Source organism: Mesorhizobium sp. BR115XR7A (genome assembly GCF_020165315.1).
Classification (GTDB): domain Bacteria; phylum Pseudomonadota; class Alphaproteobacteria; order Rhizobiales; family Rhizobiaceae; genus Mesorhizobium; species Mesorhizobium australicum.
On the sequence record NZ_JAIUHW010000012.1, the window covers coordinates 112135 to 219441 of the forward strand.

Consider the following 107307-nt stretch of genomic DNA (forward strand, 5'->3'; position numbering starts at 1 on the left):
CTATGGCCATCCTGTCGGCGACAAGATCATCCAGATCATCGCCGAGATTTTCCAGACCAGCATTCGCGGCGACATGTTCGTCGCCCGAACCGGCGGCGAGGAGTTCGCGCTGATCATCGAGGGCGCCAGCGAGGACGCAACCTACGAGATCGCGGAACGCATTCGCGCCCTGATCGAGCAGACGCCGTTCACCAGCAGCCAGACCGGCATGAATTACGGGACCGTGACGGTATCGATGGGCATCTGCATGGCATCAGAGGCTGAAGGCCCCGAAGACCTCTACACCAAGGCGGATCGGGCGCTCTACCGCTCCAAGGTCAGCGGGCGCAACCGCGTCAGCAGGCATTCAGCCATGGCAGGGCGCGCCGGCAAAAGCTGGCTGCTCTACAAGAAAGACTGACAACCGACGGGATGGGGTTTCAGGCGCGCTTTCCTGATAGCCCGACCTCTCGGCGGGCTCCCGTCATCAGCGATACTGGCCCTCTTCGAAACGCGGCGGCCCAATGTCTTTTTCGGACATTTGGTCCGATTTGAAGATCAGCTCCGCGCCTTGTGCGGTGTGCAGCAATTGTTGCAGGTCGGGCGCGACCAGCGGCGCGTCTTCGTCGAGAAACAAGGATCCGGTGTCGACCAGATAGGTGGCCAGCCCCGCGGGTCCCACGCCATGAACCAGCAATTCGCCGCCGCCATTGTCGCCATAGGGCATCGCCCCGGGGATTGCCGCCGACACGCCATAGGCCTGGTCCATGACCACGACTTGCTCGGGACCCCAGAGGCGCAATTCGCCGTGGCGGTTCCACAGCAGGACCAAGTTGGTCATTTCCTTGACCATCTCAAAATAGCCGGCGGGAATGTCCGGATAGATCTGGCACAGCCGCTCTATATCGTCCGGCCGGGCCGGCAGGCCATAGGAATAGACCTGAAAGACGGTCGCTAGGTCCATGGCGCCCCCGGCTGCGCGGCTGCTCTTCAATTTGGCAAGGCCGTGGCGGATCAGCCGTTGACCGCTTGCTTGTGCTGCACCGGATGGCTCTTCTTCAACAGGTCCGAGACCAGGAAGGCCAGTTCAATCGCCTGGTCGGCATTGAGGCGCGGATCGCAATGGGTGTGGTAGCGGTCCTGCAACTCCTCGGCGGTGATGGCACGGGCGCCACCGGTGCATTCGGTGACGTTCTTGCCGGTCATCTCAACATGGATGCCGCCCGGATGCGTGCCTTCGGCGCGGTGCACCTCGAAGAAGGTCTGCACCTCCTTCAGGATGCGGTCGAAGGGCCGTGTCTTGTAGCCGGCCGCCTCGATCGTGTTGCCATGCATCGGATCCGACGACCAGACCACGCTGCGGCCTTCCTTCTGCACAGCGCGCACCAGCTTCGGCAGATGGTCGGCAACCTTGTCCGAACCGAAGCGGGCGATCAGCGTCAGCCGGCCCGGCTCGTTCTCGGGGTTCAGCAGGTCGATCAGTTCCAGGAGGCCGTCCGGCGTCAGCGACGGACCGCATTTCAGGCCGAGCGGGTTCTTGATGCCGCGGCAATATTCGACATGGGCATGGTCGGGTTGACGCGTGCGGTCGCCGATCCAGATCATGTGACCCGACGTGGCGTACCAGTCGCCGGAGGTGGAATCGACACGCGTCAGCGCCTCCTCATAGCCGAGCAGCAGGGCCTCGTGGCTGGTGTAGAAGTCGGTTTCGCGCAGCGCGAAATTGGTTTCGGACGTAATGCCGACCGCGCGCATGAAATCCATCGTCTCGGTGATGCGATTGGCAAGCGACTCGTATTTCTCGCCCTGCGGGCTGTCGGAGACGAAGCCGAGCATCCAGCGATGCACATTCTCCAGGCTGGCATAACCGCCCTGCGCGAAGGCACGCAGGAGGTTGAGCGTGGCCGCCGACTGGCGGTAGGCCATTTCCTGGCGGGCGGGATCGGGAATGCGCGACTTCTGGTCGAACTCGATGCCGTTGATGATGTCGCCGCGATAGCTCGGCAGCGTCACTTCGCCCTTGGTCTCGTTGTCGGACGAGCGCGGCTTGGCGAACTGGCCGGCGACACGGCCAACCTTCACCACCGGCTGCGCACCTGCGAAGGTCAGCACCACGGACATCTGCAGGAAGACGCGGAAGAAGTCGCGGATGTTGTCGGCGCCATGCTCGGCAAAACTCTCCGCGCAATCACCACCCTGGAGCAGGAAGGCTTCGCCGGCGGCAACCGCCGCCAACTGCTTCTTCAGCTTGCGCGCTTCGCCGGCAAAGACCAGCGGCGGGAAGGTGGCGAGTTGGGCTTCCGTATTCTTCAGCGCGGCAAGGTCCGGATAGGCGGGAACTTGCTTGATCGGCTTTGCTCTCCACGAATTCGGCGACCATTTCGTCATCGCTGCACCCAACGCTCTTTCCGGCGGACACCCTCGCCCGCCATTTCCCGCCCCAAACTGGGGTGGCGGCTCCATACACGAAGCCGATTTCCTATTCTAGACCGGAATTTCGGTGCTGGCGAATGGCTGACGCGCCCAGGACGGTCAGAAAGGCGAGATCAGGCTGCCTTCTCCACCAGTCGCGCCAGTTGCGTCATGACCACAGCCGAGCCCGCCAGACGCTTCTCCGCCGTCGGCCAGTCGCGGATGAAGACCACGCTATGGTCGGCCCTGATCTTGGCCAGCGAACCCTGCTCGCCAATATACTTGACCAGCCCGACCGGGTTCGAGAACTCGCGCTTGCGGAAATGGATGACGATACCCTTCGGCCCGGCATCGAGCTTCTCGACATTGGCCTTGCGGCACAGCGCCTTGATGAAGACGATCTTGAGGAGATGTTTCACTTCCTCCGGCAACGGGCCGAAACGGTCGATCAGTTCGGCGCCGAAGGCGTCGATCTCCTCGGTGTTTTCGAGATCGCCAAGGCGGCGGTAAAGCGCCAGCCTGAGCTGCAGGTCCGGCACGTAGCCTTCCGGGATCATCACTGCCGTGCCGACGGCGATCTGCGGCGACCAGCCGCCATCCTGCACCTCGCCGGAATCCTTCACCTCGGCGACCGCTTCCTCCAGCATCTGCTGGTAGAGCTCGAAACCGACCTCCTTGATGTGCCCGGACTGTTCCTCCCCCAGCAGGTTGCCGGCGCCCCTGATATCCAGGTCATGGCTGGCGAGCTGGAAGCCGGCGCCGAGCGTGTCGAGCGACTGCAGTACCTTCAGACGGCGCTCGGCGGTGTCGGTGAGCTTGCGGTTGGCCGGCAGTGTGAACAGCGCATAGGCGCGCACCTTCGAGCGTCCGACGCGGCCGCGCAACTGGTAGAGCTGCGACAGGCCGAACATGTCGGCGCGGTGGATGATCAGCGTGTTTGCGGTCGGGATGTCGAGCCCGGATTCGACGATGGTCGTCGACAAAAGCACATCGTACTGGCCGTCGTAGAACGCGTTCATGATGTCGTCGAGTTCGCCCGGTGGCATCTGGCCATGCGCCACCGCTACCTTCAGCTCAGGAACAGATTCCTTCAGGAAATCATGGATTTCCGCCAGATCGCTGATACGCGGAACGACATAGAAGGAATGGCCGCCTCGGTAGCGCTCGCGCAACAACGTCTCGCGAATGACCAGCGGGTCGAAGGGCGAGATGAAGGTGCGCACCGCCATGCGGTCGACCGGTGGCGTGGCGATCAGCGACAGTTCGCGCACGCCCGTCAGCGCCAGTTGCAGCGTGCGCGGGATCGGCGTCGCCGACAGGGTCAGAACATGGACGTCGGTCTTCAGGTCCTTCAGCCGTTCCTTATGCTTGACGCCAAAATGCTGCTCCTCGTCGATGATCAGCAGGCCGAGATTCTTGAACGAAATCGCGGAGCCCAGCAGCGCATGGGTGCCGATAACGATATCGACCTGCCCTTCGGCAATGCCCTTCTTGGTCTCGGCTAATTCCTTTGAGCCCACCAGCCGCGACGCCTGTGCGACACGGATCGGCAGTCCGGAAAAGCGCTGCGAGAATGTCTTGAAATGCTGGCGCGACAACAGTGTCGTCGGCACCACCACCGCGACCTGAAACCCTTCCATCGCCGCGATAAAGGCGGCGCGCAGCGCCACTTCGGTCTTGCCGAAGCCGACATCGCCGCAGATCAGCCGGTCCATCGGCCTGCCCGCGCCGAGATCGTCACGTACCGAGTCGATGGCCGTCTGCTGGTCGTCGGTTTCCTCGTAAGGGAACCGGGCTGCGAACTCGTCATAGAGGCCTTCGGCCGGCACCAGGGCCGGTGCGGCCCGCATCTGCCGCTCGGCGGCGATGCGGATCAGTTGTCCGGCCATATCGAGCAGGCGCCGCTTCAGCTTCGCCTTGCGCGACTGCCAGGCGGCGCCGCCGAGCTTGTCGAGCGTCGCCTCGGCCGTGTCGGAGCCGTAGCGCGACAGCAGCTCGATGTTTTCCACCGGCAGGAACAGCCGGTCGTCGCCGGCATAGTGGATTTCCAGGCAGTCATGCGGCGCGCCGACCGCCTCAATAGTGCGCAGGCCGATGAAACGGCCAATTCCATGGTCGGCATGGACGACAATATCGCCAGCCGACAAGGCCGAGGCTTCGGCAATGAAGTCGGACGCGCGCTTCTTGCGCTTCGAACGGCGGATCAGCCGGTCGCCCAGAATGTCCTGTTCCGCGACGACGACCAGCTTTTCAGTCTCAAAACCGGATTCCAGCGGCAAAACCGCCAATGCGGCCTGTCCCGGCTCGAGCTGTTCGGCCTCCGCCAACGTCTCGACCTGCTTGAGATTGCCGAGATGGTGCTCGGCCAGGATCTGGCCAAGGCGGTCGAGCGAGCCCTCGGTCCAGCCGGCGATAACGACCCGGCGGCGCGCCGCGCGCTCGTCGGCTATGTGCCGGACGACGACATCGAAGACATTGACGTTCGGATCGGCTCGCTCCTCGACGAAGCTGCGGCCATGGCGCGAGCCGGCGTGGAAGACTTTCTTGCTCCCCAGGTCCGGCGCGTCGAACACGGTAAAGTCGATGTCTTCGCGCTCGCCAAGCGAAGCCTTCAGATTCTCCGGCGAGAGATAGAGCAGATCCGGCGCCACCGGCTTGTAGGGGACCGCATCCTTGAGCGCCGCGTCAGCCTGCTTTTTGCGCGCCTCGTAGTGATCGAGGATCAGCGTATGGCGCTCGGCCAGCGCCTCATGTGCCAGATGGTCGAAAACCACGGGTGCGTCGGGCAGGTAGTCGAACACCGTCTCCAGCCGCTCGTAGAAGAACGGCAGCCAATGCTCCATGCCCGCGAAGCGCCGGCCTTCGCTGACCGCCGCATAGAGTCCGTCGTCACGCTGGGGTGCGCCGAAAGCCTCGATATAGGAGCGGCGGAAGCGGCTGATGGTTTCGGGCGTCAGCGCCACCTCGCTCATCGCCTGAAGCGCCATCGACTTGCGCTGGCCGGTGGTGCGCTGCGTGGCGGCATCGAAGACGCGGATCGATTCCAGCGTGTCGCCGAAGAAATCAAGCCTCAGCGCCTCGCTCCAGCCGGGCGCAAAGAGGTCGAGAATGCCGCCGCGCACCGCGAATTCACCGATGCCGCGCACGGTCGGCACCCGCTCGAATCCCGACGTCTCCAGCCGGGCGATCAGCGCATTCATGTCGATCTGGTTGCCGGGCCTGGCGTGGAAGGTTTGGGCTTCGACAAGCTCCGCGGGCGGAATGCGCTGCAGCAGCGCATTTGCGGTGGTGAGAATGACGGCACGGTGCGGCTTCTTCGCCAGTGCGATCATGGCGGTCAGCGCATCGAGGCGCTTGGCGGCGGCATCCGAACCGGGCGAGACACGGTCGTATGGCAGGCAGTCCCAGGCAGGCAGTTCCAGCACAGGCAGGCCCGGCGCGACGAAGGACAGCGCCTCGATGATCGAAGGCAGGCGCTGGCCGTCGCGGGCCACGAACAGCACCGGCTTGTCGGGCGCGATCTCGAGCGCCGTCTGCACCAGTGCGAAAGCCTCGTAGCCGTCGGCGACACCGTCGACGATGAACTGGCCGGCGCGGCCCTTCGGCAAGCCAATGGTGGGAATGAGAGCCATCAAATCACGGTCTTGTTTGTCGCAATTCCCATGGGAAAACCGCTTCGCACTTTTCCTGGAATTGCTTGTGTTCAGAAAGTCATGGTCCGGCGGGACGCCAGGATTTTTTGCAGGACGGCACAGTCGATCTCCGCCGGCACCGGGCGTTCGCCCGTGACCAGCGGCAGGAATTCCGTGTCGGCAATATCGAGGAGCCTCTCATATTGGTCGATTTCCTCGGCGGTCAAGGTGCCGATCTCGGCATCGGCGAAGGTGCCGAGAATGAGATCCATCTCGCGCATGCCGCGATGCCAGGAACGGAACAACAGCTTGCGGCGATGGGCGTCCAGCCCCTCGCTTGATCGTTTCGTTCCGGTCATTGTGCCGCATCCTCGCTTCAAGCGGCGCATATAGCGTGGATAGTGGGCGCTGTCAGCCTTGCGCTGCGGCCGTCGCGACATAAGCTGACATCATGCGTCCTTCCATCCTCGATCCCCTGTTTGTCCCGATCACCTCGCTTGCCGGCGTCGGGCCGAAGGTTGGCGCGCTGATCGAGAAGGTCGTTGCCGCCGATCTCGGCGACCGCGCCGCACGCGCCGGCGACCTCCTGTTCGTGCTGCCGCACACCGTCATCGACCGCCGAAACCGGCCGGGCATCGCACTCGCGGCCGAAGGCGCCATCGTCACGCTTGAGCTGCGCATAGACCGTCACCAGCCGCCACCGCGCGGCAACAGGTCGGTGCCCTACCGGGTCTACGCCCATGACGACACGGGCGAAATCGGCCTGACCTTCTTCCATGCCCATGCCGCCTATCTCGAAAAGGCAATGCCTGTGGGCGAGCATGTCGTGGTGTCAGGCCGGATGGAATGGTTCAACGGCCGCCCGACCATGGTCCACCCCGATCATATCGCGCTCGCCAGCGAAGCGGAAAACCTGCCGCTGGTCGAACCGGTCTATCCGCTGACCGCCGGCCTCTCGGGCAAGGTGCTGCGCCGGGCGATCGGCCAGGCGCTCGGCCGCCTGCCGGAGCTGCCGGAATGGCAGGATGATGCCTTCATGCGCCGCCAGAGCTTTGCGTCCTTCGGCGACGCGCTGACCCGCGTCCATTATCCCGCTGACCCGATCGATGTCGCGGTCGAAGGGGCTGCATGGCGCCGCCTCGCCTATGATGAATTGCTCGCCGGCCAGGTCTCGCTGGCCCTGGTGCGGGCAAAGGTGCGGCGCCTGTCAGGCCGCCCTCTCGTCGGCGATGGGCGCATCGTCGAGAAGCTGCGTACAACCCTTCCCTATTCGCTGACGCCCTCGCAGGAATTCGCGCTCGCCGAAATCAACGCTGATCTCGCCGATCCGGAGCGCATGCTGCGGCTGCTGCAAGGTGATGTCGGCTCGGGCAAGACGGTGGTGGCGCTGCTTGCCATGGCGCGCGCTGTCGAGGCCGGCGGCCAGGCGGCGCTGATGGCGCCGACCGAAATCCTCGCGCGCCAGCATCTGGCGACGATCACCCCGCTTGCCGCCAAGGTCGGCTTGCGCATCGCCATCCTGACCGGCCGTGAAAAGGGCCGCGAGCGAGCCGAAACGCTGGCGGGTCTTGCCAGCGGCGAGATCGACATCGTCGTCGGCACCCATGCGCTGTTTCAGGAAACGGTCAGCTTCCACGACCTGGTCCTGGCCGTCATCGATGAGCAGCATCGCTTCGGCGTCCACCAGCGGCTTGCCATCACCGCCAAGGGCGACGCGCCCGACATGCTGGTCATGACCGCGACCCCCATCCCGCGCACGCTGGTGCTGACCGCCTTCGGCGACATGGACGTGTCGAAGCTGACGGAAAAACCCGCCGGCCGCCAGCCGATCCGCACCGTCACGCTGCCGCTGGAGCGGCTCGACGAGCTGGTCGGCCGCATGCTCGATGCCGTCGCTGATGGCCAGAAGATCTACTGGATTTGCCCGCTGGTCGAGGAATCCGAAGAGATCAAGCTGATGTCGGCCGAGGATCGCTTTGCCTCGCTGAAGCCGCTGTTCGGCGATCGCATCGGCCTTGTCCACGGCCGCATGAAGGGTGTCGAGAAGGACGAGGCGATGCGCGCCTTCAAGCAAGGCGAGACGCGCATCCTGATCGCCACCACGGTCATCGAGGTCGGCGTCGACGTTCCCGACGCCACGATCATGGTCATCGAGCATGCCGAACGCTTCGGCCTCGCCCAGTTGCACCAGCTGCGCGGCCGGGTCGGACGCGGCGACAAGCCCTCGTCCTGCGTGCTGCTGTACACGGATCCGCTTGGCGAGACCGCAAAACGCCGGCTGTCGGTGATGCGCGAGACCGAGGACGGTTTCCTGATCGCCGAGGAGGACCTGAAATTGCGCGGCGAAGGCGAACTGCTGGGCACCCGCCAGTCCGGCACGCCGGGTTTCCAGGTGGCGCGCATCGAGGTGCATGCCGACCTGCTGGAGGCCGCCCGTGACGACGCCAGGCTGATCCTGTCGCGCGACCCAGAACTGCAATCGGACCGCGGCGAGGCGCTGCGGCTCCTGCTCTACTTGTTCGGCCGCGACGAGGCCGTGCGGCTCCTGCGCGCCGGGTGAGGCCCTAGCGGCGAATTGGCCAGGGTTCCGTTGATCGGCTCGCCGTTCAGCGTCACCAGTTTCGTCTTCACCTCGGGAGCCACCAACCCGGCTGATACGATCAGCTTGGCGCCGTCCTCGATCGTCATGTCGAGCGGCACGATGTCCGACTTCAGCACATACATCAGGAAACCGGTCGTCGGATTCGGCGTGCACGGCATGAACACGGCGATCAGCGGATCGCCTTCCTGGTCGAGCTTCTGGTTGATCTCGGTTTCCTTTTCGCTGGCGACGAACACCAGCGACCACACGCCCTTGCGTGGATATTCGACCAGCCCAACCTGGCGGAACATGTCGCCCTTATTCGACAGCACGGTCTCGAAAATCTGCTTCAGCGAGCCGTATATCCCGCGCACCAGCGGCATGCGGCCAAGCAGGCGCTCGCCAAAGCCGACTATGGCGCGGCCGACAATGTTGGCTGTCAGAAAACCGATCAGCGTGATCAGGATGAGCGCAACGATGAGCCCGAACCCTGGAACCGGGAACGGCAGATAGGTGTCGGGGCTGTAGCGCGCCGGAATATACGGTTTCACCCAGGAATCGACCCAGCCGATGAACGACCAGGCGATATAGGCGGTGATCGCCAGCGGCGCGCAGACGATGAAGCCCGTGAGGAAATAGTTCCTCAGCCGCGTCATGCCGGAAGTCTTGGGAGCGTCTGACATGGTTCACCGGAGGCGCTATTGCGACGCGACATTAGTGAACCGGAAGACGCTTTGGAACTGCGAAGTTTTTAAAGGCGCCTGTTTACAAGCGCCTATTCCACCGTCACCGACTTCGCCAGATTGCGCGGCTGGTCGACGTCGGTGCCCATGAACACGGCAGCGAAGTAGGCGAGCATCTGGATCGGCAGCGCATAGATGATGGGCGAGATGATTTCCGGCACATCCGGAAGCACGATCGTCTCCATCGTCTTCACGCTCACCTGTGCCGCGCCCTTGGCGTCGGTGATCAGGATGATCTTGCCGCCACGCGCCGCCACTTCCTGCATGTTGGACACGGTCTTTTCGAAGATGCGGTCGTGCGGCGCGATCACGATCACCGGCATGTTCTCGTCGATCAGCGCGATCGGCCCATGCTTCAGCTCTCCGGCGGCATAGCCTTCGGCGTGGATGTAGGAAATTTCCTTGAGCTTCAGCGCGCCTTCCATGGCGAGCGGGAAATTGGTGTCCCGTCCGAGATAGAGCACGTCCTTGTAACGCGACAGTTCCCGCGCGATCCGTTCAATCTGCTCTTCGAGCTTCAGCACCTGGTTGGCATAGCGCGGCGCTTCCGAAAGCGCTCGCACCAGCGTTTTCTCTTGCTCCTTCGAGATCGCTCCGCGCGCCACGCCGGCGCGCACGGCAAGCGACGCGAGCACGGACAACTGGCATGTGAAAGCCTTGGTCGAAGCGACGCCAATCTCTGGCCCAGCCAGCGTCGGCAGCAAGACGTCGGATTCGCGCGCCATGGTCGATTCCCGCACGTTGACGACGGCGCCGATCTTCATCCCGGCCTTGCGGCAATAGCGCAACGAGGCCAGAGTATCGGCGGTCTCGCCCGATTGCGAGATGAAGAAGGCGGCGTCGTTGGCCGACAACGGCATCTCGCGGTAACGGAATTCCGACGCGACATCGATATCGACCGGGAGCCGCGCATAGCGCTCGAACCAGTATTTGCCGATCAGGCCGGCGAGATAGGCGGTGCCACAGGCGGAGATCGCCAGCCGGCCGATCTTGGCGAAGTCGAATGGCAGATCGAGCGGCTTGGAGACGCCGGAGACGAAATCCACATAATGAGCCAGCGTGTGCGAGATCACCTCGGGCTGCTCATGGATCTCCTTCTCCATGAAATGGCGGCGGTTGCCTTTGTCGACCATGAAGCTGGTCGAGAGCGACTGCTGGCGCTTGCGGTCGACCTTTTTGCCGTCGATGTCGAAGATGGCGACGCCTTCGCGGCGCACCACCGCCCAGTCGCCGTCCTCGAGATAGGTGATCGAATTGGTGAACGGAGCGAGCGCGATGGCGTCGGACCCCAAAAACATCTCGCCGTCGCCATGGCCAACGGCCAAAGGCGGGCCATTGCGCGCGCCGACGATCAGGTCCTCGTCACCCTTGAATATGATGGCTAGCGCAAAGGCGCCTTCCAGCCGCTTCAGCGCCTTATGCGCGGCTTCGACCGGCTTTAGGCCCTTGGCGAGTTCGCGCGCCACCAGATGTGCCACGACCTCGGTGTCGGTCTGCGACGAGAAGGAATAGCCGTCGCGGATCAGCTCCTCGCGCAGTTCAGCGAAATTCTCGATGATGCCGTTGTGGACGATGGCGACGCCGTCCGAAAAATGCGGGTGCGCATTGGTCTCGTTGGGCACGCCGTGGGTTGCCCAGCGCGTATGGCCGATACCGATCCTGCCGTCGAGCGGCTCATCCTTGAGCCGGCGTTCGAGGTTGACCAGCTTGCCCTCGGCACGGCGGCGGCCCAGCTCGCCCTTCTCGATGGTGGCGACGCCGGCGGAGTCATAGCCGCGATATTCGAGCCGCTTCAGTGCGTCGACGATGAGCGGCGCAACCTGCGAGTGGCCGACGATTCCAACGATACCGCACATGCAGACAGTCCCCGATTGCCCACGGAAAACCAGCGATATTTAGGCGTGGCCGGCCTGCCGCGAAAGTCACATTGCATTTCGTCCGCTGTAACGGACGCTTCAGCAGGCATGCACCATGACAGCCCGCTCTTGCAATCCGGTTACGGCAATCGTTCGGTTTTTTCGATTGCTTCGGCGAGAAAGCAGACCGTCGACCAATCGCTAGTGGTCGGCGCCAGCCGCTTTCTTCTTCGCGGCCGCTGCGGAAGCAAAGCGTTCGCGCAATTCCTTGCCCTTGCCGGGGATCGTCTTCTGGCGGGCCCGGCCGAAGGCCAGCGCATCGTCGGGTACGCTTTCGGTGACGACACTGCCCGAGGCGATATAGCCGCCATTTCCGATGGTGACCGGCGCCACGAGCGAGGAATTGGAGCCGATGAAGGCGCCCTCGCCGATGTCCGTGAAGAACTTTGAGTAGCCGTCGTAGTTGCAGGTGATGGTGCCCGCCCCGATATTGGCGCCCGCGCCGACACGCGCGTCGCCGATATAGGTCAAATGGTTGACCTTGGCGCCGTCCTCGATAACGGCTTGCTTGACCTCGCAGAAATTGCCGACTTTGGCCTTGTTCCTGAGATCGGCGCCTGGCCGCAGCCGTGCGAACGGCCCGACATCGCAATTGGACGCGATGGTGGCGCCCTCGATGTGGCTGAAGGCGTGGATTTTGGCGCCGCTGGCGATCCTCACGCCCGGACCAAACCAGACGTTGGGTTCGACGATGGTGTCGGGGCCGATTTCAGTGTCGTGCGAGAAAAACACGGTTTCCGGGGCGATCAGCGTCACGCCCGACAGCATCGCGTCATGGCGCCGGCGCTGTTGCCAGATGGCTTCGGCTTGCGCCAGTTCGGCGCGATTGTTGATGCCGAGCGCGCTTTCGAAACTGGCTTCGGTGGCAACGACATCGAGATTTTGTGCACTGGCGATCTCGACGATATCGGTCAGATAATACTCGCCCTTGGCATTCTTGTTGCCGACCGCGTCGAGCAGTTTCAACGCGTGCGCGCCGGCCACCGCCATCATGCCGGCGTTGCAGAAGCCGATTTTCTTCTCCTCTTCGGAGCAGTCCTTTTCCTCGCGGATAGCTGTGAGCTTGCCATCCTTTTCGATCAACCGGCCATAGCCGGTCGGATTGGGTGGGCGGAATCCGATCACCACGACGGCAGCACCTTCCGCCAATCTCCGCCGCGCCAGCGTGAGCGCATCCGCATCGATCAGTGGCGTGTCGCCAAACATCACGAGAACGTCGTCATAACCCTTTGATATTGCTGCGCGGGCAGCGATAACGGCATGCGCCGTACCCAAGCGCTTTTCCTGCTCGAAGGTTTCCGCCTTCGGTGCAAACTTCGCCGCCGCCTTGCGCATCTCGTCGGCGCCATGGCCGATCACCAGCGCCAGCCCGCTCGCACCCGCGGCCTCGGCCGCCTTGACCACATGGGCCACCATCGGCAACCCGGCGATCTGGTGCAGCACCTTCGGCAGCGCGCTCTTCATGCGCGTGCCTTCGCCGGCGGCGAGGATGACGGACAGACAGGATCTCTGGCTCATGGACGGGCAACCGTATGAAAGGGTTGGGAATCAAAGCAGGATAGCAGTGGCGCCATGCTGCACCAATGCGGTTAAATTCCGGTGAGATGGCAGAGCAGCTGACTCTTAATCAGCGGGTCCACAGTTCAATCCCTTGCCTCACCCCAAGTTGACAAGCGTCAGCCCAGCCGCCCCAGCACCGGAAAATTCTCCAGCAGCCAGTAGGACACCGTCTGCACGCCACCGGTGAGGAAAAACACGCCGGCGACCACCAGCAGCGCGCCGATCGCCTTTTCGACGCGGCCGAGATGGACGCGGAATTTGCCGAGGAAGCGCATGAAAGCGCCGGAGAACAGCGCGGCAATCAGGAACGGGATACCGAGGCCGAGCGAATAGGCGGCGAGCAGAAGAGCCCCCTCGCCGACCGTCTCGCGGCCACCGGCCAGCGTCAGGATCGGCCCCAGCACCGGGCCGATGCAGGGCGTCCAGCCGAAGGCGAAGGCAAGGCCCATGACATAGGCGGCGACGGCGCTGGCCGGCTTGCCCTGCGACTGGAAGCGCGCCTCGCGTGACAGAAGCGGGATGCGCAGGATGCCCAAAAAGTTCAGGCCCATCAGGATGATCAGCACGCCGGCGCCCATCGCCAGCGGCTCCTGCCAGACGCGCAGCAGCCGGCCGATGGTCGACGCGCCGGCGCCCAGCGCGACGAACACGGTGGAAAAACCGAGCACGAAGGCGATCGAGGAATAGAGCAGCGCGCCGCGCGCGCCCTCGCGTGCCGTCGCACCCGCGTTGCCGCGGAAATCGTCGACGGAGACGCCGGCCATGTAGCAGAGATAAGGCGGCACCAGCGGCAGCACGCATGGCGAAAGGAACGAGATGGCCCCCGCCCCGACCGCGCTGACATAGCCGATATCCAATGCCATTCCAAAACTCCAACCTTTGGCGTCCGATATAGCGGCACGCCGGTTCGTCCGCCAATCACCATCGTGTGGCAAGTCATCGCGGGCGGGGAAGAAAGCATCGGCGCAGGGCGTTGACACGACGAGGCCGCGATTTCCCGCGCGCCTTCGAATATCAGCCACGGAGATTTCCATGAAAACGATAACCGCGGCGCTGGCCGCGCTCCTGCTCAGCACCGCCGCATCCTTTGCCGCCGAAGCGTGGAAGGAAGCCGAGGTCAATGGCACCAAGATCTACACCGACGCCAATGGCATGACGCTCTACACCTATGACAAGGACGAGAAGGGCAAGACCAACTGCTACGACAAGTGCGCCACCAACTGGCCGCCGCTGAAGGCCGAGGCGGGCGCCAAGGCGGACGATGAATGGAGCGTCGTCGACCGTACCGACGGCACCAAGATGTGGGCCTATGACGGCAGGCCGGTTTACACCTTCATCAAGGACAAGAAGGCCGGCGACGTGACCGGTGATGGCGTCGCCGGCGTCTGGCACGTTGTCAAGGCGGACTGATTTCCCCATCGGGAGTTCCGCCAAACGGGACTTCTCACCGGCCGCCGGGCATCCCTCCAAGTCCGGCGGCCGGGCCGTCACGGACTCGACTTGACCCAATCCAGGCCGATTGGACCAGCAACAAATTGAACCTCTCCCAATCTTCCGAGGCTTGCGCCCACTCATTCTAAAATATGTGATGTTCTCCATACACTCTTAGAGTGTATTGCTGTCGGCGGCCCCGCAATTTGGGCGCTTGCCCTTGACCGGATGCAAAAGCGCGGCCATGTGAGCGACGAACAGAACCGAGATTTCGTCGCGCGCAGCGGAATTCTTCTGCCGCATCACAGCTGATATGAGACCTCATGGACGTCGTCGTCGTCGAATCGCCGGCCAAGGCAAAAACAATCAACAAATATCTGGGCAGGAACTACAAGGTTCTGGCCTCGTTCGGCCATGTCCGCGATTTGCCGGCCAAGGATGGCTCGGTGCGCCCGGATGAGGATTTTGCCATGTCCTGGGCGGTCGACACCGCCTCCGGCAAGCGGCTCGCCGACATCGCCAAGGCAGTCAAGGACGCCGACGGCCTGATCCTCGCCACCGACCCGGATCGTGAAGGTGAAGCCATCTCCTGGCACGTTCTGGAAGTGCTCAAGCAGAAGCGCGCGCTGAAGGACAAGCCGGTCAGCCGCGTCGTCTTCAACGCCATCACCAAATCGTCGGTGCTGGAGGCGATGGCCAATCCGCGCCAGATCGATGCGCCGCTGGTCGACGCTTATCTGGCCCGCCGCGCGCTCGACTATCTCGTCGGCTTCACCCTGTCGCCTGTCCTGTGGCGCAAATTGCCGGGCGCCCGCTCCGCCGGCCGCGTCCAGTCGGTGGCGCTGCGCCTGGTCTGCGACCGCGAATCCGAGATCGAGCGCTTCATCCGCGAGGAATACTGGCAGATATCAGCTCTCCTCGGCACGCCGCGCAACGAGACCTTCGAAGCCCGCCTCACCGCCTTCGAGCGCAAGAAGCTGCAAAAGCTCGACATTGCCAACAAGGCACAAGCCGATGACATCAAGGCGATGCTCGAAGGCGCCACCTTCAAGGCGCTGTCCGTCGAAGCCAAGCCGACCAAGCGCAACCCCGGCCCGCCCTTCACCACCTCGACATTGCAGCAGGCTGCCTCATCGGGCCTCGGCTTCTCGGCCACGCGCACGATGCAGGTGGCCCAGCGGCTCTATGAGGGCATGGAGATCGGCGGCGAGACCACCGGCCTGATCACCTATATGCGAACCGACGGCGTGCAGATGGCCCCCGAGGCCATCGACGCCGCGCGCGATGCCATCGCAAAGGAATTCGGCCCGAAGTACCTGCCGGAGAAGCCGCGCCAATACACCGCCAAGGCCAAGAACGCGCAGGAAGCGCACGAGGCCATCCGGCCGACGGATTTCATGCGCACCCCCGCATCGGTCAGGCAATATCTCGATTCCGACCAGATGCGGCTTTACGAACTGATCTGGAAGCGCGCCATCGCCAGCCAGATGCAGTCGGCCGAGATCGAGCGCACCACTGTCGAGATCGAGGCGCTGAATGGCGCCCGCACCGCTGAACTTCGCGCTGTCGGTTCGGTCGTTCGCTTCGACGGCTTCATCGCCGCCTACACCGATCAGAAGGACGACGACGCCGAAGACGAGGAAAACCGCCGTCTGCCGGAGATCCGCTCCGGCGAGCAGCTTGCCCGCCGCGCGATCAATGCCACCCAGCACACGACCGAGCCGCCGCCGCGCTACTCCGAGGCGTCGCTGATCAAGAAGCTGGAAGAACTCGGCATCGGCCGCCCCTCGACCTACACCGCGATCCTGAAGACGCTCGAGGACCGAGACTACGTCACCATCGACAAGCGCCGGCTGGTGCCGCAGGCCAAGGGCCGCCTGCTGTCGGCCTTCCTGGAAAGCTTCTTCGAGCGCTATGTAGAGTATGACTTCACGGCATCGCTGGAAGAAAAGCTCGACGAGATCTCCGACGGAAAGCTCGCCTGGAAGGACGTGCTGCGTGATTTCTGGAAGGATTTTTCGGGCGCCGTCGCCGACATCAAGGAGCTGCGCGTCACCGATGTGCTCGATGCGCTGAACGAGGAACTGGCGCCGCTGGTTTTTCCCGCCCGCGAGGACGGTTCCAACCCGCGCATCTGCCCGAAATGCGGCACCGGTAATCTGTCGCTGAAGCTCGGCAAGTTCGGCGCTTTCGTCGGCTGCTCGAATTATCCCGAATGCTCCTTCACCCGCCAGCTCGGCGACGCCGCCAATCCCAATGGCGAGAATGGCGGCGGCGAGGACGGCACCAAGGTGCTGGGCAAGGATCCTTATACGGCCGAGGAAATCACGCTGCGCTCGGGCCGCTTCGGCCCCTACATCCAGCGCGGCGACGGCAAGGAGGCAAAGCGTTCGAGCCTGCCCAAGGGCTGGACGCCTGATTCCATCGACCATGAGAAGGCGCTCGCCTTGCTGGGGCTGCCGCGCGACGTGGGCAAACATCCCGAATCCGGCAAGATGATCTCGGCCGGCCTCGGCCGTTACGGGCCGTTCGTGCTGCACGATGGCACCTACGCCAATCTCGACAGCATCGAGGATGTGTTTTCCATTGGCCTCAACCGTGCCGTCACGGTGATTGCCGAGAAGCAGTCCAAGGGCAAGGGTGGCCGCAATGGTGGCACGGCTGCGGCTCTGAAGGAGCTTGGCGACCATCCGGATGGCGGCGGCAAGATCGTCGTGCGCGACGGCAAGTACGGCCCCTACGTCAATTTCGGCAAGGTCAACGCCACGCTGCCCAAGGGCAAGGATCCGCAATCGGTGACGATCGAGGATGCGCTGGCGCTGATCGCCGAAAAGGAAGCTAAGGGCGGCGGTGGCAAGAAGCCGTTCCGCAAGGCGGCGGCAACCAAAGCCCCCGCCGCCAAGAAAACAGCGGCCAAGAAGCCGGCCGCGAAGAAAAAAGGTTAGAACGGCGTGGCGCGCAGGATCACCGGAAGAAGTCACGGCGATCCCCGCACCGCCGACACCCGGGCCAAGGTCAAGGACGATTATCGGCCCTCGCGCGACGAAATCCTGCGCTATATCGCCGAAAACCCAGATCGCGCCGGAAAGCGCGACATCGCCAAGGCGTTCGCGCTGCGCGGCGACGACCGCATCTGGCTGAAGGATCTCCTGCGCGACCTGCAGGACGAAGGCGTTCTGACCAAGGAGCGCAAGCGGTTAGCCCGGGTCGGCGCCCTACCCCATGTCGCCGTGCTTGACATCTTTGGCCGCGACGGCGATGGCATCTTGCTGGCGCACCCGGCCGAGGCAGTCGGTCCGGGCGAGCCTCCCGTGGTCTCGATCCGCGTTTCGCGCAGCGGCAACGGTCCCGCGCCAGGCATCGGCGACCGCGTGCTGGCCAAAACCTTCCCGACCGACGATCCGTCAGGGCCTGCCTATACCGGCCGGGTGATCAAGATCTTCGAGAAGCGCACGGACGCTGTCCTCGGCGTCTTTCGCGTGCTTCAGGACGGCAGCTTCCGCATCGAGCCGGTGGAACGGCGCCAGCCCGAGCTGATCGTCGACAAGGAATTCCAGAACGGCGCCAAAAACGGCGATCTTGTCGAAGTCGAGCCAGCGCGAGCCTCCCGCTTTGGGTTGCCCCGCGCCAAGGTGCTGAATGTGCTGGGTTCGCTGACCAGCGAAAAGGCGGTTTCGATGATCGCCATCCACGCGCACGACATTCCCCACATTTTCCCGGCCGACGTCATTGCCGAATCCGAGGCGGTGAAGCCCGCGACGCTTGACCATCGCGAGGACTGGCGCGACCTGCCGCTGGTTACCATCGATCCGGCCGACGCCAAGGACCATGACGACGCGGTCTTCGCCACCCCTGATCTCGACGAGAAGAACCCCGGCGGCGTCATCGCGACGGTCGCCATCGCGGATGTCGCGGCCTATGTCCGCCATGGCACGGCGCTCGACCGCGAAGCGCTGAAGCGCGGCAATTCGGTTTATTTCCCAGATCGCGTCGTGCCGATGCTGCCCGAGCGCATCTCCAACGATCTCTGTTCGCTGCGCGAGGGTCAGGATCGCCCGGCACTCGCGGTGCGCATGACTTTCTCCGCCGAGGGCAGAAAGATCAGGCACTCCTTCCACCGCGTCATGATGAAGTCGGCGGCCAAGCTGGCCTATAGCCAGGCCCAGGCCGCGATCGACGGTGTTCCGGACGACAAGACCGGCCCGATCCTCGACACTGTGCTGAGGCCGCTGTGGGAGGCCTATGCGATCCTCAAGCGCGGCCGCGACGGCCGCCAGCCGCTGGAACTCGACCTGCCGGAGCGCAAGATCCTGCTCAAGCCGGATGGCACGGTCGACCGCGTCATCGTGCCGGAGCGGCTCGACGCCCACAAGTTGATCGAAGAGTTCATGATCCAGGCCAATGTCGCCGCGGCCGAAACGCTGGAAGGCAAGAAGCAGGCGCTGGTCTATCGCGTCCATGACGCGCCGTCGCTGGCCAAGCAGGAATCGCTGCGCGAATTCCTGCAGACGCTTAGCCTGTCATTGGCACGCGGCGCCCAGATGCGGCCCAGCCAGTTCAACGGCATTCTTGAGCGTGTGCGCGGCGCCGACAACGAGGCGCTGGTCAACGAAGTGGTGCTGCGCTCGCAGAGCCAGGCCGAATATTCACCCAAGAACATCGGCCATTTCGGCCTCAACCTCAGCCGTTACGCTCATTTCACCTCGCCGATCCGCCGCTACGCCGACCTGATCGTGCATCGCGGACTTATTGCCGCGCTCGGTCTCGGCCCCGGCGGGCTGACGCAGGATGAGGAGGCCCGCCTCGAAGATGTTGCGGTGCTGATCTCCGGCACCGAGCGGCGCGCCATGGCTGCCGAGCGCGACACGGTCGACCGGCTGATCTCGGCCTACCTCGCCGAGCGCATCGACGACCGCTTCGACGCCCGCATCTCCGGCGTCACCAAATCAGGACTTTTTGTCCAATTGCCGCAATATGGCGCCGATGGTTTCATCCCGGTGTCAACTTTGGGCGGCGATTACTATATATACGATGAAATGGCCCGCTCCCTGTTCGGAGAACGCTCGGGCAAAGGCTACCAGCTCGCGGACCGCGTCGAGGTCCGGCTCGTGGAGGTGGCGCCAATGGCCGGCGCGATGCGCTTCGAAATGTTGACCGACCCAAAGCCCCTGCCAGGCTCCAGCAGGTCGTTTCACAAGGCTAAGGGCCGCGCCCGTGCGTCGCAAACGCGACCGGGGCCGCGCGGCAGGAGACGATGATGGAACAACAGGTTTTTGGTGGCGAACATCACTCTGGCCGGGTTGCCCGCCCCTTGTGGACGGCGATGAAGCGGGGCTTCTTGGGCCGCTGCCCGAACTGTGGCGAAGGCAAGCTGTTCCGCGGCTTCACCAAGACTGTCGAAACCTGCAGCGTCTGCGGCGAGGAGATCCATCACCATCGCGCCGACGATCTGCCGGCCTACCTGGTCATCGTCATCGTCGGCCATATCGTTCTCGGTGCCTTCATGGGCGTGGAAGCGACCTCGACGCTCTCCACCTGGCAGCACATTGCAATATGGGTGCCCTTGACCATCCTGCTCTCCATCGCGCTGCTGCAACCGGTCAAGGGTGCCGTCATCGGACTGCAATGGGCGTTCTATATGCACGGGTTCGGTGGCCAAAAGGATGGGACGGAGTCCCACCACGGCGCCTAAGGCGCCGCTGGCGCAACACGCCAATCGTCAAGGCCACTTTCGCATGCAAGAAGTTTCCGCTAGGTCCCTGCGCATGGAAGCATTGACCAAGGCGGATGCCGACAAGCTCGACAAGGGTCTTGCCACGCATGGCGGCGGGCGCCTGCGTCCGCGTGACGCCGCGACGCTCATCCTGCTCGACCGCAAGGGCGACGACGTCCTGGTGTTGATGGGGCGCCGCCACGCCGCACACGCTTTCATGCCAGGCAAGTTCGTGTTCCCCGGCGGCCGAACCGACCCTGCCGACAGCCGCATACCGACAGCGACGGCACTTGACCAGCACGAAGAAGCCAAGCTGACGGCCGGCCCCGGCCGCACCAGCCGCGCCCGCGCCCGCGCCATTGCCTTGTCGGCGGTCCGCGAGACCTACGAGGAAGCCGGCCTGCTGATCGGCCGCAAAGGCGCCTTTGCCACGACCAGGCGCGATTGGCAGGGTTTCGTCGAACATGGCGTGGCACCGTCGCTGGAAGCATTGCGCTTCGTCGCGCGCGCCATCACGCCGCCGAACCGGGTACGCCGCTTCGATACCCGCTTCTTCAGCGCCTGGCGTGGCGATGTCGCCGTCGAACTGCCCGATGGCGGCCCGACCAATGAATTGGAGGAACTGGTCTGGCTGCCGCTCGCCAAGGCCAAGCAGGCCGACATACCCGACATCACCCGAATGATCCTGGACGAGCTGGAAAAGCGGCTCGCCGACGATCCGCTGCTGCGTCCGGGCGGACCTGTCCCTTTCTACCGGCTTGTCCGCAACCACTTCACCCGCGAACTTCTCTAAGCAATTCCAGGAACACTGTGCCGCGGTTTTCCCACGGGAATTGCGCAAGATCAAAAAGACAGAGTATTCAGCATCCCATGACGGTCGATACCCAACCACAGGGCGACGAACGCGTACACTGGCTGCCGATGGTGGCGGCGATTTCGTCGATCAGCGTCGTCGGCATCGCCATTGGCCTCGGCATGCCCTTGCTCAGCGTCATCCTGGAAACACGCGGTCATTCGGCCTCGATGATCGGCCTGAACACGGCTGTCGCCGGCGTGGCCTCGATCGCCGGGGCGCCGCTGGCCACGCCGCTCGCCATGCGCTTCGGCGTCGCCTGGACCATGATCGCCATGATTGCCACCGGCGCGCTCGCCTTCGTCGGTTTCCATTTCGCGCCCGATTTCTGGATGTGGTTTCCGCTGCGCGTCGTTCTGCACATCGCGCTGACCGTGCTGTTCATCCTGTCGGAATTCTGGATCAGCACGTCGGCGCCGCCACACCGGCGCGGCCTTGTGCTTGGCATCTACGCCACCGTCCTGTCGCTCGGCTTTGCCGCCGGGCCGTGGCTGTTCGCCCATCTCGGCAGCTCCGGCTTCAGGCCGTTCGGCGTCATCATTGCCCTGGTGACGCTGGCTGCCATACCGGTGCTCGCCGCGCGCAACGAAAGCCCGACCATCGTGGCCGACAGCGAAACCAGCCACTTCCTGCGTTATATCTGGCTGGTGCCGACCGCGACTTTCGCCGTGCTCGTGTTCGGCGCGGTCGAGACTGGCGGCTTCGCGCTGTTCCCGGTCTACGGCAACCGCATCGGTTATTCAGAGGCCGACGCGGCGCTGCTGCTGACCATGATCGGCCTCGGCAATGTGCTGTTGCAGATTCCGATCGGCATGATCAGCGACCGCGTCTCCGACCGGCGTTATCTCTTGCTCGCCTGCGCCACGGTCGGCCTCGTCGGCACGATATTCATGCCGTTCTTTGCCGCGAACTGGCACTTGATGGCCGCGCTACTCTTCGTCTGGGGCGGTGTCGTCGCCGCCATGTACACGATCGGCCTCGCCCATCTCGGCTCGCAGCTCTCCGGCCACGAACTGGCCTCCGCCAACGCCGCCTTCGTGCTCTGCTACGGCGTCGGCATGGTGCTTGGTCCACAAGCGATCGGCATCGGAATGGACAGTTTCGGGCCTTCCGGATTCGGCTGGTCACTCGGCCTGTTCTTCGGCGCCTACATCGCCCTGGTCTGCTTCAGGCTCGTGCGCAAGCTCCTGCTGTAACACTGCGCCGTCGAGTGCCCTTATCCGCCGCGCCGCGGCAGATGCTGACAGAACCGTGTCAGGAGCGTCCGGTTAAAAGAGTGTCCCTGATTCCCGAAGTTGAGGACACTGCCATGATCGACAGCGGCTTTGAGACCACATCACTGCGAATGACGCTTCTGCTGCTTGTAACCTTCCAGGCTCCGGCCCCGGACGTGGACCGGATCATGGATGCGGTGGTTGCGATCGCACCGCTGGCCATGGGCAAATATGACCGCAACGCGTATCAGTCGGCACACGGCATCGAGCGCTACAGGCCGCTTGAAGGGGCTGCCGCCGGCGCCGAGACCGAATTGCGCCACCGCCCGGGCACGGTCGAGGTTTCGTTCGAACTGCCCGACGACCAGACGCTGGCGGCCCGCGTCGTCGAAGCGATTTTCCAGGCGCATTCCTATCAGGAGCCGGTGATCCGCATCCAGCCGATCCTTGCCAGCCGCTCCAAGGGGCTGGACGACCGTGCCAATCCGAATCGCTGGTGGAACACGACGGGAGACTGGAAGAAGGTTGCGGTATCCGAGGCGGAAACCGCCTGATTTATGCATTCTGGGCAGCTTGGGCTGGCCACATCAGGTTGGCCGGGCTTGACTTTCCAGGCACGTTCTTTATGTGTCGCGCCAAGTTTCCCGCGTCCGGGTGTTTTCCCGTGCTCCAGCGGCCAAAACCCCACGAACATAACGGACTGAGATCATGGCCAAAGCCGCAAACATCAAGATCAAGCTTCTGTCGACCGCCGACACCGGTTTCTTCTACGTCACCAGCAAGAACAGCCGTACCAAGACCGACAAGCTGTCGTTCCGCAAGTACGACCCGGTCGCCAAGAAGCACGTCGAATTCAAGGAAACCAAGATCAAGTAATCTGGTTTTTCCTCTGGAATGCCAAACGCCGCCCATCGGGCGGCGTTTTTCGTTTGGTCGGGCGGGCGAAGTCCGTCAGCCCGGCTGAGCGCCTTAGAGCCGGATGATTTCAGGTCGAGTCGACCTGAAATCTGAATCCGTCTCTAAATCAAAGAGATAGAGTATGATGTCGTCCGAAAACCGCTTCACACTTTTCGGCATCATGCTCTAGCCGATGCGGTCGCCGCTCTTCTCGTCGAACAAATGCAGCGATGCCGGATCGGCCGACATGCGCACCATGTCGCCGGGCTTCACGGCCGCGCGCCCCATCGCAAAGACGCAAAGCTGCTGGCCGGCCAGCTTGACGTAGAACTGCGTCGACAGGCCGAGCGGCTCCACCACTCCCACTTCGCCTTGCAGCGTGCCGTCGTCAGCCAGCCGGATATGCTCGGGCCGCAGGCCGACGGTGATGACGTCACCGTCCCTGAGCGGCAGGCCGTCCGGCAGCCGAAGCTTCTGGCCATCGGACAACACGGCGTCCACCTTGCCGCCCTTCTCTACCGTGGCCGGCAGGAAATTCATTCCAGGCGAGCCAATGAAGCCGGCGACGAACATATTGGCCGGCCGGTCATAGAGATCGAGCGGCGCCCCCACCTGCTGGATCAGCCCGTCATGCATGACGACGATGCGGTCGGCCATGGTCATCGCCTCGATCTGGTCGTGGGTGACGTAGACCGAAGTGGTCTTCAACTGCTGGTGCAGCGCCTTGATCTCGGCGCGCATATGAACGCGCAGCTTGGCATCGAGGTTCGACAGCGGCTCGTCGAAGAGAAAAACCTTGGGATCGCGTACGATGGCGCGGCCCATGGCGACGCGCTGGCGCTGGCCACCAGACAATTGCCTGGGCAGGCGTTGCAGGAACGTATCGAGCCCCAGCCGCTTGGCGGCACCATCGACGCGCGCATCGATCGCCGGCTTCTCGGCCTTTCGCAGCATCAGGCTGAAGCCCATGTTCTTCGAGACGTCCATATGCGGATAGAGCGCATAGGACTGGAACACCATGGCGATGTCGCGGTCCTTGGGCGCCACGTCATTGACCAGCCGCTCGCCGATGCGGATCTCGCCGCCCGAGGCTTCCTCGAGCCCGGCGATCATGCGCAACAGCGTGGACTTGCCGCAGCCGGACGGTCCGACCAGCACGACGAACTCGCCATCGGCGATTTCGAGATCGACCGCGTGCAGGACGCGCACGGCGCCATAATCCTTGCGGACCTTTTCGAGCGTGACAGAGGCCATCGGTCTATCCTTTGACGGCGCCGGCGGTCAGGCCGGTGACGAGATAGCGTTGCAGGAAAGCGAAGAAGATGCAGACCGGGATCAGCGCCAGGATCGACGCCGCCATCATCTGTCCCCAGTCGACGGCGAACTTGCCGATGAAGGTGAGCAGGCCGACGGCGAAGGTCTTCTGGTCGTCGCTGGAAATCAGCATCAGCGCGAACAGCAGCTCGCTCCAGGCGGCGGTAAAGACGAAGCCCAGCGTCGCGCCCATGCCGGGCAGCGTCAGCGGCACGATCACCTTGCGCATCGCCTGCGCGCGCGTGCAGCCGTCGATCATCGCCGCCTCCTCCAGGTCCTTGGGGATGCCGTCAAAGAAGGACTGCATCAGGAAGGTGGCGAAGGCGGTGTTGAAGGCGGTGTAGATGATGATCAGCCCGGTCAGGCTGTTGATCAGGCCGATCTGCCCCATCACGCGGTAGATAGGCGGAATGACCATCACCAGCGGAAAGGTCTGGGTCAGCAGCAACATGAGAGCCAGTGCGGCCTTGCCGCGAAAGGTGAAGCGGGACATGGCGTAGCCGGCGAGCGTGGCGATGACCGTGACCAGTGCCGCCGTCGACACCGAGACGATGACGCTGTTGAGGAAATAGCGCGGGAAATCGGTGGCTTCGAGCACGGTCACGAAATTCTGCAACGTCATGTGCGACGGCCAGAAGGTGATGCCTTCGGAATAGAGCAGCCGCTCCGGCGTGACCGAGATCTTCAGCGTCCAGTAAATCGGGAACAGAGCGAAGACGACGTAGGCGGCGATCGCGGCGTAGAGGCCGATGCCACCGAAGAAGCGCTGTGATGCTGAGCGTCCGGCAATCATCAGACGTGCCTCACAAGCGAGCGGCGGATGGCGATGAGCACGATCGCGTAGGCGATGAGCAGGACCAGCAGCAGCACGGCCACGGCCGAGGCATAGCCCTTGTCCAGCGACTTGAAGGCGCTGACATAGATGTAGACCGGCACCGTGTTGGTCGAGCCGGCCGGTCCGCCCTCGGTCATGACGAAGATCAGGTCGGCGAAAGTGGCGATCCAGATGGTGCGCAACATCACCGTGATGGCGATGGTCGGGGCCAGGAAAGGCAGCGTCACCTTGGTGAAACGTTGCCACGGCGAAGCGCCGTCGATCGCCGCCGCTTCATGCAGTTCCGAGGGTATAGACTTCAGCGCCGCCAGCAGCGTTATGGCGAAGAACGGAATGCCGAACCAGACATTGGCTATGATCGGCCCCCACATGGCGGTGGAGGGATCGGACAGGACGTTGGTCGGTTCGGCCTTCAGCCCCAAGGCGAACAGCCAGTGCGGCAGCGGACCGACGATCGGGTTGAACAGCCAGGCCCAGGTCAGGCCCGACAGGAAGGACGGCACCGCCCAGGGCAGGAAGACCAGTGCCTGCACCGCCTTGCGGCCTGGGAAAGGCTTGTCGAGCAGCAACGCCAGGCCAAGGCCGAGGAAGAACTGGAAGAACAGGCTGGCCGCCGTCCACCACAACGTGTTGATCAGCGCCTGGCCCAGCACCTGGTCCGACAGCATCGCCTGATACTGCCCGAGCCCGACATACTCGGACTTGAAGGCCGAAAATTTGCGGAAGGAATAGCTGATACCGATGACCAGCGGCACGAGCAGCACCACGACCAGCAGGATGATCGCCGGGCTGAGGTAGAGCCAAGGCTCGATCGTCGCGTAGGAGAGCCGCTTTTTTCGCGGCGCCGCTGCGGACCGAATTTCGGATACGGCATAGGTCATTTGGCTGAGAAATGGCTCCCTGGAGCGGCGGGATGGACAATGAGCGTCCTTCTCCCCGTTCACGGGGAGAAGATGCCGGCAGGCAGATGAGGGGCGGCGCCAGCTTTTCAGAACTTGGCGCAGCCCCTCATCCGGCCCTATCGGGCCACCTTCTCCCCGTGAACGGGGAGAAGGGAAGAAAAGCTACTTCTTGTTCTTCGCCAGCCAGTCCTGCTGTTCCTTGGTCAGGAAGGCAGCCCACTGGTCGGCGACCTCCTTGGCCGTCTTCTGGCCGAGCAGCACTTCCTGGAAGTTCTTGATCGCGACCTGGTCGACGAAATTGCCGAGGTTTTCCAGATGCGTCGGCGGCGTCACCATTTCATATTTTGAGCTGTCGCTGAGTTCCGTGAACCAGCCCTTGAACTGCTCGGTCTTGAAATGGGGATCCTGGTCGGCACCGTTGTGGATCGGCACGACGCCGACTTCCTTGGCCCATTCCAGATTGTCCTTCGGCGACAGAAGCGTCGCCATCAGCTTCCAGGCATCATCCTTGTGCTGCGAGTTGGCGAACATCGCCCAGCCGGCATAGCCGAGCGTCGGATAGGACTTTCCGCTTGGTCCGACCGGCAGCGGCGCCACGGCGAAGTCGTCGGCGCTCATCTTGTCGGCGATGCCGAGAAGCGCGTCCGGATCCTGATTGAGCATGGCGCAAGTGCCGGAGTAGAAACCGGTGACGGTTTCGTTGAAGCCCCAGCTTACGGAATCCTTCGGCGCGAGACCATTCTTGTACATGTCGGCCAGCATCTGCAGGCCCTTGACCGAGCCCTCTTCATTGATGGTCGAGGTGCCGTCCTCGTTGAAATAGCCGCCCTTGCCCTGAGCGATGTTCATGAACATGTGCATGCCGTTGAAGGCGCCCGGCCCGCCGCGCAGGCAGTAGCCGTATTTTCCGGGAATGGCCGAGATCTTCTTGGAATCGGCGACAAACTCGTCGAGCGTCGCTGGTGGGCCGTCAAGACCAGCCTCCTTGAACAGCTTCTTGTTCCAGAACAGCGCGTTCACATAGTAGCCATAGGGGATCATGAACTGGGTGTTGTTGACCGTCGAGCCGAACTGTTTGGCGCGGTCGCCGAGCGTCTTGGCGTCGTCCCACTTGGCCATATAGGGGCCGAGATCCTCGAGCTGGGCATTGTTGGCGTAAAGCCCCATCCAGCGTTCCGGCATCTCGACCACATCGGGCGTGTCACCGGCCTGCACCATGGTCAGGAATTTCTCGAAAGCCTGGCCCCAGGGCAGCGAGACCAGTTCGACCTTGACGCCTGGATTGGCCGCCTCGAACTCGGCGATCTGCTTCTTGAGGAATTCGGTGCGTGGCGGGCTGGTGATCACCTCGACCATTTTCAGGGTTGAATCGGCGAGCGCGCCACCGGCGGAAATCGCCAGCCCCGCGACGGTGGCAAGCATGACGGTCAGTTTTTTCATGTTCAAGACTCCCATTTTGAACCCGCTTGTTATTTTCTGGCTTTTTCGAGGGCCTGGGCGACATCCGCCCAGAGATCCTCGACACTTTCCAATCCGACATTGAAGCGGATGGTTCGGGGGCTGACGCCGAAGCGCGCCATCGAATTCAGTCCTGGCGTCTGCTCCAGCGACGCCTTGGCCGGTACGACCAGGCTCTCATGCCCACCCCAGCTGACGCCGATGCGGAAATATTTCAGCGCGTCGACGAAGACGGGAATGTCGATGTCCTCGGTAACCTCGAACGAGAACAACCCGCCATAGCCGGCAAGCGTCGCCTTGCCCGGATGGTTCGAATAGGCCGGATGGTTCACCCGCTCGACATCGCCATGCGCCTTCAGCCGCTCGGCGATGGCAAGCCCGCTCTTCATATGGTGCGGCAGGCGCAGCGGCAGCGTGCGCAGGCCGCGCAGCAAAAGCCAGGCCTCGAACGGCGACAGCTTGCCGCCGAGATAGGAATAGGTCTGCTCGTTGATCTGCTTGATATGCGCTGCCGAGCCAGCCACCACGCCGGCGACCGTGTCGCTGTGGCCGCCGAGATATTTCGAGGCCGAGTGCAGCACGAGGTCGACGCCGTGCGAGATCGGCTTCTGGAACACCGGCGTCGCCCAGGAATTGTCGATCGTGGTGACGATACCCTGCTCTTTGGCCAGCCGGGTCAGATGCGGCAGGTCCTGGAGCTCGAACACCATCGAGGTCGGGCTTTCCAGATAGAGCAGCTTGGCGCCGGGAAGCGCCGCCACAACAGCATCCGGGTCGGAGCCATCGACATAGTCGACCTTGATGTTGAGCCGCGGCAGGAGCCGCTCGAACAGCCGGTAGGCATCGCCATAGCAGTTGCGTACAGCAACAATGCGCTCGCCCGCCCCGACGAAGGCAAGCACGGTGGCGCTGATCGCCGCCATGCCGCTGGAGAAGCCGCGTGCGGCTTCTGCACCCTCGAGCGCGGCGACACGAGCCTCGAACTCCATGACCGTCGGATTGTCGCCGCGGGAATAGATCGGCTGCTTTCGTTTGCCGGCAAAGGTATCGGCCATTTCCGCATAATTGGCGAAAGTGAACAACGAGGTCTGGTAGATCGGCGGCACGACCGCGCCGCCGGGAAACGGTTCGTCATGCGCCAAAAGCGTCGCCGCCTCGGCGAGATAATCGTGGTCGAAACCGTCTGGATGCCCGTTCATTTCAGGTCCGAAAGTTTGAGTTTGGCCGCACCGCGCTTGAGGTCGTCCTCGACGGTGGCGATGAGCTTGAGCGCCTCGTCGCGGGCGCCCTGCGGATCCCGCGCGGCGATACGTTCGTAGATGGTGCGGTGATAGGGAAAGCTGGCATGGCCGAAATCGCGCACACCGAGCGGATGCTCCCAGAAGCGATGGAACAGTTCGTGCATGGCCGCGATGATCTGTTCGAACAGTGGATTGCCGGAGACCCGGTAGATCGCCTGGTGGAATTCCCAGTCCTCTTCCGACGACATGCCATCAAGGGTGCGAAACGCCTGCTCCATGATATCGAGCTTGCCCTCGATCTCGGCAATGTCGGCCGGGCTTGCCCGCTCGGCGCACAGTGCCGCTGCTTCCGCCTCCAGCGCGCGGCGTATTTCCAGCGTCTGCATCAGGCTGGTGAAGTCATTGCCGCCCGCCAGCGTCAGCGGCAAATGCAGCATGTCGGGCGAGACGGCCGCCTTGAGAAAAGTGCCGCTGCCTTGCCGGCGTTCGACCAGGCCCAATCCTTCCCACCGCGTCAGCGCCTCGCGCACCGTGTTGCGGCTGACCTTGAGCCGTTCGGCTAGAATGCGCTCGGTCGGCAGTCGCTCGCCAGGCCGCAAGGCCTCGGCGCGGACGAAGCCCACCAATGCCTTCAGCACGGCGTCGTCACGCGCCGTCGTCTGGATGGGTGGCAGGCTGTTCTGGTCCACATTTCCTCCAAGTGGTCCAATGGTCCAACCAATTTCTGCACGGATGGAGCCTCCTGTCAATTGCTTGTCAGGAGACAGCTGGCCATCGGCCTGTGGAAGGTGACGCGCTGCGTTCGGAGGGGCGCCCGGCTCCGGCATCCGGTCCGAACCATCTGGTCAGCGCATCGGCCAATCCCTGTCCATCCTCAACGCCAACCCAGGCCACGTATCCATCGGGCCGGATCAAGACCGCGTCGGGTGCGGCGACCGTTCCGAGTACGGGAAGCTCCCAGGCACCGGCATACGATGCGTCGATCTGCCGGATCCGGTCGGCCCAAGGCGCAATGTCCAGCCTGCCTGGCTCACCGAAATTGAGGAGCAGCGGCCGCGCGTCGTGGAGCAACGTGAACAGTCGCAACGGCCCATCAGCGGTGGAGAGATCGAGGTCGGGTATTCGTCGCCCAAGCAGCGCGTGCCCCTCCCCGAGATCGTAGTGGACACCCAGGCCAGACATCTCCGCGGCGATCCGTTTGCGTGGCCCATCCATGGCGAGCAGTTCGGCGAATGTGTCGCTCAAGGCCTTGGTGCGAGCATCCATCCGGCGAAGCGCGACCTGCGCCATCGCGTTGCGCAGCACGCGGGCGGCGACCGGATGGCGTTCGGCATGGTAGCTGTCGAGGAGGCCTTCCGGTGACATCCGCTTGACCACCAGGGCTAGCTTCCACCCCAGGTTCACCGCGTCCTGCACGCCGATATTGAGGCCCTGTCCGCCCATTGGGGGATGGATATGCGCGGCGTCACCGGCCAGCAGAACACGTCTGTCGCGGTAAGCGGCAGCCTGCCGCGTCATGTCGGTGAACCGGGAAATCCAGGTCGGACTGTGGACCCCGTAATCGGTGCCGTAGACACCGACAAGCGCGTCGCTGAGATCGCGCAGTGTCGGTTCGCCACCAATGGTTAGTTGTCGCTCGGTCAGCACGATACCCACCCGGCCGTCTTCCTCAATCTTGCCGATCGCATGGATACCATGGGCGTCACTGCGAAAGCCCAATGCTGGTTCCTCCGCCGTCTCCACCTCGGCGATTATCCAGCTCATCGTCGGATCCCATCCATCGAACGCAATCCCCGCGGCCTTGCGGATCATGCTGCGTCCTCCGTCGCAGCCGACGAGATACTGCGTCCGCAACCGCTGGCCGCCAGACAGATCGATGTCGACGCCACCATTATCCTGTGCGAAGCCCGTGACGTCCTGCCGGCGATAGATCGGCACGCCGAACTCGCTGATCCAGTCGGCCAATATCCGCTCGATATGGTTTTGCCGCAACGCCAGCAGATAGTTGTGCCGCGTGGGAAAGTCGCTGATGTCCAATCGGATCATGTGGAAGCCCACCGACGGCGATGTCTGTCCCTGCGAGAGGAACCGGTCGGCAATTCCGCGCTGGTCGAGCACCTCGATGGTGCGTGCGTGCAGGCCGCCCGCGCGCAAACCGATGAGTTCCTGGTTTGGCCGCCGCTCGACAATGGCCACATCGACGCCCGCCAATGCGAGTTCGCCGGCCAGCATCAACCCGGTCGGACCACCTCCGGCGATCACCACGGCATGATCCCGACGCACTCGGTCTCCTGGCAACAATTCCGGCATTTCGCCACTCCCGTTTCCGTTAACCTGGGTCGTGGTTCTACGGGAACAGCCGGGTCTTGCCGCAAGCCCCTTGCACGCCATATGTATGAAATGGAGGGGCTGGCTCCTCTTCTTCCCCTTATGCATATGGCGGCGAAAAGTCGCGGCGTTGCCAAGCAATAGCACGCGAGGGTGCAACCGAAGCCGTTACAGTCCAGAAAAGCGGGACCTGCCGCAAAAAAGCCCCGGTTCTTCCGGGGCTTGACGCAGATTCCTGATGTCATATCGGGCAAAGGGGGCCGGTCGGCGTTTGGCAGCGGTACGAGGAGGCCACTATGTGCCAGCGCCGGCCGGCCGACCCCACGGACCCAGGAGATGCGGCGGACCTGAGCATCATGGGGTATTCGAGGATCGAGCCGGCTGTCTACCTCGTGCCGGCTTCGTCTTGGCCTTCACATTTGCGCAAGAGCTTATGGAAATCAACAGTTTCTTAACCAAGGCTCGCGAATCGCTTGGATTAAGGTAAATGGGTAACCCTGTTGGGGTTGACCGGATTATCGGGGCCGGAGCGTCAAGCTGCCTTGGCAACGACGCGGTTGCGGCCGCCGCTCTTGGCTTCGTAGAGCGCGAGATCGGCGCGTTTCATCAATGCCGCCACCGTGTCCACGCCCTTCAGCACCGATGACACGCCAACACTGACGGTGACCTCGATCGTCTTGCCCTCGGCGCCGATGGCGAACGGCATCTGGGCGATTTCGGCACGAATGCGCTCGGCCACCTTCTCGGCCACTGCGCCGTCGGTATCGGGCATTACCACCACGAACTCCTCGCCGCCGAACCGGCAGGCAAGGTCGATACCCCGGACGTTCTTGCGCAGCCGCCGCGCGAATTCGCGCAGCACCTCGTCGCCGCCGTCATGCCCATGCGCATCATTGATGGACTTGAAGCGGTCGAGATCGGTGATCATCACCGACAGCGGCCGGCGCCGCGCCACGGCGCGATCGAACAGCGTCTGCAGATGGCTGTCTAGATAGCGGCGATTGTGCAGCCCCGTGAGGCCGTCGGTCACGGCCATTTCGATGGTCTGGGTGACACTGGCGCGCAATTGGTCATTGTAGCGCTTGCGGCGCACCTGGGTACGCAGCCGCGCCGTCAGTTCCTGCTGGTCGATCGGCCGCATCAGATAGTCGTTGATGCCGAGTTCGAGCCCTCGGATGATGCGCTCCTCCTCGCCCTCCTCCGCCAGCAGGATGATCGGCACGAAACGGGTGCGGTCGAGCGAGCGCAGTTGCGAGCAGAGCCTGAGCGGATCGAAATCGGCGAAGGCCGTCGAGATCATCACGCATTCATAGGGCGTCTCCGCGGCCTGGAAGAACCCGGCATGCGGATCGCCCGTGACGTCGAGGTCGGCACGATCGCGCAGCATCTTCTGGATGCGCTCGACCGACGATTTGCGCTCGTCGATCAAAAGCACCTTCGGCGTCGTGTCCTCGGACGCGAAATTGCGGCTCAAAAGTTCTTCGATGCCGATGCTGCGCGTGGTCGAGGCGCGCAGCCGAAGCTCGTCGGTCAACGACTTCAGGCGGACCAGGCTCTTGACGCGCGTCATCAGCTGCAAGTCGTTGACCGGCTTGGTCAGGAAATCGTCGGCACCGGCCTCGAGCCCGCGCACGCGGTCGGTGACCTGATCGAGCGCGGTGATCATCACCACCGGAATGTGCGACGTCGCCGGATCGCTCTTCAATCGCCGGCAGACCTCGAACCCGTCCATGTCGGGCATCATTACGTCGAGCAGCACGACATCGACCTTGCCGTTCTCGCAGGTCTCGATCGCATCGGCCCCATTGGTGGCGGTCAGAACCTCGAAATACTCGGCCAGCAGCCGGACTTCCAGCAGCCTCACATTGGCAGGGATGTCGTCGACGACGAGGATCCGCGCAGTCATTTCACAACGCTCCGGCTCGGCTGGAAGGGTACATCAGGCATCGCCCAGATAAGATTTGATGGTTTCGATGAAACGCGGCACCGAGATCGGCTTCGAAATATACGCCTCGCAGCCGCCTTGGCGGATGCGTTCCTCGTCGCCTTTCATCGCAAAGGCAGTCACCGCAATCACCGGGATGACGTGCAGATCGTCGTCCTCTTTCAGCCATTTGGTCACTTCCAGTCCCGACACTTCGGGCAGTTGGATGTCCATCAGGATGAGGTCCGGCCGGTGCTGGCGCGCCAGGTCGAGCGCCTCCAGACCGTTGCGGGTGCGCACCGTCTCGTAACCGCTTGCTTCGATGAGGTCCCGAAAGAGCTTCATATTGAGCTCATTGTCCTCGACGATCATGACCTTCTTAGGCATCGGCATCCCGTCCCGGCCGTCCTCCACCCGGAGGTGGCCGTCATGCGCTCTTTCCTTGAACGCACCAAACCCTGCTTCACTATACGGCAATATGATTGACGAAACGGAAACCCGAAGCCTGCAAAGCAGCACGAATTCCGCCTCGCCTCCCTGCGCGTCCAAAAGGCGCGCGACACGCTAATGGCTTGCCGCAAGCAATTCTTGCCATTACTGCGGGAGAGACTCATTCCACGCACCGAAGGTAGTGATGGCAAACGCAGCGTCAATGCGCGAAGAGGCGGAAACCATTGCCGTCAAGGCACTGGGCTTCGTTGCCACCGATCCGGAGCTTTTACCGCGCTTTCTGGCAATCACGGGAATAGAGGCGCATTCGATCCGCCGGGCGGCTGGCGAGCCGGGTTTCCTGGCCGGCGTCCTGCAGTTCATTCTTGCCCACGAGCCGACCTTGATGCGCTTCGCCGAGGAAACCGGCACGCCACCAGCGGCTGTCGGCAAGGCGTTGCGCGCCTTGCCGCTTGGCGATGACAATCACGAGCACTCCACATGAGCGATGATCCCGAAACCGCGCGCCAGATCGAGGAACTGGCGGCTGACGACCGACCGCTGCTGGTGCTCGATGTCGACGACGTGGTGCTCGAATTCATCCGGCCCTTCCCGCATTTCCTCAAGGCGCGCGGCTATGGCCTGACGCTGGCGTCCTTCCGGCTGACCGGCAACATTGCCGAGACAGCCAGCGGCCGCCTGATCGAACAACCCGAAGTCACCGCACTCCTGGGCGATTTCTTCGACGCGCAAGCCGATTGGCAAAGCATCACCGATGGCGCCGCGGAAGCCCTGACCGGACTTGGAGACCGTGCCGAAATCATATTGCTGACAGCCATGCCGCACCGGCATCGCGCCGTGCGACGCGCCCATCTCGATGCACTGGGGCTAGCCTATCCGCTGCTGACCACCGAAATGGCCAAGGGGCCGGCGGTAGCCAAACTGCGCGGCAGGAGCGGGCGGCCGGTGGTCTTCGTCGACGATCAGCCAGCCAATCTGGCGTCGGTGCGTGACTCGGTCGCCGACGCAAATCTTTTCCATCTGATGGCCGACAATTCGCTGCGTAGGTTCCTGCCATCGGTCCCGGACGATGTCATCGTCGTCCAGGATTGGCACGAAGCCGCGCCTAAGATCGCTGGCGCGCTGGGGTTCTAATCCAGGCGTTCTGGTGCGATCCCGGACCGAAAAAACGGTTCCGGAATTGCTCGAGGGCAGAACACTCAAGGATTGAGCTTCGCCCCTGCCCCGCCGTTAGCGCCGCCGCCATTATCGCTACCGCCATTGTCGCCGCCGCTCTCATCGTCCGAACCGTCACCGTCGTCGACGCTATCGTCCACCGCCGGGTCGGCGGGCTTCAGCATGACGCCGTTGACGGTGACCGAGCCGTCGGCCTTGGTGTTGATAGCCCATTCCAGCTTGCCATCCGGCAGCGTCTTGGCAAAACCCTTCGCCATGAGAGCGATAGGCACGTACTGCCCGACCTCCGGCTCCGCCTTCGCCGCTTCCTGCAGATGTTCCATGACCTTGTCGAAGCCGGCGACGTCGACAGTGAGATTTGCGTCGGGTTTCTGGCCGAAGCTTGTCATCTCACCTTCCAGCGCGATCTCCATGTCCTTGTTCTTCACGGTACTGTGGCCGATGACGACCTTCGGCGTCTTGGCCAGGAATTCGGCTTTGAGCTGGTCGCCGAACTCGGCCGGCAGCGGCGGATCCTGGTTGAGATCAAAGGCTTCGATGGCCTTCTTCGCCATGCTGTCGAGATCGATGTTGGCGCCGCCGAAATTCAGGTCGATATCGGTGGGCAGCAGCGCCACGCTCCAGCTCGGCAAAAGCTGCTGCGGCACGGTCAGCCCCGAAGCCTTGATGCCATAGCTGACCTTTCCGTTCTGGGCGACGCCGTCGGAACCGAACGCTATGCCGAACTGGGTTGCTCCGAACGTGCCGATAGGGCTGTCGACCGCGAAGTCCTTGAAGCCATAGGTTCCGTCGATACGCTCCCACACCGGAAGCGCTGCAAGCAGAAGCGACTTGAGCTGCGCCTGGTTTGCCTTCAGCGTCTTCTCGTCCTCATTGGCCACGGCAAACGCCAGGAGATCGAGCAGAGGCTTGGTCTGCACGCCCTTGCCGCTGGCCTCCACGGAAAATTCCGGCGACTTCACGGTGACGGGAAAATTCAGCCCGCTCTCGGCGTCGTTGAATTTTATCGCTTCGACGAAGTTCGAAATCTTTTGCGACGTCGTGAAATCAACGCCGCCATTGGTCGCCTTGGTCGCGGAAAGCGTCACGGTGCCGGCACCGGCGGTCACATCCATCTTTTGCTTGGCGTCCTGCGACGACATCGTCATTCCGGCCATCGAGCTCGTGGCGCTGGTGAAGGCCGCCAGCTTGGGATCGTAGATGCCGTTGCCCTTGCCGTCCTTGATCGAGAACTGCGTGCTCTGCTTTCCCTGAGGGCCGTTGAATTCAAAGGAGGCGCTCTGCGAAAAATCCATCGAGACATCCCAGGACCCGTCGCTGCGCGGCTTGACCAGCAGGGCATAGGGCGCAAAGTCGAATTTCACCAGCTTCTCGTCGGGAAAGCTGCTGGCCAGCGCCTTGAAATCGACCACGATCTTGTAGGCGGCGCCTTCGGCCGAAACCTTCAGGATGCCCTTGTCGAGCGCCTGTTTGCCGACATAGCGCGACAGGTCATCGGACAACTGCTTGGCGCCCTGACTGTCGACGGTCTGGCCGAAAGCAGGCGCGCTCAGCAGGAACGCGGTAAAGGCAATAGGCAGCATACGGTTCACGGGAATTCTCCGTTCGTCAAAAAGGCAAAAATGGTTTCGTATCTCTGGTAGGGAAATACCATCGCGACCGCAAGACGATGACAGTCAGGCAATCGGCTTCAACACCAGCCGCATCAGCGGCCGACCGGCCTTGCGCTCCACAAGCCTTTCGAACCCGGCTTTCTCGAACACCCCCGATGACCCGACAAACAGGCCGATCGAACGCGAATCGCGCGACAGGTCGATCGGGCAGGCCTCTACGAGCCGCGCCCCGTTCCTGCGGGCGAACTCGATGCCGCCTTCGACGAGGCGGTGGGTGATGCCCCTGCCGCGCGCCTTGGCGCGGATGAAAAAGCACGAGATCGCCCAAACGGCCGGATCGGACGCGTCGGCGGGATCGATCGGCGCCGAGCCCCTGCCCTTGTTATTCCATTCGGGCACGTCGGCGCGTGGCCCGATCTGCATCCAGCCGACCGCCTTGCCGTCCTCGAAAGCCAGCAGGCCGGGCGGCGGGCCGGCTTCGATGCGCGCCTTGATGTGATCCTTGTTGCGTTCACGACTGCTCTCGCGCCGCGCCGCCGGCGCCAGCCGGAAATGCGTACACCAGCAGCCGTAGCAGGCGCCCTGCTTGCCGAAAAGGTCCTCGAATTCAGGCCAGAGCTCTGGCGCCAGCGGCACTACGGTCGTGCTCATGCGTTCTCCCCAGGCCAGGCTTGTCGCTGGCCTTGCGCTGTCGTACCATTGGTTTTGTTCTCTTTATGTTCGCAGCGATGGCGACCCCTGTCAACAATCCCGACCACGGTTTTTGTCGTGACTGCCTGACCTTTCAGCGCAGTGAAACGCGCCGTTGCGAACGCTGCGGCAGCCCTCGCCTTGCCCGCCATCCCGAGCTTTACCGGCTGCACCTCGCCCATATCGATTGCGACGCCTTCTACGCGGCCATCGAGAAGCGCGACAACCCTGCGCTCAAGGACAAGCCGCTGATCATCGGCGGCGGCAAGCGCGGTGTCGTCTCCACCGCCTGCTACATCGCTCGCATCCGCGGCGTGCGCTCCGCCATGCCGATGTTCAAGGCGCTCGAGGCCTGCCCGGAGGCGGTCGTGATCGCGCCCAACATGGAAAAGTACGTGGCCGTCGGCCGCGAGGTGCGCGCCATGATGCAGGCTTTGACACCGCTGGTCGAGCCGTTGTCGATCGATGAGGCCTTCCTCGACCTCGCCGGCACCGAGCGCCTGCACGGACTGCCACCGGCCGTGGTGCTGGCGCGCTTTTCGCTGGCGGTGGAGAAGGAGATCGGCATCACCGTTTCATCAGGCCTGTCTTATTGCAAATTCCTCGCCAAGATAGCGTCCGATTTCCGCAAACCGCGCGGCTTTTCCGTCATCGGCGAGGCGGAGGCGGTCGGCTTTCTGGCCACGCAGCCGGTGACCATGATCTGGGGCGTCGGCAAGGCGTTCAACGCCACGCTGGAACAGGATGGCATCCGCACGATCGGCCAGCTCCAGAAGATGGAGCGTGGCGACCTGATGCGCCGCTATGGGGTGATGGGCGAACGGCTCTACCGGCTTTCGCGCGGTGAGGATGTCCGCCGCGTCGACCCAGACCAGGACGCCAAGAGCGTATCGGCCGAAACCACTTTCGACACCGATATCGCTTCACTGGACGAGCTTGTCTCGGTGCTGAGGGGCCTTTCGGAAAAAGTCTCGGCGAGGCTGAAGAAATCAGGCATCGCCGGGCGCACCGTGGTGCTGAAGCTGAAGACCCAGGACTTCAGGCTGCGCACGCGCAACCGTCAGCTCGGCGACCCGACCCGGCTCGCCGACCGCATCTTTTCGACCGGCGTGGAACTTCTTCGCAAGGAGACCGACGGAACGAAATTCCGATTGCTCGGCATCGGCGTCAGCGACCTCTCCGACGATGATAAGGCCGATCCGCCGGATTTGGTCGATGTGCAGTCGCGCAAGCGCGCCATGGCCGAAGGCGCCATCGATGCGCTACGCGACAAGTTCGGCCGCAAGGCGGTGCAAACCGGCTACACCTTCGGCAAGGGCCGCGACGCCCATCCGCCGGAGCCGCTGGAAGATTGAACCCGATCAGCTGCGTCGAAGATCGATGCGGCTGGTCACCACGCTCTTGCCGGTCTTGGGATCGCGGTCGACCACGGTCAAGACTATGCCGTCCGCACCGTTTTTCTGCACGGTAAGCTGCGCGGCGCGGTCGCCATTGACCTCCTTGGCCCAGTGGATGGCGAGGTTTATCGCATTGCCGGAACGGCTTCCGTTCAACTGCGCCGGTCCGGTGCGCGATCCCACATAGACACCGCTGTATTTGGCGCCGCTGGTCTTCAGGCGAGCACTGATGGCGCGTGTCACCAGGATCAGGCCGCGGCAGTTGCCGTCGAGGGACAGCGAAGACGATGTCGCATTCGATTTGAACGTGCAGGAAACGCTGACCGTTGGCGCCTGCGTCGTCACCTGAACGGTTCCCTTGCCGGCGAAATTGCCCTTGAAGGATTGGAGAAATTTGCTCTCGTCCGCATGCGCGGCTGTGGCCGCGACGGCCAGGCACCCGGCAAGCACAAACCGCGTGAGTAATGTCATCGAAGGTCTCCTTTTGACGGGTGGAACGGCGATCGGTGATGCTCAAGCGGACATCGCGACTCAACGCGGCTTGCCATGTCAGGTTCCGCCCGCGACAGGGCTGTTTTGCAACGTCGCGCCAATATCTCTGGCCCAGTCAAATGCGGCGGCTAGTGGTTGCGGCAAAAACCCCGGCTTGCGAGATAGCTGACATGGCACCTACCCCCTCGATCCCCAAGGCCGCTTTCTGGATGGCGCTGTCGATCGCCTCGTTCCTGGCGATGTCGGTCGCCGGCCGCGCCACGACCGCCGAGCTCAACGTCTTCCAGGTGCTGGAACTGCGCTCGGTCATCGGGTTCTTCATTCTGCTGCCGCTGGTGATGATGAGCGGCGGCTTCGCGGCGATGCGCACGCAGCGGCCCGTCGCTCATATCGCCAGAAACGTCATCCACTATACCGGGCAGGCGGCATGGCTCTACGCATTGACCTTGATTCCGTTGGCCGTGCTGATTTCGATCGAATTCACCACACCGATCTGGACGGCTATCCTGGCGGTGACCTTTCTTGGTGAAAGGTTGTCCCGGCCAAAGCTTGCCGCGATCGTGCTGGGCCTGATCGGGGTGGTAATCATCGTTCGCCCCGGTGTGGGCTCGGTCGATCCGGGCCATCTCATCGTGCTCGGCGCCGCGGTTTGCTTCGGCATCTCGGTGGTCCTGGTCAAGTCGCTGACGCGGACGGACAGCGTCGTGCGCATTATCTTCTGGATGCTGATCATCCAGTCGGTGGTCGGCCTCGTTCCAGCCCTTTACGAGTGGCGCAACCCGCCGCTGGAACTGTGGCCATGGATCGTGCTGATCGCCTTCACCGGCATGTCGTCGCATTTTTGCATGGCCCGTGCGCTTGGCTATGCCGACGCCACCGTCATTTCGCCGATGGATTTCCTGCGTGTACCGTTGTCGGCGCTCATCGGCTGGCTGCTTTACAGCGAGCAGATCGACGCCTTCACCGCTGGCGGTGCATTGCTGATCCTGATGGGCAATCTGCTCAACTTGCAGCGCAAGGCAGTCAAGCCGGCAGAAGTCGCGGCGTCATAGCGTTGCCAGTCAGTTCCCTTCGTCTGGAATGTTGAGCACGTGTCCGCACGCCTTGCAGTGTACGGCGTCCGGCTCGTGACGCTGCAACCCGCATTGCGGACAGGGAAAGAACACCTTGGCCGGCCGAAAGATCGCCTGCGCCAGCCTGACGAACAGCGATATGCCGATGATCATGGTTACGATCGCCGTCAGCTTGCCGGCGATGCCCGGCAGCACGATGTCTCCGAAGCCTGTCGTCGTCACGGTCGCGACGGTGAAGTAAAGCGCGTCGATGTAGTTTTCCAGTCCGGCTCCGTTGCGAAAAAAAGAACGTGTAGACGAAGCCCGTGATGACAAAGAGAAAGGTCAAAAGGTTGATCACCGCGTGGCTTGCCTCGCGCCAGGGCCGCAGGCCACGCGTCTCGAAATGCCGCCAGATCGAACCGCTGCGCGACAGCGACCATAGCCGCAGGATGCGCAGAAAGCCGAGGCTCGCGAGAGCCGTCGGCATCAGCAGCGTCAGAAGGATGAAGGCATCCACCCAAAAGGTCGGCTGCTTCGTCAGGCGCAGCATGTCGTTGGAGGCGAGCAGCCTGGCAATCAGATCGGCGGCGACGAGAGCCGCCACGGCATAGTCTAGCCACAGAAACGAGGGCGACTGCTGGATGACCGGGGTGGCGATGAAAAAAGCGATGATGGCGAGGTCGATGATGACAGCCACCAGTTGGAACCGGAACGCGGCCGGCGAGCGTCCGTGATAGAGCCTGCGCAGCCTGTCGCGTAATCGCGCCGTCGCGGAAAGGTTCTGCGATGGACGCCTCTCCTTGGCCTTCATGCTGGCATGAGCAGCCGGTGCCGGCCCGCGGAGTGCCGCCTGGTAAGCGCGCAGATCACACCAGTTCCACTTCAATCACGCCCGGCACGGCGCGCATTGCCGAGGCGATCTGTGGCGAGACGCGATAGCCGCCTTGCAGAGCGATCTCGACCTCGCCCTGCGCCTCTTCCTTGATCACGATGATGCTCACCTGGCTTTCACCCCGCTGCGTGAGTTGGGATTGGATCATCGAGGCAGGTCCATCGTTCCTGACGAAGATGCGCAGCGCCTTCTGGATGCGGCTTGCCTCGTCCTCCAGCGATTGCACGGAGTTGATGCGCAGGTTGACGCCCTCGGGCCTGTCCTCCGCCGCGACAGTGATGACAACCGAGCGGCCGGCTTCGAGGAGGTCGCGATACTGGGCCAAACCTTCTGAAAACAATACGGCCTCGTATTGGCCGGAGGTGTCCGAAAAGGCCACCACGCCCATCTTGTTGCCGGTGCGCGTCTTGCGCTCCTGCTTGCTGGTAACGGTGCCGGCAAGCCGGCCGGCGGAAGCACCGCGCTTGACGGCGGCGGAGAACTCCGCCCAGTTCTGCACCCGCATCTTCTGCAGCGCCGCCTTGTACTCGTCGAGCGGATGCGCCGAGAGATAGAAGCCGACGACCTGGAACTCGCGGTGCAGGCGGTCGGCAGCGAGCCACGGATCGGTCGCCGGCAGATTGAGCGCCTGCGACTGTGCGCCGAGCGAGGCGCCGAAGATGTCGGCCTGACCCGAAACGGCGTTCTGCTGGGCGAGCGACGCCAACCCCATCATCCGCTCGACGCCGGCCAACATCTGGGCGCGGTCGTGGCCGAAGCAGTCGAGCGCGCCGGCCATGATCAGGCTTTCGAAAACCCGTTTGCCGACGATCTTCGGGTCGACCCTCTCGCAGAAATCGGCCAGGCTCTTGAACGGCTTTTCGCCGCGAACGGCGACGATGTGCTCCACCGCGGCATCGCCGACGCCCTTCAGCGCGGCCATCGAATAATAGATCCGGTTCTCCCCGACCTCGAAGGCACGGAAACTCGTCATCACTGACGGCGCCAGGACTTCGATGCCAAGGCGCAGCGCATCCTGGCGGAAGTCGGCGAGCTTGTCGGTGTTACCCATGTCTAGCGTCATCGACGCTGCCAGGAACTCGACCGGATAATGCGCCTTGAGATAGGCGGTCTGGTAGGAGACGACAGCGTAGGCGGCCGCATGAGACTTGTTGAAACCGTAGTCGGCGAACTTTGCCAGCAGGTCGAAAATGAAGTCGGCTTGCGGCTTTGCGACGCCGCGCTCGACCGCGCCGGAGACAAAGCGTTCGCGCTGCTTGTCCATCTCGGCGCGGATCTTCTTGCCCATGGCGCGCCGCAGAAGGTCGGCTTCGCCAAGCGAATAGCCGGACAGCTCCTGCGCGATCTGCATCACCTGTTCCTGGTAGACGATGACGCCTTGCGTCTCCTTCACCAGATGGTCGATCTTGGGATGGATCGAGGCCATCTCCTCCTCGCCATGCTTTCTGGCGTTGTAGGTCGGGATGTTCTCCATCGGTCCCGGCCGGTAGAGGGCAACCAGCGCGATGATGTCCTCGATGCAGTCGGGCCGCATACCGATCAGCGCCTTGCGCATGCCGGCACTTTCCACCTGGAACACGCCGACCACCTCGCCGCGCGACAGCATCGCATAGGTCTCGGGATCGTCGAGCGGGATGGTCGCCAGGTCGATATCGATGCCGCGCCGGCGGATCAACTTGACGGCCGTCTCCAGCACCGTCAGCGTCTTCAGGCCGAGGAAGTCGAACTTCACCAACCCCGCCTGCTCGACATATTTCATGTTGAACTGGGTGACAGGCATGTCCGAGCGCGGATCGCGGTACATCGGCACCAGTTCCGACAACGGTCGGTCGCCAATGACGATGCCGGCGGCGTGCGTCGAGGCGTGGCGGTAGAGGCCCTCCAGCTTCTGCGCCATGTCGAGCAGCGTCTGCACGATCGGCTCTTTCTCGGCCTCCTCCGCAAAGCGCGGCTCGTTGGCGATGGCGTCGGCGAGCTTGACCGGATTGGCCGGGTTCTGCGGCACCATTTTCGACAGCTTGTCGACCTGGCCGTACGGCATCTGCAGCACGCGGCCGACGTCGCGCAGCACGGCGCGCGCCTGCAGCGTACCGAAAGTGATGATCTGGCCGACCTGGTCGCGGCCGTATTTCTGCTGGACGTAGCGGATCACCTCTTCGCGACGGTCCTGGCAGAAATCGATGTCGAAATCGGGCATCGAAACGCGGTCCGGATTGAGGAAGCGTTCGAACAGCAGCGAGAAACGCAGCGGATCGATGTCGGTGATGGTGGTCGAATAGGCAACCAGCGAACCAGCGCCCGAACCACGCCCCGGCCCGACCGGAATGCCTTGCGCCTTGGCCCATTTGATGAAGTCGGCAACGATCAGGAAGTAGCCGGGGAATTTCATCTTCTCGATGATGCCAAGCTCGAATTCGAGCCGCTCTCGATACTGCTCGACCGTGTAGCCCGGTGTCGGTCCGTGCAAGGCGAGCCGTGCATCGAGCCCCTCGCGCGCCTGACGGGCCAGTTCCTCGGCCTCGGCCTTTTCGGCCGCGTCCTTGTCGGAGGCATCGCCGCCCGTGAAACGCGGCAGGATCGGACTGCGGGTTTTTGGATAGTAGGAGCAGCGCAGCGCGATCTCGACAGTGTTGTCGATGGCTTCAGGCAGGTCGGCGAACAATTTCGCCATATCGGCCTGGCTGCGCAGGAAATTGTCCGGCGACAGCCGGCGGCGGGTGTCGACGGCGACAACCGACCCCTCGGCGATGGCGATCAACGCATCATGCGCCTCATACTCGTCGCGCGACGAGAAGAAGGCCTCGTTGGTGGCAACCAGCGGCAATTCATGGGCATAAGCGAGATCGATCGAGGATTTCTCGATCATCCGGTCGTAGCCCGAAACCCGGTCCAGCTCGACATAGAGGCGGTCGCCGAACATCGCCTTGAGCGTTACCAGCCGCGCTTCGGCAAGATCGCGGCGATCTTCCTTCAGGGCCATGCCGATCGGGCCGCGCGGCCCGCCACTGAGACAAATCAGGCCGTCACATTGGCCGTCCATCATTTCGGTGGTCAGGTGCACCGCTTCGCCGGGCGGTGTTTCAAGGTAAACGCGGCTGACCAGCCGGACCAGATTGGAATAGCCGGTTTCGGTCGCCGCGATCAGCACGACCGGCCGCATATCGGGACCTTGCCGACGGCGGTCACGCTGGCCGTCGCTGTTTTCGCCGGAAAAGGCGAGCGCGATCTGGCAGCCGATGATCGGCTGGATGCCGTCCTTCACCGCCTTCTGGGCGAACTCCAAGGCGCCGAACAAATTGTTGGTGTCGGTCACAGCGATGGCCGGCGCCTCGTCTTTCACCGCGTGGCCAACGATCTTGCCAAGCTGAAGCGCGCCTTCCAGCAGCGAATAGGCCGAGTGCACGCGAAGATGGACGAACGGCCGCGCCGGCACCTCCGGCCGCGCGGCCGCGATCGCGGCCTCGCGCTTCAGGGGATCGCGTGGAAGTCTCTCATCCGCCATGGTTTCTCGCGCTGTCCGTAAGACTTGAGTCGATGGAGATGTATTGTCCGGGACCGGGCGATACCAGTCCAGCACAAACGACTACCGACCCACAGGCTTCCAGCCGTTCAGGCGAATTCCATGATCACCGCGTCGACGGCAAGGCTGTCGCCCGGCTTGGCATTGAGTTTCGCCACGACGAGGTCGCGCTCGGCGCGCAGAACGTTTTCCATCTTCATCGCCTCGACCACGGCCAGCGTCTCGCCCGCCTTGACCTCCTGGCCTTCGACAACGGCGATCGACACGACGAGGCCCGGCATCGGGCAGAGCAGCAGTTTCGACGTGTCCGGCGCTATTTTCTCCGGCATCAGCCGTTCCAATTCGGCGGTGCGCGGCAGCATGGCGCGCGCGGTCACCGACATGCCTTTCCAGGCGATGCGGAGGCCATTGGCGACAGGACGGATCTGGGCGGCAACCCTGCGCTTGCCGACCGTGCCGCGCCAGATGAGATCGCCGGGCCGCCAATCGGACGAAACTGTCAGCGCCTTCCCGCCATCGATGGACAGGTCCATTTCCATCGGGATGGAAATCATGCCTTCGAGGATCGACGCCGACAAATACTCTTCGCCGATCTTCACCACCCAGTCGCGCTTGAGCGCTCCCGAATGCGGCGCCAGCCGCCCGCCCAGCCGGTCGAGACGATCGCGGCGCAGCAGTTCCACCGCGGTCGCGATCGATGCCAGAACGGCTTTTTCCTCGCTGTTCGGCACGACGGGGGCAAAACCGTCGGGATATTCCTCCGCGATGAAGCCGGTCGATATCGCCCCTTCCCGCCAGCGTGGATGCTGCATCAGCGCCGCCAGGAACGGTATGTTGTGCTCGATGCCGTCGACGACAAAGCTGTCCAGCGCTTCCGACATGGCGTCGATGGCCTCGAGCCGCGTCGGAGCCCAGGTGCACAGCTTGGCCAGCATCGGATCGTAGAACATGGAGATTTCCGAGCCTTCGGTGACACCGGTGTCGTTGCGGATGACGACATCGCCGAAGCGGCCTTCCTCGGGTGGCCGGTAGCGTGTCAGCCGGCCGATCGACGGCAGGAAATTGCGATAGGGGTCCTCGGCGTAGAGCCGGCTTTCCACCGCCCAGCCGTTCAGCTTGATGTCGCTCTGCTTCAAGGCGAGCTTTTCGCCGGCGGCGACGCGGATCATCTGCTCGACCAGATCGATGCCGGTGACGAGTTCGGTCACCGGATGCTCGACCTGCAATCGTGTATTCATTTCAAGGAAATAGAAGTTCTTGTCCTTGTCGACGATGAACTCGACGGTGCCGGCGCTCTGGTAGTCGACAGCCCTGGCCAACGCCACCGACTGCTCGCCCATCGCCTTGCGCGTCCTGGCATCGAGGAAGGGCGATGGCGCCTCTTCCGCCACCTTCTGGTTGCGGCGCTGGATCGAGCATTCGCGTTCGCCAAGATAGAGCGCGTTGCCATGCCCGTCGGCCAGCACCTGGATTTCGACGTGACGCGGGTCGACCACGAACTTTTCGATGAAGACACGGTCGTCGCCGAACGAACTCTTGGCTTCCGAGCGCGCCCGGTCAAATCCGTCGCGTACTTCCGACTGGTCCCAGGCGATGCGCATGCCTTTGCCACCGCCACCGGCCGAGGCCTTGATCATCACGGGATAGCCGATCTCGCCGGCGATCTTTTCGGCGTGATCGGCATTCTCGATGACGCCGAGCCAACCCGGAACCGTCGAAACCTCGGCGGCGTTGGCGAATTTCTTCGACTCGATCTTGTCGCCCATCGCCTTGATGGCCTTGGGCTTCGGCCCGATGAAGACGATGTCTTCCGCTTCCAGCGCCTCGCAGAAGGATGCGCGCTCGGACAGGAAGCCATAGCCGGGATGCACGGCCTGAGCGCCGGTCGCCTTGCACGCCGCGATGATTTTCTCGGGCACGAGATAGCTCTGCGCGGCTGGCGACGGTCCTATATGCACCGCCTCGTCGGCCATCTCGACATGCACGGCATCGCGATCGGCGTCGGAATAGACAGCGACCGTGGCGATGCCCATCCTGCGCGCGGTCTTGATGACGCGGCAGGCGATCTCGCCACGGTTGGCGATCAGTATTTTGGTGAACATGCGGGCAAATTCCCCTCCGGCGGACGGTCCAGTTCTATGAATTATGTCGCTATGTCTCAAGTACCGTGTATGTAGCGCAAAAGTCCGCGATCAAGGCATGTGCTATCTGCGTCAAGAAAGCCGATATTTCGTCTCATCTGACGGTTGATGAGTCGGCCAAAACCTGAAAGCCTGAGCGCAAAAATCGCGTTGGAGGAATTGCCAGATGAAAACCCGTGCCGCCGTTGCCGTTGCTGCCGGCAAGCCGCTTGAGATCATGGAGGTCGACCTCGAGGGACCGCGCGAGGGCGAGGTGCTGGTCGAGATCAAGGCGACCGGCATCTGCCACACCGACGAGTTCACGCTGTCGGGCGCCGATCCGGAAGGCATCTTTCCGGCGATCCTTGGCCATGAGGGCGCCGGCGTGGTGGTCGATGTCGGCAAGGGCGTCACCTCGGTCAAAAAGGGCGACCATGTCATCCCGCTCTACACGCCCGAATGCCGGCAGTGCCCGTCATGTTTGTCGAGGAAGACCAATCTGTGCACCGCCATCCGCGCCACGCAGGGCCAGGGCCTGATGCCGGACGGCACCTCGCGCTTCTCGATCGGAGGCGAAAAATTGTTTCATTATATGGGCTGCTCGACCTTCTCCAACTTCACCGTGCTGCCGGAGATCGCGGTGGCCAAGGTCAATCCCGACGCGCCCTTCGACAAGATCTGCTACATCGGCTGCGGGGTGACCACCGGCGTGGGTGCGGTCATCAACACCGCCAAGGTCGAGCAAGGCGCGACAGCGGTGGTCTTCGGCCTCGGCGGCATCGGCCTCAACGTCATCCAGGGCCTGCGGCTTGCCGGCGCCGATATGATCATCGGCGTCGATCTCAACAACGACAGACGAGCCTGGGGCGAAAAATTCGGCATGACGCATTTCGTCAATCCGAAGGAGATCGACGGCGACATCGTGCCTTATCTCGTCAACATGACCAAGCGCGGTGCCGACCAGATCGGCGGCGCCGACTACACATTCGACTGCACCGGCAACACCAAGGTCATGCGCCAGGCGCTGGAGGCCTCGCATCGCGGCTGGGGCAAGTCGGTCGTCATCGGCGTCGCCGGTGCTGGCCAGGAGATTTCGACCCGGCCGTTCCAGCTGGTCACCGGCCGCAGCTGGATGGGCACCGCCTTCGGCGGCGCGCGCGGCCGCACCGACGTGCCGAAGATCGTCGACTGGTACATGGACGGCAAGATCCAGATTGACCCGATGATCACCCACACGCTGAAGCTCGAGGACATCAACAGGGGATTCGACCTCATGCATGAGGGCAAATCGATCCGGAGTGTCGTGGTTTACTAAAAGACAGCCACACGCCGCCGGCCATCCGGCCAGCGACCCCTGTGGTGAAACATGGGAGGAGAGAAACAATGGCGGAGAAACTGCACCCAAAGATCGACAATGGGCTGCCCAGGGAGAGCGCCAGCTTTGCCGGCGGCACGCTGGTCTGCGCCTGCACCAGCAAGCCGGTCAAGGTGAAGGTCAAGGGCCAGATCGCCCACAACCACGCCTGCGGCTGCACCAAATGCTGGAAACCCGACGGTGCTGTATTCTCGGTGGTTGCGGTCGCCGGCACCGGCGATGTCACCGTCACAGAGAACGGCGACAAGCTCAAGGTGGTCGACCCCTCGGCGCTGATCCAGCGTCATGCCTGCACCCAATGCGGCGTCCACATGCACGGGCCGGTCGAGCGCGACCATCCGTTCAAGGGCCTGTCCTTCATCCATCCCGAGCGCTTCGAGGAAGACGGCTGGTCGCCTCCGGGCTTCACCGCCTTCGTCTCCTCGATCATCGAATCGGGTGTCGACCCAAGCCGCATGGACGGCATTCGCGGCAGGCTGAGGACGATCGGGCTGGAACCCTATGACTGCCTCAATCCGGGCCTGATGGACTATATCGCCACCTGGACGGCGAAGAAATCCGGCGCCCTGCCGGCCTGACGACCGAGAGATTTCAGGCAGGGGCCGGATATGTTTCCGGCCCCTGCTCGTTTCCGGAGAGACAATGCCCGCACCCGCCATCTACGTCGACGCCGACGCCTGCCCGGTCAAGGCGGAGGTAGAAAAGGTCGCCGAGCGCCATGGCGTCGTCGTCACCTATGTTTCCAATGGCGGTCTGCGCCCCTCCCGCGACCCGATGATCCGCAATGTCGTGGTCTCCAAGAGTGCCGATGCCGCCGACGACTGGATCGTCGAGAACACCAAGCCCAACGACATCGTGGTGACGGCGGACATTCCGCTCGCCGCCCGCACGGTGGCGCTCGGCGCGCATGTGCTGGGACCGACCGGGCGGCCGTTCACGCCCGAGACGATCGGCATGGCGGTGGCGATGCGGGACCTCAAGCAGCATTTGCGCGAAACCGGCGAGAGCAAGGGCTACAATGCCAGCTTCGCGCCGCAGGATCGTTCCCGGTTCCTGGGTGAACTTGACCGCATCTTGCGGCGCGCGCTGAAATCCGCCACACCGGGCTAGCAACAAAGCGCCATCCAGGTGGAGACCGCCATGGCCGCCGAAACCCCGATCGAGAAACCGATGCAGCGCCACATGCTGTTCGCGGTGTCGGCCTGTATCGGTGCGTTTGCGCTGCTTGTGGCGCTGCTGCTGCACGCCCCACTCGCCTATTCGATCGGCGCCAACATATTTTTTGCCGCTTACGTCCTTCTTGTCGTCAGCCAGATGCCCAAATTCACCGGCAAGTACCTGAGCAAGAATGCACGCGCCACCGATCAGCCGGTGCTGGTGATCTTCGCGGTCACGCTCGTTGTCGTCGGCGTTGCCCTTGTCTCCCTGTTCCTGCTGATCAATCGCAAGGATGGGGATCACCCGATCGAACTCGGCTTCGCACTGCTGTCGATCCCGCTCGGCTGGTTCACCATCCATGCCATGGCAGCGCTCCACTATGCCCATGTCTACTGGATGGACGGCGACGCGGTCGACGCCGGCACCAATAAGAAGATTCCCGTCGGCGGCCTGCTGTTCCCGGGCGACAAACGCCCCGAAGGCTGGGATTTCCTCTATTTCTCTACCGTCATCGGCATGACGGCGCAGACCGCCGACACCAACATCTCGACGACGCACATGCGCTGCGTCGTGCTTGTCCACTCGGTCCTGTCGTTCTTCTTCAACACGGTCATCGTCGCCGCCGCCGTCAATCTCGCCGTCAGCCTGGGCGGTCCGTAATAAATCCGTGATCGCATGAAACATCGGTTTGGATCGCGACGTATCAAGAGGACAATGAACGCTTAGGACAAGCCGCAAGGCCGGGAGACCAGACAACATGGAATCGGTTGCCAGAAGCCAATCCGAAATTGGACCGGGCGCCCCCGCGTCAAAAGAGAAAACATTGATCTACCGGCAGTCGCGCTGGACGCGGCTGACACACTGGCTCTGGGCCATCTCGTTGTTTTTCATGCTGCTGTCCGGCCTGCAGATCTTCAATGCCCGGCCGCAGCTCTACATCGGCAAGCAATCCGGCTTCGACTACAACAACACCATTTTCGCCATAGGCGCCGAAAACACCAATGCCGGGCCGCGCGGCTACACCGAAATCTTCGGCCACCGCTTCGACACGACAGGCGTCCTTGGCTGGTCGGGCCCGACCGGTAACGAGACGGCGCGCGGTTTCCCGTCCTGGGCGACGATCCCGTCCTACTATGACCTCGGCACCGCCCGCGTGATCCATTTCTTCTTCGCCTGGATATTGACGACGACCTTGATCGTCTGGCTCGTCGCCAGCCTGATCAACGGCCACATCCGCCGCGATCTGGCGCCTCGCCTGGATGACCTCAAACGCTTGCCCCGGGACATCGCCAACCACGCCAGGCTGAAATTCCACCACACGCGCGAATACAACACGCTGCAGAAGATGGCCTATGGCGGCGTGCTGTTCGTGCTCTTGCCACTGATGATCATCACCGGCCTTGCAATGTCGCCGAGCATGAATTCGGTGCTGCCCTTCCTCAATGAATTGACCGGTGGCCGGCAGACGGCACGCACCATCCATTTCACCGTCATGGTGCTGCTGGTCGCCTTCTTCGTCATTCACATCCTGATGATCCTCGCCGCCGGCCCGATCAACGAACTGCGCTCGATCATTACCGGCTGGTACCGCACTGATCCTCCCGTGCATGACGACAAAACGTCAGAGAGGAGTGCCTGAGATGGCGAAATTTGAGATAAGCCGCCGAAAGTTCCTCACCGCCACCGGCCTCGGCGCGTCCGGCATCATGCTGTCGGGCTGCGACGCCTTCGACAGCCAGCTCAGCATCGGCAGCGGCCTGCGCAGCTTCCTCGAAAACGCCAATGGCCTGACCCACAAGGCACAACGGTTGCTCGGCGGCGGCAATTCGCTGGCGCCCGAATTCACCGAGGCTGATATCCGTCAGCCAATGCGGCCGAACGGCGTGACCGCGCCGGACGACGACGCTTACAAGGCCCTGCTCGCCAACAACTTCGCCGATTGGCGACTGGAGGTGTCAGGCCTCGTGGAAAAGCCGCTGTCACTCACCCGCGAGCAGCTCATGAACATGCCGAGCCGCACCCAGATCACCCGACACGATTGCGTCGAAGGCTGGAGTTGCATCGCCAAATGGACCGGCACGCCACTGGCGCTGCTGCTCGACCAGGCGGTGGTCAAGCCACAGGCCCGCTATGTCATGTTCCATTGCCTCGACACGATCGACCGCAGCCTGTCAGGCGACATCAAATATTACGGCACGATCGACCTCATCGATGCCCGCCATCCGCAAACGATCCTTGCCTACGGCCTGAACGGCAAGCCGCTGCCGGTCGAGAACGGCGCACCGCTGCGTGTCCGCGTCGAGCGCCAGCTCGGCTACAAAATGCCGAAATATCTCTACAAGATCGAACTGGTCGATGGCTTCGCCACTATCGGCGGCGGCCGGGGCGGCTATTGGGAAGACAACGGCTATGACTGGTATGGCGGGATTTGACGGTCCCTCGCATACGGGCCGAGCACGACTTGTCCCCCATGGAATTGAGTTCGCTCGAGGATCGTCTCAACCGCGATAACCGACGTATGATCGACCGCGACGATGACCGAGGGCTGACCTTTGTCATCCGCGATGGTGCGGGACACGCGGTCGGAGTAGCCGCCGGCTATTCCTGGGCGGGCACGTCCGAACTGACCTTGATGTGGATAGACTAGGCTCACCGAGGTCGCGGCTACGCAAGGCAGTTGCTAGACGCCTTTGTCGCGGAGGCCGCCGATCGCGGTGTCAGGAAAATCTGGGTCTCCAGCCACGACTTCCAGGCACCAGATCTCTATGAAAAGGCTGGCTTCGAGCGTATGGCCGAATTCTCGGGATGGCCCGAAGGCCATTCCAATATCATTCTTTGCAAAACGATAGCAGCGGACGGCGGGGCTTAGGCAACCTTGTCGAGCAACGGCTTCAGCGCCGGATGAATTTCCGGCGAGGCATGCTTGATCAGGGTCAGCAGCGCACGCTCATTCTCGTAAAGAGGCCGGTTCACCCCGATATGTCCGACCAGCCACTTTGCCTCACAGGCATCGATCGTCTCGGCACGGCGGGCCAGCGCCTCGGCGGCCCTGTTCTTGGCCTCCCATTCGGCCTCTATGTCGTCAGGAGAGCGGTAGGCCTCGATGACACCGGCAAGACCGCCGGAGACCATGCGGCTGAAGAAGCCGCCGATTTCCGGATCGGTATGATCGAGGAAAGTTTCCTGGCGCAGCGCCACCTCGCGGGTGGGCGCCTCATAACCGGCCGAGCACATGACGAAATTGGCGATCGCCTTGACGAACAGGTCGTTCCACGACGGATCGTTATTGGCCTGGGCGGTCCGCTCGTTGATCCTGAACAGCACCTCGGCCTCGGCCTGGGTGATGGCGATGTTGCCGTCGCCACCATGGGCATGGAGGATGCGGCGCAAAAGCTCGACTTCGGCCCCGGCGATCAGTCCGGGCACCAGCGCGCCGCCGAGCATCAGCGGTCCCTTACCGTCGACGACGGCGTGGGCGACCTGCTCCAGCGCGTAGACGCAAAGCCGGCTCGGCGAGGATTTCGCCTCTTCCAGCACATGGACCAGCAATTCGAGTTCGGTCCGGCTGTCGACCATGCCGTCGCGCGAAATCGTGCGGACCAGCCAGTCGGCATTCTCCCCCGAAATGTAGCCCAAGGGCTTTTCCTGATGGACGATGTAGTCGGTGACCGCCTCGACGAAGAACGGCGCCCATTCCGCGCATTTGTCCCGCGCCGTGTGGTCGAGCGCGAACAAGGCCTCGGCTTCGCCCCGGCTCACCACGCCGTCGGCGAACACGTCGCGGCGCAGCATCACGACATCCTCTGAAGCAATGCGGTTCTTCGAAGTCAGCCCCGCCACCGGAGCACTCATGATCAACTCGCCCATCTGACGTCCCCGTCCGCCCCAACGCGTCACATCGGTCAGCTTTATCAGGAGTGTCTTGAAAAACCGGCAAACGGCGTGGTTAGCGAAGACTTGTCAGAACAATGTCGCTGGGAGGTGACAAGGTGTCGTCGACGGGCTATGGATGGCGCGTCGAGGGCTCAGGGTTCTGAGTCCTACCTGTTTGCGGGAGAGAGCAGCGAGAGCTGCCGCCGAAGGGGAAATCGCCCGAAATCTCTCAGGCAAAAGAACCGTGGACGGGAAAGACACTCTGGAAAGTCGGGGCTTGCCCCCGCGCCGAAGGTGTAAGCGCCGCTGACAGAGTTCCGGCTGCGCGAGTCTCTCAGGCTTCAGACAGAGGGGCACGGACTGGTCGCCATCAGCGGCCGATTGCGTGCGACTCTGGAGGCGACATGACGGGCGACGACGACAAACACCTTCCCCTCGAAGATATTCATGCGGCTGCCGGAGCGCGCTTCGGCGCTTTTGCCGGCTGGTCGATGCCGCTGACCTATCCGGCCGGCGTCATGAAAGAGCATCTTCACACCCGCGAGCATGCGGGGTTGTTCGACATCTCGCATATGAAACTGTTCGAGGTCAGCGGGCCGGAAGCGGTTGCGCTGTTGAACCGCGCCTGCCCGCTGGACGCCGGCGCCCTCGAAATCTCGCAGTCAAAGCTATCCTTTTTCCTGAACGAAGCAGGCGGCATTGTCGACGACCTGATCGTCACCCGGCTCGGCGACACCAGGTTCATGGTGGTCGCCAATGCCGGCAATGCCGTCGCCGACGAAAAGCATTTGCGCGCCCTGGCGATCGATTTCGAGGTGAAGGTCGAGCCGCTCGACCGCGTCTTCCTGGCCATCCAGGGTCCCGAAGCCTGGGCTGCACTCTCCCGCGCCGGCATCGAGACCGGCTCGCTGCTGTTCATGCATGGGGTCGAGCCGCGAAAAAACTGGTTCATGAGCCGGTCCGGCTACACCGGCGAGGACGGTTTCGAGATCGGCCTGCCGGAAGCCGATGCGCGTGACCTTGTCACCAAGCTGCTGGAGGATGAACGCGTGCTTTGGATCGGCCTTGCCGCGCGCGACAGCCTGCGGCTGGAGGCCGGCCTCTGCCTGCACGGCCAGGACATCACGCCCGAGACCGACCCGGCCGCGGCGGCGCTGATGTGGGCGATCCCGAAAGAAATCCGTGCCTCCGGCACCTTCATTGGCGCCGACGCCTTGCGCGCCGCCGTGGAACGTGGTCCGGCGCAGAAGCGCGTCGGGCTGAAACCGGAGGGTCGCCAGCCGGTGCGCGCCGGTGCCGCGCTGTTCGAAGCCGACGGCAATCCTGCCGGCCATGTCACATCGGGCGGCTTCGGCCCTTCCGCCGGCCATCCGGTCGCCATGGGTTATGTCTCCACGCCGCTGGCAAAGCCCGGAACGCGGATTTTCGCCGACGTGCGCGGCACGAAGATCCCAGTCGATGTCAGTTCTCTGCCCTTCACCCCTCATCGCTACCGCAAAGGATGAATTCCATGGCAACAACCTATTTCACATCGGATCACGAGTGGCTCAGCGTCGAGGGCGGCATCGCCACCGTCGGCATCACCGACTACGCGCAGGAGCAGCTCGGCGACCTCGTCTTCGTGGAACTGCCGGAAACGGGAAAGAAGCTTACCAAGGGCGACACCGCCGTCGTGGTCGAATCCGTCAAGGCAGCCTCGGACGTTTATGCGCCGGTCGATGGCGAGATCACCGAAGCCAATGGCACGCTGTCGTCCGACCCCTCGCTGGTCAACTCGGCGGCAACCGGGGCCGGATGGCTGTGGAAGATGAAGCTCGCCGACGAAAGTCAGCTCGCCAGCCTCATGGATGAGGCCGCCTACAAAGCCCATATCGCCTGACATCGGGAACTTATCGACATGACCGCTGCTCCCTACCCCTTCTCGGCCCGCCACATTGGACCCGGCCTTGCCGACGTCAGAGCCATGCTCGCCGTCATCGGTGTTCCCTCGGTCGAGACACTGATCAGCCAGGCCGTGCCGAGATCGATCCGCCTCGACCAGCCGCTGGACCTCCCCGCGCCGGCCAGCGAAGCCGAAGCTCTCGCCGAATTGTCGGTGATCATGGCAAGAAATACGGTGCTGAAGAGCTTTATTGGCGCCGGTTACCACGACGTCCACGTGCCGCCGGTCATCCAGCGCAATCTGTTCGAGAATCCGGCCTGGTACACCGCCTACACGCCCTATCAGGCCGAGATCAGCCAGGGCCGGCTCGAAATGCTGTTCAACTTCCAGACGCTGGTCACCGAACTGACCGGCCTGCCGGTGGCATCGGCTTCACTGCTCGACGAGGCGACCGCCGTCGCCGAAGCGGTCGGCATTGCGCTGCGCCACCACCGCGACAAGCGCACCAAGGTGGCACTTGCGGGCACACCGCACCCGCAGACGCTGGACGTCGTGCGCACCCGCGCCGAGCCGCTCGGCATCGAGATCGACGGCGAGACGATCGACGACAACACCGCCGCCCTGCTCGTCTCCTGGCCTGACACTTTTGGCGTCTATGGCGACCACAAGGCGGCCATCGAAAAAGCGCGCGCCACCGGCGCCATTGTCGTCTTCATCGCCGACCCGCTTGGTCTGACGCTGACCGACGCGCCGGCGAAACTCGGCGCCGACATCGCGGTCGGCCCGATGCAGCGCTTTGGCGTGCCGATGGGCTTTGGCGGCCCGCATGCGGCCTATTGCGCGGTCTCCGACAAGCTGACGCGGCTGATGCCCGGTCGCCTGGTCGGTCAGTCGACCGACAGCAAGGGCCGCCCCGGCTACCGCCTCGCCTTGCAGACGCGCGAGCAGCATATCCGCCGCGACAAGGCGACGTCCAACATCTGCACCGCACAGGCCCTGCTTGCCAATATGGCCACCGCCTACGCCATCTGGCACGGCCCGGTCGGCCTGCAAGCGATCGCCGGGCGCATACACGCGCTGGCCAACCGCCTGGCAAGCGGCCTCGAGGCGGCGGGCGTATCGGTGCTCGGCTCCAGCCGCTTCGACACGGTGACGGTGGAGACCAACGGCAAGGCCGCCGAGATCGCGGTGGCCGCCGAAAAGACCGGCCGGCTGCTGCGTGTGCTCGATGCCGACCATGTCGGCATCAGTTTCGACGAGACCTCGACCGACACCGATCTCGACGCGATCGCGGCCTTGTTCGATGCCAAGGCTGCCGCTTCCGCCGACAGCACGTTGCCCGGCAAGCCGCGTGGCAAGGAGTTTTTGACCCAGCCGGTCTTTCACGAGAACAAGTCGGAAACCGAGATGATGCGCTTTCTGCGCCGGTTGGCCGACAAGGACCTGGCGCTCGACCGCGCCATGATCCCGCTGGGCTCCTGTACCATGAAGCTCAACGCCGCGGCGGAAATGATGCCGGTGAGTTGGCCAAGCATCGCCAATTTGCATCCCTTCGCGCCGGCAAGCCATTCGGCCGGCTACCGCGCCATGATCGGCGAACTGGAAGGCTGGCTGTCGGAGATCACCGGTTTCGACGCCGTGACCTTGCAGCCCAATGCCGGCAGCCAGGGCGAATATGCCGGGCTGCTCGCCATTCGCGCCTATCACCGCTCGCGCGGCGAGGGCCATCGTACCGTCTGCCTGATCCCGTCTTCCGCGCATGGCACCAATCCGGCGAGTGCCGCGATGGCCGGCATGAGCGTCGTCGTCGTGCGCTGCCTGGAAGACGGCAACATCGACATGGACGATATGCGCGCCAAGGCCAACGAGCATTCCAAGAATCTCGCGGCGCTGATGTTCACCTATCCCTCCACCCATGGCGTTTACGAGGAAGGCGCCCGCCACCTCTGCGCCCTCATCCATGAGCATGGCGGCCAGGTCTATTTCGATGGCGCCAACCTCAACGCGCTGGTCGGCCTTGCTCGGCCAGGCGACATCGGCGCCGACGTCTGTCACATGAACCTGCATAAGACCTTCTGCATCCCGCATGGCGGCGGTGGCCCGGGTGTCGGTCCGATCGGTGTCAGGGCGCATCTGAAGCCCTATCTGCCCGGCCATGTCAGCGAAGGCTCGGCTCATGCCGTGGCCGCCGCTCCCTTCGGCAGCGCTTCCATCCTGCCGATCACCTGGATGTACATCCGCATGATGGGCGCTTCCGGCCTGAAGCAGGCGACCGAGACAGCGATCGTTTCGGCCAACTATGTGGCGACGAGGCTCGCCCCGCATTTCCCGCTGCTTTACAAGGGCAGGAGCGATCGCGTCGCCCACGAATGCATCCTCGACACCCGCGTGCTCAAGGAGAGCGCCGGCATCAGTGTCGAGGACATCGCCAAGCGCCTGATCGATTATGGTTTCCACGCGCCGACGATGTCGTTTCCGGTCGCCGGCACGCTGATGGTGGAGCCGACCGAGTCCGAACCCAAGCGCGAGTTGGATCGCTTCTGCGAGGCCATGATCGCCATTGCCGGCGAAGCGGCGAAAGTGGCCAAAGGCGAATGGCCCTTGGCCGACAATCCGCTGGTCAACGCACCGCACACATCGGCCGAGGCGCTGGCCGGTCAATGGACCCATCCGTATTCGCGTCTGGAGGCGGCCTATCCCGCCGGCGATGCCGACACGGCGACGAAGTACTGGCCGCCGGTGTCGCGCATCGACAATGTCGCCGGCGACCGTAATCTGGTCTGCTCCTGCCCGCCGCTGTCGGATTACCTCGGCGCGGCCGAATAGCTACGCGGAACGCAAGGCCGGCTCGGCCGCGTCGGCCTTGCCCGTCCTTTTGCGGCCGATGACGCAATTTCGCCCCGCACGCTTGGCGGCATAGAGCATGGCGTCGGCCCTGGCCAGCACCTCGTCGAGGGTGCTGCCGTCGGCCTCGCCGAAGCCAATCCCGCCGCTGACCGTGCTGCGCAAGGGCCCGAGCGCAGTGGGCACGACTTCCGTGCCGAAAGCGACGCCGATCTTGCTGGCGAGGTCATAGGCCCGCTCTTCCGTCACGCGCGACATGACGATTGCGAACTCCTCGCCGCCCAGGCGAAAGGCGTCGACCCCGGTTCTGGCATATCTCCTGATGACGGCGGCGAAGCGGCACAGGACCTGGTCCCCGACCGGGTGTCCATAGATGTCGTTCGTCCGCTTGAAATGATCGAGATCGAACATGACGATCGCCATGAACGGGCCGAAGGTGCGCTCGCCATAAAGCGACGCTAGCCCCCGACGGTTCATCAGTCCGGTCAACGGGTCGGTCATGGTCTCGGCCTTGAGCTCGATCTGCGCCTGCAGATGGTGGAGCGAAAGCGTCAACGCGCCAAGGCCTGTCATACAGGCCACCGCCACGACCGAGTTAAGGCGTTCGGCCCAATTGTCGGGCGCGACGCCGAGCGTCCACTGGCCTTTGGCCATCAGAACCACGCCGCAAAGGGCAAACGACAGCGCACAGGTGCCGCTCAGGAACGAAACCACCAGGAGGATACGGCGATCGTGACTGCCATTGATCCAGAACATGGCACCGATTGTCGAGAGCAGCGCGGTAACCGTCGCGTAGGTGATCACGAAGCCGACCCCGTCAAGGCCCATGAAGGTCACGGCCGCGCAGACAACCATGGCGGCAAATGTCGGCGCGATCGCACGCCTGTGCTCGCGCACGCCGAGATACTGCATGGCCGAAATGCAGATGATGAGAAAACCCAGGCTGAGTAGCGCCAGCGCGATCTGGCAAAGCAGCGGATCGGGCTCCCTGGTATAGCGCCAGAACAGGATCACATGCGCGACGAGCACGATAATGCCGCACGCCACTGTCAGCACGAAGCCCGCCCGCGGCGCCGTGAGCCAGATCGCAACCATGGTAGCGGCTAGACAGGTACCCGACAGCGCGGCTGCGAGCAGGAGCGAACTGAAATCCAGCATATCAGGCGGAGGCCTCTCGAGCGTCGGCGGTTGCGCCGCATTCTAGGTCAGCGGCAGCCCTCGGACATGGTTTTCGGGCGATCTCTCGACCCAAGCTGCGGATAGGGTTTACAAAGCGTCGATGCCACCTGTACCAAAATCGCACCCCTTGACGGGGCGACCATCAACCGGCATCAGCCCTTGTTCAGCAAGGCGAGGTTGGCGTCGACAACGGTGGGATCGGTCATGCCGGCCTTCGCCTCGAGCAGCAGTGCCCGGGCCTTCTTCTTGTTGCCGCGCAACAGTTGCGAATAACCCATATTGTTGACGATCTGCGGCTTGCGGCCGGCAACCTTCAGGAGCTGGCCGTAGGCGCGGTCGGCGAAGTCGAAGCGGCCAAGTTCGTCATAGGAAGCCGCAAGCCCCATCCAGGCCTCGGCATTGTCGGCCTTCAGTTCGACGGCCTTGCGGAAATGCGCTTCGGCAAGACCATAATTGGCATCGCGAAACTGTGCCTTGCCTTCCGCCAGGTCGGATGTGGCGACATCCTTCCCTGCAGGCTGGATCGCAGTGGTCTTGGTCGTGTCGACGTTATTGTTCGTCGTACACCCGCTGATCATTAGGACGGCTGCCATCATGGCCATCGCCGCAAATTTTATCTGACGCATGCCCTGCCCCGTCGCCCGATTTGCCGGGTCGTTCTTCGGGAAAGAGACTACAGAAGAGCGATTAAGCTTCGGTGCCGAAATGCAGCTAACTTTCAGTTTCCGGAATAGCAATCATTAACCACCGGGCGTGCCATCTCACTCCAAAGTAGAGCTAATGGGCCGTCATTTTGACGATGATGGGAATGACCGCGATCATCAGCACCACCGGCAGGATGCAGACCACGACCGGCACGGACATCTTGGCCGGCAAGGCATGGGCCTTCTCCTCGGCCAGCGACATGCGCTTGTGGCGCATTTCGTCTGAAAACACCCTGAGCGCGCCCGACAGGCTGGTGCCGAGTTCCTTCGACTGCTGCAGGAGCGTGGCGAAGGAGCGTACCTCGTCCAGGCTGAGGCGATCGGCGAGCGCCTTCAGCGCGTCGTCCAGGCTGCGTCCCGCCCGAAGTTCCAAGCACACGAGCTGCAGGTTCTGGCTGAGCGACGGATAGCTCTTGGCGAGTTCTTTCGAAACGCGCTCGACGCCGGCTTCCATGCTCATGCCGGCGTCCGAACAGACGATCATCAGATCCATGAAATCGGGGAAGCCATTGCGGTATTCGCGCATCTTCTCGCGCACCTTCTGGGTCAGCACCAGGCCCGGCAAAAAATAGCCGGCGGCCCCCGACAGGATGATGAAGGTCCACCGGCTGGTCGTGGTCGCGTCGGGACTAGCCATCCACCGGTTGAGCACGAAGACCGCGAACGTCGTGCCGATCATTGCCGTGAACCGGATGAGGAAGAACATGCCGACGGCGCGCGGCTCCATGTAGCCCGCCTGGATGAGCTTCAGGCGCAGGCGAGCGACATTTTCCGGGTCGCTCTTGGCATAGAATTCCTGCGCCCTCTTTACCGCTTGCTCGCGCACGACGCCGCTATTCTTCTTCTGCACAGGTTCGGGCCTGGCGGCCACGGGACCCTGGTCGACCTTGAGCCGGCGCTTGACGTCGTTGCGGTCGCCCTTCGCCACCAGCATCGGCCAGGCGACAGCGGCCGCTCCCGCGGCAAGCAGGAGGACGGCCACCGGCATCAGCGAGGTCGGCGCGAGGGAAGCGAGGAATTCAATGACGCTTTGCATGTCAGAACTTGAAATTCGACATTTTGAACATGATCAGATTGCCCAGCATCAGCCAGCTGACCGAGCCGCCGATCATGTACCATGTCTTCGGCACGCCCCAGACGTCGCTGTAATATCCCGGCATCATGGCCATGATGGCGGTGAACAGCAGCGCCGGTACGGCCGTCAAAATGTAGGCCGAGAGGCGGCCTTCCGTCGAAATGGCGCGCACCTTGCGTCGCAGCTTGCCGCGTTCGCGGATCGTCGTCGACAACCCATCAAGGATCTCGCGCAGATTGCCGCCCGAACTGGTCTGGATCGACACGGCGGTGATGAACAGCGGCAGATCCTCGTGGCCGACCCGGTCGAACAGTGCATTCAGCGCCGTGACCAGGTCGGAACCATAAGTGACTTCGTCGGCAATGACGCCGAATTCCGTGCCGATCGGATCGGGCATCTCGCGCGACACCATGGCGATGGCCACCGGCACCGGATGACCGGCCTTGAGGCCGCGCGTGATCAGCTCCAGCGCTTCCGGCAGTTGCATGCCGAAACGCTTCAGCCGGCGCTTGCGCATGGAGCGCATCGCCATGACCGGCAGCAACGGCACCAGCACGACGAACAGGATGAGCCCCATCAGCAGCGGCAGCCCGCGCCAGATCGCGGCCAGGGCAACGGCCGTCGCCACACCGCAGGTGATCGTCAGGAATTTCGAAAGCGGCATCACCATGCCCGACTGCGTGCGCAGGGCACGGAACCGGTCGGGAGAAAACAGCGACGTTCCCGCGTCGAGACCGCGCTCCTTGCGCAGCTGGATCAGCACCTGCTCCTGGCTGATCTTGTTTTCCTGCAGTTTCATGCGCCGGTTGATTGCGGTGCGCTTGTCGCTGCGTCCGGCATAGAGCAGGTAGATCGCCTCGGCCACCATGATGCCGGTCAGTGCGGCTCCGGCATAGACGACGTATATCGCGCTGAACCCGTCGAACACGCCGGCTACTCCTGCGGCCGGCCGGGTTCGAAATAACGTCCGGGAAAGTCGATGCCCATGGCGCGCAGGTCTTCCAGGAAACGCGGCCGAATGCCGGTCGCCTCGTAGTAGCCAAGGATCTTGCCATCGGCCTCCATGCCGGTGCGCACGAAGCGGAAGATCTCCTGCATCTGGATGACATCGCCTTCCATGCCGGTCACCTCGGCGACGCTCGTCACCTTGCGCTTGCCGTCGGAAAGTCGGGTCAGCTGGACGATGATGTCGATGGCGCTGGCGATCTGGCTGCGGATCGACTGCACCGTCATCGGCATGCCGGTCATGCCCAGCATCTGCTCGAGGCGCGAAATGCAGTCGCGCGGCGTATTGGCGTGGATGGTCGCCATCGAGCCTTCGTGGCCGGTGTTCATGGCCTGCAGCATGTCGAAGGCTTCCTCGCCGCGGCACTCGCCGAGGATGACGCGGTCGGGACGCATGCGCAGCGCGTTCTTGACCAGGTCGCGCTGTTTGAGCTCGCCATGGCCTTCGATGTTGGCGGGACGCGTCTCCATGCGTGCGACATGCGGCTGCTGCAATTGAAGTTCCGCCGCGTCCTCGATGGTGATCAGCCGCTCGTCTTCGGGAATGAACGCCGACAGCGCGTTGAGCATCGTCGTCTTGCCTGTGCCGGTGCCGCCCGAAATGATCGTCGTCTTGCGGGCGTGGACGGCCGCGGCCAGCACTTCGGCCATGTTCTGTGTGATGGCGCCGAATTCGACGAGCCTGTGCAGGCCAAGCTTGTTCTTGGAGAACTTGCGGATCGACACCAGCGGGCCGTCGACGGCCACCGGGCGGATGGCTGCGTTGAACCGCGAGCCGTCCAGCATGCGAGCGTCGACCATCGGTTGCGATTCATCGACGCGGCGGCCGACGGCGGCCACGATCTTGTTGACGATTCTGAGCAGATGCGCCTCGTCCTTGAACGGGATATGGACCTGCTGCAGCTTGCCCTTCTTTTCGACGAAGCAGTTCTGATGGCCGTTGATCAGGATATCGTTGATATCGGGATCCTTGAGCAGCGGCTCGAGCGGGCCGAGGCCGACCATCTCGTCGACGATGTCGTCAACCAGCGCGTCGAGTTCGGCGGTGTTGATCGCCATCCGCTCCTGGCGGGTCTTTTCCGATACGAAATCATGCACTTGCCGGCGCATCTCCTCCTTGGGCAAGCGCTCCAGCGCGACGAGATTGATCTCCTCGAGCAGCATCCGGTGGATGCGCACGCGGGCATCGAGCACCTTGTTGGCATTCTTTGCCGGCGCCGCCTCCGCCTTCGCCGGCAAAGCCTTCCGGCTGGTCGGGATGACGACTGCATGATGCGCGACCGGCGTCGATTCAGCCGGGCGCGGACGCGCGTCACGATTCTGCAGGGTGGAAAAACGGCTGGTCATCCAGCTTTCCTTTTCAAGAGGCCCCTGCCGAAGCCGAACAGCGACTTCGACTTGCCCGCGGTTGCCACCGCCTCTTCCGGAAGGATGATCTTCTTCAGGTCGTTGACGACATTGGCATTGGGATCGATCTCGTGCAGCGGCACGCCGCGGTCGACCGCCTCGCGCACCAGCCGGTAGTTGTTGGCGATCCCGCCGACAAAATGCTCGCCAAGGATTTCCTGGACGTCCGCCTGCTTGATGCCGTTGTCGAACATCTTCTGCTCGAAACGGTTGACGATCACGTTCGGCTTCACTTCCTTGCCGGCGGTCTCGTAGACGGCCTGGATCAGCCGCTGCGTATGGCGCAGGCACGGCACCGTCATTTCGGCAACGATGTAAAGCTTGTTGGAACCGAGCAGTACAGTTTCCGTCCACGGAAACCAGGTGCGCGGCATGTCGATGACGACATTGTCGAAATAGGCCGAAACGAGGTCCAGCATGCGCACCACGACATCGGTCTTGAATGAGCGCATTTCGGCCGGATGCGTCGGCGCCGCCAGCACACACAGTCCGCTGGCGTGCTTGGACAGCATCACATCGAGCAGTTGCCGGTCGAGGCGCTCAGGCTGGTTCTCGATTTCGGTGATGTCGAAACGCGGCTCGAGATCGAGATATTCGGCGCAGGCACCTTGCTGGAAATTGAGGTCGACCACGCAGGTCGAGGCGCCGCGCGTCACCGAATGATGCAGCTGGAACGCGGTCTGCAGTGCCAGTGTCGTGGTGCCGACGCCGCCGGCGGCGGGCATGAAGGTATAGATCTGCGACTCGGTGTTTTCCTCGCGCCCGGGCCCCTGTAGAGCCCGCACGACCGAACGCACGAGGTCTGCCGTGGTGATTGGCTTGACCAGGAAATCGGCGACCTTGAGCTGCACCAGGATGCGCACGGCCGCGGCGTTGAACTCCTGGGTGACCACGACCACCGGTGCCTTGCCCTCGAGCCGGCGCATGACGCGCTGCAGGGACTCGATCTCCTCGAGTTTCGCTGCATCCATGTCGACGATGACGACGCCGAACTCGGCCTCCTGGACCTCGCCGCGCAGCTCGGTAACGTTCTTCTCCACCGTCATGAGCTGGATGATCTCGGAGGCGGCAAAGGCCGTCTTCGTGTCCTGCGCGAAGGCCCGGTCTGTCGAGACGAGCAGGATTTTCTTGGTGCTGTTTGCCATTCTCGCCGCCTGTGAGATCGATCGCCGTCTGGATCAGTTGTCGGTGGTCGTTTGCGCTGCCTTGGCACCGGCCGCCTGATCGGGCGTGACGGGTCCGGCACTGCCACGCTTGGCAGGCACGAGAAGTCTCGTGTTCTGGACGCCGTACTTCCACGGGTCGACCATCTGCATGACGGTGTTGGCGGCCTGCGCCTCGCCGGCGCCGGACGTCACCCCTTCGCTGCGCACGTAGTCGTCGCTGGTGCAGCCGCTTGCCAGGCCGGCAAGAAGCAGGCCGATGCACGATCTCAGGATCAGACGCATGGCTCAGTCCTTCGGCAGGTCGAGGAAATGACCGACTTTGGTGGCAGGAGCGGCCCGTGCGGCACTGCCGTCGGCCAGCGCCAGCGCGCGGCCCGTATCCGGCGCCTTCACCTCCTCGGTGTTGTTGAGGAAATAGTCGACATTGCTGGCTGGCTGCGTGCCATCGGTCGGCTCAGCCATTTTCTTCGACGGATCGACCGGCTTGACCAGATAGGGCGTGACGATGATGACCAGGTCGGTCTCGCGCCGCTGATAGGATTTCGACGAAAACAGCGCTCCAAGCACCGGCATCTTGCCAAGGCCGGGAATGCGAGACGTGGTAATGTCGTTCTGGGACTGCAAAAGCCCGGCGATCATGAAGCTCTGGCCGTTCTTCAGGTCGACCGAGGTCTTGGCGCGGCGCACGATGAAGCCGGGCACGGAAATGTTGCCGATATTGTAGGACGCCGACGCATCGATCGAGGAGACTTCCGGCGCGATGTCGAGGCTGACCAACCCGTCCTTGAGTACGGTCGGCTTGAAATCCAGGCTAACGCCATATTTCTTGTAGCTGACCGAAATCTTGCCGTTGTCCTCCGAAACCGGGATCGGAAATTCGCCGCCGGCCAGGAAGCTCGCTGTCTCCCCTGAACGCGCGATCAGGTTCGGCTCAGCCAGCCGACGGGCAAGGCCGCGCTCTTCCAGCGCCTTAATGGCAATGTCGATCGAGACGCCGTTCGACAGCAGTCGGCCGATGATCTCGCCGGTCCCCGCCGCTGGGACCGTGCCCGGATCCAGTGAAATGTCGCGACCGCCGAAGCCGTAGGCGAAATTGGCGCTGTATTTCGCGCCCAGGTCCTGCCCTGCCTGGCGGTTGATCTCGACGAACCGGACATTGAGCTGAACCTGCTGCGACGAAGAGATATTGACCGAGTTGATCACTTCCTCATTGCCGGAAAAGCGGCTGGCGATCTTGCTTGCCTTATCCGCTGCAACCGCGTCATCCGCCTCACCCGACAGCACGACACGGCCGTTGGCCGAGCCGACCTTGATCTTGGCGTCCGGCACACTGGCACGGATAGTGTTCGCCAATTGGTCGGTGTCGAGCGTCACCTCGATGTCCACGGTGCCGACGAGCTGCTTGTTCTGGTCGAACAGCGCAATGCCGGTGGTGCCGAGATTGTTGCCCAGCACATAGAAGGATTTGTCGGTCAGCGGGTTGACGTTGGCGATCTCCGGATCACCGATGACGATCTGGTAGAAGGCCGCGCTCGTCATGATCGTCTTGGGCTTGCCCTTGGCAACCTTGATCGACGCATTCTTGGTCGACGAGACATAGACGATGTCGTTGTCCGCCTTCGCCGCTCCGGGCAAGGCAAGCACGCCGCTCGCAGCCAGGGTAAACGCCATCGCCAGGGCGCGCACCAAGCGCGACCGAGCCGTCATTCGATATAGGGTACGCATCAACATTGTCCCGTCCCGCCCGGTCCCCACCGGTCTTTACTTCTGGTCCCGCGTTGGAACCTGATATTCCTCGGCCTGCGTGCCGCGCGTCACGATGATCGTCTTGAATTTCGGCTTCTCTGGCTCCTTCGCTATGGCATCGAACAAGGAGCCGGCCACGGCCTGCGTCTTGGAAGCGACGGATCCGCCGAAGGAAGAGATGGTGGTGACGCCGTTCTTGCCATCGCCGCCTTCGCTGGCGGAGCGAAGCGACAGCGACAGCGTTCCGACGGTGCGGGCAAGCGCCACTTTCTGCGCGCCGTCGCTCGTCACCTCGAGGGTCACGGAATTGGCCACCTGCGGCGTCGTCTGGCGCTCGTCGGCGCCCTGCCCGACGCTGAGCACCTTGGCGTCGGCAACGACGATCTCCGAGGTGATGGTCGAACCGGCAGCCCCTTGCGCGTTCTTGGCGACTTCCTGGATTTCGCCGGCATCGCGCGTCAGCACGACATCGACCCGGTCGCCCGGCGTCACGAAGCCACCGACGCCGGCGATCTCGTCGGTGCGGATGGTGACCGCCCGCATTCCGGGCGTCAGCATGTTGGACAGCGTTGCGCGGCCGTTCGGTCCCGACAGCTTGGTGAGCAGCACCGGCTCGTTGATCTCGATCGGCGACAGCGCGACCCGACCGCCTTCGCCGAGCAATCCATCGATGGTGGCAAAGGCGCCCTGCGGAAGGGAATCCTGCGGCCACGGGATTTCGCTGAGCTTGGCGCGGTCGAGCTCCATGCCGTAGCGCAACGGCGCGTTCGCCACCACGATGGTCTTGAACTCGATCCTGGGCGCGGCCGGAGCGGCGATCGAGGCCGTTTTCTCCTGGGCATCGGCCTTCGCTTGGCTCTTGACCCAGAAATCCGCGGCAAAGATCGAGATCGCGCCGAAAACGGCGGCGATGCCGATCATCGTTATGGCCTTGCCCCTCACGCCGAAAACCCCTGATGCCCGTCGTTTATTGTTATGTTGGGCTCACGCTAGGCGGCATTGTTAAAGAATCAGGAATATTGCGCGGCGGCATTTGACCTATTTCCGCCCGCTTGGTTATCGAATGGTTTTAGGGTAAGAGCAGTTAAATCCCCGAACGTAACAGGAACCTCCGTCGCTTGGCGCTGAAAAGCGTGGCAGTATCGACGGGGTGATTCGCAGCTTGGACTCTATGGCAGGCATGGACGACAACAACGATCTTTTCGGCAATCTGGAAAAACAGCCGCAGCCGGTTCGCACGCCGGCGCGCCCGGCGGATCCGCTGGTACAGGCGGCCGCCAGGCGTCCAGCCGCAACCAAGGATGGCAGCGAGGGCTACAGCGCCGCCGACATCGAGGTGCTTGAGGGCCTTGAGCCGGTGCGCCGCCGGCCAGGCATGTATATTGGCGGCACCGACGACAAGGCGATGCACCATCTGTTCGCCGAGGTCATCGACAATTCGATGGACGAAGCGGTTGCCGGCCACGCCACCTTCATCGATGTCGAACTCTCCGCCGACGGCCATCTCACGGTTACCGACAATGGCCGCGGCATTCCGGTCGACATGCACCCAAAATTCAAGAAGCCGGCGCTCGAAGTCATCATGACGACGCTGCATTCGGGCGGCAAGTTCGACTCCAAGGTCTACGAAACATCCGGCGGCCTGCACGGCGTTGGCGTCTCCGTCGTCAACGCCCTGTCGGATCATCTCGAGGTCGAGGTGGCACGTGGGCGCCAGCTCTATCGCCAGCGCTTTTCGCGCGGCGTCCCGGTGACCGGACTGGAGCAGCTCGGCGAAGTCCACAACCGGCGCGGCACAAAAATCCGCTTCCATCCCGACGAGCAGATTTTCGGCAAGGGCGCGGCCTTCGAGCCGGCGCGTCTCTACCGCATGACGCGTTCGAAGGCTTACCTGTTTGGCGGCGTCGAGATCCGCTGGACCTGCGATCCCTCCCTCATCAAGGAAAAGGATCAGACACCGGCCAAGGCGGAATTCCATTTCCCAGGCGGCCTCAAGGATTATCTGAAGGCGTCGCTCGGCGATGAATTCCAGGTGACGCGCGAAATCTTCGCCGGCAAGAGCGACAAGCAAGGCGGCCATGGCTCGCTCGAATGGGCGGTGACCTGGTTCGGTGGCGACGGCTTCATCAATTCCTACTGCAACACCATCCCGACCGGTGAAGGCGGCACCCACGAAGCCGGCTTCCGAAACGTGCTGACGCGCGGCCTGCGCGCCTATGCCGACCTCGTCGGCAACAAGCGCGCCTCGATCGTCACCTCGGAAGACGTCATGATCTCGGCCGCCGGCATGCTGTCGGTGTTCATTCGCGAGCCGGAATTCGTCGGCCAGACCAAGGACAGGCTGGCGACGATCGAGGCGATACGCATCGTCGAGACCGCGATCCGCGACCCGTTCGACCACTGGCTGGCCGACAATCCGCAGGAAGCCTCGAAGCTGCTCGACTGGGTGATCGCGCGCGCCGACGAACGGGTGCGCCGCCGCCAGGAAAAGGAAGTGTCGCGCAAGAGCGCGGTGCGCAAGCTGCGCTTGCCGGGCAAGCTCGCCGACTGCACGCAGAACGCGGCGGCGGGTGCCGAACTCTTCATCGTCGAAGGCGATTCCGCCGGCGGCTCGGCCAAGCAGGCGCGCGATCGTGCCAGCCAGGCTGTCTTGCCGCTGCGCGGAAAAATCCTCAACGTCGCCAGCGCCGGCAATGACAAGCTGGCCGCCAACCAGCAGATATCGGACCTGATCCAGGCGCTCGGCTGCGGCACGCGGTCAAAATACCGTGACGAGGATTTGCGCTACGACCGCGTCATCATCATGACCGACGCCGACGTCGACGGCGCACACATCGCATCGCTGCTGATCACCTTCTTCTACCAGGAGATGCCGGCACTGGTGCGCGGCGGCCATCTCTATCTGGCGGTGCCGCCGCTTTACTCGATCAGGCAAGGCGGCAAGGTCGCCTATGCCCGCGACGACGCCCATAAGGACGAGCTTCTGCGCACCGAATTCACCGGGCGCGGCAAGGTCGAGCTTGGCCGCTTCAAGGGCCTGGGCGAAATGATGGCCGCGCAGCTCAAGGAAACCACCATGGATCCAAGGAAGCGCACCTTGCTCAGGGTCGATGTGAACGAAATCGATTCCGCCACCAAGGACAGGGTCGACGAGCTGATGGGCACCAAACCCGAAGCCCGCTTCCGCTTCATCCAGGAACGCGCCGAGTTCGCCGAGACGGAAGTGCTGGATATCTAGCCGCTGGCGCGTTTAGCTTGCGTTCCTGACATGGAGACCAGCATGTGACCTGGGCGCGGCTGAAAACCTATTTCGAGACGAGCCTGGCTGGGCTGACGCAACCGACACGCTCGGACTGGATTTTCGCGCTGCGCACCGTTTCGGCCGGTATGATCGCATTGCTGGCCGCTTACGCGCTGAAGCTCGACCATCCGCAATGGGCGATGATGACGGTGTTCATCGTCGCCCAGCCGGTGGCCGGCATGGTGCTGGCGAAAGGCTTCTACCGCCTGCTCGGCACGCTGGCCGGCGGTGTCGCGGCAATTGGCATCACCACGGCATTCGGCACCGGCCCCTGGATTCTGGTGACGGTGCTTGCTGTCTGGATTGGCATTTGCACCTTCGTCTCGTCGCTGCTGCGCAATCCCGAAGCCTATGGCGCGGCTCTTGCAGGCTACACCGCAATGATCATCGGCCTGCCCGCTTTCGGACAACCGCATCTGGTCGTAGACCTCGCGGTCGCGCGTTGTGCGGAGATCGTGCTCGGCATCGTCTGCGCCGGCCTCACCAGCCGGCTGATCCTGCCGAAACTGGCCAGCGACGCCATCGTCTCGCGGCTGAAACGCTGCATACTCGACCTCGCCACCTATGCCGGCGGTGCGTTTTCAGGCGGCGACCGGGCAACGCTGATCGGCCTGCACCGGAAGCTTGTCGCCGATACCCAGACGCTTGGCGAGATGCGCGCCTATGCCAGGCTCGAAGCGCCGAGCTTCGCGCCGCGCGCGCATTCGGTGCGGCGCACTATCGGACAACTGCTTTCGGCACTTTCGGCGGCACGCGCGCTCTATTCGCATGCCGCTCCCAAAAACGCCGCCCTCATCCCGGTGCGCTCGGAACTGCAGGCCCTTGTCAGCGAACTGGCAGCCAAGCCGGGAGCGCTGGACGATACCTCATCCTGGGTGGCGCGGCTCGACGCGATCTCGATCAGGGCCAGGCAAATGCCCGACGCCTCGATCGAGCCGGGTGAGGACAGGGTCGGCACCATTACCCGCCTTACCATAGCGGCCGATTTCGCCGAGGCGCTGAAACAGGTGCTGCGTGGCCTCGACGCCTTGCGCGCGCCGGTCACGCGCCGTCCAGGTCCCGGCAGCCAGCAGCCGGCCCTGGTGGTGCATCGCGACTATCCCGGTGCTACGCGCAACGCCATCCGCGCGGCCGTTGCCACGCTGCTGGTGGCGGCTTTCTGGCTGACGACGAAGTGGTCGGAGGCGGCCGGCACCGTCATCCTCGTTGCCGTCGTGTCGAGCCTGTTTGCCGCTCGCCCCGACCCCGTGCAGGTATCCTGGGGGTTCTTCAAGGGAACGCTGCTCGCTTTGCCTTTTGCCTTTCTCGTCGGCCAGGTTGCGCTCCCCGCTCTGCCCGGCTTCGGCTGGTTCATGCTGTTCGTCGTGCCCATCATGGTGCCGGCGGCACTCGCCATGGCCAATCCGCGCTATGTCGGCGTGGCGACCGCTTTCGCCATCAATTTTCTGGCCTTTCTCAGCCCACATCAGGCGATGACCTACGATCCCGGCCCCTTCTTCGCCGGCTCGGCATCGATCCTGGTCGGCATCCTCTTGGCCATCGGCGTCTTCATCGTGGTATTGCCGGCCGATCCATGGCTCGCGGCCGACCGCATCGTGCGGGCCATGCGGGAGGATCTGGCGCGGCTTTGCCTGCATGAGCGCGTGCCGAGGCGCTCAGCCTTCGAGAGCCTCGCTTACGACCGGGTCAATCAGTTGATGCCGCTGGTGCAGAATTCCGGCAGGAAGGGCGAGGCGGTGCTGGGCGGCGGCGTCGCTTCCGTCACGGTCGGCCTGGAAATCCTGCGGCTGCGCACGGCCAGCCAAAACCATGCCCTCCCATCGGAAACGACGCTTTCAATCGCCACCTTCCTGAGGGGACTGGCGCGCGAGCTGCTTTTCCGAGCCCCTGGGGATCCGCAAACAGCGGCCATTGCCGTCGCCCGGCAGTATGCGGCAGGCATCGCCCAGCGAAACGCCACCGGCGACATGCTGCAGATCGCGGCGTCCCTGCGCATCATCGCCGCGGCGATGGAAGATTTCCCGGATTTCTTCGCGAGGGAGAAAACCTAGGCAGCGGCGATCGCCAGTGCATGGCCGCGTGCGTTCTCACGCAGGGCGTCTAGGTGGATCGATTTGACCAATGCGGCAAGGTCGCCTTCGGCGGATTGCCCGCCTAATTCCTTGAGCATCAGCCAACTGACTTCCTGCACGCCGGCGACGCGCTTGCCGTTGGCGACCTCGCGCCAGATCTTCAGGGCGCGCAGGATGACGGCATGCGTGGCGGCAGCCATGCCGGCACTGCGGAACAGCGCCTGCAGGGCCACGTCGTGCCCGCCGGCCAGCAGCGCCCTCACCCGTGGTTCGGACTGCTGGCTAAGCGCCACCAGCGCCGAGCCGAAGAAATCGACCTTGCCGTGCGCGATGGTGCGGATCAGGAAGCTCGCGGTCAGATCGCCGCGCAGCCTGAGATGCTCGATCAGCGCCGCGTGCTCTTCTTGGCGCGTGCCCTCGATCAGCGTCACCGAGGCCTTGACGCAAGCATCGCGCATGACCCTGTCGGCACGCGCGGCTCCCATCAATGCCATGACCAGCGGCGATGTCTTCAATGTCTCGCCGAGCTTGACGAGCAGCATATGCCGGCAATCGGCAGGCAGCCTGATATCCGATATCAACGCCTCGCGCACCAGAGGCAGATGCCCGTGGCGTTCCGCCATGCGCCTGAAGCTGAGTGACGCGATGTCGGCGCCGCTATTGGCCAAAAGCACGGCGCAGGCCTCCGCCTCGCCGACCTCGGCGATGGCCGCCGAAAGCGCCATCGAGACTACAGGCCGCTCGGCGATCAGCTTCTGCGTTGCCTTCTGGCTCGCCGCCACACGGTTGATCAGGTCGGCGTCGGTGAGCAGCGGCGAGCGCGCCAGCACGACACCGGCGACCTCCGGCTGGTCGGCGGCAAGCGCACTGATGATCTGCAACGGCGCGTGATGGCTCATCGAGAACGCTTCCGCCATCGCCAGCCGCACTTTCGACGAGGCGTCGTCGAGCAGCAGCGTCAGCGCGGCCTCGGCGGCACAGCGGTCCTCGAACGGCAATTCGCAATTGACATAGGCTCGGGCCAGCGCATGAGCGGCGGCGGCGCGCTCCGAAACCCTGGCCGTGTAGATCCATTTCAGGAAATGCGAAACAACTACCATGCCCGTCTGCTTACGCCCCATGCCGGAAGGTTTCCGGCCCCGTGAGAAGGGTAGGCAGAAATGGTTTACGAACGGTTCACCATGTTCATTAACTGGCTTGCGAGCGCCTGAAGCAGCGCCTATCAACCGTCAGACAGCGCAGGAGGCGGAAGATGGCTGGGCTATATCTGGAGGAGTTTGTCGTCGGCCATGTCTTCCAGCACACGCTGCGCAAGACTGTGACCGAGAGCGACAACATGCTGTTTTCGGTGATGACGCTGAACCCGCAGCCGCTGCATATCGACTTCGACTTCGCCGCTAGGAGCGAATGGGGCAAGCCGCTGGTCAACTCGCTGTTCACGCTCGGCCTGATGATCGGCATTTCGGTCAACGACATCACGGTCGGCACGACGGTCGCCAATCTGGGCATGAAGGAAACCGTGTTTCCTCACCCGGTCTTCCACGGCGACACCATCCGCGTCGAAACATCTGTCGTCTCGGTGCGCGAATCCAGGTCGAAGCCCGATCGCGGCATTGTCGAATTCGAGCACCGCGCCTACAACCAGCATGGCGATCTGGTCGCGAAATGCATCAGGCAAGCGATGATGCTGAAGAAGGCAGACTGATGCGCTCGCTGCTGTTCGTTCCAGGCGATTCCGAACGGAAGCTGGAGAAGGGATTTGGCGCCGGCGCCGACGTGGTCATCGTCGATCTCGAGGACTCCGTGGCGCCGCAGAACAAGGCGCGGGCGCGCGAGATCGCGGCGCGCTTTATCCTCGAACGCAGGGGGCAAACCAACTCGGCGCTTTATATCAGGGTCAACGACCTCTCGACCGGAATGACGGACGATGATCTTGCCAAGCTCGTTCCGGCAAGGCCGGACGGCATCATGCTGCCTAAATCGAACAGCGGCCAGGATGTGCAGCAGCTCGCGGCCAAGCTCAGGGTTTGGGAAGCCGAAAACGGCCTGCCCGACGGGTCGATAAAAATCCTGCCGATCATCACCGAAACTCCGGCGGGCGTGCTCGCAGCCGCCACCTATGCAGGGACAAGCGCACGGCTCGCCGGTCTCACCTGGGGTGCGGAAGATCTGTCGGCGGCGATCGGCGCACGCTCTGCCCGCGACGAGCACGGCCGCTACACCGATCTCTTCCGTCACGCCCGCCTGACGACCATTCTCGCGGCCGGAGCCGCGGAAGTCGCCGCGATCGACACCGTATTTCCCGGCTTTCGCGACATGGCGGCCTTCGCCGCGGAATGTGCCGACGCCGAGCGTGACGGTTTCACCGGCAAAATGGCGATCCACCCCGATCAGGTGCCCGTCATCAACACCGCCTTCACGCCCTCTGCCGAGGCGGTGAGACAATCGGCGGCTATCGTGGCGGCCTTCGATGCGGCCGGAAATCCGGGCGTCGTCGGCATCGACGGCAAGATGTTCGACCGTCCGCATCTGCGGCTGGCCGAACGCCTTCTGGCCCGCGCGAAAGCGGCCGGGATATCCGCCTGACGGCTACTCCTTGCCCCAGCGTGGCCGCCGCATCGAAAAGACCTCGTCGACGCTGGCGTAATCCATGTAACCGAGACGCGCGACATTGCCGGCCTTGGTGATGTCGAACAGGCCGTCTTTCAGGAAAGCATCGTCGATGTGAACGCCGATCACCTCACCGGCGACGACAAAGGCACTCGTCGGTGATCCGTCCAGCGCCTTCGGGCGAAACACTTCCGTCACCCGGCATTCGAGCGCCGCTGGTGCAGCCGCCACGCGCGGCGGCTTGACGAGACGCGAGGGCGCCATGGCGAGATCGGCATAGATGAACTCGTTGACGCCACGCGGTGCGTCGACGGATGTGTAGTTCATCTTGTCCGCAAGATCGCGGCTGACCAGATTGGCGACGAACTCGCCGGTTTCCTGGGCAAACGAGGCGCTGTCCTTCTCACCCTCCGAGGAAAACCAGACAATGAAAGGTCGCGTCGAAAAGGCGTTGAAGAAGGAGTATGGCGCCAGATTGACCTCGCCGGCCTGGTTCAGCGTCGATATCCAGCCGATCGGGCGCGGCGCGACGATCGCCTTCGAAGGATCGTGCGGCAGGCCATGCCCCTTGGACGGCTCGTAGAACATTCAGCCCGCCCAAGGTCCGGCGTAATCGGTGTAGAGCTTGGCCGGATCGGGCCGTGGCCGCTCCGGCGCCGGACCGGCGTAGGAGCCGATATGGACGAAACCGACGACGCGCTCCTGCGGCGCCAGTCCGAGAATCGCCCTGCCCTCCGGCACGTCGGAATACCAGTTGCTGATCATGTTCGTGCCGTAGCCCAGCGCAGTGGCCGCGATCATCAGGTTCATCGCCGCCATGCCTCCGGACAGGAACATCTCCCATTGCGGGATTTTTGGGTTCTCCCTCGGAATGGATACGACACCGATCACCAGCGGCGCGCGCGAGAACCGCGCCAGTTCCTGGTTGCGACGGCCTTCCGGCAACGGCCCCTCGCGCTGTTCGGCCAAGGCCGCTAGTTTTTTGCCGATCTCGATGCGGGCTTCGCCGCGATAAAGGATGAAGCGCCAGGGTTTCGAGCCGTCCATGGTCGGGCACGCGTGTGGCGGCGGTGATCATCGTGGCGATATCGGCGTCGCTGGGCGCCGGTTCCCTGAGGTCGGGTATCGGCGCTGAATTTCGGGTCAATAGAAAGTCGATGATCGGCGACGCCATGGGCGCAAGTCTCCTGAAACACTCTGTTTTGAGCTGAAGCGCACCATCGGGAATTCGGGCGGCTCGGGCAAAGGCGCGCAAACGCCGGGCTGAAGAGTCCCGGATCGGACTCTTAAGCCTTGAAATTGCCACCGCCATGGGCTTCAACGCAAGGCATGTTTGAGGGGCGACTGCGTCTTTTCCTGGTTCGGCTCTGCGCCGCGCTGTTCCTGCTGCCGGTCTCCATGGCTGTCGCGCAGGAAAAGGACGGCGTCGGCGACCTGAAACTTCCCGGAATTTCGAGCTATGCAACGCCGAAGAGCGAGACCCCGCTGGCGCTTGGCGGCGGTGGCGCCATTACGCTCTCGGCCCAGTTGACCGACAAGGGCACCGACATCACACGTGGGCTAGTCTGGCGTGTCTTCAAGCCAGAAGCGGTGAACGGCAAATTGCCCATGGTCGCCTCCTCCCATGGCGGCAGCGCCGTCTTCCAGCTCGAGCCCGGCAGTTACCTGGTCCACGCTTCCTATGGCCGCGCCGGCGCCACCAAGCGCATCACAGTCGGCAAGGAAGCCAAGCGAGAAAGCCTCGTGCTCGATGCCGGCGGCCTGAAGCTAGACGCGGTCCTGTCCGGCGGCGTGCGCATACCGCCGAAGAAACTGCGCTTTTCGATCTATGAGGGCACCGCCGAGGCCAATGGCGACCGCGCGCTGATCATTCCCGATGTCGAACCCAACAGCGTCGTGCGGCTCAATGCCGGCATCTATCATGTCGTCTCGACTTACGGCGCGGTCAACGCCGTCATCCGATCCGATATCCGCGTCGAGGCGGGCAAGCTGACGGAAGCCACCGTCGAGCATCACGCCGCTGAAATCACCATGAAGCTGGTACGCGAGACGGGCGGCGAAGCGATTGCCGACACCTCGTGGTCGCTGCTTAACGAATCCGGCGATCCGATCAAGGAAACCGTCGGCGCCTTCGCCTCGATGGTGCTGGCCGAAGGCGACTACACCATCATCGCCAAGAACCGCGATCGCATCTACCAGAAGGATTTCACGGTCGTTGGCGGGCAGAACCAGGAAATTGAGGTTCTCGCCACCGAAGCAGCGGCGATGGATCCCGAGGAAGGCGCCGATTAGCCTTCAGGCGGCGAGCTTGGTTCGCGCCGGGAGGAACGGAATGCGACGGCGCGGCAGGCTCGGCGCCAGGTCGAATACACCGCGATAGAGACGGTCGAGCAACGTTTTGCGGTCGCGCAGCGGCTCCAGTTCGTTCCAGCTCAGCACGTTGCCGACGCGCACGTCGATCGCCCTGCCGGACAGCCGCGCGAATTCACGAATGAGCAGCGAGGTGCGCAAGGTCAGCGAGGCCTTGCCGACGAATTTGGCCACCCGCCCGTCGCGCTCGGCCATGTTCATCGGCCCGCTGACCAGATGGAAAAGCCTGCCGTTCTGGCCGGAGAAATGCATGGGGATGACCGATGCCTTGGCCTCCTGGACGAGACGGGCCGGAAACATCTTCCACGGCAGGTCGCGCGCGCGGCCAAAACCCTTGGGCGCAGTGGCGACACCGCCGGCCGGAAACACCACGATGGTGACACCTTCCCTGAGCAGCCGGACCGCCTCATGGCGCACGGCCATGTTGTTCTTCACCGCGTCCTTGGTCTCGGAAAAGTCGATCGGCAGCGAATAGGGCTCCATCTCGCGGATCCTGAGCAGGTCCTTGTGGATCATCACCCGGAAAGGCCGGCCGAGTTGCTCTGCCAGCGATAGCACGGCAATGCCGTCGCCGATGCCGAAGGGATGGTTGGCGACGATTACCAGTGGCGTGTCGGGCAATTGCGCGGGCGGCCATTGGTCGGGAATTCGGACGCCCACGTCAATGAGGTCCAGCATGCGGCTGAACACACGCTCGCCCGTCGGCACCACCTGGCGGCGCCAGAAATCATAAAGCGCGGCAAAGCGATCGCGGCCCGACAGGCCTTCGACCGAATGGATGAACCAGCGCGCCAGCGCCGGCTGGTGCGGATTGGCGTAGGAAAGCTCTGGGAACGGTCGTTCGCGCGATTTCAGCTTGAGCATAGGGGCTCGTTACAACGTTGCCGTGACAGGGATATGAAAATGGCGGTTGATCGCTCCACCGCCATTCGATCGAAAAACACTCCGATTCAAGCAGCGCGCTTGCGTCGGCGATCAGGCGTGATCGCTTCTTCGGTCAGCCGTTCGATTGCTTCGGCAAGACCAAGCGATTCCTGATCGCGCGAGCCGAGCCGGCGGATGTTGACCGTCTGCTCCTCCGCCTCGCGCTTGCCGCAGACGAGGATGACCGGCACCTTGGCCAGGCTGTGCTCACGGACCTTGTAGTTGATCTTCTCGTTGCGCAGATCGGCTTCCGCCAACAGCCCGGCGGCCTTCAGCTTTGCCACGACCTCGGTCGCATAGCTGTCGGCGTCTGACGTGATCGTCGCCACCACCACCTGCAGCGGCGCGAACCATAGCGGGAAGTGGCCGGAATAGTTCTCGATCAGGATCCCGAGGAAACGCTCCATCGAACCGCAGATGGCGCGGTGCACCATGACCGGCTGCTTCTTCTCCGAATCCGAGCCGATGTAGAAGGCGCCAAAACGCTCCGGCAGGTTGAAGTCGACCTGCGTCGTCCCGCATTGCCATTCGCGGCCGATGGCATCCTTCAACACATATTCGAACTTCGGCCCGTAGAAGGCGCCCTCGCCCGGATTGATCGAGGTCTTGATCCGATTGCCGGACCTTGTCCTGATCGTCTCCAGCACGCCGCCCATGATCGCCTCGGCATGATCCCAGGCCTCGTCCGTGCCGACGCGCTTTTCGGGCCGTGTCGACAGTTTGACGCTGATTTCGTCGAAACCGAAATCGGCATAGGTCGACAGGATCAGGTCATTGATGCGCAGGCACTCGGCCGCCAGTTGTTCCTCGGTGCAGAAGATATGCGCATCGTCTTGCGTGAAGCCGCGCACGCGCATCAGCCCGTGCAGCGCGCCCGACGGCTCGTAGCGATGCACATTGCCGAACTCCGCCAGCTTCACCGGCAGGTCGCGATAGGATTTCAGCCCATGCTTGAAAATCTGCACGTGGCCCGGGCAGTTCATCGGCTTCAGCGCAAAGATGCGGTCATCGTCTGTTTCATCGCCGGCGACCGTCACCTTGAACATGGCGTCGCGGTACCAGCCCCAGTGGCCTGACGTCTCCCACAGGCTCTTGTCGAGCACCTGCGGGGCGTTAACCTCCTGGTAGCCCTGCTCGTCGAGCCGGCGCCGCATGTAGTTCACCAGGTTCTGGAACATCTTCCAGCCCTTGGCGTGCCAGAAGACCACGCCCGGCCCCTCTTCCTGGAAATGGAAAAGATCCATTTCGCGGCCGAGCTTGCGATGATCGCGCTTCTCGGCCTCTTCCAGCATCGTTTGGTAGGCTTCGAGCTGCGCTTGGTCGGCCCAGGCCGTGCCATAGATGCGCGTCAGCATCGGATTGTTGGAATCGCCGCGCCAATAGGCCCCGGCCACCTTCATCAGCTTGAAGGCATTGCCGATCTGGCCGGTCGAGGCCATGTGCGGACCACGGCAAAGGTCGAACCAGTCGCCCTGCGCATAGATCTTGAGATCCTGGTCCTCGGGAATGGCATCGATCAGTTCGAGCTTGTAGCGCTCGCCCTTGTCGGCGAAGACTTGTCTCGCCTTGTCGCGCGACCAGACCTCCTTGGTGAACGGCTTGTTGCGCGCGATGATCTCGCGCATCTTCTTCTCGATCACCGGGAAATCGTCCGGGGTGAACGGCTCGTTGCGGGCAAAGTCGTAATAGAATCCGTTCTCGATCACCGGCCCGATGGTGACCTGCGTTCCCGGCCACAGCTCCTGAACAGCTTCGGCGAGCACGTGCGCGGTGTCATGGCGGATGAGTTCCAGCGCGCGCGGATCGTCGCGGGTGATGATCTCCACCTTGCCGGATTTGCCCAGGGGATCACTGAGGTCGCGCACCGTGCCATCAATGGCATAGGCCACGGCCTTCTTGGCCAGCGACTTCGAGATCGATTCGGCGAGACCCGCACCGGTCATCGCGGCATCGTAGTCGCGCACGGAGCCATCGGGAAATGTCAGGGAAACGGAATTCAGCATGTGTATCTCCTATCCAGTCCCGCAAACGAGCGCGGGTGGTAAATGCAGATCATCAGCGGTTCGGGGCTGCGACCTGCCAGGGTGCCGGATGCGTCCGGCGGCGGCATCTTTTATGAGCAGATGCCGCCGCCGTAAAGCCCGGCTCACTTAATCAGCCGTGGCAGGTCCTTCAGGAACGCGGCCCGTGTCGCCAACCCCTTCGGCATGTCGGTGCGTTTCGTATCGACGACGAGCCGGGCGAACACGATCTGGCGGCCGTCTTTCCCAGCCCAGCCGACAAACCATCCGAGCGAGCGCTTGTCCTTGCCGCCCGCGCCGAGCCTGGTCGTGCCGGTCTTGCCCTGAACGGCCCAGTCCCCAGCCTTGAAGTTCGGCATGATGGCGCGTGTCATTTCATGCGCCTTGGCCGACACCGGCATTGTGCCGGCCAGCAGTTGCCGCAGGAAGGCAACCTGTTCGACTGGCGTGATCTTGAGCGAGGAGTTAACCCAGGAATGGGTGAGCCCGTCATCCCTGCCAGGATTGCCGGAAACGTCACCATTGCCATAGTTGAACTTCGATACGTAGCCGGCAAATTTCTGAGGTCCGAGCCTGCGGGTGATCTCGCGCGAGAACCAGATGATGGAATCACGTTCCCAGATCGTCGGATCGACGGTTTTCTGGTCGCGTTTCACCGCGTTGAACTCGGGCTTGTAGTCCCATGCCGGGGTATGTTCATCGGCAAGGATGCCCGCGTCGTAGCCGATCAGCGAAAGCGGCACCTTGAACGTGGAGGCTGGGCTGAAGCGCTGGTCGCAGGTACCGTCCTGGTAAAGCGTCTTGCCGCTCTGGGCATCGGCGATCAGCGTGCATTGCACGTCCGCTAGCGGCGCGGACTGCGCGCGCATCGGAAATCCCAGCAGCCAGGCGAGCAGGAACAGGACACCAGCCATGATAAAGGGAAGACGATCGACATTGCGCATTTTCTGCTCGCTCCAGAAGGGGGTTCGCGAGCGGGCTTAGCGAGGTCTCTTGTCTCGATTTTGTCTCAAATGCGCAGTTGTTGTGCAGGCTTGCGTTAACCCTACCGGAGCGTAAACGGCGCGACGCGACCAGCCACCCTAGCCCTGCGCTTCGCCGCGCTTGCGACCAATCCGCCAGTACCGCCATGGCATGAACCAGACGTAGCGGGATGCCAGCGCCTGCGGCACGAGATCGATGCCATGCGTGCCGAATGGGCCGCAGCGCAGCACGCGGAACAACCCCATCCAGCCGCCGGCCCAAAGGCCATGGCGGGCGATCGCCTCATGCGCGTATTCCGAACAGGTCGGCAGATGGCGGCAGGAATTGCCGACAAAGCCGGACAGCGTCAATTGGTAAAGCCGCACGAGCGAGGTGCCGAGCAAGCGGCCCGGCGTCTTGCGCCAGGGGCCGGGCCAGTTGCGGCCGCGCCTCGACGCTCCGGCTGTATGCGCATGCCTGTGCTGGTCGCCCACTGCGATCTCCGCGTTTTCCAGCTGATAGATGTGCGCTTGCACCGGAGAACGCAATCCCGATCGCCGTGCGGTCACGGGCGGGAACGGCGAAATGGCCGTCGGTCGGCTGGCGGCGTCCACCGGCCAGGATGAGACCATTCTTCGTGATGCCTTGTAGCGCGTCTTTCGTGGCGCCATTGGAACGTCGCGATCCGTATGACGTCGCCAAGGATCTCAAGCAACTGCATCATGGCGGCATCTCCTTGAAGACGATTAGACCGCCGCTGGCCTTCGCCTTCAAACGAGTATAATTTCCGCTTCGGATAATCCTGGGTTATGCGAAATGAAGCGTGGACGCTTGCCCCTGACGGCGTTGAGGAGCTTCGAGGCGGCGGGGCGGCATTTGAGCTTCAGCAACGCCGCCGAGGAGCTTTTCGTCTCGCAGGCGGCGATCAGCCGGCAGATCCGCGAACTCGAAACCTTCCTGCGCCAACCGCTTTTCGAACGGCACCATCGCCGCGTCGAACTGACGGATGCAGGCCGTCGGCTGCTTGCTCAACTGGTCAGAAGTTTCGACGACATCGACAAACTACTCTCGGAACTGGTCGCGGTTCCCGCGCAGGCCGTGGTTCGTGTCAGCGTCGAGCCGTCGATTGCATCCGTCTGGCTGGTACCCCGGCTCAACCGGTTTCGCCAGTTGCGGCCCGATATCGACGTCTCCCTCGAAGTGGACCCAAGGCTGATCGAGTTCCGCAGCGACCAGCCCGAACTTGCCTTACGTTTCAGCTCGAACGCGACGTCATGGCCCCGCAGCGAAGCCGAGCGGCTGGCCTCGACAGTCGATTCGCCGGTTCTGTCGCCGGCGCTGCTTTCATCGGGCCCAGCCCTCGGGAAGCCGGCCGATCTTGCTCGCTTCACGCTTTTGCACGAGGAAAACCGCCAGGGTTGGACGCGCTGGTTCGAGGCGGCGGGCGTACCCGCCAACGCCATGCCCACGCGCGGGCCGATGCTTGCGGACGCCTCACTCTCCAAGCAGGCCGCGCTGCTCGGCCACGGCGTGGCGCTGGGCGATCTCCTGCAGATTGGAGAAGAATTGGAGACCGGGGCACTGGTCAAACCGTTCGACATCGATGTCGCATCCGGGGCCTATTGGCTGGTGGCCAGGAGTTTGCACAGTCTCTCCGAACCGGCCGCGGCCTTCGCCGACTGGCTAAGAAGCGAATTCATCGAAAGCAGGCGAGCGCTGAAAGCTCCGGCCTGAGCCGTGCGCTGGCCGGAGCCGGCTACTTTACCTTCTTGTATTTTCCGAGAAGTTTATCGAGGTCGTTGATGTCCATGGACGGATGTCCCGCCGCCGGGTCGACTGCTGGGTAGAATGTGACGACGATGTCGCGCCACAAATCATAGTCGGCGCCGTAGGACGCCAGCCCGGGAAACGGCGCGCAACGCGTGATCGCGCGAATGGCGGCTTCGGCAACCTTATGCCTTGCCGATGTCACGGGGCCGACGATTTTTGGCGGCCCGGCGAGCGATCCGTCCTTGTTCAGGCTGATCCGGACGCGTGCAGTATTTGTGGCATTTGCGGGCACGTTCCAACAGGGCTGGACGGCCCTCATGAGATAGTCGCCGATATCGCGCTGGACTGCTGGTTCCGCCCCGCTTGAGCCACCGGCCGACACAAGTGAAGCGGCAAGAGTACCGGCGAACACAAAGCCATGGCATGAACGACCGCTCTGGCGGGATCCGCTCACCGTAAGCTCGAAGACCACTCTCAGGCCGCTTCGTCGGCGCGCTTCTTCTCGATCTGGCCGATGGCGTCGACCACGGCGTCGAAAGTCAGCATGGTCGACGCGTGACGCGCCTTGTAGTCGCGCACCGGCTCCAGATAGCCGAGGTCGGCGAAGCGGCCTTCCGGCGGCGCGCCGTTCTCCTTCAGCATCTTCAGCATGGTCTCGCGCACCGCGCGCAATTCCTCAGCGCTGGCGCCGACGACATGTTGCGCCATGATCGAGGACGATGCCTGTCCGAGCGCACAGGCCTTCACGTCGTGGGCGAAGTCGGTGACCACGCCGTCCTCCATCTTGAGGTCGACGGTAACGGTCGACCCGCACAGCTTGGAATGCGCCTTCGCGGTCGCGTCGGGATGATCGAGCCGGCCGATGCGGGCGATATTTCCGGCAAAACCGAGAATTTTCGCGTTGTAGACGTCGTTGATCATTATTTTCCAATCCGTCGCCGCCAAGCGAACAGCGATTGCCGTTGTTGCGTCTTTCATTCGCTCGGCACGACCATATATAATGCTGGCAGTCCGGTATCGACAAGGCGGCGAACGCCACTGTCCTTGCCGGGAAGTTCACGCCGCTTACGGGGCTGGAAACGGGGCGAGTTTCCGACACCGAAAGGTCGTGGTCCGTTCAACTCGTTCCTCCTCAGAGAGGAACTACGGGAGACGCCTTTTATGGATGCCGTCATCAAGAAACTAATGCCCCAGTCCGCCTATATGGAAAAGCCGGTCACCGACCGCCCGAGCGAGGCCGAAGTCGAGGCCGCCGTACGCACCTTGCTGCGCTGGACCGGCGACAATCCGGATCGCGAGGGTTTGATCGACACGCCCAAGCGCGTGACCAAGGCCTATCGCGAAATGTTCGGCGGCTACGACATGTGCCCGGCCGAGGAGCTTGGCCGTACTTTCGAGGAGGTCGCCGGCTACGACGACCTGGTCATCGTCAAGGACATCCAGTTCCATTCGCATTGCGAACATCACATGGTGCCGATCATCGGCAAGGCGCATGTCGGCTACCTGCCCGACGGCAAGGTCGTCGGCCTGTCCAAGATCGCGCGCGTCGTCGATATCTTTGCCCATCGGCTGCAGACGCAGGAAGCCCTGACCGCCCAGATTGCCGGCGTCATCCAGGACGTGCTCAACCCGCGCGGCGTTGCCGTCATGATCGAGGCCGAGCACATGTGCATGGCCATGCGCGGCATCCGCAAGCAAGGTTCCACCACGCTGACCTCCACCTTCACAGGCGTCTTCAAGGATACGCCCGAAGAGCAGGTTCGTTTTGTCACCATGGTGCGCGGCGGCAGGGCGTAAGCCCTTTGCCGACGTCGCGGTCAACAGGAAGATAGACCGGCAATGTCGGCACTGGAATTTCCGGAAGCTCCCTCGGACAAGAAAGCCTTGGAGGAAGGCGCGGTGTTTTCGCCGCGCTTCGATGCCGCCGGTCTTGTCACCGTCGTCGTCACCGATGCCGCCGACGGCATGCTGCTGATGGTCGCGCATATGAATGTACGGGCGCTGGCTCTGACGCTGGAAACAGGCATTGCCCATTACTGGTCGCGCTCGCGCAACACGCTCTGGAAGAAGGGCGAAACCTCGGGCAATTTCCAGCATGTCGTCGAGATGCTCACGGATTGTGACCAGGATGCGGTGTGGCTTCGCGTGAAAGTGTTGGGCCACGACGCAACCTGTCACACCGGCCGGCGTTCATGCTTTTATCGGACGGTGGGGCTGATCGACGGCAAGGGGACGCTTGCCGACGACGGCAGCAAGCCGCTGTTCGATGCGGAAAACACGTATCGGAAGCCATCAGCTTGAACCTTCTGCCTGACACCGACCACATAGATTCATCATTTCGATACGGCCCGTCCGTATACTAGCCTGGGACAAGGGAGATCATGATGCTCGAATGGGCGTCATTGCGTAACAGACCAGATGTCAGGGAGGCCAACGGCCTGTCCTCGGCAGGCGGCGCATCCGAAACAACCTCCCCCAAGAAAACAGGTATTTCGCTCGCGCTCGGCGGCGGTTGCGCCAGAGGCTGGGCCCATATCGGCGTGCTGCGCGCGCTCGATGAAGCCGGCATCGAAGTTTCGATGATCGCCGGCACCTCGATCGGCGCCCTGGTCGGTGGCTGTTATCTGGCCGGCAAACTGGATGAGCTGGAAGAGTTCGCCCGCAGCCTCACCAGACGACGTATCTTCGGCCTGCTCGATCTCAACCTGCGCGGCAGCGGCCTCTTCGGCGGGATGAAGCTGGACGCGCGCCTGCGCGAGCACGTGGCCGGCATCCGCTTCGACGATCTGCCCAAGCCATTTGTCTGCGTCGCGTCGGAAATCCGCACCGGCCACGAGATCTGGCTGTCGAGCGGATCGCTGATCACCGCCATGCGCGCGTCCTACGCGCTGCCTGGCGTGTTCGAGCCTGTCGATTGCAACGGCCGCGTGCTGGTGGACGGAGCGCTGGTCAACCCGGTGCCCGTTTCGGTCTGCCGCGCCTACGAGCAGCCGCTCGTCGTGGCGGTCAACCTCCACTACGACCTGTTCGGCCGCGCCGCCGTGATCAAGCACAGCGCTGGCGAGCTGGTTATCGAAAAGGATGCGCCAAGGCCCGGCCAGGTCGACGCCCAACACCAATCGCACCAGACGCGTTTGGGCATCACCGGCGTGATGGTCGAAGCCTTCAACATCATCCAGGACCGTATTTCGCGGGCGAGACTTGCCGGCGACCCGCCCGACATGTCGCTGCAGCCCAAGCTCAGCCATATCGGCCTCACCGAATTTCACCGGGCCGACGAGGCGATCCAGCTCGGCTACCAGGCGACGATGGCGCAGATCGGCGAACTGACGCGGCTGCAGACGGTTCTCGCCTAGACCATTTCCTCAAGTTGTATTGGCCTCAGGGCAAACTGATTGCCAAACGCAATTGGTTATGGTGTCTGCGTCGCTTGAGGCGGAGGTGCCGATGGCCAGGATTGTCTATTCCATGCTGACGTCGTTGGACGGCTATATCGCCCGATCGAACGGGGACATCGGCTTGCCAGTGCCCGAGGCGGAACTGCACCAGCACTTCAACGACATGATGAGGCAGGCTTCCGCCGTGCTCGCCGGACGGCGCATGTACGAAACCATGCGCTTCTGGGACAGCCCTGAACGCGAAACCGGCGCCACCGAGGTCGAGCGGGATTTTGCCCATGCATGGCGCGAAACGCCGAAGATCGTCTTCTCGACCACGCTTCGGCAAGTCGGGCTCAATGCCCGGCTGGTGGATGGCGATGCGGAGGATGCGGTACGATCTCTCAAGGCGCAGGCCGATGGCCTCGTCATCCTTGGCGGCGCCGACCTTGCCGCCTCTCTGGCACGAGCCGGCCTCATCGACGAATACCGGCTCTATATGCATCCCGTGGTGCTGGGTGGCGGCAAGCCATATTTTGAATCCGGCCTGTCGCTGGCGTTGACCCCGCTCGGCACGCAAAGTCTCCCCCAGGGCGTGACATTGCTGCGTTATGCGCCGGCCGGCTGAATTGCGCGGGTTTCCGGCGCGCCCTACGCCCGCGCGGCGTCGATGATGCGAAACTGCACCGTACGGTTGCCGTTCCAGTAATTGCCCGACAGCGAGCCGGCGACATGCACCGTCTTGCCGCGGTTCTTGGAAAGGAACTCGCCAAGCACCGTATCGACGGCGCGAAAGGCGATCGCCTGGATGCGGCCGCCGCTCTCCGACTGTAAATCGGCGCGAATATGGTTGGTGCCGACCGGCCTGATGTCGGCCAGCCGATGGCGCGGCAGCACGAAAACAGGCGCGACATGCCCGGCACCGAAGGGCCCCGCCTTTTCCAACGCATCGAGCAGGCCGAGCGTCGCGCCTTCGGCGGCAAGCGCGCCGTCTATCGCCAGGCTTTCCTCATCCTGCAACCTGAAAACGTCGGCGGCTGCCCGCTCCTCGAAGAAGGCCCTGAGCTCACCCAGTCTTGCCCGCTCGACGGTGATGCCGGCAGCCATGCCATGGCCGCCGCCCTTGACGATGAGCCCGGCATTGGCGGCTTCGCGCACCAGCCGGCCAAGGTCGAAACCCGACACCGAACGGCCCGAGCCCGTGCCGGTGCCGTTGGCGTTGAAGGCGATGGCAAAGGCCGGCCGCCGTGCGTGATCCTTCAGTCGTGAGGCAAGCAGGCCTACGATGCCGGGGTGCCAGCTGTTGCTGGCGGTGACGACGATCGCCGGGCCGCTGCCGCCCGCGAGCTCGGCATCGGCTTCGGCGCGCGCGGCGGCGAGCATCTCCTGCTCCATCAGCTGCCGCTCCTGGTTCAGCCGGTCTAGCGTCTCTGCGATGGTCTGCGCCTCGACGGGATCGTCCGTTGCAAGCAGCCGGCTGCCGAGTGCCGCATCGCCAATGCGCCCGCCCGCATTGATGCGCGGACCGATCAGATAGGCGAGATGGAAGGTGCTGATCGGCTCGCCAACGCGCGACACTCGTGCCAGCGCGGCCATGCCTTCATTCTTCTGCTGTCGCGCCACTTGCAAACCCTTGACGACGAAGGCGCGATTGACGCCCGTGAGCGGCACCACGTCGCAGACGGTGGCAAGCGCCACGAGATCGAGCAGGGAAAGCAGGTCGGGCGGCGTGACATCGCTCAGGCCACGCAGCACCTTTGCGGTCTGGACCAAAGCGAGGAACACGACACCGGCGGCACAGAGATGGCCCTGTCCGGAAAGGTCGTCGTCGCGGTTTGGATTGACGACGGCAATTGCCGCAGGCAAGACGCCGCCGACCTGGTGGTGGTCGAGCACCACGACATCGGCGCCGGCGGCATTGGCCGCGTCGATCGAAACGGCGCTGTTGGTGCCGCAATCGACTGTGACGATCAGCGTCGCGCCGCGCGATACCAGTTCGCGCATGGCATCGGGATTGGGACCGTAGCCCTCGAAAATACGATCCGGGATATAGATTTCGGACGGCACCGAGAAATGCGTGAGAAACCGCTTCAGCAAGGCCGACGAGGCCGCGCCATCTACGTCGTAATCGCCGAAGATCGCAATTTTCTCCCGCGCCATGACGGCGGCGGCGATGCGGATAGCGGCCTTGTCCATATCGGTCAGCGAGGCCGGGTTCGGCAACAGGTCGCGGATCGTCGGGTCCAGAAACCGCTCGGTCTCATCGGCGGCCACGCCGCGTCCGGCAAGAACGCGCGCGACGATGTCGGGCACGCCATGACCCTGTGCGATGGCGAGCGCGATCATGTCCTGCCGTTCGGTCAGCCGGTGCTCCCAGGAGAGACCGGTTGCCGACTGCCTGACATCGAGGAAGAGGCGCCTTTCGCCCATCATGCGCTTTGCCAACTCATGGTTGGCGGCAGGATAAGCCAAAGGCCGCGGGAGACTTCAAGAAAAACTACGCTTTCCGCCTTTCAGCCGTGCACCCACCGTTCGCTGGCCGCCCGAGACATCAGAGGCCGCATGCCGATCAGGCGGTGTCATCGTTAAACCCTTGCCGCCATCGGAGGCAGCCAGATGGCTAACAACTGCGGCCCGGCTTCGCAAGCAAGTCTAGAACTTATCCAGATCCTGGTGCCTGGCCTTGATCTCGCGCACGGTCCGCGATGACGATCGCAGCACGATCGTGTGGGTGGTGATGTATGTGCGGCCGAACTTGACGCCAGCCAGCATATTGCCATCGGTGACACCGGTGGCCGCGAACAGCACGTCGCCACGCGCCATGTCTTCCGCTTGATAGATCCGCTTCGGATTGGAAATGCCCATCTTTGCGGCACGTGCGACCTTTTCCGGCGTATCGAGGATCAGCCTGCCTTGCATCTGGCCGCCGGTGCAGCGCAACGCCGCAGCGGCCAGCACGCCTTCCGGCGCGCCCCCGGTGCCGAGATAGATATCGATGCCGGTTTCTTCCGCGTCCGTGGTGTGGATGACGCCGGCGACGTCGCCGTCGCCGATCAGCCGGATCGCGGCGCCCGTGGCGCGCACGGCATCGATCAGCTTGGCGTGGCGCGGACGGTCGAGAATGCAGGCCGTGATGTCGGACACAGCAACGCCCTTCGCTCGCGCAAGGCTGGCGACGTTTTCGGCCGGCAAGGCTTCGATATCGATGACTCCGTCGGCGTAACCGGGACCGACCGCGATCTTGTCCATGTAGACGTCGGGCGCGAACAGCAGGCCGCCCTTCTCGGCGATCGCGATCACGGCGAGCGCGTTCGGCAGGTTCTTGGCGCAGATCGTCGTGCCTTCGAGCGGATCAAGCGCGATATCGACCGCGGGCCCTTTGCCGGTCCCGACCTCCTCGCCGATATAGAGCATCGGCGCCTCGTCCCGCTCGCCCTCGCCGATCACCACCGTGCCCTTGATCGCGAGGCGGTTGAGCTCCTCACGCATGGCATCGACGGCGACCTGGTCGGCAGCCTTTTCGTCGCCGCGGCCGCGCAGCCTGGCGGCCGCGACCGCGGCCCGTTCGGTGACGCGCACCAGTTCCATGGTGAGTATCCGGTCAAGGCCGGCGACGATGTTCTGGGCCACATTCATTCGACAAATCCTCGTTTGATGCCGCCTCCCGCCAAGAGGCGTGCTTGTTTTGTCAAACGACCATGACAACGGCAAGACCTGCCGGATGGTTTATCGAAAGGATAGCAATATCAATCGATTGAACCGAATTTTTGAAAACAATGCCGGCCCGGTTTGGGATCAACCGGGCCGGCACGAAACAGAAATTGCCGTCTTCGTGGTCCTAGAAAACCGCGAGGTATTTGAGCAGCGAAATAATGCCGATGATGATGACGATGACCTGGACGATCTGCCTCATCCTGGCGTCGAGCGGCAGCCGCTGCACCAGGTAGAGAACGAGAATGATGACCAGAAATGTAATCAGGATGCCGATTAACACGGACGAAGCCATAATGCCCTCCTTAAATGACTTGCTGAAACGGAGAAATGAGCCGGCATTGCCGGCTCAATATCGGCGCGGTCAATACCAGCGGCGCGACGTGTCGTTCATCGACTGGCCGACGGCAATCCCGGCCAGAAAGCCGAGCAGGCCGATCACGCCAAGCACGGCTGTGGTCGTGCCCGGATTTTCACGCGCGACTTCCGAAACGGACTGGGCCTGGCTGCGCAACTGCTGCGCTGTCCGCGAGGCGCGGGAAGCGGCAGTATCGTAGAAATCCGATGCTTGCTCACTGGCATCATCGAGCATTTCCGCGCTGCGCTGCGAAATGCTCTTGTTGATCTTGGTGATCTCCTTGCGCAGGTCGGCGATCTGCTTTTCCAGCGTCTTCTGGATGTCGCCGATGTCAGGGGCGTCGGATTTGTTGGTATCGGCCATGAAGCAGCTCCCTTGGTTGCTGACCAAGAGAACGGTACCGACGCCAATTCGTTCCGGCGGCAGCTGGATGTCCTCACCGAACCGAGATACACCGCCGATGGTTATGCCCACGGCAACGAGGCTGCCTGCTACCCTGCCCGCTCGATGCGGATGACCTGTGGCTTGTCGGTCAGATGGCCGTCCTTGGTGATGCCGTCGACAGCCTTGCGCACGGCGGCCTCGGTGGTCTCGTGGGTAACGAGGATCACCGTCTTCTGCGCCGCCGCCTCGCCGCTGACCGCATGCTGGACAATCGATTCCAGCGAAATATCGTTGTCGGCCATGCGCTTGGCGATCGCCGCGAACACGCCGATGCGGTCGTGCACGGTCAGCCGGATGAAGTAGCCGCCGGCATGGCTGCGCATCTGCGCCTTCTTATACGGTCTCAGCTCCTTCGCCGGCCGGCCGAAGACGGGACCATGCTGGAAGCCGGGCCGGCTCTTGGCGATGTCGGCGATGTCGCCGATGACCGCCGAGGCGGTGGCATTGCCGCCGGCGCCGGGGCCCGAGAGCAGCAACTCGCCCAGGATATCGGTCTCGATCGCCACTGCGTTGGTGACACCATGCACCTGCGCGATGACCGAAGCAGTCGGCACCATGGTTGGGTGCACACGCTGCTCGATGCCGCTTTCGGTGCGCTGGGCGACACCGAGCAGCTTGATCCGGTAGCCGAGATCGCCGGCGGCACGGATGTCGGCCTGGGTAATGTTAGAAATGCCTTCCATGTAGATGTCGTTGGCGGCGATTTTGGTGCCGAAGGCAAGGCTGGTCAGGATCGACAGCTTGTGCGCCGTGTCATGGCCCTCGATGTCGAAGGTCGGGTCGGCTTCGGCATAACCCAGCCGCTGCGCGTCCTTCAGCACGACGTCGAAGGAGACGCCCTCGGCCTCCATGCGGGTCAGGATATAGTTGCAGGTGCCGTTGAGGATGCCGAAGACACGAGTGACGGAATTGCCGGCCATCGCCTCGCGCATCGTCTTGATGACCGGGATGCCGCCTGCCACCGCGGCCTCGTAATTGAGCAGCACGCCCTTCTTTTCAGCGATTTCGGCAAGCGCCACGCCATGCTTGGCAAGCAGCGCCTTGTTCGCGGTGACGACATGGCGGCCGGCTTCGAGCGCGGCCTTCACCGAGGCGCGCGCCGACCCCTCATCGCCGCCGATCAGCTCGACGAACACGTCGATCTCGGCGGTCTGCGCCATCTTGACCGGATCGTCGAACCAATTCGCGGAGCTCAGATCGATGCCACGCTCGCGTTTCCGGTCGCGTGCGGAAATCGCCGACACGATGATGTCGCGCCCGCATTGGCGGGTCAGTTCCGCCGCCTTGTCGCGCAACACGCGCGCCACCGATGCACCGACCGTGCCAAGTCCAGCAATTCCAACACGCAGTGCTTCAGCCATGGAAGGCGACGCCCCTCAAATAAGATCGAATTTGTATTTACCGGTGGGCGGACAGCGGCACCACATTGTTGGGCTGCTTGGCGCTGGCCGACAGGAAGCGCTTGATGTTGCGTGCCGCCTGGCGAATCCGGTGTTCGTTCTCGACCAGTGCTACGCGCACGAAATCGTCGCCATGTTCGCCGAAGCCGACACCGGGCGCCACCGCCACATCGGCGTGCTCGATGAGCAGCTTGGAGAATTCGAGCGAGCCCAGATGACGGAACGGCTCAGGGATCGGCGCCCAGGCGAACATCGAGGCCGCGGGGGCCGGAATGGTCCATCCCGCGCGGCCGAACGCATCGACCATCACGTCGCGGCGTTTGTGATAGATGTCGCGCACCTCGGCGATATCGGCGCCGTCGCCATTGAGCGCGTGCGCCGCCGCCACCTGGATCGGCGTGAAGGCACCGTAGTCGAGATAGGATTTGACCCGGGTCAGCGCCGAGATCAGCCGTTCGTTTCCGACGGCGAAGCCCATGCGCCAGCCGGGCATGGAGAAGGTCTTCGACATCGAGGTGAACTCGACGCAGACGTCGATGGCGCCCGGCACCTGCAGCACGGAAGGCGGCGGATTGCCGTCGAAGTAGATTTCCGAATAGGCGAGGTCGGACAGGATGATGATGTCGTTCTTCTTGGCGAAGGCCACCACGTCCTTATAGAAATCGAGCGAGGCGACCAGTGCCGTCGGATTCGATGGATAGTTGAGGATCAGCGCCAGCGGCTTCGGGATCGAATGGCGGACGCCGCGCTCGAGCGCCGGAATGAAGCCGTCATCGGGCTCGACTTGCAGCGAGCGGATGACCCCACCCGACATGATGAAGCCGAAGGCATGGATCGGATAGGTCGGGTTGGGGCACAGGATCACGTCGCCGGGCGCGGTGATCGCCTGCGCCATGTTGGCGAAGCCTTCCTTCGAACCGAGCGTGGCCACCACCTGGGTGTCGGGGTTGAGCTTCACGCCGAAGCGGCGGGCATAGTAGTTTGCCTGGGCGCGGCGCAAACCGGGAATCCCGCGCGACGAGGAATAGCGGTGCGTGCGCGGATCGCGCACGACCTCGCACAATTTGTCGACGATGGCCTTGGGCGTCGGCAGGTCCGGGTTGCCCATGCCGAGGTCGACGATGTCGGCGCCCCGCGAACGGGCGCTCGCCTTGAGCCGGTTGACCTGCTCGAACACGTAAGGCGGAAGCCGGCGGACCTTGTGAAATTCTTCCATGGCAGTTCCAGACAGCAAGGGAGCGTTGGGCGCGCGCTATATACTCATTTGCAGGTAGGGTCGAGGGCGGGGTCGCATTTGCCTTCGATCTGCTTCAGGGTCTGCGGACCATGTTTCTTGGCGAGATCGGTCAGCGCCGCCTGGTTGGTGACGGCCGCGCCGCCGCCCTTGGCGCCCTGCCCGTTCTCGTCGGCCTTCAACTGGGCGAGCTTGGCTTTCTTCTCGGCCTCGGTGAATTGTTTCGCCGCCACCTGCGGCGGGATGTTGAGGTTCGGAAAGGTGCCGGTGTCCTTCGGGCCCGCGTCGGTGGCCATCGGCACCGGACCGCTGGTATTCGTGCTCGAGCATCCGGCAACGGCCAGGAGCATGAGGGCCGCGCTGATGCGGCAAAAGTGGCCGGCACCGAAAAAAACAGTCTCGCCAAACTTAATCGTCATATTGTTTCCTTGGCAGCCGGGGTAGAGCGAGATTGGACCCTGTCGGATGTCCCATGTTAATATGTCAAGAAAACGCTTCCGGAGGAACCCCGCGAACCATGTCCAAAACACCCGATTCGGGCAAAGCGGAAGATGGCGGACCTTCGACGGTCGAGCAATATCTGGTGAAGGACCCGGAACGCTTCGCGCTGAACATGGCGCGGATGATCGAGCAGGCTGGCAAGGCGGCTTCCGCGTGGGCCGAACCGCGCGAAAAAGGTGAGGTGCGCGACCAAGTCGCCGAGCCGGTGGTCGACATGGTCAAGACCTTCTCCAAGCTCAGCGAATACTGGCTCGCCGATCCGCAGCGGGCGCTCGAAGCGCAGACGCGGCTGTTCGCCGGCTACATGACGGTTTGGGCGAACGCCATCCAGCGCGTCAGCCCCAATGCCGAAGGCGCCGACGATGCCGTCAAGCCGGAGCGCGGCGACAAGCGGTTCCAGGACCCGGAATGGGGCCGCAACGCCTTCTTCGACTTCTTGAAACAGGCCTATCTGGTCACCTCGCGCTGGGCGTCCGAACTGGTCGACCATGCCGAAGGCCTGGACGAGCATACCCGCCACAAGGCGAGCTTCTACGTCAAGCAAGTATCCAACGCCATCTCGCCGTCCAATTTCATCCTGACCAATCCCGAACTGTTTCGCGAAACCGTCGCCTCCAACGGCGAAAACCTGGTGCGCGGCATGAAGATGCTGGCTGAGGACATCGCCGCCGGCAAGGGCGACCTCAAACTGCGTCAGGCTGACTATTCACCCTTCGAGATCGGCAGGAACATCGCCACCACGCCCGGCAAGGTGGTCGGCCGCAGCGATGTCGCCGAGATCATCCAGTATGATGCGGCGACCGAGACGGTGCTGAAGCGCCCGCTGCTGATCTGCCCGCCTTGGATCAACAAGTTCTACATACTCGACCTCAACCCGCAGAAATCCTTCATCCGCTGGGCGATCGAGCAAGGCCACACCGTTTTCGTCATCTCCTGGATCAATCCGGATGAACGCCACGGCGCCAAGAACTGGGAAGCCTATATCAGGGAAGGCCTGCAATACGGCCTCGACACGATCGAGAAGGCGACCGGCGAGCGCGACGTCAATGCTATAGGCTACTGCGTCGGCGGCACGTTGCTGGCGGCGGCCTTGGCGCTGATGGCTGGGGAAGGCGACGACCGCATCAAGTCGGCGACCTTCTTCACCACACAGGTCGACTTCACCCATGCCGGCGATCTGAAAGTGTTCGTCGACGAGGAACAGGTCGCGGCGGTGGAAAAGTCGATGAACGAAAAGGGCTATCTCGACGGCACCAAGATGGCGACCGCCTTCAACATGCTGCGCTCGGGTGACCTGATCTGGCCCTATGTTGTCAACAACTACATGCGCGGCAAGGACCCCCTGCCCTTCGACCTGCTCTACTGGAACGCCGATTCGACCCGCATGGCGGCGGCCAACCACTCCTTTTACCTGCGCAACTGCTATCTCGAGAACAACCTCTCGCGCGGCACGATGCAACTGGCGGGCCACACGATCTCGCTCGGCGATGTCACCATTCCGGTCTACAATCTCGCCTCCCGGGAAGATCACATCGCGCCGGCTCTGTCCGTCTTCCTCGGCTCGAAATATTTCGGCGGCCCGGTCGAGTACGTGATGGCGGGATCGGGCCATATAGCTGGCGTCGTCAATCCGCCCGCATCCAACAAATATCAGTACTGGACCGGCGGTCCGCCGAAGGGCGACTTCGACCAGTGGATAGCCTCCGCCACCGACCATCCGGGATCCTGGTGGCCGCACTGGCAAGGCTGGATAGAGGCCAAGGACAACACCCGTGTGCCTGCCCGCAAACCCGGCAAGCATATGAAAACCTTGGGCGATGCTCCCGGGACCTATGTCAAGGTGCGTGTGTAACGGACTGTAATGTCTGGTGAGTTGACGCCCCCGCAAAAGCGGGCGAAATGGTGTCGTCAACCATCAAGCGGCCGCAATTCGGCAATCGCTGCAAAAATACTTACAGGCTTGCTGATTTGACACAGGTCTCGTTTCCGGATCGGAGACAAAGGTCCACCTGACGCGGACATACCAGTCGGCGCCAGGTATATACCGATCGGACACCGAGGGGGAATTTGACTTTGAAATCAGCAGGATGGAGCCTCGCAAAGGGAGAACGCCGCGCCATTGTGGCAGCGCTCTGCTCCATGCTTCTGGCCTCCTGCACATCGGCTGGCGATCCGACAATGTCGGTTGGAATGCCCGGCTATAATGCTTCCGCATCGGACCTCCACGCCGCCTCCGCGGGCAAGCCTCTCGCCGCTGATTCGTCGTCGCAAGTGGCGACAGAGCAGACGACCGTGATGAGCGAAAGCGACACGGCACTCCCCGAAAAGGTTGCTTACGTACCGATTGCCAAGCCTGGGGCCACTTTCCCGCTCACCATACCGGCCGGCGCGGAAACGATCGCGGGACAGACGCCGCAGTCCTTGCAGCAGCCGGTACAGACGGCGCAGCAGACAGACGCGGTCGCCCAGAAGATCGCCGCCGCCGCCGCCACCGCGCCGACGCCAGCCGCGGCACCGGTGATGAACAATCCGGTGTACGTGACCGCCGGCGAGGCACCGCAAGCCGACGCGCCGAAGAAAAAAGGCTTCCTGGCGTCGATGTTTGGCGCCACCCCGGCTTCGGCGACGCCTGCTCCGCTGGTCAACACCCGATCGGGCGAACAGCCTGCCGTGCAGCCCAAGCCTGCTCCGCCCGCGGCAAAACCGATCATCACTTTGGCCTCTGCTGATTCCACGCAGAAGCCACTGCAACTGGCTTCACTTGGCGGCGATGCCGGTCACATCACCGGCAGCGACGCCTTGCCCGGCGTGCGCCAGACGGCCCTGTTCGAGATCAAGCGCAAATCCGGCCTCGACGATGAAAGCGACGTCGACCTCAACGAGGACGAAGGCTCGGGCGGCTCCTATCAGGTTGCCTCCGCCGCCGGCATGGCTCGGCTCGCGCCCAACGGTCTCTTGAAGCAGAATGAGAGCGTCGACGTGGCTTGCCTGAAGCCGTCCCTTGTGCGCGTGCTGAAGACGATCGAAGGCCATTACGGCCGCAAGATGATGGTGACCTCGGGCTATCGCGATCCGGCCCGCAACCGTCGCGCCAACGGCGCCAAGAATTCGCTGCACATGTATTGCGCCGCCGCCGACATCCAGGTGCCCGGCGTCTCCAAGTGGGAGCTTGCGAATTACATCAGGACCATGCCCGGCCGCGGTGGCGTCGGCACCTACTGCCACACCGAATCGGTTCATGTCGACGTCGGCCCCGAGCGCGACTGGAACTGGCGCTGCCGCCGGCGCAGCGGCGGTGACGACGGCTAGCGGCGATTTGTCGGGCCGGAGCCTGTCAGCGGCGAAGGCCGCGACTTCGTCATCCACGGGCAGAGCAGGAGCGAAGCTCCGTCGCGAACACCCGAGGATGCCGGGGCGCCTGACGTCACCGCAAATTGCAAGCTCTTCCGCCCCCGCGAAAACGCTGATTTGGCAGGTCTGAAAAAAGTTGTCCAAGGCGGCACCTAACGGGTTGCCGGTTGCACACAACGCCAGTATAAGCCGCTTCGTCTGAGCGCGCCCATCGTCTAGCGGTTAGGACACCGCCCTTTCACGGCGGTAACAGGGGTTCGATTCCCCTTGGGCGTACCAGATTTTTCAGACACTTAGATGCTGCCAAAGTTATTTAGACGAATATCCGTCGAATATACGCCCCTGAACTTTCACGAACTAATCGGATTTGAAAAAATGCAGTCGAGGCCTCTGGACGCTCAGGAACTATACGTTCGTATCGGGCACCACCTGTCGATAATGCCCGTCGATCTTGAGCGGTATACTCCCGAGAATGAGATCTGGATTAGCAAGGCTGTCGCCTTGATCAAGGCAGCTGGGGATCCGCGCGACACAGCCGAGGTCAAAGCGGCTGCAACAAACTACCGTGGTACTCCTAGCTATTATGGAAAGACGTTCTGGGGAATCATGCAGCGTGCACTGGCATCAGCTGAGTTGGCAGCACCGGCATCGTCGGCCGGAGCTTTCCTGCCAGTTGGCAGCCAAATGGATGCCATGTCCGCGATTAGCAAGATCTTCAAAGAGGCACAAGCCAAGGTGCTAGTCGTTGACCCGTATATGGATGAAGTGATCCTGACTGATTTCGCTGCCATGATACCAGAAGGCGTGCAGCTGAATCTACTGTCAGATTCAGCGTCGGTAAAAGGCACCGTTGCACCAGCGGTAAGGCGCTGGACGTCGCAGTATGCTGCGAAGCGACCAATCGAAGCCCGCACCACCCCTCCACGCGCGCTTCACGATAGACTTATAATCGTCGACGACAACAAGGTCTGGAGCGTTAGCCAATCGTTCAAGGATCTCGCTGCAAGGTCGCCTGCGTCTATCGCGTTGGTTCCAACAGATGTCGCGATGCTGAAGGTCCCCGCGTATGCAGACATCTGGACAACTGCGACGCCGCTTTGAAAGCAGAAGGCCCGCCACCATGAGGCAGCGAGCGCAAACTATGTCCTACACTTAGCTCGACCCGTCTCGGTGAGCCCGGCGTATCCCCTCTCGCGCTGGATAAGCCCTCGCTTCTCTAGAAGTGCCAGAGTTCGGGACGGGTTGAGGTGATGTTCAACCCATTCGGGTGTTCGCCGCTTATAGCGTTCGCCGACCTCCCATCTCGATTGGCGGACCAATCCCCGGTCAATGGCCTTCAATAGAAGGGCGCGCTTATCCCCCTCTCTTGCCAACCGATCGACATGGGCAGCTCGCACGGCGGAAGCTTCATCGCGGCGGCGCTCTACATCCTGCATGTCGGTCGAAAGCGAATAAGCCCGCTCAAGAATGCCGGAGATCGACCAGAGCGAGCGCTCGTCTTCGCGCTCCAGCTCAATCGAGCGAATCGCTTTGAGCAATAGGAGTTGCTTCGTTCCCAATCCGCGCGACATGATGCCTCTGGCTCTAAGTGTAGGACATAGTTGTCCACTCTGGCAAAAGGCCCGGCAAGCTGAAGCCGCCGGGCCAAATTTATCAACCAGTTTTCAGTTAATTCACTCTTGCGCTACCGGTCGGGCCGAAAAGCACCTCATCACTGATTTCGGTGTGCTTTACCGTGGCCTGTGACATTGCGAGCATCGTTTCGAACGTCACGACGAACTTGGCCACACACACGCGCTCCTGGCTCCCATCATAAGCGCGCTGATTGGCGAAGTAGGAAACGCGAAAGAGGTTCTTTGAAAGCTCCTCGACGCGGCCTACGCCCTGCACGAACGTGTCCTGCACGACGCAGGGCTCCACCATCTCCGTCATGGCTGCTGCCCCCCTTCCACATGGTATTTTGCGATCAGCGCTTTCCGCGACATTGAGACGAAGTCAGGATTCGTCTCCTTCGCCAAGTCGTAGCGTCGAAGCAATTCGGCCAGCGATACCGTTCCGGCCCTCACAGCAGTGCCGCGCCCAGTCGGTGTGGTTCGGACGAAGGGCGCGTTCATACCGCCACCTCATTCCCTGCGATCCAAGCTTCCCGCGTGCTGGCTAGCCAAGCCTTGATCTCGTCCGGCGATGCGCCTTCACTTTGCATCGACAGCACGCTGTCTAACCGCTGGTGTATCGCCCATCGAAGGCGCTCGGCGACTTCGGGCGGCAATGTATCAAGCAAGGCTTCAATGCGGCGCTTTCGGGCCTCGTGGCTTGGGGGCGTGATCAGGAGCGCGAGTGCTGCTGGTACGGCTGCTGTTGCGGCAGCCATGGCCGGTAGAGAGGCGAGACCGGCAAGGATGAGCCGGCGGGTTATGTTGGCAGCAGGCATAGCTTCGCCGGCCGCTGAAGCGGTGATTTTATTCAACACGGGATTGCCCCCCTTGGGCTTGGCGGCGTGATTGCCGCAGGGGCAACGTGGGCCACACGCTCTCATGCTGTCAATAAATTTTTTATACTTCTGGCATAAAATGATTGGATAAGCTATCACTAAGGGATGGAAATGACACCTGATCAATGCCGGGCTGGACGCGCACTCATAAAGTGGACGCAGCAGCAGCTCGCGGACGCGGCTGGGATAGGAATCGCGACTCTCACCCTGTTCGAAAGTGGGTCTACCGACCCTCGGCCGGCAACCATCCAGGTCTTGCAGCGCGCCCTCGTCGACGCTGGCATTGTTCTTCTCGGTGACGGTGAGATGATCCAGGGCGGCGCTGGCGTGAGGCTTCGGAAGGCCTAAAGGCGCAAGTTCGCTTGCACGCGTGCTGGAGTTGCGCAAGTATTGGCGGATTGACTGGGGGAGCATAGTGCTGTGGGTTGGGGAAAATTCCTGTGGTTTGCACTAGTGATTGTCGCTGGCGATGCAGAAGCTCAAACCCTTCAGGGCATCGAAAACTGTCGGCAGTTGGTAAACGGCGCGGACCGGCTGGCGTGCTACGACGGCCTAGGAACGAGCGCGCCATCGGTAGAAACAGGCCAAAAATCTGCGGCCCCCGTTACTCTCGCCAAAGCTCGATTCAACATCCAAGCCAAAAATTACGAACAGCAGATTTTCAACCCTCGGATTGAACTGCATATGTCATTTACCAATTCTACGGCCAAGAGAGTATCGGCCCTGGCTTTGGTAGTGTCCATCAAAGATGCGTTCGGCGATGTAGTCCTAAGCGGTGACAGTAAATTGGATGTCAACATCGGGCCGGGCGCGACCGAGACAAGCCCCACCTTCCTAATTTGGGAGGACAACCAGTTCCTTAACGACGATCCCTACAGCAAGATGGTTGGCCCCGTAGATGCGGGGACCGCAACGGCCGAGATCGCAATCAAGAAGGTAGTCTACCAAGACGGAACAGTTGAGTCCTACTAACCAAAAAGGGGGAGGGAAAACATGCCGCACATCGAGCGCATCGAGAAACGTAAGCGTGGTTTCTTCGGAATGATTTTCTGGTGGATGTTCCTGGCCTTCAACGCTCTGATGGGGCTGTGGATATTCTACGCGATCAAGATATCGAGCGCGCATTTCCAAGCGACGGCGGACGCTGCAGCACAGGCCGGCACTGCCATCGGCGGAACCCTCGCAGTCGGTATGCTGCTTTGGCTTTGGCTATTCGGCGACATCATTCTCGGTTTGCTGGTCGCGCTTTCCCGAGGGAAGAAAATCACCATCGAGCGGACTGTCGCCTGATGACAACCAAGATTGAAATACAGAGCCAACAGAATTTCACTGGCGCCGGCAGCTTTTCGAGCGGTGGGGTCCTGCTGTGGTTGCAGGCCGGGTTACGGCAAAAGGCACTGACGCACACTTGGCGCCAATGACGGATTGAAGCGTCCAGTTCTTGCCCAATAAACGAGGCCCCTATTCTTTTCCCCGCCTAATTTTGGTCAGTGCTTGCACTCCTGCCTTGATTGCGCGATTGCTCAGTTAGGGCAACAATTGGGGCGGGGTTGCGTGATACCGATGCGTCGGATCATCGCGCACGGCGATGGCATGATCACAGACTTATTTCTCACAGCGGTCGCTGCGTTTTCTATTCTGATTCCACTCTACTTCATCCTCAAATGACAGGCGTCGGCTCCAGTTTCGCCGTGAACAAACCGGGGATTCACAGATTCGCGCGACGGGTATATGTTGCCCGGTATGGAAACCGCTTTCGATGATCTCGCCAGCGCCTTGAAAGCCCCTCAAATGGGCCAGGGGAGCCGCTACAGCGCGTTTGCCCTGAAGATGGCAGCGAACTTGCTCTTGGGCTTCGCAATCGGCCTAGGAATCGCGATAGGGCACGCTGTAGCGGGGTGAGCGGTCACTCGGTCATACCCAGCACCGGCCCGGTGGTATTCCACTGGATGAACTCGACTTCCTTCCCCGTCACTTCCCGCACAGCCTTCAACAGCGCCTCATGCAGGGTCCGCGTGGCGCGGTAATGCTCGCAGTGCGGCGATATAAACGGCTTTATGATGCTTTTGTGCAGCGCTTCCGCCGCGACGAGAAAGCGCTCGATTTCAGCCTGGGAAAGCTGTTTTGATGGTTTGGACCTAGCCATTGGCGATCTCCGTTTTAGGGGTTCGCCGCAACGAAAGGATTATATTCCTCGCCCGCATCCGCTTGCAAGACGGTGCCGTTATTTTTCCCGAAAGTCCTTCAGAGAGGCGTGACGTAGCTTCTCCTCGCCTTTCAGGAACCGCACGCGGCCGACCAGACCGGGCTTTAGCCATTCTGCCTTGTCGCTCTTAAGACCCTTCGGAGCAGGTCCGCCGACCTTCCCTTGCACGCGGTCCCATAGCGCCTGCCGTTTGTGAGCCTTGAACGTGACGAAGGCGCCACCGGCATAGCGGCCCTTGTCTGCCATAAGTACCATCGCGGGTTTGCCCGCCTCGCGTTGAACGCCAATGATGTCCATTTCCTTTTCGGCATAGCACTTGATCTTGCGCCAGTTCATCGTCGGCCCGCTGCGATAGGTGCTGTCCTTGCGCTTTGAAACCATGCCCTCCAGGCCGGCTTGGTCGACAAGGTGATAGACGGCAGCGCCGGTCCCAGGCATAGCTTCGCTGAACTGGATGCGGCCACTAGCCGGGATCAATGCCTGGAGAATTTCGCGACGGTCTTCCACCGGCATGTCGCGCAAATCGTGGCCGTTGAGGTGCAGGAGATCGAACGCCACCAGATACAGGTCGCGAGATGGCGTTCGGCTGGTGACGGCTGACTGCATTGCATGGAAGTCAGACAGGCCAGCTTCGTTGATGGTGATCGCCTCGCCGTCGATGATGAAGTCTTTCGCCTCGATCGCCGCTGCTTCGCCGGCAAGTTGGATATATCGGCCGGTCCAGTCGTACCCATTCTTGGTGATCAACCGAATCCCATCGTCATCCTTTATGACTTGGGTCCGATACCCGTCGAATTTAATTTCGTGGATCCAATCATCGCCTTGTGGCGGGGTATCGACCAGTTCGGGCTCCATTGGCTTAATGAACTTCAGACGCATCAACTCACTCACGCAAACCGTCGATTCAATAAGCTTTAGCTAAAATGGTTCCGGAACTTTTACCATGCCGGGATGTTGCTGGCCCCATGACGAAGCCTTCTGACCTTGGACCGCCCATCAAGGGCAAGCCGCACGAGCCCTCCGACGAGGACGACCATTTCTATAAGTGCAAGATCTGCGGCCAGCCCGTCGACATGCGCGATCTGCGCCAGGTGATGTGGCACGAACAGCCTCGGCATGAGCGCCTGAGGCCCGAAGTCGTCACACGCTCCTGAAACGCAAAAGCCCAAACAGTCCCGCTCTCCACCCCGTGGGCCCGCCTCCTGGCAGTACGGGGCAAGGAAAAACGGGCCCGGCCAGGGGGGACATCCTGACCAGCAGCACGGGGAGCTGCCACGTATCGAACTTGCCGAGAAATACCAAGTTCCCACATGCGCACAAAATGCCCGCCGGCCGGAGCCAGCGGGCAGCTGACAGAAGTGGAGAACCGCCGGAGTACCCGGCTGGCTCCCGAACCTTTGACTCTGACGTATGTTCCATTGAGGCCCGCACCCCACCCCACTGTAGAGCGCGGGCCGGCCAGCGTCGCGAAAGACCCGGACGCGCCGCCGGCTCTTCACCCGAACTTGCGACCAGTCGAGCTGTTCCCGAACACTAAAAGCCCGCTGGCTCCGGCCGGCGGGCTGCTTTGATGATGCTTGTGTGGATCGGTTAGCCGGCCGACTTCGAGATGACGATCACTTGGGCCGCGATGCTGCCCAGACGCTCACGCTTCTTCAGTTCTGGCTTTTCATAGGTCTTCTTCATAATGGTCCTCCCCGGTTGTCCTCGGCAGAGAGAAAATTGCCTTGCGAAGGGGAGCGTTGTCAACCGGTACGAGGGGTCGAAGGAAGACCAGTCAGTCCGCCAACCCGGCATCGTGGTGGACGATCGCATCAAGGACCGCCTCATAGACGCTGCCGGTGTCCTCCTCGATCTCAGTGCTGCTGATGCCGACCTTTTTGGCATCGGCGAAAAGCTTTTGTGTCAGTTCGGCGACTGAGATGACATCCGCACCGACTGTCCCCGGAACGTTGGACCGGATCCACTGGTCGAGGAAGTCAGTGCCTCGGGTGCTCATCCGAACCAACCGAACGTAAGGCTGACCATCGCCACCGCAACCATTACCGCGATCGGTACCGCCGCGAGCAGGGCCGCTTCTAAAACTCGAGTTTCTTTATCCCTGAACATTAGGCGCGCCTCATACAAGCTTCTTTGAAGCTAACAAGTCGTAGGCCCATGATTCGGTTCCCCTTAAGGCAGACAGAACGAAGTGGCCCGCTGCACGAGGGGAAAGCAGCGGGCCGGTGCGCCACGGGCGGGAGATGAGTATGGCGCCTGCGGGTCGAACTTGGGCCAATCCAACTTGTTCCCGAGCCGTGCCGCCCTTTTTTAGCAGTGCCTAATCAAATCTGGACTCTCCCCCGCAACGGACGCATTGTCCCATCGGGAGTGAAGGGCTTGGGAAAAGGCCATCATTACAGAGGTGCTGGTGCTGATCAGCCGAGGCGCGCGAGCGTGCGGCGCCGAAGGTCATGGCGGTGGCAGTACATCCTCCCGCTCGTAATGGTGCCGCTTGCGGCTTTCCTTACTGTGAACCCCAGCGGTCTCGATACAGTCGTGAAGTTCATACCGACCAAATGGCTTGGCAGCTTGGACGTCCCTGATCCCTCATCGCTGCTGCTTGCGGGCGGCAATTGCAACATCAAGGGCAACATCTCGATCAACACCGGCGAGCACATCTACCACGTCCCCGGCCAAGAACATTATTGGGAAACGAGGATCAGCCCTGAGTATGGCGAACGCTGGTTCTGCAGCGAAGCCGAGGCGCAAGAGGCTGGCTGGCGTAAAGCAAGACGGTGAGACGGCGGCACGTTAACTGGTTGTTGGCCGATCCTCGATTAGCATCCGCTGATGGAAACCTCTTTTGACGATCTCACCCATGCCGTGAAGGCTCCACAAAAGAGCCCCAGGCTCGGCATTGCGCTGGCGGCCGTTGCTTTCCTCGCCACCTGTGCCGGTGTCGGCTTCGCGATCAAAACCATGGATCACAAAGAGGCCCAACTGCCGGCCATCGATATCGGTCAGATCCTCCACCCGGGCGTGGTTTGAGAGGGTTGCCGCCGCTGCCGGTACATCCGTGGTCAGCGACGGCAGGCGTCGAACGAGGCCTGGAAAGGCCACGCGAACGCCAATACGATGCCGCACGAGGCGACGAAGGCGAGGAAGGGCAACCTATGGCCCGAAGCTGATCGCGCCACCAATGTTAAGCTTGGACGACGCAAGTGTCAGCGTGAGGTCATCTGTCGTTGTCGCACTGGTTGGTGCGATATGGCATGCCACAATACGGTAATTTCCTGACCCGTCCGTAACATCAGCGTCCTCAACCACGGCGTCACCCCCAGTCCAGCTTTCGGTATAGCCCGTAGCCGGTGGCGAACAGATACCAATGGCCACAACGGCGCCCCCGACTGCTGTTGCGATGTCATTGAGAGCAATCGTGGTGGCGGTGACCGCAGAAGAGGCTACTTCGTCAACCGGCGTGTTAGATTGCCCACGAAGAACCCAAACGAACAAATTACAAGCGTTTGCGAGAGCGCTCGCGTTGCTCACGATATTGGCTGTCGCGAGTGCGCCCGGCTTGCACCGCCAAAACTCTATGTAACCTGCTGCTGCGCCGACTGCGAGTAGAGCGCCCGGACCCCACAAGGTGCAAACCGTGCCGTTTACCGTGACATTGGTAGATGTGGAACCGAACGAGCTTTCACGCACGAGACCAACAAGAACGATGTCGCTGGCATCCGTCGTTGCGATAGGGACGCTCGCCCAAGTGCCCACACCCGATGAATAAACAGAATTGTTGTTCCCGATATAGGTGATCGGATCGGCTAGTGGGCTCGGAGCAGGGTTGTTTCCGTACATCTGGCCGGTGGACATTAACATCGGTCGGTCTCCTATCGTTCAAACATGGCGATCGAATACGGTTCGATGGTCGATCTCGCGATATCGCGAGCGCCGGCCGTGACGTCGATCACGGCGCCCTGGATCTGATCATCGATGTTGATGCAGTCGACTTCATCTTCGCCACCGCCGTGGATCATGAGATCCGACAGGAAATCAGACAAATTTCGGAGGTCGCCGGTTCCCGATACATTGAACCGGCGCCGCTGGGGCACCGCAAAATTATCGGTCGTGATGACGGTATCGCTGATCGCGTCGTAGACGTGGCGCCATGGTGACAGCTCAAGTGGCTTCGAAACCGTTTCCGTCGTGCCATCGTCCAGATTGGTAAAATAGTAGTGGTCCGAGTCTTGCGTGAAGAACGTATCATCGAACCTGTTCAGCGTCGGGTCGCCGTCGCCGCGTGGTGCTGAAGCTGCCGGGAGTTGGTAAGGCACGGTGACAGTCCAAATGGTCGCGCCAGTGCCGCCGACCTTGATGGCCTGGGCGTTGTCATTCCAGACAATCAAATTGCTATCGTAGAAAACGACATATCTCAGATTGTCGCTGAACGTTGCCAACGTGGTCGTTGTCAGGACGAGGCCCTGAGCGTTGATTACCAGCTTGTAGAGCGACGTTCCCGCGCACACATAGACGTCAGCGTCACTGTCCCGAATGGTGCCTACGGTGATGCTCTCTGGCAGTCCCCGGCTATCCCAGAAGCTACCGGAGAGGCTGACGCGCGTCATCGTGTTGGCGTCGAACCTGAAGACCGAGAAGTAGCCGATATGGAAGCTGCTGGCGATCAGGAGGCCGGAGGAATGGCCAAACTGCAAGACTGCCGCCGCATTCAACAGTTGCCCTGCGTCTCCGATCGCAGCACCTTCGCTGATGGATGTTCCCGTCACCGGGTCAAGCATGATCGGGAAAGTGCCGCCGGCTGGACCGGGGACAAAACCAAACGCCACGAGGCGATCCATGATCGGGACGTAGGCAAGGAAGTTTTCGGTCATGCCGCTATACGCTCGTCCAAGGCCGCTGATCGCAATCGCGTAAATTTCTCGCAAGCCGGAGATCGAGAATCGTCTAATTTGGCCGCTATCATTCGAGACGCCATAGAATTCCTGAGCGTCCCAGTCTGCCGCAGCGACGGTGTTGATCGGGTCCGAGAAAAAGGTCTGAAAGTTTTCGACTTGGGGGTCCGTCGACGGATCTTGAATCCATTCCGCTTCGAAGACAGGAGGAGATCCGATGGTGAAGATATCGAAATTGCGAAATACGATGTCGAGATAGCCGCGATGGGCCGAAACGTTGTTGGTGCCTTCCTCGCTGACCTGGGAAGGGTCGCGGCCTTGCGTGCTTCGGCCATCGTAGACGCGGAAGTTGACGCCGGGGGCTCGATAGCCGGTCGAGGAATCATAGATCAGCTTCCCCTGAGCCCATATCCTGCGGACACCCCATGTCGAGTTCGGGACTAGAGGACGAGCAAAACGCAGCCGCGCCGTCATGGCGCTGGTCGTCGTGGTGACTTGATCAAACCACTCCATATGCGTTTCGGTGACGGTGAGGATTGGTGCCACCCAGATATAAGCAGCCGGCAAGCGGGCCTTGCCCCATACCACCGGGATTGTCTGGCCGTAGGCCGATGTCGGAAGCGTCGTTTGAACGGGCGACGGCTCCGCGACGGTAGGCGATGCCGGCGGGCCACCGAGATAAAGGACAGGCCTTGTGATCATGCTGTTCCCGCCGTGAATGAGAGAATACGCGCCATCGGATTTGCCGGCTCAGTCACCAGTGAGATTTCCGGTACAGCAAGCACGCGCCGACAAAAGCGGCCATTGGTTCCTGCAATTTGGCGGATCTCTCCGATGAGTGGCGCGCCAAGCGATAAACCGGTGAATTCGCCAGTTTCGATCTTCGCGGACGCCTGCCTGCCACCGGCAGACTTCAAATCGAGCCGGCCAATTGCCAGGAGGCCGATGTCATCCTCGCGGAATTCAAGCCAGTCGCCGATTTCCGAGCCTTCGTGCATCATAAGCATCTTGGGTCTGAAGCCCTGTCGGATCAGATCCATGAAGGCGCCATGGCCGATGACGTCCTCGTCATGGGCAGCGACTCCGTAAGCTGTAGCGTGGCCGGCGAACATCGGTGACATCATCATGCGCTCGCTGCTGCCCTGTCCGAATCGCGGGGTGTTTTGCTCATGGCGTCAAATCCTGCCGCAGCGGCCGAGTAGCGCGAGATCGTTCATGTATCCGCGCATTTGCCCATGCTTCGATGCGGGGAACCGCACTGGCCAGGCTTGAAACTCCTCCCAAAGTTCGCAAAAGGCGATCGCGGAAGGCTCCCGGAACACATCCAGCCAACCAGCCGGAGCGATGAATCGATCCCACGCCTCGCCGACCCCACCGCGCATCCAATCGGGCTTGATCAGCCGTTCTTGCGCAGCAACATGGGCGTTTTCTGCAGGGCCGTGCCGATCGGAGCGATAGGTGCCTTCGACAAGACGCAAACCGTGCGGCAGTGGTCGCTTTCCTCGCCTCATAATTAGGCCTCTCAGAGTTTTAATTTGCCATTGTGAAAGATTTGGATC

100 protein-coding genes, 1 tRNA gene, 3 pseudogenes and 1 riboswitch (1 of these 105 only partly in view) are annotated in these 107307 nt (G+C 62.7%); of the genes and pseudogenes, 45 read left to right on the forward strand and 59 right to left on the reverse strand.

The genetic code is table 11. The features are described from left to right. Positions 1–400, forward strand: the 3' end of a protein-coding gene (locus tag LB557_RS24195; RefSeq protein WP_224584811.1) for a GGDEF domain-containing protein. It extends 671 nt beyond the left edge of the window; only the last 400 of its 1071 coding nucleotides appear in the window; its start codon lies beyond the left edge, outside the window; it ends in the stop codon at positions 398–400. Between the two features lie 66 nt (positions 401–466). On the opposite strand, the gene LB557_RS24200 is transcribed toward LB557_RS24195, so the two are convergent. The 4 genes from LB557_RS24200 to LB557_RS24215 form a co-directional block, all read right to left on the reverse strand. After that, the gene (locus tag LB557_RS24200) at positions 467–943 is read right to left on the reverse strand and encodes a hypothetical protein (RefSeq protein WP_224584813.1); all 477 of its coding nucleotides are present in this window, start codon (positions 941–943) and stop codon (positions 467–469) included. 50 nt (positions 944–993) lie between these two features. Continuing rightward, positions 994–2367: a class II 3-deoxy-7-phosphoheptulonate synthase gene (locus LB557_RS24205; protein ID WP_140616228.1), complete on the reverse strand. Its 1374-nt coding sequence runs from the start codon at positions 2365–2367 to the stop codon at positions 994–996. A 158-nt stretch (positions 2368–2525) separates the two neighbouring features. Continuing rightward, positions 2526–6023: a transcription-repair coupling factor gene (gene mfd / locus LB557_RS24210; protein ID WP_224643914.1), complete on the reverse strand. Its 3498-nt coding sequence runs from the start codon at positions 6021–6023 to the stop codon at positions 2526–2528. Positions 6024–6094: 71 nt separating this feature from the next. After that, positions 6095–6382 (reverse strand): succinate dehydrogenase assembly factor 2, encoded by a 288-nt coding sequence (locus LB557_RS24215; RefSeq protein WP_224527891.1) that lies wholly within the window; start codon positions 6380–6382, stop codon positions 6095–6097. A gap of 92 nt (positions 6383–6474) precedes the next feature. Here LB557_RS24215 and recG point away from each other — a divergent pair, with 92 nt between their 5' ends. Beyond that, a complete protein-coding gene (recG, locus tag LB557_RS24220; protein ID WP_224643913.1) occupies positions 6475–8583 on the forward strand; it encodes an ATP-dependent DNA helicase RecG in 2109 nt (702 codons plus the stop codon). Here the strand turns inward: recG and LB557_RS24225 are convergent. The 4 genes from LB557_RS24225 to LB557_RS24240 all read right to left on the reverse strand — a co-directional run bounded on the left by LB557_RS24225 (position 8535) and on the right by LB557_RS24240 (position 13686). Next, positions 8535–9287: a DUF502 domain-containing protein gene (locus LB557_RS24225; RefSeq protein WP_224643912.1), complete on the reverse strand. Its 753-nt coding sequence runs from the start codon at positions 9285–9287 to the stop codon at positions 8535–8537. The genes recG and LB557_RS24225 overlap by 49 nt on opposite strands. Positions 9288–9379: 92 nt before the next feature. Next, positions 9380–11203 (reverse strand): glutamine--fructose-6-phosphate transaminase (isomerizing), encoded by a 1824-nt coding sequence (gene glmS / locus LB557_RS24230; protein WP_224643911.1) that lies wholly within the window; start codon positions 11201–11203, stop codon positions 9380–9382. 201 nt (positions 11204–11404) lie between these two features. Then, complete coding sequence (glmU, locus tag LB557_RS24235; protein WP_224643910.1) at positions 11405–12781, reverse strand: bifunctional UDP-N-acetylglucosamine diphosphorylase/glucosamine-1-phosphate N-acetyltransferase GlmU; 1377 nt, start codon at positions 12779–12781, stop codon at positions 11405–11407. Between the two features lie 158 nt (positions 12782–12939). Then, positions 12940–13686 (reverse strand): cytochrome c biogenesis CcdA family protein, encoded by a 747-nt coding sequence (locus LB557_RS24240; protein WP_015317638.1) that lies wholly within the window; start codon positions 13684–13686, stop codon positions 12940–12942. A 169-nt stretch (positions 13687–13855) separates the two neighbouring features. On the opposite strand from LB557_RS24240, the gene LB557_RS24245 reads away from it, so the two are divergent. The 8 genes from LB557_RS24245 (at position 13856) to rpmG (ending at position 22910) form a co-directional block, all read left to right on the forward strand. After that, positions 13856–14233, forward strand: coding sequence for a hypothetical protein (locus LB557_RS24245; protein ID WP_224643909.1), 378 nt, complete (start codon positions 13856–13858; stop codon positions 14231–14233). A 344-nt stretch (positions 14234–14577) separates the two neighbouring features. Continuing rightward, positions 14578–17199, forward strand: a complete 2622-nt coding sequence (gene topA / locus LB557_RS24250; protein ID WP_140716782.1) for a type I DNA topoisomerase — start codon at positions 14578–14580, stop codon at positions 17197–17199. Between the two features lie 6 nt (positions 17200–17205). Continuing rightward, entirely contained in the window at positions 17206–19512 is a 2307-nt protein-coding gene (gene rnr / locus LB557_RS24255) for a ribonuclease R (protein ID WP_140723510.1), read from the forward strand. Beyond that, a complete protein-coding gene (locus tag LB557_RS24260; protein WP_015317634.1) occupies positions 19512–19946 on the forward strand; it encodes a DUF983 domain-containing protein in 435 nt (144 codons plus the stop codon). Before rnr ends, LB557_RS24260 begins: the two co-directional genes overlap by 1 nt. A 73-nt stretch (positions 19947–20019) precedes the next feature. Beyond that, positions 20020–20760, forward strand: a complete 741-nt coding sequence (locus LB557_RS24265; RefSeq protein WP_140616207.1) for an NUDIX hydrolase — start codon at positions 20020–20022, stop codon at positions 20758–20760. A 77-nt stretch (positions 20761–20837) separates the two neighbouring features. Next, on the forward strand, positions 20838–22016 hold the full coding sequence (locus LB557_RS24270; protein ID WP_140661183.1) for an MFS transporter: 1179 nt from the start codon (positions 20838–20840) through the stop codon (positions 22014–22016). Between the two features lie 113 nt (positions 22017–22129). Then, positions 22130–22588, forward strand: a complete 459-nt coding sequence (locus tag LB557_RS24275; RefSeq protein WP_140821837.1) for a hypothetical protein — start codon at positions 22130–22132, stop codon at positions 22586–22588. A 154-nt stretch (positions 22589–22742) separates the two neighbouring features. Then, a complete protein-coding gene (gene rpmG, locus LB557_RS24280) occupies positions 22743–22910 on the forward strand; it encodes a 50S ribosomal protein L33 (protein WP_006201775.1) in 168 nt (55 codons plus the stop codon). A 207-nt stretch (positions 22911–23117) separates the two neighbouring features. Here the strand turns inward: rpmG and LB557_RS24285 are convergent, their stop codons facing one another. The 9 genes from LB557_RS24285 to LB557_RS24325 all read right to left on the reverse strand — a co-directional run bounded on the left by LB557_RS24285 (position 23118) and on the right by LB557_RS24325 (position 33305). Beyond that, positions 23118–24185 (reverse strand): ABC transporter ATP-binding protein, encoded by a 1068-nt coding sequence (locus tag LB557_RS24285; RefSeq protein WP_140821838.1) that lies wholly within the window; start codon positions 24183–24185, stop codon positions 23118–23120. Between the two features lie 4 nt (positions 24186–24189). Next, positions 24190–25038 carry a carbohydrate ABC transporter permease gene (locus tag LB557_RS24290; protein WP_015317628.1) on the reverse strand — a complete coding sequence of 283 codons (849 nt, stop codon included), beginning with the start codon at positions 25036–25038 and terminating at the stop codon, positions 24190–24192. Continuing rightward, positions 25038–25961 (reverse strand): carbohydrate ABC transporter permease, encoded by a 924-nt coding sequence (locus LB557_RS24295; RefSeq protein WP_015317627.1) that lies wholly within the window; start codon positions 25959–25961, stop codon positions 25038–25040. The genes LB557_RS24290 and LB557_RS24295 overlap by 1 nt, the downstream gene beginning before the upstream one ends. 183 nt (positions 25962–26144) lie before the next feature. Beyond that, positions 26145–27422: an ABC transporter substrate-binding protein gene (locus LB557_RS24300; RefSeq protein ID WP_140716776.1), complete on the reverse strand. Its 1278-nt coding sequence runs from the start codon at positions 27420–27422 to the stop codon at positions 26145–26147. 29 nt (positions 27423–27451) lie between these two features. Continuing rightward, positions 27452–28639, reverse strand: a complete 1188-nt coding sequence (locus LB557_RS24305; protein ID WP_224644313.1) for a PLP-dependent transferase — start codon at positions 28637–28639, stop codon at positions 27452–27454. Next, positions 28636–29370, reverse strand: a complete 735-nt coding sequence (locus LB557_RS24310; RefSeq protein ID WP_140661178.1) for a FadR/GntR family transcriptional regulator — start codon at positions 29368–29370, stop codon at positions 28636–28638. Before LB557_RS24310 ends, LB557_RS24305 begins: the two co-directional genes overlap by 4 nt. A gap of 67 nt (positions 29371–29437) precedes the next feature. Next, on the reverse strand, positions 29438–30991 hold the full coding sequence (locus LB557_RS24315) for an FAD-dependent monooxygenase (protein WP_224644312.1): 1554 nt from the start codon (positions 30989–30991) through the stop codon (positions 29438–29440). Positions 30992–31541: 550 nt separating this feature from the next. After that, positions 31542–32915: a PleD family two-component system response regulator gene (locus tag LB557_RS24320; RefSeq protein WP_224644311.1), complete on the reverse strand. Its 1374-nt coding sequence runs from the start codon at positions 32913–32915 to the stop codon at positions 31542–31544. A 33-nt stretch (positions 32916–32948) separates the two neighbouring features. Beyond that, positions 32949–33305: a response regulator gene (locus LB557_RS24325; protein WP_280110242.1), complete on the reverse strand. Its 357-nt coding sequence runs from the start codon at positions 33303–33305 to the stop codon at positions 32949–32951. 262 nt (positions 33306–33567) lie between these two features. Here LB557_RS24325 and LB557_RS24330 point away from each other — a divergent pair, with 262 nt between their 5' ends. Both LB557_RS24330 and LB557_RS24335 read left to right on the forward strand, forming a co-directional pair. After that, positions 33568–33867 carry a DUF3572 domain-containing protein gene (locus LB557_RS24330; protein ID WP_140793364.1) on the forward strand — a complete coding sequence of 100 codons (300 nt, stop codon included), beginning with the start codon at positions 33568–33570 and terminating at the stop codon, positions 33865–33867. Continuing rightward, positions 33864–34517 carry a hypothetical protein gene (locus LB557_RS24335; protein ID WP_140616187.1) on the forward strand — a complete coding sequence of 218 codons (654 nt, stop codon included), beginning with the start codon at positions 33864–33866 and terminating at the stop codon, positions 34515–34517. Before LB557_RS24330 ends, LB557_RS24335 begins: the two co-directional genes overlap by 4 nt. Positions 34518–34582: 65 nt before the next feature. On the opposite strand, the gene LB557_RS24340 is transcribed toward LB557_RS24335, so the two are convergent. Continuing rightward, a complete protein-coding gene (locus LB557_RS24340) occupies positions 34583–36142 on the reverse strand; it encodes a hypothetical protein (protein WP_224642481.1) in 1560 nt (519 codons plus the stop codon). Positions 36143–36235: 93 nt separating this feature from the next. Then, positions 36236–36823: a GNAT family N-acetyltransferase gene (locus LB557_RS24345; protein WP_015317617.1), complete on the reverse strand. Its 588-nt coding sequence runs from the start codon at positions 36821–36823 to the stop codon at positions 36236–36238. A 65-nt stretch (positions 36824–36888) separates the two neighbouring features. Between LB557_RS24345 and LB557_RS24350 the strand changes: the two genes are divergently transcribed. Next, complete coding sequence (locus tag LB557_RS24350) at positions 36889–38217, forward strand: DNA polymerase IV (protein ID WP_041163442.1); 1329 nt, start codon at positions 36889–36891, stop codon at positions 38215–38217. A gap of 6 nt (positions 38218–38223) precedes the next feature. On the opposite strand, the gene LB557_RS24355 is transcribed toward LB557_RS24350, so the two are convergent. Continuing rightward, positions 38224–38730, reverse strand: coding sequence for a hypothetical protein (locus LB557_RS24355; protein WP_224642473.1), 507 nt, complete (start codon positions 38728–38730; stop codon positions 38224–38226). Between the two features lie 191 nt (positions 38731–38921). On the opposite strand from LB557_RS24355, the gene LB557_RS24360 reads away from it, so the two are divergent. After that, positions 38922–39803, forward strand: a complete 882-nt coding sequence (locus LB557_RS24360) for a DMT family transporter (protein WP_140661175.1) — start codon at positions 38922–38924, stop codon at positions 39801–39803. Between the two features lie 9 nt (positions 39804–39812). Here the strand turns inward: LB557_RS24360 and LB557_RS24365 are convergent. From LB557_RS24365 to LB557_RS24375, 3 genes and pseudogenes are all read right to left on the reverse strand, one after another. Then, positions 39813–40617 (reverse strand): annotated as a pseudogene (locus tag LB557_RS24365) (potassium channel family protein). A 55-nt stretch (positions 40618–40672) separates the two neighbouring features. Next, positions 40673–44200, reverse strand: a complete 3528-nt coding sequence (dnaE, locus tag LB557_RS24370; RefSeq protein WP_140616181.1) for a DNA polymerase III subunit alpha — start codon at positions 44198–44200, stop codon at positions 40673–40675. A gap of 107 nt (positions 44201–44307) precedes the next feature. After that, complete coding sequence (locus LB557_RS24375) at positions 44308–46320, reverse strand: acetyl/propionyl/methylcrotonyl-CoA carboxylase subunit alpha (protein ID WP_224642471.1); 2013 nt, start codon at positions 46318–46320, stop codon at positions 44308–44310. A 205-nt stretch (positions 46321–46525) separates the two neighbouring features. On the opposite strand from LB557_RS24375, the gene LB557_RS24380 reads away from it, so the two are divergent. The 8 genes and pseudogenes from LB557_RS24380 to LB557_RS24415 all read left to right on the forward strand — a co-directional run. Further along, on the forward strand, positions 46526–47653 hold the full coding sequence (locus LB557_RS24380) for an S-(hydroxymethyl)glutathione dehydrogenase/class III alcohol dehydrogenase (protein ID WP_224642470.1): 1128 nt from the start codon (positions 46526–46528) through the stop codon (positions 47651–47653). Between the two features lie 68 nt (positions 47654–47721). Continuing rightward, a complete protein-coding gene (gene gfa, locus LB557_RS24385) occupies positions 47722–48291 on the forward strand; it encodes an S-(hydroxymethyl)glutathione synthase (RefSeq protein WP_140616175.1) in 570 nt (189 codons plus the stop codon). A 64-nt stretch (positions 48292–48355) separates the two neighbouring features. After that, on the forward strand, positions 48356–48823 hold the full coding sequence (locus tag LB557_RS24390) for a YaiI/YqxD family protein (protein ID WP_015317609.1): 468 nt from the start codon (positions 48356–48358) through the stop codon (positions 48821–48823). Positions 48824–48853: 30 nt separating this feature from the next. Then, entirely contained in the window at positions 48854–49531 is a 678-nt protein-coding gene (locus tag LB557_RS24395) for a DUF1345 domain-containing protein (RefSeq protein WP_140723599.1), read from the forward strand. A gap of 97 nt (positions 49532–49628) precedes the next feature. Then, entirely contained in the window at positions 49629–50510 is an 882-nt protein-coding gene (locus tag LB557_RS24400; RefSeq protein ID WP_015317607.1) for a cytochrome b/b6 domain-containing protein, read from the forward strand. A 1-nt stretch (position 50511) separates the two neighbouring features. Continuing rightward, positions 50512–51303, forward strand: coding sequence for a molybdopterin-binding protein (locus LB557_RS24405; RefSeq protein WP_015317606.1), 792 nt, complete (start codon positions 50512–50514; stop codon positions 51301–51303). Between the two features lie 38 nt (positions 51304–51341). Beyond that, a complete protein-coding gene (locus LB557_RS24410) occupies positions 51342–51518 on the forward strand; it encodes a hypothetical protein (protein WP_224642468.1) in 177 nt (58 codons plus the stop codon). Positions 51519–51530: 12 nt separating this feature from the next. After that, positions 51531–51740: pseudogene (locus tag LB557_RS24415) on the forward strand (GNAT family N-acetyltransferase); the annotation flags it as partial. Here the strand turns inward: LB557_RS24415 and LB557_RS24420 are convergent. Further along, entirely contained in the window at positions 51737–52738 is a 1002-nt protein-coding gene (locus LB557_RS24420) for a hypothetical protein (RefSeq protein WP_140723602.1), read from the reverse strand. The pseudogene LB557_RS24415 and the gene LB557_RS24420 sit on opposite strands and share 4 nt — an antisense overlap. 174 nt (positions 52739–52912) lie before the next feature. Then, positions 52913–52999: riboswitch (glycine riboswitch) on the forward strand. A gap of 149 nt (positions 53000–53148) precedes the next feature. On the opposite strand from LB557_RS24420, the gene gcvT reads away from it, so the two are divergent. From gcvT to gcvP, 3 genes are read left to right on the forward strand one after another with little or no spacing between them, the layout of a single operon-like run. Next, positions 53149–54249 (forward strand): glycine cleavage system aminomethyltransferase GcvT, encoded by a 1101-nt coding sequence (gene gcvT / locus LB557_RS24425; RefSeq protein ID WP_224642464.1) that lies wholly within the window; start codon positions 53149–53151, stop codon positions 54247–54249. A 5-nt stretch (positions 54250–54254) separates the two neighbouring features. Then, the gene (gcvH, locus tag LB557_RS24430) at positions 54255–54623 is read left to right on the forward strand and encodes a glycine cleavage system protein GcvH (protein ID WP_224642462.1); all 369 of its coding nucleotides are present in this window, start codon (positions 54255–54257) and stop codon (positions 54621–54623) included. A gap of 18 nt (positions 54624–54641) precedes the next feature. Continuing rightward, positions 54642–57452 (forward strand): aminomethyl-transferring glycine dehydrogenase, encoded by a 2811-nt coding sequence (gene gcvP / locus LB557_RS24435; RefSeq protein WP_224642461.1) that lies wholly within the window; start codon positions 54642–54644, stop codon positions 57450–57452. Here the strand turns inward: gcvP and LB557_RS24440 are convergent, their stop codons facing one another. The 9 genes from LB557_RS24440 to cpaB all read right to left on the reverse strand — a co-directional run bounded on the left by LB557_RS24440 (position 57453) and on the right by cpaB (position 66694). Next, positions 57453–58628, reverse strand: coding sequence for a GGDEF domain-containing protein (locus tag LB557_RS24440; RefSeq protein ID WP_224642460.1), 1176 nt, complete (start codon positions 58626–58628; stop codon positions 57453–57455). It abuts the gene before it with no gap. A 173-nt stretch (positions 58629–58801) separates the two neighbouring features. Further along, the gene (locus tag LB557_RS24445) at positions 58802–59275 is read right to left on the reverse strand and encodes a tetratricopeptide repeat protein (RefSeq protein ID WP_140661163.1); all 474 of its coding nucleotides are present in this window, start codon (positions 59273–59275) and stop codon (positions 58802–58804) included. A 151-nt stretch (positions 59276–59426) separates the two neighbouring features. Beyond that, positions 59427–60389: a type II secretion system F family protein gene (locus LB557_RS24450; protein ID WP_224642459.1), complete on the reverse strand. Its 963-nt coding sequence runs from the start codon at positions 60387–60389 to the stop codon at positions 59427–59429. A gap of 1 nt (position 60390) precedes the next feature. Next, positions 60391–61356: a type II secretion system F family protein gene (locus LB557_RS24455; protein WP_140616157.1), complete on the reverse strand. Its 966-nt coding sequence runs from the start codon at positions 61354–61356 to the stop codon at positions 60391–60393. A 5-nt stretch (positions 61357–61361) separates the two neighbouring features. After that, on the reverse strand, positions 61362–62780 hold the full coding sequence (locus LB557_RS24460) for a CpaF family protein (RefSeq protein ID WP_140661161.1): 1419 nt from the start codon (positions 62778–62780) through the stop codon (positions 61362–61364). Continuing rightward, positions 62777–63985 carry a CpaE family protein gene (locus tag LB557_RS24465; protein ID WP_224584853.1) on the reverse strand — a complete coding sequence of 403 codons (1209 nt, stop codon included), beginning with the start codon at positions 63983–63985 and terminating at the stop codon, positions 62777–62779. The genes LB557_RS24460 and LB557_RS24465 overlap by 4 nt, the downstream gene beginning before the upstream one ends. Before the next feature lie 33 nt (positions 63986–64018). Beyond that, positions 64019–64288: a hypothetical protein gene (locus LB557_RS24470; protein ID WP_015317594.1), complete on the reverse strand. Its 270-nt coding sequence runs from the start codon at positions 64286–64288 to the stop codon at positions 64019–64021. 3 nt (positions 64289–64291) lie between these two features. After that, a complete protein-coding gene (locus LB557_RS24475; protein WP_140723620.1) occupies positions 64292–65737 on the reverse strand; it encodes a type II and III secretion system protein family protein in 1446 nt (481 codons plus the stop codon). A 30-nt stretch (positions 65738–65767) separates the two neighbouring features. Continuing rightward, a complete protein-coding gene (gene cpaB / locus LB557_RS24480; protein ID WP_318013204.1) occupies positions 65768–66694 on the reverse strand; it encodes a Flp pilus assembly protein CpaB in 927 nt (308 codons plus the stop codon). A 238-nt stretch (positions 66695–66932) separates the two neighbouring features. On the opposite strand from cpaB, the gene parE reads away from it, so the two are divergent. After that, positions 66933–68990, forward strand: coding sequence for a DNA topoisomerase IV subunit B (parE, locus tag LB557_RS24485; RefSeq protein WP_224642458.1), 2058 nt, complete (start codon positions 66933–66935; stop codon positions 68988–68990). Positions 68991–69034: 44 nt separating this feature from the next. Then, entirely contained in the window at positions 69035–71104 is a 2070-nt protein-coding gene (locus LB557_RS24490; RefSeq protein WP_224642457.1) for an FUSC family protein, read from the forward strand. On the opposite strand, the gene LB557_RS24495 is transcribed toward LB557_RS24490, so the two are convergent. After that, complete coding sequence (locus tag LB557_RS24495) at positions 71101–72225, reverse strand: DUF2336 domain-containing protein (RefSeq protein ID WP_224642456.1); 1125 nt, start codon at positions 72223–72225, stop codon at positions 71101–71103. The two genes, LB557_RS24490 and LB557_RS24495, sit on opposite strands and share 4 nt — an antisense overlap. 152 nt (positions 72226–72377) lie before the next feature. On the opposite strand from LB557_RS24495, the gene LB557_RS24500 reads away from it, so the two are divergent. Continuing rightward, positions 72378–72830: a MaoC family dehydratase gene (locus tag LB557_RS24500; protein ID WP_140791008.1), complete on the forward strand. Its 453-nt coding sequence runs from the start codon at positions 72378–72380 to the stop codon at positions 72828–72830. Continuing rightward, positions 72830–73711: an HpcH/HpaI aldolase/citrate lyase family protein gene (locus LB557_RS24505; protein ID WP_140821881.1), complete on the forward strand. Its 882-nt coding sequence runs from the start codon at positions 72830–72832 to the stop codon at positions 73709–73711. The genes LB557_RS24500 and LB557_RS24505 overlap by 1 nt, the downstream gene beginning before the upstream one ends. Before the next feature lie 3 nt (positions 73712–73714). Here the strand turns inward: LB557_RS24505 and LB557_RS24510 are convergent, their stop codons facing one another. Then, a complete protein-coding gene (locus tag LB557_RS24510; protein WP_140723633.1) occupies positions 73715–74323 on the reverse strand; it encodes a flavin reductase family protein in 609 nt (202 codons plus the stop codon). Then, positions 74324–74909: pseudogene (locus LB557_RS24515) on the reverse strand (nitroreductase). A 155-nt stretch (positions 74910–75064) separates the two neighbouring features. Here LB557_RS24515 and LB557_RS24520 point away from each other — a divergent pair. Continuing rightward, the gene (locus LB557_RS24520) at positions 75065–76027 is read left to right on the forward strand and encodes a hypothetical protein (RefSeq protein ID WP_140616135.1); all 963 of its coding nucleotides are present in this window, start codon (positions 75065–75067) and stop codon (positions 76025–76027) included. A gap of 3 nt (positions 76028–76030) precedes the next feature. Here the strand turns inward: LB557_RS24520 and LB557_RS24525 are convergent, their stop codons facing one another. The 4 genes from LB557_RS24525 to yidD form a co-directional block, all read right to left on the reverse strand. Next, positions 76031–76969 carry a lysophospholipid acyltransferase family protein gene (locus LB557_RS24525; protein WP_140616133.1) on the reverse strand — a complete coding sequence of 313 codons (939 nt, stop codon included), beginning with the start codon at positions 76967–76969 and terminating at the stop codon, positions 76031–76033. 86 nt (positions 76970–77055) lie between these two features. Further along, positions 77056–79032 (reverse strand): threonine--tRNA ligase, encoded by a 1977-nt coding sequence (gene thrS, locus LB557_RS24530; protein WP_224642455.1) that lies wholly within the window; start codon positions 79030–79032, stop codon positions 77056–77058. Positions 79033–79175: 143 nt separating this feature from the next. Further along, positions 79176–79994 carry a class D beta-lactamase gene (blaOXA, locus tag LB557_RS24535; RefSeq protein WP_224642454.1) on the reverse strand — a complete coding sequence of 273 codons (819 nt, stop codon included), beginning with the start codon at positions 79992–79994 and terminating at the stop codon, positions 79176–79178. 138 nt (positions 79995–80132) lie between these two features. Next, a complete protein-coding gene (gene yidD / locus LB557_RS24540) occupies positions 80133–80507 on the reverse strand; it encodes a membrane protein insertion efficiency factor YidD (RefSeq protein WP_224642477.1) in 375 nt (124 codons plus the stop codon). 322 nt (positions 80508–80829) lie between these two features. Here yidD and LB557_RS24545 point away from each other — a divergent pair, with 322 nt between their 5' ends. Next, the gene (locus LB557_RS24545; RefSeq protein WP_140616125.1) at positions 80830–81747 is read left to right on the forward strand and encodes a LysR substrate-binding domain-containing protein; all 918 of its coding nucleotides are present in this window, start codon (positions 80830–80832) and stop codon (positions 81745–81747) included. Positions 81748–81769: 22 nt separating this feature from the next. On the opposite strand, the gene LB557_RS24550 is transcribed toward LB557_RS24545, so the two are convergent. After that, on the reverse strand, positions 81770–82237 hold the full coding sequence (locus tag LB557_RS24550; protein WP_157163658.1) for a cell envelope integrity protein TolA: 468 nt from the start codon (positions 82235–82237) through the stop codon (positions 81770–81772). A gap of 20 nt (positions 82238–82257) precedes the next feature. Beyond that, complete coding sequence (locus LB557_RS24555; protein ID WP_015317578.1) at positions 82258–82704, reverse strand: iron-sulfur cluster assembly scaffold protein; 447 nt, start codon at positions 82702–82704, stop codon at positions 82258–82260. 240 nt (positions 82705–82944) lie between these two features. Here LB557_RS24555 and folE point away from each other — a divergent pair, with 240 nt between their 5' ends. The 4 genes from folE to LB557_RS24575 all read left to right on the forward strand — a co-directional run bounded on the left by folE (position 82945) and on the right by LB557_RS24575 (position 85788). Continuing rightward, positions 82945–83580, forward strand: coding sequence for a GTP cyclohydrolase I FolE (folE, locus tag LB557_RS24560; protein WP_015317577.1), 636 nt, complete (start codon positions 82945–82947; stop codon positions 83578–83580). 42 nt (positions 83581–83622) lie between these two features. Further along, on the forward strand, positions 83623–84084 hold the full coding sequence (gene hisI, locus LB557_RS24565) for a phosphoribosyl-AMP cyclohydrolase (RefSeq protein WP_224642452.1): 462 nt from the start codon (positions 83623–83625) through the stop codon (positions 84082–84084). A gap of 80 nt (positions 84085–84164) precedes the next feature. Then, positions 84165–85139 carry a patatin family protein gene (locus LB557_RS24570; RefSeq protein WP_411908811.1) on the forward strand — a complete coding sequence of 325 codons (975 nt, stop codon included), beginning with the start codon at positions 84165–84167 and terminating at the stop codon, positions 85137–85139. A gap of 91 nt (positions 85140–85230) precedes the next feature. Then, the gene (locus LB557_RS24575; RefSeq protein WP_015317574.1) at positions 85231–85788 is read left to right on the forward strand and encodes a dihydrofolate reductase family protein; all 558 of its coding nucleotides are present in this window, start codon (positions 85231–85233) and stop codon (positions 85786–85788) included. Positions 85789–85811: 23 nt separating this feature from the next. Here LB557_RS24575 and recJ read toward each other — a convergent pair whose 3' ends face one another. The 7 genes from recJ to LB557_RS24610 form a co-directional block, all read right to left on the reverse strand. Further along, positions 85812–87593 (reverse strand): single-stranded-DNA-specific exonuclease RecJ, encoded by a 1782-nt coding sequence (recJ, locus tag LB557_RS24580; protein ID WP_015317573.1) that lies wholly within the window; start codon positions 87591–87593, stop codon positions 85812–85814. Between the two features lie 219 nt (positions 87594–87812). Then, entirely contained in the window at positions 87813–88796 is a 984-nt protein-coding gene (gene glpX, locus LB557_RS24585; RefSeq protein WP_224642450.1) for a class II fructose-bisphosphatase, read from the reverse strand. Between the two features lie 202 nt (positions 88797–88998). Next, positions 88999–89166, reverse strand: a complete 168-nt coding sequence (locus LB557_RS24590; protein ID WP_015317571.1) for a Thivi_2564 family membrane protein — start codon at positions 89164–89166, stop codon at positions 88999–89001. Positions 89167–89235: 69 nt separating this feature from the next. Next, positions 89236–89592, reverse strand: coding sequence for a hypothetical protein (locus tag LB557_RS24595; protein ID WP_140723655.1), 357 nt, complete (start codon positions 89590–89592; stop codon positions 89236–89238). A gap of 128 nt (positions 89593–89720) precedes the next feature. Then, positions 89721–91034, reverse strand: coding sequence for a homoserine dehydrogenase (locus LB557_RS24600; RefSeq protein ID WP_015317569.1), 1314 nt, complete (start codon positions 91032–91034; stop codon positions 89721–89723). A gap of 37 nt (positions 91035–91071) precedes the next feature. Continuing rightward, the gene (locus tag LB557_RS24605; protein WP_015317568.1) at positions 91072–92289 is read right to left on the reverse strand and encodes an LL-diaminopimelate aminotransferase; all 1218 of its coding nucleotides are present in this window, start codon (positions 92287–92289) and stop codon (positions 91072–91074) included. Positions 92290–92333: 44 nt separating this feature from the next. Continuing rightward, positions 92334–92726 (reverse strand): hypothetical protein, encoded by a 393-nt coding sequence (locus tag LB557_RS24610; RefSeq protein WP_015317567.1) that lies wholly within the window; start codon positions 92724–92726, stop codon positions 92334–92336. A 98-nt stretch (positions 92727–92824) separates the two neighbouring features. On the opposite strand from LB557_RS24610, the gene phaC reads away from it, so the two are divergent. From phaC to LB557_RS24630, 4 genes are all read left to right on the forward strand, one after another. Beyond that, positions 92825–94660, forward strand: coding sequence for a class I poly(R)-hydroxyalkanoic acid synthase (phaC, locus tag LB557_RS24615; RefSeq protein WP_140616115.1), 1836 nt, complete (start codon positions 92825–92827; stop codon positions 94658–94660). A 215-nt stretch (positions 94661–94875) separates the two neighbouring features. Next, the gene (locus LB557_RS24620) at positions 94876–96117 is read left to right on the forward strand and encodes a YcbK family protein (RefSeq protein WP_224642448.1); all 1242 of its coding nucleotides are present in this window, start codon (positions 94876–94878) and stop codon (positions 96115–96117) included. A gap of 246 nt (positions 96118–96363) precedes the next feature. Beyond that, positions 96364–96438 (forward strand) — tRNA-Glu (locus LB557_RS24625). A gap of 18 nt (positions 96439–96456) precedes the next feature. Beyond that, positions 96457–97260, forward strand: coding sequence for a hypothetical protein (locus LB557_RS24630; protein ID WP_224642446.1), 804 nt, complete (start codon positions 96457–96459; stop codon positions 97258–97260). Positions 97261–97298: 38 nt separating this feature from the next. Here LB557_RS24630 and LB557_RS24635 read toward each other — a convergent pair whose 3' ends face one another. The 3 genes from LB557_RS24635 to LB557_RS24645 all read right to left on the reverse strand — a co-directional run bounded on the left by LB557_RS24635 (position 97299) and on the right by LB557_RS24645 (position 98626). Beyond that, entirely contained in the window at positions 97299–97730 is a 432-nt protein-coding gene (locus LB557_RS24635; protein ID WP_224642444.1) for a hypothetical protein, read from the reverse strand. Positions 97731–97827: 97 nt separating this feature from the next. Further along, entirely contained in the window at positions 97828–98091 is a 264-nt protein-coding gene (locus LB557_RS24640; RefSeq protein WP_224642442.1) for a hypothetical protein, read from the reverse strand. Between the two features lie 178 nt (positions 98092–98269). Further along, positions 98270–98626, reverse strand: a complete 357-nt coding sequence (locus LB557_RS24645; protein ID WP_224642441.1) for a hypothetical protein — start codon at positions 98624–98626, stop codon at positions 98270–98272. A gap of 135 nt (positions 98627–98761) precedes the next feature. On the opposite strand from LB557_RS24645, the gene LB557_RS24650 reads away from it, so the two are divergent. From LB557_RS24650 to LB557_RS24660, 3 genes are all read left to right on the forward strand, one after another. Further along, complete coding sequence (locus LB557_RS24650) at positions 98762–98998, forward strand: helix-turn-helix domain-containing protein (protein ID WP_224642439.1); 237 nt, start codon at positions 98762–98764, stop codon at positions 98996–98998. A gap of 72 nt (positions 98999–99070) precedes the next feature. Next, complete coding sequence (locus LB557_RS24655) at positions 99071–99622, forward strand: hypothetical protein (RefSeq protein ID WP_140663818.1); 552 nt, start codon at positions 99071–99073, stop codon at positions 99620–99622. A gap of 21 nt (positions 99623–99643) precedes the next feature. After that, positions 99644–99940, forward strand: coding sequence for a hypothetical protein (locus LB557_RS24660; protein WP_224642437.1), 297 nt, complete (start codon positions 99644–99646; stop codon positions 99938–99940). Between the two features lie 616 nt (positions 99941–100556). Here the strand turns inward: LB557_RS24660 and LB557_RS24665 are convergent. Both LB557_RS24665 and LB557_RS24670 read right to left on the reverse strand, forming a co-directional pair. Further along, positions 100557–100796: a hypothetical protein gene (locus LB557_RS24665; protein WP_224642436.1), complete on the reverse strand. Its 240-nt coding sequence runs from the start codon at positions 100794–100796 to the stop codon at positions 100557–100559. A gap of 78 nt (positions 100797–100874) precedes the next feature. Beyond that, a complete protein-coding gene (locus LB557_RS24670; RefSeq protein WP_224713110.1) occupies positions 100875–101735 on the reverse strand; it encodes an RNA ligase family protein in 861 nt (286 codons plus the stop codon). Between the two features lie 86 nt (positions 101736–101821). Here LB557_RS24670 and LB557_RS24675 point away from each other — a divergent pair, with 86 nt between their 5' ends. After that, positions 101822–102010: a hypothetical protein gene (locus LB557_RS24675; protein WP_224713111.1), complete on the forward strand. Its 189-nt coding sequence runs from the start codon at positions 101822–101824 to the stop codon at positions 102008–102010. A 623-nt stretch (positions 102011–102633) separates the two neighbouring features. Here LB557_RS24675 and LB557_RS24680 read toward each other — a convergent pair. Next, positions 102634–102855 (reverse strand): hypothetical protein, encoded by a 222-nt coding sequence (locus LB557_RS24680; protein WP_224713112.1) that lies wholly within the window; start codon positions 102853–102855, stop codon positions 102634–102636. A gap of 380 nt (positions 102856–103235) precedes the next feature. Between LB557_RS24680 and LB557_RS24685 the strand changes: the two genes are divergently transcribed. Beyond that, positions 103236–103637 carry a hypothetical protein gene (locus tag LB557_RS24685; RefSeq protein ID WP_411970571.1) on the forward strand — a complete coding sequence of 134 codons (402 nt, stop codon included), beginning with the start codon at positions 103236–103238 and terminating at the stop codon, positions 103635–103637. Positions 103638–103688: 51 nt separating this feature from the next. Continuing rightward, on the forward strand, positions 103689–103886 hold the full coding sequence (locus tag LB557_RS24690) for a hypothetical protein (protein WP_224643955.1): 198 nt from the start codon (positions 103689–103691) through the stop codon (positions 103884–103886). 123 nt (positions 103887–104009) lie between these two features. On the opposite strand, the gene LB557_RS24695 is transcribed toward LB557_RS24690, so the two are convergent. From LB557_RS24695 to LB557_RS24710, 4 genes are all read right to left on the reverse strand, one after another. Next, entirely contained in the window at positions 104010–104717 is a 708-nt protein-coding gene (locus tag LB557_RS24695) for a hypothetical protein (protein ID WP_224643956.1), read from the reverse strand. 11 nt (positions 104718–104728) lie between these two features. After that, positions 104729–106450: a hypothetical protein gene (locus LB557_RS24700; RefSeq protein ID WP_224713114.1), complete on the reverse strand. Its 1722-nt coding sequence runs from the start codon at positions 106448–106450 to the stop codon at positions 104729–104731. Next, the gene (locus LB557_RS24705; RefSeq protein ID WP_224713115.1) at positions 106447–106875 is read right to left on the reverse strand and encodes an HK97 family phage prohead protease; all 429 of its coding nucleotides are present in this window, start codon (positions 106873–106875) and stop codon (positions 106447–106449) included. The genes LB557_RS24700 and LB557_RS24705 overlap by 4 nt, the downstream gene beginning before the upstream one ends. 48 nt (positions 106876–106923) lie before the next feature. After that, positions 106924–107307, reverse strand: a 384-nt coding sequence (locus tag LB557_RS24710; protein ID WP_224713116.1) for a hypothetical protein, incomplete at its 5' end; no start/stop codon positions are given.

Excerpts from the sequence above, each read along its gene's own strand:
- LB557_RS24200 (WP_224584813.1), bottom strand. The coding sequence starts at position 943 with ATGGACCTAGCGACCGTCTTTCAGGTCTATTCCTATGGCCTGCCGGCC.
- LB557_RS24205 (WP_140616228.1), bottom strand. The coding sequence starts at position 2,367 with ATGACGAAATGGTCGCCGAATTCGTGGAGAGCAAAGCCGATCAAGCAA.
- mfd (WP_224643914.1), bottom strand. The coding sequence starts at position 6,023 with ATGGCTCTCATTCCCACCATTGGCTTGCCGAAGGGCCGCGCCGGCCAG.
- LB557_RS24215 (WP_224527891.1), bottom strand. The coding sequence starts at position 6,382 with ATGACCGGAACGAAACGATCAAGCGAGGGGCTGGACGCCCATCGCCGC.
- recG (WP_224643913.1), top strand. The coding sequence starts at position 6,475 with ATGCGTCCTTCCATCCTCGATCCCCTGTTTGTCCCGATCACCTCGCTT.
- LB557_RS24225 (WP_224643912.1), bottom strand. The coding sequence starts at position 9,287 with ATGTCAGACGCTCCCAAGACTTCCGGCATGACGCGGCTGAGGAACTAT.
- glmS (WP_224643911.1), bottom strand. The coding sequence starts at position 11,203 with ATGTGCGGTATCGTTGGAATCGTCGGCCACTCGCAGGTTGCGCCGCTC.
- glmU (WP_224643910.1), bottom strand. The coding sequence starts at position 12,781 with ATGAGCCAGAGATCCTGTCTGTCCGTCATCCTCGCCGCCGGCGAAGGC.
- LB557_RS24240 (WP_015317638.1), bottom strand. The coding sequence starts at position 13,686 with ATGGCATTGGATATCGGCTATGTCAGCGCGGTCGGGGCGGGGGCCATC.
- LB557_RS24245 (WP_224643909.1), top strand. The coding sequence starts at position 13,856 with ATGAAAACGATAACCGCGGCGCTGGCCGCGCTCCTGCTCAGCACCGCC.
- topA (WP_140716782.1), top strand. The coding sequence starts at position 14,578 with ATGGACGTCGTCGTCGTCGAATCGCCGGCCAAGGCAAAAACAATCAAC.
- LB557_RS24260 (WP_015317634.1), top strand. The coding sequence starts at position 19,512 with ATGGAACAACAGGTTTTTGGTGGCGAACATCACTCTGGCCGGGTTGCC.
- LB557_RS24265 (WP_140616207.1), top strand. The coding sequence starts at position 20,020 with ATGGAAGCATTGACCAAGGCGGATGCCGACAAGCTCGACAAGGGTCTT.
- LB557_RS24270 (WP_140661183.1), top strand. The coding sequence starts at position 20,838 with ATGACGGTCGATACCCAACCACAGGGCGACGAACGCGTACACTGGCTG.
- LB557_RS24275 (WP_140821837.1), top strand. The coding sequence starts at position 22,130 with ATGATCGACAGCGGCTTTGAGACCACATCACTGCGAATGACGCTTCTG.
- rpmG (WP_006201775.1), top strand. The coding sequence starts at position 22,743 with ATGGCCAAAGCCGCAAACATCAAGATCAAGCTTCTGTCGACCGCCGAC.
- LB557_RS24285 (WP_140821838.1), bottom strand. The coding sequence starts at position 24,185 with ATGGCCTCTGTCACGCTCGAAAAGGTCCGCAAGGATTATGGCGCCGTG.
- LB557_RS24290 (WP_015317628.1), bottom strand. The coding sequence starts at position 25,038 with ATGATTGCCGGACGCTCAGCATCACAGCGCTTCTTCGGTGGCATCGGC.
- LB557_RS24295 (WP_015317627.1), bottom strand. The coding sequence starts at position 25,961 with ATGACCTATGCCGTATCCGAAATTCGGTCCGCAGCGGCGCCGCGAAAA.
- LB557_RS24300 (WP_140716776.1), bottom strand. The coding sequence starts at position 27,422 with ATGAAAAAACTGACCGTCATGCTTGCCACCGTCGCGGGGCTGGCGATT.
- LB557_RS24305 (WP_224644313.1), bottom strand. The coding sequence starts at position 28,639 with ATGAACGGGCATCCAGACGGTTTCGACCACGATTATCTCGCCGAGGCG.
- LB557_RS24315 (WP_224644312.1), bottom strand. The coding sequence starts at position 30,991 with ATGCCGGAATTGTTGCCAGGAGACCGAGTGCGTCGGGATCATGCCGTG.
- LB557_RS24320 (WP_224644311.1), bottom strand. The coding sequence starts at position 32,915 with ATGACTGCGCGGATCCTCGTCGTCGACGACATCCCTGCCAATGTGAGG.
- LB557_RS24325 (WP_280110242.1), bottom strand. The coding sequence starts at position 33,305 with ATGATCGTCGAGGACAATGAGCTCAATATGAAGCTCTTTCGGGACCTC.
- LB557_RS24330 (WP_140793364.1), top strand. The coding sequence starts at position 33,568 with ATGGCAAACGCAGCGTCAATGCGCGAAGAGGCGGAAACCATTGCCGTC.
- LB557_RS24335 (WP_140616187.1), top strand. The coding sequence starts at position 33,864 with ATGAGCGATGATCCCGAAACCGCGCGCCAGATCGAGGAACTGGCGGCT.
- LB557_RS24340 (WP_224642481.1), bottom strand. The coding sequence starts at position 36,142 with ATGCTGCCTATTGCCTTTACCGCGTTCCTGCTGAGCGCGCCTGCTTTC.
- LB557_RS24345 (WP_015317617.1), bottom strand. The coding sequence starts at position 36,823 with ATGAGCACGACCGTAGTGCCGCTGGCGCCAGAGCTCTGGCCTGAATTC.
- LB557_RS24350 (WP_041163442.1), top strand. The coding sequence starts at position 36,889 with ATGTTCGCAGCGATGGCGACCCCTGTCAACAATCCCGACCACGGTTTT.
- LB557_RS24355 (WP_224642473.1), bottom strand. The coding sequence starts at position 38,730 with ATGACATTACTCACGCGGTTTGTGCTTGCCGGGTGCCTGGCCGTCGCG.
- LB557_RS24360 (WP_140661175.1), top strand. The coding sequence starts at position 38,922 with ATGGCACCTACCCCCTCGATCCCCAAGGCCGCTTTCTGGATGGCGCTG.
- dnaE (WP_140616181.1), bottom strand. The coding sequence starts at position 44,200 with ATGGCGGATGAGAGACTTCCACGCGATCCCCTGAAGCGCGAGGCCGCG.
- LB557_RS24375 (WP_224642471.1), bottom strand. The coding sequence starts at position 46,320 with ATGTTCACCAAAATACTGATCGCCAACCGTGGCGAGATCGCCTGCCGC.
- LB557_RS24380 (WP_224642470.1), top strand. The coding sequence starts at position 46,526 with ATGAAAACCCGTGCCGCCGTTGCCGTTGCTGCCGGCAAGCCGCTTGAG.
- gfa (WP_140616175.1), top strand. The coding sequence starts at position 47,722 with ATGGCGGAGAAACTGCACCCAAAGATCGACAATGGGCTGCCCAGGGAG.
- LB557_RS24390 (WP_015317609.1), top strand. The coding sequence starts at position 48,356 with ATGCCCGCACCCGCCATCTACGTCGACGCCGACGCCTGCCCGGTCAAG.
- LB557_RS24395 (WP_140723599.1), top strand. The coding sequence starts at position 48,854 with ATGGCCGCCGAAACCCCGATCGAGAAACCGATGCAGCGCCACATGCTG.
- LB557_RS24400 (WP_015317607.1), top strand. The coding sequence starts at position 49,629 with ATGGAATCGGTTGCCAGAAGCCAATCCGAAATTGGACCGGGCGCCCCC.
- LB557_RS24405 (WP_015317606.1), top strand. The coding sequence starts at position 50,512 with ATGGCGAAATTTGAGATAAGCCGCCGAAAGTTCCTCACCGCCACCGGC.
- LB557_RS24410 (WP_224642468.1), top strand. The coding sequence starts at position 51,342 with ATGGAATTGAGTTCGCTCGAGGATCGTCTCAACCGCGATAACCGACGT.
- LB557_RS24420 (WP_140723602.1), bottom strand. The coding sequence starts at position 52,738 with ATGGGCGAGTTGATCATGAGTGCTCCGGTGGCGGGGCTGACTTCGAAG.
- gcvT (WP_224642464.1), top strand. The coding sequence starts at position 53,149 with ATGACGGGCGACGACGACAAACACCTTCCCCTCGAAGATATTCATGCG.
- gcvH (WP_224642462.1), top strand. The coding sequence starts at position 54,255 with ATGGCAACAACCTATTTCACATCGGATCACGAGTGGCTCAGCGTCGAG.
- gcvP (WP_224642461.1), top strand. The coding sequence starts at position 54,642 with ATGACCGCTGCTCCCTACCCCTTCTCGGCCCGCCACATTGGACCCGGC.
- LB557_RS24440 (WP_224642460.1), bottom strand. The coding sequence starts at position 58,628 with ATGCTGGATTTCAGTTCGCTCCTGCTCGCAGCCGCGCTGTCGGGTACC.
- LB557_RS24445 (WP_140661163.1), bottom strand. The coding sequence starts at position 59,275 with ATGCGTCAGATAAAATTTGCGGCGATGGCCATGATGGCAGCCGTCCTA.
- LB557_RS24450 (WP_224642459.1), bottom strand. The coding sequence starts at position 60,389 with ATGCAAAGCGTCATTGAATTCCTCGCTTCCCTCGCGCCGACCTCGCTG.
- LB557_RS24460 (WP_140661161.1), bottom strand. The coding sequence starts at position 62,780 with ATGACCAGCCGTTTTTCCACCCTGCAGAATCGTGACGCGCGTCCGCGC.
- LB557_RS24465 (WP_224584853.1), bottom strand. The coding sequence starts at position 63,985 with ATGGCAAACAGCACCAAGAAAATCCTGCTCGTCTCGACAGACCGGGCC.
- LB557_RS24470 (WP_015317594.1), bottom strand. The coding sequence starts at position 64,288 with ATGCGTCTGATCCTGAGATCGTGCATCGGCCTGCTTCTTGCCGGCCTG.
- LB557_RS24475 (WP_140723620.1), bottom strand. The coding sequence starts at position 65,737 with ATGTTGATGCGTACCCTATATCGAATGACGGCTCGGTCGCGCTTGGTG.
- parE (WP_224642458.1), top strand. The coding sequence starts at position 66,933 with ATGGACGACAACAACGATCTTTTCGGCAATCTGGAAAAACAGCCGCAG.
- LB557_RS24495 (WP_224642456.1), bottom strand. The coding sequence starts at position 72,225 with ATGGTAGTTGTTTCGCATTTCCTGAAATGGATCTACACGGCCAGGGTT.
- LB557_RS24500 (WP_140791008.1), top strand. The coding sequence starts at position 72,378 with ATGGCTGGGCTATATCTGGAGGAGTTTGTCGTCGGCCATGTCTTCCAG.
- LB557_RS24505 (WP_140821881.1), top strand. The coding sequence starts at position 72,830 with ATGCGCTCGCTGCTGTTCGTTCCAGGCGATTCCGAACGGAAGCTGGAG.
- LB557_RS24510 (WP_140723633.1), bottom strand. The coding sequence starts at position 74,323 with ATGTTCTACGAGCCGTCCAAGGGGCATGGCCTGCCGCACGATCCTTCG.
- LB557_RS24520 (WP_140616135.1), top strand. The coding sequence starts at position 75,065 with ATGTTTGAGGGGCGACTGCGTCTTTTCCTGGTTCGGCTCTGCGCCGCG.
- LB557_RS24525 (WP_140616133.1), bottom strand. The coding sequence starts at position 76,969 with ATGCTCAAGCTGAAATCGCGCGAACGACCGTTCCCAGAGCTTTCCTAC.
- thrS (WP_224642455.1), bottom strand. The coding sequence starts at position 79,032 with ATGCTGAATTCCGTTTCCCTGACATTTCCCGATGGCTCCGTGCGCGAC.
- blaOXA (WP_224642454.1), bottom strand. The coding sequence starts at position 79,994 with ATGCGCAATGTCGATCGTCTTCCCTTTATCATGGCTGGTGTCCTGTTC.
- LB557_RS24545 (WP_140616125.1), top strand. The coding sequence starts at position 80,830 with ATGAAGCGTGGACGCTTGCCCCTGACGGCGTTGAGGAGCTTCGAGGCG.
- LB557_RS24555 (WP_015317578.1), bottom strand. The coding sequence starts at position 82,704 with ATGATCAACGACGTCTACAACGCGAAAATTCTCGGTTTTGCCGGAAAT.
- folE (WP_015317577.1), top strand. The coding sequence starts at position 82,945 with ATGGATGCCGTCATCAAGAAACTAATGCCCCAGTCCGCCTATATGGAA.
- hisI (WP_224642452.1), top strand. The coding sequence starts at position 83,623 with ATGTCGGCACTGGAATTTCCGGAAGCTCCCTCGGACAAGAAAGCCTTG.
- LB557_RS24570 (WP_411908811.1), top strand. The coding sequence starts at position 84,165 with ATGATGCTCGAATGGGCGTCATTGCGTAACAGACCAGATGTCAGGGAG.
- LB557_RS24575 (WP_015317574.1), top strand. The coding sequence starts at position 85,231 with ATGGCCAGGATTGTCTATTCCATGCTGACGTCGTTGGACGGCTATATC.
- recJ (WP_015317573.1), bottom strand. The coding sequence starts at position 87,593 with ATGATGGGCGAAAGGCGCCTCTTCCTCGATGTCAGGCAGTCGGCAACC.
- glpX (WP_224642450.1), bottom strand. The coding sequence starts at position 88,796 with ATGAATGTGGCCCAGAACATCGTCGCCGGCCTTGACCGGATACTCACC.
- LB557_RS24590 (WP_015317571.1), bottom strand. The coding sequence starts at position 89,166 with ATGGCTTCGTCCGTGTTAATCGGCATCCTGATTACATTTCTGGTCATC.
- LB557_RS24595 (WP_140723655.1), bottom strand. The coding sequence starts at position 89,592 with ATGGCCGATACCAACAAATCCGACGCCCCTGACATCGGCGACATCCAG.
- LB557_RS24600 (WP_015317569.1), bottom strand. The coding sequence starts at position 91,034 with ATGGCTGAAGCACTGCGTGTTGGAATTGCTGGACTTGGCACGGTCGGT.
- LB557_RS24605 (WP_015317568.1), bottom strand. The coding sequence starts at position 92,289 with ATGGAAGAATTTCACAAGGTCCGCCGGCTTCCGCCTTACGTGTTCGAG.
- LB557_RS24610 (WP_015317567.1), bottom strand. The coding sequence starts at position 92,726 with ATGACGATTAAGTTTGGCGAGACTGTTTTTTTCGGTGCCGGCCACTTT.
- phaC (WP_140616115.1), top strand. The coding sequence starts at position 92,825 with ATGTCCAAAACACCCGATTCGGGCAAAGCGGAAGATGGCGGACCTTCG.
- LB557_RS24630 (WP_224642446.1), top strand. The coding sequence starts at position 96,457 with ATGCTGCCAAAGTTATTTAGACGAATATCCGTCGAATATACGCCCCTG.
- LB557_RS24635 (WP_224642444.1), bottom strand. The coding sequence starts at position 97,730 with ATGTCGCGCGGATTGGGAACGAAGCAACTCCTATTGCTCAAAGCGATT.
- LB557_RS24640 (WP_224642442.1), bottom strand. The coding sequence starts at position 98,091 with ATGACGGAGATGGTGGAGCCCTGCGTCGTGCAGGACACGTTCGTGCAG.
- LB557_RS24650 (WP_224642439.1), top strand. The coding sequence starts at position 98,762 with ATGACACCTGATCAATGCCGGGCTGGACGCGCACTCATAAAGTGGACG.
- LB557_RS24660 (WP_224642437.1), top strand. The coding sequence starts at position 99,644 with ATGCCGCACATCGAGCGCATCGAGAAACGTAAGCGTGGTTTCTTCGGA.
- LB557_RS24665 (WP_224642436.1), bottom strand. The coding sequence starts at position 100,796 with ATGGCTAGGTCCAAACCATCAAAACAGCTTTCCCAGGCTGAAATCGAG.
- LB557_RS24670 (WP_224713110.1), bottom strand. The coding sequence starts at position 101,735 with ATGCGTCTGAAGTTCATTAAGCCAATGGAGCCCGAACTGGTCGATACC.
- LB557_RS24675 (WP_224713111.1), top strand. The coding sequence starts at position 101,822 with ATGACGAAGCCTTCTGACCTTGGACCGCCCATCAAGGGCAAGCCGCAC.
- LB557_RS24680 (WP_224713112.1), bottom strand. The coding sequence starts at position 102,855 with ATGAGCACCCGAGGCACTGACTTCCTCGACCAGTGGATCCGGTCCAAC.
- LB557_RS24690 (WP_224643955.1), top strand. The coding sequence starts at position 103,689 with ATGGAAACCTCTTTTGACGATCTCACCCATGCCGTGAAGGCTCCACAA.
- LB557_RS24695 (WP_224643956.1), bottom strand. The coding sequence starts at position 104,717 with ATGTTAATGTCCACCGGCCAGATGTACGGAAACAACCCTGCTCCGAGC.
- LB557_RS24700 (WP_224713114.1), bottom strand. The coding sequence starts at position 106,450 with ATGATCACAAGGCCTGTCCTTTATCTCGGTGGCCCGCCGGCATCGCCT.
- LB557_RS24705 (WP_224713115.1), bottom strand. The coding sequence starts at position 106,875 with ATGATGATGTCACCGATGTTCGCCGGCCACGCTACAGCTTACGGAGTC.